The organism is Streptomyces sp. NPDC029292, from assembly GCF_055569295.1.
Genome location: NZ_JBVHXR010000001.1, coordinates 668,632 through 782,748, shown reverse-complemented (window position 1 = coordinate 782,748; position 114,117 = coordinate 668,632). Strand labels below are relative to the sequence as shown.

Sequence of the window (114,117 nt, the reverse complement as noted above, 5' to 3'; positions counted from 1 at the left end):
CGATCGCGGCCAGGGCCGCGAAGATCGGGAAGACGGCGTAGGGCAGCAGGTAGTGCACCATGCCGAGCACGACGGCGAAGCGGTTGTGGAGCAGGGCCAGCGGGGCATCGGTGATACCGAGGCCCTGCAGTGCCGTGTTCACCAGGCCGTTGTCCTGCAGCAGGACCGCCCAGGCGAAGTTCTTCACCAGGACGCCCGTCCAGAAGGGCAGCAGCACCAGAGCGAAGAGGACGACCCGCGCCAGCGGCCCGCGCCGCCAGATCGCCACGGCCAGCAGATAGCCGAGCACGACCGTGGCGAGCGTCGACAGTGCGCTGATCTCGAAGGTGTTCAGCAGCGACCGCGACACCAGCGGGTCCTCCAGCACCCGCTGGTAGGCGTGACCGTGGGTGCTCGCCGCGACGAGCTTGCCGAGAGGCGTCAGGAACAGTACGGCGTCGAAGGCGAGTGCCGGCGCCAGCAGCAGGAACCACATGCCGCGCGGGCGCCGGCGCCGCCGCGGCGCATCAGTGCCGGCGGAAGCGGGTGCCGACGCCGCGGCAGGCGTGACGGTGGACGTCATCAGCTGCCCGCCTGCCACAGCTTGAAGCGCTGCTCGGTCGCCTTGAGGTTCTTGGCCCACCACTCGTCGTCGCGGACCAGGATGGAGTCCGCCAGCTTGGGGCTGGTGGGCAGCGAATCGGCCACCGAGGAAGGCAGCTTGGCGAGCGCCGGGGTGTTGGCCAGGGTCAGGTTGGTGGTCTGGATGAAGTCGGCGCCGGCCGCGGCGTCGTTGCTCATGAAGTCCAGGAGCCGGAAGGCCGCCTCCTTGTTCCTGGCACCCTTGGGGACCACGAAGTAGTCGCCCGCGACGACACTGTTCTGGGCGGTGAAGTTCAGCCTCGCCCCGTCCTTGCGGGCGGCGCTGATCCGGTTGTTGAAGCTTGTCGAGAGCGCGACCTCACCCGAGGTCAGCTGCTGGATCGGCTCCTGGTTGGCCGTGTGGTAGATCAGCCCGTCGCGCCCGGGGTGCTGGGCCAGGTACTTCAGGGCGGCATCGACGTCGAGTGGGTAGATCTTGTCGAACGGCACGCCCGCGGCGAGTCGTGCCGCCTCCAGGATCGAGCTGTCGGACAACTGCGAGTAGACGGAACGCTTGCCCTTGTAGCGCCCCTGGTCCAGGAACTGCTCCCAATTCTTGGGCGCCTGCGCATCGGGAATGTGCTTTTGGTCCCAGGCCATCACGAAAAGGAAGCTGAGGTACTTGATGCCGTAGTCGGCCTTCGCGTAGGACGGCAGCCCCTTGTCGCTGATGACGCCGTAGTCCAGCTTCTCCAACAGCCCCTCGTCGACGGCCTGGAGGTATTCCGGCGCGGTCAACTCCACCAGATCCCACTGGACATCGCCGGACTGCACCTGAGTCTTGAGCCCGGCGAGGCTGGTGTTGGCCAGCAGCGACGAACGCACACCCGACTTCTTCTCGAACGGCTTGAGCAGGGTCTTCGTCAACTGGTCGTTGTACGAGCCGCCGTACGAAGTGACGGTCACCGTGGTGTTCGGCTTGGCCGACGGAGTCGACTTGGTGCTGCACGCGGTGAGCAGACTCCCCGCGAGGGGTGCCGCCAGCGCGGAGGCTCCGGCCGCCCGGAGGATCGACCGGCGGCTCATGCTTCTGTGTGACTGCTCATTCATTGTGGTCATGCCTTTCTTGGAACACGACGGCCCCGCGTCGGAGCACACCGATGACAGGTGTGGGGCGCGGTCGAGACGGGGCGCGGCAGGGATCAGCACCAGAGGGGACAACAGGGGATCTGTGAACTGCGATCTGCGTCATGAGCGAACAGGCCGGAATGCGACCCGAGGAGCCAATAGCCGTCGCCAACGGCCATGGCATTCCGGAACTCGTTCGTATCCGCCATCACGATCAGGCGATCCGCGGAAAAAGGAACGATCCGGTACACGCGGTCTGCGCCAGCCCGGCGACCGCGTGGCGCAACAGTAGGGACATGTCCTCTGCGCGTCAATGAGTGATTTACCGGTGGACGCACCCACGTGCCGCAGACAGATGTCCTCCCGCCCTGCCTCGACGGCACGGCTCCCGGTGGGTGTGCAGATCATCCATAAGGCATCGGGACTATGGATGAATCCGCCACTTCTTGGCTGGTCGGGTGGTGGTTAGCGTCTGTGCCCTGGGACGGGAGACCAGGCCTGGCTTGCCCGGCCTGGTCAGGTCATCCGTTCCGCAGTTGCTGTCCCCCGGCATGGCCCGCAGGTGCGGAAGTCGCCAATTCCGCGCCATTCGGGTCGGCCCCCACACGCCGGCACGACCGGAACGAAGTCTCACGGCCGCCCTCCACCCCCGGGGCGCTGCGTCATAGCCATAGTCATAGCCATAGTCATAGCCGTAGCCATCGTCATCGTCCAGCCAGTCCTGACAGCGCATTCCTGTATCCCTACGATTCCCGAGCCACGAGGAGCACAGAACGTCGTGAGCGAAATCCGTACACTGCGCAATTACATCGACGGTGAATTCGTCGACGCGAAGGACGGTCGCACACTGCCCGTCGTCGACCCCACCACCGGTGAGGTGTACGCGAGTTCACCGCTCTCGGGGGCGGCAGACGTGGACGCGGCGATGGCAGCCGCGGAGACGGCCTTTCCTTTGTGGCGCGACTCCACCCCCAGCACCCGGCAGAAGCTGCTCCTGAAGATCGCGGACGCCGTCGAGGCACGCGCTGAGGAGCTGGTCGAGGCCGAGTGCCGCGACACCGGCAAACCCCGCGCCGTGACCAGGACCGAAGAGATCGCTCCCATGGCCGACCAGTTGCGCTTCTTCGCGGGCGCCGCGCGCCTGCTGGAGGGCAAGTCGGCGGGGGAGTACACGGAGGGCCTGACCTCCATCATCCGGCGGGAGCCGATCGGTGTGTGCGCGCAGGTCGCGCCCTGGAACTACCCGATGATGACGGCGGTGTGGAAGTTCGCACCGGCCATCGCCGCGGGCAACACCGTGGTCCTCAAGCCCTCGGACACCACCCCCGCGTCCACCGTGCTGCTCGCCGGGATCGTCGGTGACGTACTGCGGGAGCTGGATCTGCCCGCCGGTGTGCTCAATGTCGTGTGCGGCGACCGGAACACCGGGCAGCTCATGGTCGAGCACCCGGTTCCGGCGATGGCCGCGATCACCGGTTCCGTACGTGCCGGCATCCAGGTCGCCGAGAGCGCCGCCAAGGATGTCAAGCGCGTCCACCTGGAGCTCGGCGGCAAGGCACCCGTGGTCGTCTTCGACGACGCGGACATCGCGCAGGCCGTCGAGGGCATCACGACGGCGGGCTTCTTCAACGCGGGACAGGACTGCACGGCCGCCACCCGGGTGCTGGTGCACGAGTCCGTCCACGATGAGTTCGTCGCCGCGCTGGCCAAGGCCGCCGCCGACGTCAAGACCGGTGGCATCGACGAGGAGGGGGTGCTCTTCGGCCCGCTCAACAACGTCAACCAGCTCGCCCAGGTGAGCGGTTTCGTCGACCGGCTGCCCCCGCACGCCAAGGTCGAGGCAGGCGGTCACCGCGTCGGTGAGTGCGGCTACTTCTACGCTCCCACCGTCGTCTCCGGCCTCAAGCAGGACGACGAGATCATCCAGAACGAGGTCTTCGGCCCGGTCATCACCGTCCAGTCCTTCACCGACGAGGACCAGGCCGTGGAGTGGGCCAACGGCGTCGACTACGCCCTCGCCTCCTCGGTCTGGACGAAGGACCACGCCCGCGCGATGCGCATGTCGAAGCGCCTCGACTTCGGCTGCGTATGGATCAACACCCACATGATCCTGGTCGCCGAGATGCCGCACGGCGGCTACAAGAAGTCCGGCTACGGCAAGGACCTCTCGGCATACGGCTTCGAGGACTACACCCGCATCAAGCACGTCATGACATCGCTGTGACGGCGGGCTGGTGGGCCCTGCTGCCCGGACCGGCCGCCACCGGTCCCGCATGGTTGCCGTGCCGTCCCGTGCGGGATCGCGCGTCTGTGCCCGCATGGGACAGGGGCGGGCACAGACGCGCGTGACGCGGAGATGCGACTGAAGGGCTACGATCCGGCGCGGTCGGTCACGTCGGAGACCTTCCACCGTTGGTTGGATCCGGAATTCGGCGTCCATGTCGTGACGGCGGCTCCGTCGGTGGTGGCCTGACCGCCGACTTCGAGGAGTCCGCCGGTGGCGGCGTTGACCAGGGTCCAGGTGCCGTCGCCGGTCGTCGACATGATCCACTGGGTGGCCTTGTCGCGGTGGCCGAGGTCCGCCTCCAGCATCGGGGCGCCGTCCCGCACGGCCAGACGCTTTCCTTCGGCGGGGTTGGCGAACACATACCGTTGCCGGTTGCCGGTGTCGCCGCTGATCTGGCGCAGCTGCCACTGCTGTCCCGTGCCGGCCGTGTCCGTGGCCGCGGTCTTGATGACGAGCTTGGTGCCGTCGTCCGCGACGGTGAGCGCCTTGCCGCTCTGGACGCCGGTCAGTTCGTAGGTGTGGCCCTGCCGCAGCAGCGCGGCGTCCTTGGCCACGCCCGACACGCCCTTCACGACGAAGGAGGTCACGGACTGCGCGGGCACGGTGAACGTGGCCTGCCGGCCGGTGACCGCGATCGGGGTCTGCGGTGCGAGCTTGCCCTCGGCGCTCGTCACGACGGGCGTCACGGTCGCATTGCGGGCGATGTGGCCGAACTTGGACAGGTCGATCGTCACCGCGCGGGCGTCGGCGGTGCGGTTGACGTGGACGACGGTCGCCGCGTTGCCCGACTTGGAGACCGCGGCGGCGCTCGAGGCGTCGTCGGTCTTGATCAGACGGTCCCCGGGCTTGATGTAGTGCGTGAAGTTGCGGGCGGTGTCGAACTTCGTGTTCGTGTGGATCGGGCACGTGGCCAGGGTGTCCGCGGAGGTGCAGCTGAAGGGGAGCTGGATGCTGCCCCAGTTGCCGCCCTTTGCCGACTCCCCGCCGGGCTTCATGTTGTCGTAGTCCTCGACGGGCTGCCAGAACACCCAGGCCTTGGGCTCGAGTTCGCGCAGGTCGTCGACCATCTGCTGGGCCAGCCCGAGGCCGGCCCGCATGTCCGTGAAGCTCTGCCCGTCGCCCCAGTCACCCTCGACCTCGCTCATCCACAGCGGCTTGTCCGCCGCCTTGGCCAGGTCCCTCACGCTGGTACGGCCGCCGGTGCCGTAGGTGTGGACGTTCATCTGGCCGACGAGATCACGCACGTCCTGGGGGTTGGTAACTGGTTGCCGGGGAGTGCGTACGAGGTCGAGTTAGCTCGATCGTGTGATCGTCCGGTCGCGGGCTTGCGGGGCCCTGGGCCGATCGGGTTAACGTGATCGTGCGATCTGGGACGCCGGGTACGGCGCCAGTGTGCGGGGCCCCCGCTCCACCAGAGAGATGGCCCGGGGCCTCCTCGTCGCCTCTGGCCGTACCCACCTGGCCAGGTCGCAGGGAGCTGGCCTCCCGGGACCGGACCACGCACTGGATGCGTGTCGCCGCCCCGGGGTTGAGTACGCCGGGGACCTGGGGGTACCTCCCACGCCCTTAAGGCAGTGGGGGAGCGCCCAAGACCGTTCGGGGCGTGCGGCTGAGCGGAATCACTCCTGCTCAGTCTTCAGGAACGGTAGGTGTTCCAGTTCTGCGCGAAGAGGTTCGGGTTGGTCTCGTCCATCGCGGAGATCTCCGTGCCGGTCTTCGCCTTCTTCAGGGCGGGGGCCAGTGCGCGGATCACCTTCTGCTGGAGCTCCGGGCCGATGTGAGCCCCTTCCTGGCGGCCGCCGACGGGCTGGCCGTCGGCTCCCAGGCGCGTACCCCAGTAACCCGTGTTGGGTTCGTTGAACGGGTCGAGGGTGTCGACCTTGATGCCGTGCGCCTTCTCCAGCCGCTTGGTCGCGCCCGCGAGGTAGTCCTTGACGTCGGGGGCGTTGCCGCCGCCTCTGTTGTAGCGGGCGATGTTGAGGGCGAGGCCGTCGTCGCCGAAGAGGAGCTTGGCCAGCTTCTCGCGGATCTCCGCCGGGTAGTTGCCGGTGGCGTTGGCGAACCAGACCAGGCTGGTGCCCCAGCCCTCGAAGCTCTGCTCCTTGTACGAGGGGTCGGGCCGGACGGTGACGGCCGCGGCCGCCGCCGGCGTCGAGGTCTGCGCGTTCGTCGGTGGGGCTGTGACCAGGGCTGCCCCGGTGGCCAGAGCGGTGACTCCGATGGTTCCCAGAAGCCGTCGTGTGCGGGTTCGGCGTGCCAACGTGTGCTCCCAACTCGTCTGTGGTCGCTGCGGTGGCCGTCGTGCCCTGCGGGCACAGGGCACGACGGTGTGCCCCTGGGATCAGGGGGTCAGAGGGCGGGCTGTCGCAGTACGGCGACGTCCCGGGGCGGCAGAACAAGCGCGCCGTCGGTGTCTGCCCGGCCGATCAGGAGTTCCCCGTCGAGGCCGGTCAGCGGCACCGTCTCGTCGGTCCGGTTGACCAGGAACAGGAAGCGGCTGTCGGCGCCGCGGCGCACGATCAGCTCGACGTTTCCCCTCGCGCCGTCGGGCAGTTCACTGTGGACGCCGGCGGGAGCGAGCAGCTTCGGCAGCAGCCCGGTGAGGCCGTCCGCGCCCAGCCGGGTGGAGACGTACGCGGCCGAGCCCCGGCCCACCGTGCGGCGGGTGACGGCGGCGAGGCCGGCGTACGTACCGCTGCGGTAGTGGGCCAGTACCTCCACCTCGGGGTCGGTGACGGTGATCCGGTCGGTCCACAGGGCGCCCGTGGTGGCGCCGTCCAGGTCCAGTTCGACCGTGTCGCCGTCGAGCAGTGGACCGAACTCCTCGATGCGGATGCCGAGCAGATCGCGCAGGGCTCCCGGGTAGCCGCCGAGCCAGATGTGGTCGTTCTCGTCGACGACACCGGAGAAGTACGTGGTGACCAGGTGGCCACCGTGCTCGACGTACCGCGTGAGTTCCTTGGCCAATGCCGCGGGGACCATGTGCAGCACGGGTGCGATCAGGAGTTCGTACCGGTCGAGGTCGGTCTGCGCGGTGACGATGTCGGCCCGTACGCCGAGGGCGAGGAGGGCGGAATACCAGTCGAGCCCCTCCCCGCGGTAGTCCAGGAGGGAGGTCGGGTGGGAGTCCTGCTCGCTCGCCCACCACGATTCCCAGTCGAAGACGATCCCGACCCGGGCCGGCTCACGCTCGGTCCCGGCGACCGGGGCCAGCGTCCGCAGGGTCTGCCCGAGCGCGGTCACCGCGCGGAAGACCTCGCTGTCGGACCCGGCGTGCGGCACCATCGCCGAGTGGTACTTCTCGGCGCCGGCCGCCGACTGCCGCCACTGGAAGAAGCACACGGCGTCGGCGCCGTGCGCGACGTGCAGCAGCGAGTCACGGGCCAGGTCGCCGGGCCGCTTGGCGACGTTGACGGGCTGCCAGTTGACGGCGCTGGTGGAGTGCTCCATGAGGAACCACGGGCGTCCGCCGGAGATGCCGCTGACGAGGTTGGCGGAGAAGGACAGCTCGTCCCGGTCCTGCGGGCCGGGCATGACGTAGTGGTCGTTGGAGACGAAGTCGATCTCACCGGCCCAGTCGGCGTAGTTCATCCCCTTGGTACCGCCCATCACCATGAAATTGGTGGTGACCGGCACCCCGGGCGTGATCTCGCGCAGCATGTCCCGCTCCGCGCGCAGGTACTCCTTCAGCGCGTCGGAGGAGAACCGCTTGAAGTCCAGCTGCTGCGTGGGGTTGGGGTAGGAGGCGGCCAGCCGGGGCGGCAGGATCTGCTCCCAGTCGCTGAGCCGCTGGGACCAAAAGGCCGTGCCCCAGGCGTGGTTGAGGCCGTCGAGGGTGGTGTAGCGGGCGCGCAGCCAGTCGCGGAAGGCGCGGGCCGCGTCGTCGGAGTAGTCGTAGATGTTGTGGCAGCCCAGCTCGTTCGAGATGTGCCAGGCCACCAGCGCGGGATGGTCCGCGTACCGCTCGGCCATCTTCCGCACCAGGCGCAGCGCGTGGTCGCGGAAGACGGGCGAGGTGGGGCGCCAGTGCTGCCGCCCCCCTGGCCACAGCGTCTCGCCGGAGGCGGTCACCGGGAGGATCTCCGGGTGCGCCGTGCTGAGCCAGGGCGGCGGGGAGGCGGTGGCGGTGGCCAGGTCGACCCCGATGCCGCCCGCGTGCAGCAGGTCCATGATCTCGTCGAGCCAGCTGAAGTCCCACTCGTTCTCGGCCGGCTGGATGCGGGCCCAGGAGAAGATCCCCAGGGAGACGATGTTGACGCCGGCCTCGCGCATCAGCCGTACGTCCTCCTCCCACACCTCGCGTGGCCACTGCTCCGGGTTGTAGTCGGCGCCGTAGGCGAGGCGGGGCGTGGGATCACCGTCCGGTCCGTGCCGCAACTGGGACAGGAGGGTGGAGATCATGGTGGTCCTTCCGGTGTACTGCACGGGGGTGGCGCGAGATGCGTGGTCGATTCCGAGCGGCTGCCGCTGAGCGCCTGCTCCTCAGCGGCAGCTTCCGAGCGGTTACTTCTGGACGGTGAAGCCCTGCTCGTTTCCGTACTTGACGGAGGCGTCCTGCCAGCTCTCCAGGCCGGCGGTCAGCTTGGTGCCGGACACGTAGGCCTTGCCGACGGTGTCGTTGAAGATCGAGTTGGCGTAGACCTGGTAGGGCAGGTACGACCAGTCCGAGGCGACGTTCGCGGCCGACTCGGCGAAGATCTTGTTGGCCTTCTGCCCGCCGAAGTACGGGAATTCGGTGTTCTGGAACGCCTCGGACTGGAGGTCCGCGGTGGTCGCCGGGAAGGCGCCCGCCTTCAGGCGCGTCTGCACGCCCGCGCCGGCGTTCGCGTACTCGGCGAAGGCGTAGGCGAGTTCCTTGTTCTTGCCCAGCGTGGGCAGGGCGAGCGAGCTGCCGCCGTTCTCCGCGCTGGCCTTGTCACCCGCGGTCCACGCGGGCAGCGGCGCCGCGCGCCAGTCGCCGGAGGCGTCCTTCACACCGGTGGCGAAGTTGGCCGGCATCCAGGCGCCGGTGGCGAGGGTCGCGATGGTGCCGTTGCCGAGCCCCTTGTACCAGTCGTCGCTCCAGCCGGTGATGGGCGCGAGCAGCTTCTCGTCGAGGAGCTTCTGCCAGACCTCGGTGTACTTCTTGGCACCCGCGTCGGAGAAGTCGATCTTCACCTTGGTGCCGTCGACCGTGTAGGGGCGCGAACCGGCCTGCCACAGCAGGCTGGTGGTCTCACCGGCGTCGCCGGTGTCATTGGCGATGTACGCCTTGGGGTCGGCCTTGTGCAGGTCGCGGGCCGCCGTGAGGTACTCGTCCCAGGTGGTCGGCACCTTGATCTTGTACTTGTCGAAGACCTTCTTGTTGTAGAACAGCGCCATCGGCCCGGAGTCCATGGGCAGGGCGTAGATGTTCTTGGTGCCGGCCTTCACGGCGTTGAGCGGGCCGGGGGAGTACTTGCTCGCGAGCTTGTCGGCGCCGTACGGCGTCAGGTCGTCGAGGCCCTTCGTCAGCGCGTACTGGCCCAGCGCGTAGTACTCGATCTGCGCGACGTCGGGGACGCCCTTCTTCGCGGAGATGGCGTTCTGCAGCGCCTTGTACTGGTCGTTGCCGGTGCCCGCGTTGACGAGATTGACCTTGACGGCGGGGTGTTCCTTCTCGAAGTCGGCCGCGACCTGCTTGAGCGTCGGCTCCCAGGCCCACACCGTGAGGGTGCCGCCCTTCTTCAGGGCCGCGTCGATGTCCTTGGCGGAGACCGGCTTCGAGCTGGAGCTGTTGTCGTCGGAGCCGCCGCAGGCGGTCGCGCCGAGAGCCAGGGCGGAGAGCAGGGCGAGGCCGCGCACAAGGCGGCGAGGGTTCATGTGCATGGACGTGCTTCCACTTCGTCGTGGCCGAAACCGTGCCTGATGAGGGTTGAGGAACTGTGGGGGAGACCGTGCTGTGCGGGGGCTTGAGGGCTATTCCTTGACGCTTCCGGCGGCGAGACCGGACTGCCAGTACTTCTGGAGGAGCAGGAACGCGGCGATCAGCGGCAGAATGGTGATCAGCGAGCCGGTGATCACCAGGTTGAAGACGGGTGTGCCACCGGCGGTCGCGGCCTGGGCGTTCCAGCTGTTCAGGCCCAGGGTCAGCGGATACCAGTCGGGGTCCTTGAGCATGATCAGCGGCAGGAAGTAGTTGTTCCAGGTGGCGACCATCGTGAACAGCGAGACGGTCACGATGCCGGGTGCCAGCAGTGGCAGGACGACCTGGAAGAAGGTGCGCAGTTCGCCCGCGCCGTCGATGCGGGCGGCCTCCATCAGTTCGTCGGGAATGGCCTCGGTGGCGAAGACCCACATCAGATAGAGGCCGAAGGGCGAGATGAGGGACGGAATGATCACCGACCACGGGGTGTCGGTCAGCCCCATCTTGCTGAACATCAGGAAGGTGGGCACGGCCAGGGCGGTGCCCGGCACCGCGACGGCACCGATGACGACCGCGAACACGGCACGCTTGCCGGGGAACGTGAACTTCGCCAGGGCGTAACCGCCCAGCACCGCCAGCAAGGTGGCACCGCCGGCCCCGACGACGACGTACAGGACGGTGTTCATCAGCCAGCGGGCGAAGACGCCGTCGTTGTAGGTGAACGTCTCCTTGATGTTGTCCCACAGCGCGAAGTCGCCGTTGAACCAGAGACCGAACGAACTGGCCAGCCCCTGCTGGGTCTTGGTGGCGCTGATGACCAGCCATGCCAGGGGGACGAGGGAGTAGAGCAGGATCAGACCGGTGAGGACGGTCAGCAGCACACTGCGGCGCGGGCGGCCCGGGCCCTGCAGGCGCGGCTTGCGCAGCCGGGGTATCGGGCCCGAGGAGCCGGACGGGGCGGGTGCGGCCGGGGAGACGGTGGTGGCGGGGCTGCTCATCGCTTCAGGCTCCCTTGCGCATGCCGCGCAGCTGGACGATGTAGGCGATGACCATGGTGATCAGGCCCATGACGATGGCGACCGTCGCGGAGTAGTTGTGCTGCTGGCCCGAGAAGGACAGCGAGTACGTGTAGTAGTTCGGGGTGTAGTCGGTGGTGATGGTGTTGGGCGCCAGCTTCTGCAGGATGCTCGGCTCGTTGAACAGCTGGAAGGTGCCGATGATCGAGAAGATCGTCGCGATCACCAGGGCGCCCCGGATGGCCGGGAGCTTGATTGCGGTGATCACGCGGAACTGTCCGGCGCCGTCGATCGCCGCGGCCTCGTACAGCGAGTGCGGGATGACACGGAGCGCGGCGTAGAAGATCAGCATGTTGTAGCCGACGAACTCCCAGGTGACGATGTTGCCGATCGACGCCAGGACCAGGCCGGGAGAGAGCGGGTTGGGCAGCGATACGCCCAGGGCGTCGTTGATGTCGCCCACGAGGCCGAAGCGGGCGCCGTACATGTAGCCCCACATGAGGGTGGCGACCACGGCGGGCACCGCGTACGGCAGGAAGATCGAGATCCGGAAGAAGTCCCTGCCGTACAGCCGCCCGCTGTCGAGGGCGAGCGCGACGAGCAGGGCGATGCCCAGCATGATCGGCACCTGGACCAGCAGAAACAGTGACACGCGCGCCAGGGAGTCCCAGAACTGGTGGTCCTGCAGGGCCTGTTGGTAGTTGTCCAGGCCCACGAAGGAGGTGCCGCCGATGAGCTTGTCGCGGAAGAGGCTCAGGTAGATCGAATAGGCGATGGGAGCCAGGAAGACGAAGGCGAAGACCACCGCGAAGGGGCCGACGAACCCCCACCCTGTCCACGAACGGCGGTCCCGTTTCGCCGGAGGCCGGTCCGGGCGCCGTGTTACGGCCGTGGGGGGTTGAAGCGTCGTCATGTCGTTCCTCGCTCGTCCATCTCGGAACCGGCGTCTTACGCCGTCGCGATGTTTGCGTAAACATCACGCCCCGCGGAGAGCCTTGGGCTGTTATGTTTACGTAAACATCTGATGGCGGCATGTCTACACTGCGCCAATGTCGGCGGTCAAGGGTCGCCTGGTGAAACTGCGACTCGGGTAACAAGGGAGACAGGTGGACACGGCGGACAGCGCCTCGACGAACATGGACCGGGCATCATCGGGCAGGGGGGAACGGACGACCCGTCGCACCCAGACCGCGTCCATGGCGGATGTCGCACGTCTGGCCGGCGTCTCGTCCCAGACCGTCTCCCGCGTCTCCAACGGTTACGCGGGCGTCACCGAAGACACCCGGCTCCAGGTTCTGGCGGCCATGAAGGAACTGGGCTACCGGCCCAACAGTGCCGCCCGGGCGCTGAAACGCGGCGAATTCCGCACCATAGGTGTCATCACCTTCACGCTCTCCACCACAGGCAATATGCGCACCCTGGAGGCGATCGCCACGTCGGCTGCGCAGGAGGGCTATGCCGTCACGCTCCTGCCCGTCGCCGTCCCCACCCAGGACGAGGTGCGCGGCGCCTTCTCCCGGCTGGGAGAGCTCGCCGTCGACGCCGTCATCGTCATCATGGAAGTACATCTGCTCGATGCGGCGACCATCTCCCTGCCCCCTCATGTCCAGGTCGTCGTCGCCGATTCGGACGCGGGCGACCGTTACACCGTGGTCGACACCGACCAGGCCGGGGGAGCCCGCGCCGCCGTACGGCACCTGCTGGATCTCGGTCATCGCACGGTGTGGCATCTGGCCGGCCCCGAGGAGTCCTTCGCGGCACAGCGCCGTGCCGATGCCTGGCGCGCCGAACTCACCGAGGCGGGCCGCACCCCGCCACCCCTGCTGCGAGGCGACTGGTCGGCGGAGTCCGGCTATCGCGCGGGTCTCCGGCTCGCCGAGGAGAAGGACTGCACGGCGGTGTTCGCCGCCAACGACCAGATGGCGCTGGGCCTTTTGCGTGCCCTGCACGAGCGCGGTCGGAAGATCCCCGACGAGGTCAGCGTCATCGGCTTCGACGACATTCCCGATGCGGGCTCCTTCCTGCCGCCCCTGACCACGGTGCACCAGGACTTCGCCGAGGTGGGACGCCTCTGCGTCGAGGGCGTTCTACGGGGGATGCGCCGTGACGGGGCGGAACACGGCACCACGCTCGTACCCACGAAGGTTGTGGTGCGCGCCAGCACCGCACCGCCGCCCTCGCGCTAGAGTGCTGCGGCTTGCTGGCGGGTGCGGGGCCGTCGGCGTGATCCCCGGCACTTCAGCTCGAGCGGCATCGCGTCCTGGCAGCTTCCTCCCTCGCGCGAGCCAATGCGGCGCCGAGGGTGAGTCGCCGAGTCGCCGAGTCACGGAGTGCCGTGACGACGGCCCCGGCGGCGCGGCGGCGCAGCGGAGCAGAGGCCCCAGGGTCGAGGCTGCGGCCGGGCCGGAGACGAACAGGCCGGGCACGTTGGGCTCAATCCGGTGGTCAGTGCAGGTGACGTGTGGTGCCGTGCGGTGCCGTGCGGTGCGGCGCCGTGACGCGTGACGCCGTCCGTGCCGGCTCCGGGAGGCGATGCCGCTCGTCCTCACTGTCCGTCCACGCGCGGTGGTGACCAGTCCCGGCGCCTGTGCGCTGTCACTTTGTCCCTTCCACCAGCTCCTTGAAGTGATCGAGGTCGCTGCGCACGAGCCGTTCGATCGCGCCCACCTGGGCGAAGCCCTTCGGGCCGCCGAACGTCTCCCTGACAGTGCCCGGGTCGTACTCGATCCGGGCCTGGATCCGGGTGTTCTCCGCGTCGATGGGCAGCAGCGAGAAGGAACCCGCCAGGTCGGGACCGCTCGTGGTCTGCCACTCCATCGTGCGCTCCTGGTCACGGTCGGTGATCTCGGCGTCGAACCCCTGCGTGCGGCCGCCCGCGTCGACGTCCAGATGCGCTCGATTTCTGCCCTCCAACCGAGCCTCACGTACGCCTTCGACGAACCGCGGATAGGTCTCTATGCGGTGGAGGCGGTCCCAGGCCAGATCGGCCGGGACGCCGATGTCGACATGTTCTTCGAGAGTACTCATAAGGCACCCCAAACCTCGCTCACGGTTTACGGGTCGTGTATCCAGTGTGCTCCCCCTTCAGGATCGATGGCGCCCTGCGGGCCGTCGCGGGCGTGTACGGCTGCCGGGCGGTGTCCGCAAGAGCGCCGAGTAGAGCGGGAAGGTACGCAGCGTGAACTCGCCGTGTTGCACAGGACAGTTGAGGGTGGATGGTCCCTGGGGTGACTCGGAACGGCTTCGATCGGCTGCCCCAGGCGGCTGATTCTTCGCCCCTGGCTGCCGTGATCGCCGCACGATCGGCCGGAGGCGCCAGCTCGGCGAAGGTGCTCGGCGCGTTTTCCGCGAGCCATACCTCGATGCGGCTCCAGGACTCGGCTGTCGAAGACGTCATACGCCGGATCGTGCCATCCGGCACTGACAGCACGTCAGTCCCCGCCTCCACAGGCTGCAGATCAATGTCCCTGTGAAGTGATCAAGCGCGAGCTGTGCGAGGGCTAGAGGAAAGGAGTGCCGGCGTCGAGTCCGGACAGGACCCGGCCGTAGAGCTCCAGGTTGGTGGCGGGGTTGACGAACGAATGGAGGCTCAGGGCGTGCAGATCGCGCACGGCCCGTTGGATGGGTACCTCCCGGTGCAGGGAGGAAGCGCCGGAGGCGGAGCCGATCAGGTCTACGGCCTCCTTGCACAGCCGCGTCACGTAGCCGCTCTGGGCCCGGATCCTGGCCCGCTCCTCCGGTGTGTACGGATCGCCGCTGTCGGCCCCGGACTCGATCCGCGCGACGAACTCGCCGGTCAGCAGCTCGGCGCAGGAGATCTTCATCGCCGCCTCGGCCGCCTGCAGATGGGTGACCGCCGCCTCGTGCTGGCGCTCGTGGAAGGTGTACGTGATGCCCCGCCGATGGATCCGCTCGGTGAACTCCGCCAGGGCCGCCCGCGCCAGGCCGAGTGCGTTCGGCGCCGTCCACGCGCAGAACAGGAGCAGCACCGGCATCCGGTAGAAGGGGTCGGCGGCGTTGGTCTTCGACGGGAAGGCGCCGCCCAGCAAGGGCCCGATCGGCAGGACGCGGTGGGCGGGTACGACGATGTCGTGGGCGGCGACGCTGTTGCTGCCGCTGCCGGCCAGACCCGAGACATGCCAGTCGTCCAGGACCTCCAGATCGGCCATGGGGACGGCGGTCCACAGCACCTCGGGCGGCCCGTCACCGGACTCGACCCGGACCGTCAGCAGATGCCAGTCGGCGTCCTGGCAGCCGGTGGCGAAGGCGGAGGTGCCGTTGACCACGTAGCCGCCGTCCGTCGCGACCGCTGTGGCGTCGGGAATGAGGGTGCCGCCGACCCGTACGTCGGGGCTGGTGAAGATCTCGTCCTGCGCCTCGTCGGGGAAGAGCGCCGCGATGTAGGAGCAGCCGGCCTGGATCAGGCCCATGAAGGCGGCCGAACCGCAGGCGGCGGCGATCTCGGCCACGGTGTCGACCTGGGTCCGCAGCCGGGTCTGGTAACCGCCGTACCGCCGGGGGACGTTCATCCGGTAGATCCCGGCGTCCGTCAGTGCCGCGACGACCTCACTCGTCACCCGCCTCTCCTGCTCGGTGCGCAGGGCGTGCTCGCTGATGAGCGGCTGCAGAGCCCGTACGCGTTCGACGATTCCGGCATCGGAAGGAGGTGCTGACGACGGAGCCATGGACGACCTCCGGGCGCGACGGGACCTCACCGTGACGCGGTTCGCTCCGACTGTCAACGCCGCTGTGCACCGGTGCCCGTTCCGTCACCCGGCTCGGCGGCGGAATTCCATCACTCGTTCGCGACGGCGTGTGTGCGCGGCGGCGGTCGGAGTCCTCGCTATCTTCGGCCGTAATATCCGATATTCGGAGTAAAAGTGCAAAAAACGGATGATCTGTTTGATGTGGCGGCCCCGCCGAGCGTGCTGACCGCCGCCCCACCCGAGCGTCGCGCCGTCCAAGGGCCGCTCGTCGCCGGGGCCGCGATGGCCATCGGTGTGGCGGTCGTCCTCGCCTTCACGGGGACTCAGTGGCTGAACCAACCGGCGATCGCGGCCTGGCGCACCGTCTGTCTGGCCATCACCGTCCAGGCGCTGCCCTTTCTCCTGCTGGGCACACTCCTCTCCGGGGCGATCAACGCCTTCGTGCCGGCACAGGTGTTCAGCAAGCTGTTGCCCAAGCATCCGGCGCTCGCCGTGCCGGTCGCGAGCGCTGCCGGTGTCGTCCTGCCGGGCTGTGAGTGCGCTTCGGTGCCCGTCGCGAACAGCCTGATCGGGCGTGGCGTCACCCCGGCCGCGGCCTTCGCGTTCCTCCTGTCGGCGCCTGCCATCAACCCGATCGTGCTGACCGCCACGGCGGTCGCCTTCCCCGGCAGCCCGGAGATGGTCGCGGCCCGGCTGCTCGCCTCGCTCGCCACCGCCGCCGTGATGGGGTGGCTGTGGCTCTGGCTGGGGCGCGCGGAGTGGCTGCGGCCCGCCGTCCGGCACACCGGACACCAGCCGGGCCACGGTCGCTGGACCGAGTTCCGCCTGGGCTTCCAGCACGACTTCTTGCACGCCGGCGGCTTCCTCGTGCTGGGCGCCATGGCTGCGGCCACCTTCAACGTCGCGGTACCGCGTTCCGTGTTGGACACCTTCTCCGGCTCGCCCTGGCTCTCCGTACTGTTCCTGGCCGGGCTCGCCGTCATCCTGGCGGTCTGCTCCGAGGCCGACGCGTTCGTCGCCGCCTCGCTCACCGGCTTCTCGCCCGTCGCGCGGCTGGCCTTCATGGTGGTCGGCCCGATGGTCGACCTGAAACTGATCGCCCTTCAGACGGGCACCTTCGGCCGGGCCTTCGCCCTCCGCTTCTCCAGCGCGACCACCGTCGTGGCGGTCGTCTGCAGCGTGCTGATCGGAGGCGGCCTGCTGTGAAGCGCCACCCGCAGGTCCTCCTGCTCGTCCTGACCGGCGTCGGCCTGTTGCACGCCTCCCTCTTCAGCGACCTCTACCTGCGCTACGTCAAGGAGGGGCTGCGGCCCCTGCTGATCGCAGCCGGGATCCTGCTCCTCGTACTGGGCCTGTTGGGCGCCGTCCTGGACGGCAAGGGCGGCGATCACCCGGGAGACGACCACGGGCCCGACCACGGGCCCGACCACGGGCCCGACCGCGGGCACGGTCACGGACACGATCACTCCACCGCACCCCGCGTCGCCTGGCTGCTCTTCCTCCCCGCTCTCAGCCTCCTCCTCTACGCCCCACCCGCCCTCGGCGCGTACACCGCATCGCGGGCGAACGACAAGGCGGTCAAGGAGCAGAAGCGGTTCGAGCCGCTGCCCGCGGCCTCGCCCGTCCCCATGACCCTCACGGACTTCACCGCCCGCGTGCAGCAGGACCGCGAGCGCGGCATCAAAGGCCGCACCGTCCGGATGACCGGCTTCGTCACGCCCGTCGGACAAGGCGGTGGCTGGTATCTGACCCGGATCATCTTCACCTGCTGTGCTGCGGACTCGCAGTCCGTCAAGGTCCGGATGTACGGGACTCCCGCCCTGCCCGCCGACACCTGGGTGGCCGTCACCGGGAGCTGGCACCCCCAAGGCGTGCTGGGCACGAGGTCCGCGGCGGCCGCCCTCGACGTCCGGCACACCCAGCCCATCGCTCAGCCGGTCAACGCCTACACGGACGACCTCCCCCTCACACCCTCCTAGCCGACGGCGGCAGCCCATGACCAGCCAGGACAGGCGCGGCCGTCCCAGTCGTACCGCGGTACTACACGCCCAACCGCAATGACCCCCGGAGTACCACGGATCCCGGCCCGCGGGCTCCTAGCGTGGTGGGTGAGCAAGCCAGTCGGGGTCCTGCCCCCCCGAACATGAGGGAGAACGATGATCGAGGCGCAGCAGCTGACGAAGCGGTACGGGGAGAAGACGGCGGTCGATCAGTTGGACTTCGTCGTCAAGCCCGGGACGGTCACCGGGTTCCTGGGCCCGAACGGCGCGGGCAAGTCCACGACCATGCGCATGATCGTCGGGCTGGACGCGCCGTCCAGCGGCAGCGTGTCCGTCAATGGCAAGCGCTACGCCCAGCACACCGCGCCGCTGCAGGAGGTCGGCGCGCTGCTGGAGGCCAAGTCGATCCACCCGGGCCGGTCCGCGTTCGACCACTTGATGGCGCAGGCCCACACCCACGGCATCCCGCGCCGCCGGGTGGAGGAGGTCATCGAGCTGACCGGGCTGCAGTCCGTGGCCAAGAAGCGCGCCGGAGCCTTCTCTCTCGGGATGGGGCAGCGGCTGGGTATCGCCGCGGCACTCCTTGGCGACCCGGCCACCATCATGCTCGACGAGCCGGTCAACGGTCTTGACCCCGAGGGCGTGCTGTGGATCCGCAACCTGCTGACCGGGCTCGCGGCGGACGGCCGTACCGTCTTCGTCTCCTCCCACCTGATGAGTGAGATGGCGCTGGTCGCCGACCACCTGATCATCGTCGGACGCGGGCGCCTGCTGGCCGACACCACCGTGCAGGACCTGGTCCGCCAGGCCGGCGGCGACACCGTGACCGTGGCGTCCGACCAGCCCGCCCGCCTGCGCGAGGTGCTGGCCGGCCCCGGCGTCGAGATCACCGGCGAGGTCGGCTCCGAGGAGCTGCACGTGACCGGCCTGTCCGCTCGCGCCATCGGTTTCAAGGCCGCCGAACACGGCATCCCGCTGTTCGAGCTCAGCTCCCGGACCGTCTCCCTGGAGCAGGCGTTCATGGACCTGACCCGTGACGCCGTCGAGTACCACGCCACCACCACCGTCGAGACCTCCGGGAGGGCGGCATGAGCACGAGCACCATGACCGTGACCGACAGCTCCTCGCCCGCACCGGTACCGACGGCGCGTCCGCAGTACAAGGTCACCGCGCGTCGGGTTCTGCGCTCCGAGTGGGCCAAACTGTGGTCCCTTCGCTCCACCTGGATCACTCTCGGCCTGGGCCTGCTGTTCCTGATCGCGTTCGGCGTGATCGCCGCCGCGCACTACAAGTCCGAGCTCAACTCCGGCCGTCCCTTGCGCCCGGACGACGCCGGGGCCACCGCGCTCAGCCTCTCCCTGTTCGGCACGAACTTCGCGCAGCTGGCGCTCGGCGTCCTGGGCGTTCTGGTCACCGCCGGCGAGTACTCCACCGGCATGATCCGCTCCACGCTGGCCGCGGTTCCGCGCCGCCTGCCGGTGCTGTGGTCCAAGGCGGCGGTGTTCGGGCTGGTCGCCCTGGTCGTCGCCACCATCGGTGTCTTCGTCGCGTTCCCCATCGCCGGCGGTCTGCTCTCCGGCACGCGTGCGGCTCTCACCCTCTCCGACTCCGGTGTCGTCCGGAGCCTGCTGGGCGCCGGTCTCTACCTCGGCCTGGTCGGCGTGATCGGCACCGCCCTGGGCGCGCTGCTCCGCTCGGTCGCCGGTGGCATCGCGGTCCTGGTCGGCGTGCTGATGCTGGTTCCCGGCCTGATCTCGCTGCTGCCCACCTCGTGGCAGGACAACATCAGCCCGTACCTGCCCAGCAACGCGGGCGAGGCGATGTTCGCGCTGCACCACGACGCGACGACCTTGTCGCCCGCCGCCGGGCTCGCGGTCTTCCTCGGCTGGACCGTGCTCGCGCTGGCAGGCGCCGCCTACCGCCTCGTACGCACCGACGCCTGACGACGCCCCTCCCCGCGACCGGCGCGGCACCCGACCGGGTCACCAGGTCGGATGCCGCGCCGATCGGCCGCTCCGAGCCATGACGGACGCACGGACGGACACACGCACGCACGGGCGGACGCACCCACGAACGGACGGACGGGCGGATGCATGGGCGGACCCGCGGATGGACACACAATGGACAGGTGACACCCATGAGCACGGACCAGTGACACCCATGAGCATCGACGACGCGGCGCCCACGGGGGCACCCTCCCAGCTGCCCTCCGCCGAGGCGGACCTCCTGTGGAGTCACCCCCTGGCCAGTCGGTTGTCCCGCCTCGGCCGTCGGGTCAAGGAGGGCGACCGGAACCACCCGTGGATCCTGGACGCGTGTGTGGTCGCTGCCGTGGTTCTGATGTTCTGCGTGCCGGACCTGGTGCACGACGGCGAACGGCACCGCTTCGACGCCACCTTCACCCGCCTGCCCTGGCCGGGGACACTCGCGCTGCAGGCCGGACTGGTACTGCCCCTGCTGTGGCGGCGCAGAAGGCCGGCACTGGCGTTCGCCGTGATCGCCGCGGTGTTCTATCTCCAGTGGTCCCTGGGAGTCTGGCTGCGCGGCGACGTCGCCCTGATGATCGCCCTCTACAGCCTGGTGCTGCACGGGCCGCTTCGGCAGCTGCCCGTGGCCTGCGCCGTCACGGCCGGCGCCCTGGGCCTGGTCGCCCTACGGCTGCCGTCCGGGGTGTCGGTCCTGGATGCGCTGTTCTTCCTACTCAGCACGATAACTGCGGCAGTCGCGCTGGGACTCGCCGTACGGATCCGGCGCGCCCAGCTCGCCGGCCTACGCGACCGCGCGACCCGCCTGGAGATCGAACGCGACCAGCGCAGCAAACTGGCCGCCGCCGCCGAGCGCACCCGCGTGGCCCGCGAGATGCACGACATCGTCGGCCACAACCTCTCCGTCATCATCACGCTGGCCGACGGTGGCGCGTACGCGACCGACCTCGCGCCCGAACGCGGCAAGCAGGCGCTGCTCCTCATCGGTGACACCGGACGCCAGGCGCTGGGTGAACTGCGCCGTATGCTCGGCGTCCTGCGCGAGCAGACCCGCACCCCCGACACCCCCGAACTCAGCCCGCAGCCCGGCATAGCGGACATCGACGCCCTGTGCGCCAGGATCCGTGCGGCCGGTCCGCAGGTCGTCTACCGCACCGGCGGCGAGCTGGACACCCTGGACCGCGGTGTCCAGCTGACCGTCTACCGCATCCTTCAAGAGGCCCTCACCAACGCCCTCAAGCACGCGGGCCACGACACCCGAGTCGGCCTGACGGTGAGCGTGCAGGACACTCAGCTGAACATCGACGTCCATGACACCGGCCCGAGTGGCACAACCGCCCGGCCCGGACCGCCCCACGACGAAGGACACGGACTCGCCGGTATGAGAGAACGCGCGGCCCTCTACGACGGGACCGTCACCGCGGGACCCGCCCCCGGCGGAGGATGGACGGTGCGGGCCACCCTCGACCTCACCCCGCTGACCGAAACGGGCGGTGCGGCGTGACCACTGTGCTCATCGTGGACGACCAGCCACTGCAACGCCTCGGCTTCCGCATGCTCCTGGAGAGCAATCCCGACACCGAGGTCGTGGGGGAGGCGGCCCACGGCGGCGAGGCCGTCCGCAGGGCCGCCGAACTCCGCCCGGACGTGATTCTCATGGACGTACGGATGCCCGGCATGGACGGCATCGAGGCCACCCGCCGTGTCGTCGCCTCCGGTGACCGCTCCCGCGTCCTCATCCTGACCACCTTCGATCTGGACGAATACGCGCACGCGGCCCTGCGTGCGGGAGCCAGCGGATTCCTCCTCAAAGACGCCCACCCGGAGGAACTGCTGGCCGGGATCCGCGCGGTCGCGGCGGGCGACGCCGTCATCGCCCCCGCACTGACCCGCCGCCTCCTGGACGCCTACGCCCGGCACCTGCCACAGGAGTCGTCGAGCCGTACGGCAGCGGACGACCCCAGGGTGCGCTCCCTGACCGAACGCGAGTACGAGATCCTGGTCGCCATCGGCCAGGGCTGGAGCAACCGTGAGATCGCCGAGCGCCTGGTCGTGGCGGAATCCACGGTGAAGACCCACGTCGGCCGCGTCCTGGCGAAGGTGGGAGCCCGTGATCGTATCCAGGCCGTCATCCTCGCCTATGACCTCAGGCTCGCCCGCCCGAACGCACTCGAATAGAGGGGTGGCCCTCATGGGCGGGCGTCCCGAAGATGGAGACGTGCGCCTTGTCCTCTCACCGGCCGGCGAGGGCGGTCGCTGTCGCGTCGTCGTGCACCGCCGCGACGGCGTGACCCTGGAGACGCGCTCCTACGACCGCACGTTCCGGGTGCCGCACGACCTCGCCCACGCCGTCACCGAACGCGAGCTCCAGCTGGGCGCGGGCGTCTTCGGCTGCATCGCCGCCGGGGCCGTCTTCTCCTCGATGCGCGTGCTCACCGGTTCGCCACGCCATGACGCGGCAGTCCGCAGCGCCCGCATCCTCACGGCCAACGCACGCTCGATCACCCTCGCCGAAGTGCTCAGCGGCGTCCTGCACCGTGCCGTCGAAGGCTCCCTGGCAACTCCCTTGCTCGACACGGCGCGTGAGGCGTGGGGGAGTGTGGAGGAGTGCCCCTTCCCGTACAGCGAAGCCACCCTCGCCGCAGCGGCGGAAACCCTGACGGCACTGGCCGACCGCTGGAGCGGCCTCACGCCCGGCGGAGAGCTCGCGTTCGCCTGGCCCCCGGGTCTCGCCGCGCCGATCCCGACCACCCGCCGCTGAAGGCAACGGATCCAGGACTTTTGACCGATCGCGGGGTGGCGCGGCGACGATCTGCCCCGTCAGCGGATCCGCAGGACGTCGAGGGCGGCGAGCGCCACGTGCAGTTCGGTGCGCTGTTCGCCTGATTCGAGGTCGCAGTCGAGCAGGCGCTCGATGGCGCGGAGACGCTGGTAGAGGGTCTGGCGGGACAGGTCGCCGCGGCGTGCGGCGGTCGTCTTGTTGCCTGCCGCGTCCAGGTAGTGGCGCAGTGTCGGCAGGAGGTCGGTGCCCTGCCGGGCGTCGTGGTCGATGAGGCGGCCGAGATACCGCTCCGCGTAGTCCTGGATGCGGGTGTCCTCGCGCAACGCGTAGAGGAGCCGACGCAGGCCGATGTCGGACGGCTCGTGGAAGGACTTGCCCGGCGAACGCGCCGAGTCCGGTGGCGTCGCCTCGGCTACGCGGGCGGCCTCGCGGAACGAGCGGGCCGCGTGCGAGAGGGCGGTGACCTCGGAGCCGACGCTCACGACCGCGTGCGGGTCCAGGGCCCGAGCGGTGCGGCTCAGCCGTTCGACCGTGGGGCGCCACGGCTGGGAGGGGCGCAGCGCGAGCAGGATGCCGAGGCGTCCGGGGGCCAGTTGGCCCACGAGCGCCGGGATCGCCGCCGTCTCCAGCTCACGGGACAGGCAGGCCTCCGGATCCGTGTCGTCCCCTGCGGTTTCTGCCGAGTGAGTGTCCACCAGTACGGCGAGGAAGTGGTGGCTCTCCTCGGTGGGCAGGCCCAGGGCGGCGATGCGGGCGCGGGCCTCGGCGGGCGAGCGGTGGCGCTGTTCGGCGATGTCCCTGAGGGTGGTGCGGTGCGCTCTGCGTTCCCATGTCGTCGGGTGGATGAGGCGGGCGATGGTCAGGGTCATGGCCGTTCGCTCCAGGACGGTGATGTCCTCGGGCCCGAACGGCGGGGCGCACGGCGCGTCCGGCAGCATCGCCACCCGCCCCCAGCGCTCGCCCCGGTATTCCACGGGCCCCACGAGCCAGCCCTCGGGGCCGGTCACCTCCGTGCGTTCGCGGGACGGGGCCGCCCGGGAGCGCCGTTCCCAACCGGTCAGCGCGTCCTCGGCACTTCCGCCGGACGGCTCGCAGATCAGCGCCTGATGCACCAGGTTCTCCAGCACGACCGTGTGGCCGCTCATCTCCGCCGCCACGCGCACCACTTCCTCGGGTCCGGCGCCGCGCAGCGTCAGGGCGGTGAACGCCTCGTGGATCCGCTGGGCTCTGCGTATCGCCTCCGCCTGGTTGCCGAGGACGAGCGTGTGGACGACCTGGGTGACCTCCAGGAAGTTGACGTCCTTGGAGAGGGTGATGAGGGGCAGGTCGCGGGTCCGGCAGGCGCGGACCAGCGCCTCGGGCGGACGGTGGTAGCGGCGGACGAGTTCGATGACCAGGGCCGCGGCTCCGATGTCGGCGAGCTCGTCGACGTACCGGCGTACCTGGGCGGGTTCCTCCGGCAGGGGCATGCCGGTGGTGAGGACGAGCTCGCCGCCCTTGAGGAAGGAGGCGGGGTCCGTCAGCTCGGTGATGTGGACCCAGCGGACCGGCCGGTCGAGCCGGGACTCGCCCGTGACGACCCGCGGCAGCCCCGCGGCCAGGACGGGCAGCGCGAGTACGTCGGCCACGGTGAGCGGACGGCCCGCGGTGTCGCGCTCGTCGGTGTGAGGCGGCCCTGCTGTCGTCTCCGGCTCGTCGGTGTGCGGCGGCCGGGCCGTCGGGTGGTGCTCGCTCACGGTGCCTCCCTGCGTGAACGGTCACTTTGACAAGCGTCCCTGACCTGCGCAAGAGCCGGCTCTTTACGGTGGTCTCCGGCAGGGGCAGTGGGGTGCGGCCACGGCGCGTTGACACAACGTCCAAACACGGGGACCGGGGCGGACAGATCGCACGTCGTCGCAGCGCCGCACCCCGGAGATGCTCAGCACACGGACACGCTTCACGACGTAGCGCTGGGAGACGAACATGACCGCACTGTCGCCGCACCTTCGCCAGGCCACGCCCGTGGTGGCGGTCCGGGGCGAGGGCGTCCACCTGTACGGCGAAGACGGCCGCCGCTACCTCGACTTCACCGCCGGTATCGGGGTCACCAGCACCGGGCACTGTCACCCCCGTGTCGTGGCCGCCGCCCAGGAGCAGGTGGGCACGCTCGTCCACGGCCAGTACACGACGGTCATGCACCAGCCGCTGCGGCAGCTGGTCGACAAGCTCGGCGAGGTACTGCCGGCCGGGCTGGACAGTCTGTTCTTCACCAACTCCGGCAGCGAGGCGGTGGAGGCCGCGCTGCGGCTGGCCCGGCAGGCCACGGGCCGCCCGAACGTCCTGGTCTGCCACGGGGGTTTCCACGGCCGGACCGTGGCCGCCGCGTCGATGACCACCTCCGGCACCCGCTTCCGCTCCGGCTTCTCTCCACTGATGAGCGGTGTGGTCGTCACCCCGTTCCCGACGGCCTTCCGCTACGGCTGGGACGAGGAGACCGCCACCCGCTTCGCTCTCCAGGAGCTCGACTACACACTCCAGACGATCTCCTCGCCCGACGACACGGCCGCGGTCATCGTCGAGCCGGTGCTCGGCGAGGGCGGGTACGTGCCCGCGCCCCGCGCCTTCCTCGAAGGGCTGCGGGAGCGGGCGGACCGCTACGGCTTCCTGCTGATCCTGGACGAGGTGCAGACCGGCGTGGGCCGCACCGGACGGTTCTGGGGCCACGACCACTTCGGCGTCACCCCGGACATCCTGATCACCGCCAAGGGGCTGGCCAGCGGCTTCCCGCTGTCGGGCATCGCCGCCTCCGAAGAGCTGATGCGCAAGGCGTGGCCGGGTTCGCAGGGCGGTACGTACGGCGCCAACGCGGTGGCCTGCGCCGCGGCTTGCGCCACGCTCGACGTCGTACGCGACGAGAAGCTGGTGGAGAACGCCGAGTCGATGGGCGCCCGGCTGCGCACCGGACTGGAAACGGTCGCCGCCGGCACACCGGCCATCGGGGACGTGCGCGGCCTGGGGCTGATGCTCGCCAGCGAGTTCGTCACCGAGGACGGCAGCCCCGACCCCGAGACCGCCGCCCGGGTGCAGCGGGCCGCCGTGGACGAGGGTCTGCTCCTGCTGCTGTGCGGGGCCTGGAACCAGGTGGTCCGGATGATCCCCGCGCTCGTGATCGACGAGACGGCGGTCGACGAGGGGTTGCGGGCGTGGGGCGCCGCCGTGGCGGCCGGAGTGGCGGCGCGATGAGCGGTGACGACGCCCTGGAGCGAGTGGTCGCCGAGATCGAGGAGACCGCTCCCGGAATGCGGCTGGAGACCGGTGCGGGCCGCACCGGCCCCTACGCCTACGACGCCTCCAACTACCGAGTTCCACCACGGGCCGTGGCCTTCCCGCGCTCCACCACGGACGTACGCGCCGTCCTGCGCGCCTGCCGCGCGACCGGCATCCCCGTCACCGCGCGGGGCGGCGGCACCAGCATGGCGGGCAACGCCGTCGGGCCGGGGGTCGTCCTGGACTTCTCCCGCCACATGAACCGCGTCCTGGACATCGACGCGGACGCGGGCACCGCTCGCGTCGAGGCCGGAGTGGTGCTCGACGAGCTGCGGACGGCAGCCGGTCGGTACGGGCTGACCTTCGGCCCGGACCCGTCCTCGCACAGCCGCTGCACCCTCGGCGGCATGATCGGCAACGACGCGTGCGGCAACCGCTCCGTGCGGCACGGGCGGACCAGCGGCCACGTCGAGTCCCTGGAGATCGTCACCGCCGACGGTGTCCACGCCGTCGCCGATCACACCGGACTGCGCGCGGCCGACCCCGCCGATCCGGACGCCGTACGCCACGTCGACCGGATCGAGCAGGGCGTGCGACAGCTCATCGCCGATCAACTGGCGCTGATCCGGAAGGAGTTGGGACGAATCCCCCGGCAGGTCTCCGGCTACCAGCTCCATCACCTGCTGCCCGAGAACCGCTTCGACATGGCCCGCGCCCTGGTGGGCACCGAGGGCACCTGCGCCGTCGTCACCGCCGCGACCGTACGCCTGGTGGCGACCGCACCGGCCTCGGCGCTGCTCGCGCTCGGCTACGACGATGTGGTCGACGCCGCCGAGGACGTCCCCGAGATCCTGCGCTGGTCGCCCACCGCGGTGGAGGGCATGGACGAGGCGATCGTCGCCACGATGCGCGCCCGGCGTGGCCCGGACTCCGTCACCGGACTGCCCGCGGGGCGCGCGTGGCTGTACGTCGAACTCGACGGCGACGAGGAGGCGTTGGTCGCGACCCGCGCGGCCCAGCTCCTTGACGCCCTCAAGGCGGCGGGCCGGATGACCGACGGCCGGGTGGTGGAGAGCGCCTCCCAGCGGCGTTCCCTGTGGCGGGTCCGCGAGGACGGCGCGGGTCTCGCCGCCCGGCTGGTGGAGGGCGGGGAGTCCTGGCCCGGGTGGGAGGACGCGGCCGTCGCCCCGGATCAACTCGCCGCCTACCTGCGGGACTTCCGCACACTTCTGGCCGGGCACGGGCTCACCGGAGTGCTGTACGGGCACTTCGGCGCGGGCTGCGTCCATGTGCGCATCGACTTCGACTTCGCCACGGACACCGGCCGGGCCGCCGCCCGCCACTTCCTCCAGGAGGCCGCGGCTCTCGTTGTCCGGCACGGCGGGACGCTCTCCGGCGAACATGGCGACGGGCGGGCCCGTGGTGAGTTGCTGGAGGTCATGTACAGCCACCCGATGATCGAGGCGTTCGCCGCCTTCAAGCGGATCTTCGATCCGGACGGGCTGCTGAATCCGGGCGTCATCGTGGCACCGGCCGCGCTCGACACCGACCTGGCACTGTCCGGGCCGCCCCCGGTGGGTGACCGCCGCACGCTCTTCACCTTCCCGCACGACGAGGAGGGCTTCGCCGGTGCGGCCCGCCGCTGTGTCGGCGTCGGTCGCTGCCGCAGCGACGCGGGCGGTGTGATGTGCCCCAGCTACCGCGCCACCGGCGACGAGAACGACTCCACCCGCGGGCGGGCCCGCCTGCTCCAGGAGATGCTGCGCGGGGAGACCGTCCGCGACGGCTGGCGCTCGACGGAGGTCCGCGACGCCCTCGACCTGTGCCTTTCCTGCAAGGCGTGCTCCACCGACTGCCCGGTCGGGGTCGACATGGCCACGTACAAGGCGGAGTTCCTGCACCAGCACTACAAGGGCAGGCTGCGCCCCCGCTCCCACTACTCCCTGGGCTGGCTGCCCGTCACCTCAGCCCTGGCCGGATACGTGGCACGCCCGGTCAACGCGCTCCTGCGCGGGCCGCTCGGCAGGCTGCTCGCCCGTGCCGGGGGAGTGACCAGGGAACGTACGATCCCCGCCTTCGCCTCCCGGCGCGCCCTGCGTTCAGCACTGCGTTCCGCGCTGCGCGAGGCTCCTGGGGCCGAACAGACTGTCCCGGCAAGGGTGTTGCTCTTCGTCGACAGTTTCACCCGGGCCTTCCGTCCGCAGGTCGCCGGGGCCGCCGTCCGGGTGCTGGCAGCCGCCGGGATTCCGAGCGTGGCACGTGACGGACTGTGCTGCGGACTGACGTGGGTCAGCACGGGCCAACTCGCCGTCGCCCGCCGGGTCATGGCCCGTACGGTGGCCCATCTCGACGGCGAGGAGCTGCCGATCGTCGTGGCGGAACCCAGCTGCGCCGCCGCCCTCAAGCGCGACGTGCCCGAACTCCTCGGCACCGACGCCGCCCGGCGCGTCGCGGCCCGCGTCCACACCCTGACCGGCGCCCTGACCGACCTCGCAGCGTCGGACTGGACCGCCCCGCCCTTGCCGTCGAACGTCCTGTTGCAGACCCACTGCCACGAGTACGCCACCTTCACCGGCCGCCACCCGCGCGACCTGCTGCGCCGGCTCGGCGTACGGAAAGTGGCGGAAGCAGAGGGCTGCTGCGGGCTCGCCGGGAACTTCGGCTTCGAGGAACAGCACTACGACACTTCGATGGCCGTCGCCGCTCTGTCGCTGGGACCGCGCCTCGACCAACTCCCGGACCGCGGAGCCGTCGTGGTGGCCGACGGCTTCAGCTGCGCCACCCAGATCGACCACCTCGCCGGCGGCCGGGGCATCCGCGCCGTCCACCTCGCAGAACTGCTCGACCCCGCCGCCGACCAGCCAGGAGAGACACCGTGAGCATCATCGACGACGTACCCAAGCAGCTGTTCATCGGCGGGAGTTGGCGGGATGCCGCCGATGGCGCCACCATGCCCGTGGACGATCCGGCCACCGGCGAGATCATCGCCCACGTCGCCGACGCCGGGCCGAAGGACGCCCGGCTCGCCGAGGACGCGGCCGTCGAGGCCCAGGAGGAGTGGTCCCGTACGGCGCCCCGGGCGCGCAGTGAGATCCTGCGCCGCGCCTACGAGATCATTCTCTCCCGCACCGACGAACTCGCCCTGCTCATGACCTCCGAGATGGGCAAGCCGCTGGCCGAGGCCCGGGGCGAAGTGGCCTACGCCGCCGAGTTCTTCCGCTGGTTCTCGGAGGAGGCCGTGCGCATCGACGGCGGATACGGCACCCTGCCGGACGGACGTCACCGGATGCTGCTGATGCGCCGTCCCGTCGGGCCGTGTCTGCTGATCACCCCGTGGAACTTCCCCCTCGCCATGGGCACCCGCAAGATCGGCCCGGCCATCGCGGCGGGCTGCACGATGGTGCTCAAGCCGGCCCCGCAGACCCCGCTGTCCAGCCTCGCGCTCGCCGGGATCCTCAAGGAAGCCGGTCTGCCCGACGGCGTGCTGAACGTCGTCACCACCTCGCGGGCCGGGGAGGTCGTCGAGCCACTGCTGCGCGGCGGTCGCGTCCGCAAACTGTCCTTCACCGGCTCTACGCAGGTCGGGCGGCTGCTGCTCGCCCAGTGCGCCGACACGGTCGTCCGCACGTCGATGGAGCTGGGCGGCAACGCCCCGTTCCTCGTCTTCGACGACGCCGACCTGGACGCGGCCGTCGACGGTGCGATGACCGCCAAGATGCGCAACATGGGCGAGGCGTGCACGGCCGCCAACCGCTTCTTCGTCCACGCCTCCGTGGCGGGCGAGTTCGGGCGGCGGCTCGCGCGGCGGATGGGGGCGCTGGTCGTCGGGCCCGGTACCAGGGAGGGCGTGGACGTGGGGCCGCTGATCGACGACGCCGGGCGCGCCAAGGTCGAGGAGCTGGTCGCCGACGCGGTGCGGCGGGGCGCCGAGGTGCTGGTCGGCGGGGCCGCGCCGGACGGCCCGGGACGCTTCTATCCGCCGACCGTGCTGGCGGACGTGGACCCCGGCAGCCGTCTGATGGACACGGAGATCTTCGGGCCGGTCGCGGCGATCCTCACCTTCGACGACGAGGACGAGGTCGTACGGCGGGCCAACGACACCCCGTGGGGCCTGGTCGGTTATGTCTTCACCGAGGGCCTGGACCGTGCCCTGCGGGTCAGCGAGCGGCTGGAGGTGGGCATGGTCGGCGTCAACACCGGGCTGGTGTCCAACCCGGCCGCGCCGTTCGGCGGGGTCAAGCAGTCCGGGCTCGGCAGGGAGGGCGGCCGGGTCGGGATCGAGGAGTTCCTGGAGTACAAGTACCTTGCGATGCCTGTGCGTTGAGGCTCCCGGACACCCCCGCTTGCCTACCCACCCAGCCGCCGCGCGGTGATTTCCGCCGCCGTGTCCGCGACGAGGCGGCCCAGTTCGGGCAGCCGGGCGGCGTCGTACCGGGAGTCCGGCATGGAGACGGCCAGTGCGGCGAGCGGGGTGCCGTCGCCGTCCAGGATGGGCGCGGCGAGCGCGCACACGTCCGGGCGGTACTGATTGCGGTTGACCGCGTACCCGTCGGTGCGTACGCGGTCCAGGCCGGCGCGCAGTTCGGCCGGATCGCTGGGGGTCGACTCGCTGTAGCTCTCCAACCCCCGGGTGATCACCTCGTCGATGTCGGCCGCCGGGAGGTGCGCGAGGATCGCGTGCCCGGTGGCGGTGGCGTGCAGTGGTGAGGTGTCACCGATGTCGTGGAACGTACGGACCGCTTGGTCGCAGTCGACCCGGTCCACCACGACCATGCACTGCAACGCGTCCGGCACCGAGAGGTGAATCGTCTCGTTCACCGAGTCCCTGAGCCGGACCATGGGCTCCCTCGCAGCCGCGAACAGACTTGAGCCCTGAAGCGCCGCGGGCCGTACGGCGAGCACCCGTACGCCGATCTCCCAGCGGGTCGTGTCCTTGCGGTTCGCGCGCAGCCAGCCCGCCTCGTTCAGAGTGACCAGCGTGCGCTGCACGGTCGACTTGGGAAGCCCGAAGAGCTTGGTCAGTTCCCCCACGGTCACCGGCTGATGCTGCGCGACCGCTTCCAGGATGCGCAGTGACCTGGTCACGCTCTTCATTTCCATCTGGTTTCCCCCTGTTAATCCTGCGAATTGTGCGTCGACACCCTCTTGACTCCCTACCGGCCCGCTGCAATTCTCGTGCCAGATTCTAGCACGGCGTTCCACAATGTGGCACGGACTCCGGATGGGCGACCTTCACAAGAGGTCGACTCCACACAGGAGTTGAGTCCCGAATCCCAGCCCCTCTCATCCCGGACGGGTGCGCGCCTCTGATCTCCTCCACCCCTTCTCGCATCGAACAGCCTGCGCGCCGGGCGCCCAGCTTGAGCGTCCGGCGAGACGAAAGGAACCCCCTTCTGTGTCTGTCAGGAAGCGTGTCGCCGTCGTCGGTGTCGGAACGATGGGCAGCCAGGCCGCCTGGCGCCTGGCGGCCCGCGGAGCCGAGGTCGTCGGCTTCGACCGCTTCGCCCCGGGCCACGACCGCAGCGCCGCCGGCGGGGAGACCCGGATCTTCCGCAGCGCACACTTCGAGGACTCGCGGTACGTTCCCCTGCTGCTGCACGCCGACGCCCTGTGGGAGCAGCTCCAGCGGGAGACCGGGCGCGAGCTGCGCCGGCTGACCGGCTGTCTGCTCATGGGCCCCACCGAGCACCAGCAGATGGCCACCGTCCTGGAGTCCATCGCCGAACACGGCCTCGACCACGAGGTGCTGGATGCCGAGGCACTCGCCAAGCGCTTCCCGCAATTCCGTATCGAGGACGGCGACGCGGCCGTACTCGACCGCCACGCGGGCTTCATCCGCCCCGAGTTGACCATCCACTCCGCGGCCCGCCGGGCCGAGCAGCTCGGCGCCCGCATCCACCGCTACACCCCGGTCCGCGAGATCGTGCCCGTCCCGAACGGCGTGGAGATCCGTACGGACGCCGGGAGCGAGCACTTCGACACGGCCGTGGTCACCGTCGGCCCCTGGGTCAACGACCTGCTGCCCGAGCTGCCGTGGGAGGTGGACATCCGCCGGCTGATCAACGCCTGGTACGTGCCCACCACCGACGCCTGGTTCGGGGAGGGCGAGGAGCGCCCGGCCTTCATCCGCACCGCGCCCACCCACTGCTACGGACTTCCTTCGCCGGACGGCGTCTCCGTGAAGCTCGGTCTGTCCCGGGCGCTGCATCGGCCGGTGGATGACCCGAACCGCCTCGACCGGACCGTCGAGCCTGAGGAGCTGGACATCTTCACCGAGCTGCTCTCGCGCTACATGCCTGACCTGCACCCCGACCCGGTCCGGTTGTCCGTCTTCATGGAGGGCTACACCGAGAGCAGCCGTCCGCTGGTCGGCCCGTTGCCCGGCGGACAGGGCAACGAGAACGTCGTCCTGCTCGCCGGATTCTCCGGCCACGGCTTCAAACTCTCGCCCGCCATCGGTGACATCGCAGCCGACCTCGCGCTGGAGGGCACGTCGCCCCGGCCCATCGACTTCATCTCCACGTCGGACCGCGCAGCGGCCTGACAGCTCCGACAAGCAATGAGGTACGACATGACGCCACAGGACGCCGCTCCTTCGTCCCTGGACTTCGGCGCACTGCACGCCGCGCCCGGAACCAAGACCCGCGGCGCCGTCCCGGCCGACCTGGGCACCACCACCGCGGACGTCCCGGTCACCCTGGTGGGTGGCACCCGGCCCGGCCCCCGCGTGGTCATCACCGCGGGCGTGCACGGCGGCGAGTTCACCGGCGTGGACGCCGCGACGCGGCTCGCGGCCCTGCTGGAACCCGATGAGGTACGCGGCCAGGTGCTCGTCTGCCCGGTCGCCAACCCCCCTGCCGTGTACGAGGGACGGCTCGGCACCTCGCCTCTCGACGGGGTGAACATCAACCGCGTCTTCCCCGGTGACCCCGACGGTTCTCCCACCGAGCGGCTGGCGGCCTGGCTCTTCGCGCACCTGATCGACGGCGCGGATGCCTACATCGATCTGCACTCCGGCGGCATCGACGAGACCCTGCGCGACTTCGTCGGCCTGCGCCTTACCGGCGATGACGAAGTCGACGCCAAGGCTGGGGAGATGGCCCGGTCCCTCGGCATCGAGGACATCATCCTCGGGCTCGATGCCGAAGGCGGCAACAGCCACGCGGCCGCGGCCCGGCAGGGCATCCCTGCCGTCCTCGTGGAGACGGGCCAACTCGGCGAACGCGACCCGGCCGCGGCCCGCCGCCTCGTAGAGGGCCTCTACGGGCTGCTGCGCAGACTCGGCGCACTGGACCCGGCCGATCCGTCCGAGCCCGCGCCCGTACGCGAATGGGTCTGGGCCGGAGCCGTCACCGCCGAGGCCACCGGCCTGTGGTACCCGGACTTCACCGCCGGCGACGACGTGACGGAGGGCCAGATCATCGGCCACATCATCGAGCCGGCCGACGGCCACGAGCACAAGGTCGGCGCCACGGCGAGCGGACGGATCTTCTACGGCATGCACGGCCTCACCGTGGCCCCCGGCGCCGAACTGGCCGCCATCGCCGCCCCGAAGGACCCCGGCCGCTGACGCGGTCCTCCGGTCCTGGCAGCTGATGACGCCCGCCGGTCCGGCCGCTGGAGCCGTCCTCCGATCCCAGCAGCTGACGCCACCCGCCGGTCCCGGGCAGCTGACGACGTCGGCCGGTCCGGGCCGCCCCGAAACCCCACCCCCCGCAGCCCTCGCAGCACCCGCGCACCCTACGAGATCCACCACGACGCATCCCCCTTCACGCACAGCACTGCCAGGAGGCACAAGGTGAGAGATGTCCGGATCGATCGCAGACTGTTCCTGCGCGGCGTCGGCGGAGTCGCGGCAGGCGTCGCCGCGACCTCGCTCACCGCATGCGGCACCGGCACCAGCCGGTCCGCCGACAGCGGCAGCGCCAAGAGCTCCAAGACGCTCGTCGTCCGCAACAGCGGCGGCACCTATGGCGAAGCCAACCAGAAGGCGATCTACGAGCCGTTCACCAAAGAGACCGGCATCCAGATCAAGGTGGCGAACATCGAGTACGCCCAGATGCTCGCCCAGATCAAGCAGGGCCGCCCGCAGTTCGACGTCATCGACGACTCCATGGCCGACTTCGTGCTCTTCAAGCAGGAGGGCGCGACCGAGGAGCTGGACTACGACCGGCTGAAGAACTTCACGAACGCGGGCATAGCCAAGTCACTGGTCGCGACCCACGCGCTCGGCAAGAACTACTGGGCCAGCGTCATGGCATACCGCACCGACGCCTTCGGCGGGAAGAAGCCCGCCTCCTGGGCGGACTTCTGGGACACCAAGGCGTTCTCCGGCAGCCGCGCGCTCCAGGCGGTGGACGCGGACCTGCCCGAGCTGGAGTTCGCGCTGCTCGCCGACGGTGTGGCGCCGGACAAGCTGTACCCCCTCGACGTGGAGCGCGCCTTCAAGTCCCTGGACCGGATCAAGGGTTCGGTGAAGAAGTTCTGGGACACCGGTGCCCTGCCCGGCGTGCTGCTCGGCCGCAAGGAGGTCGTGGCCTCCAGCGTGTGGCACGGCCGTCTGGACGACCTCATCAAGCAGGGCTCGCCGCTGGCCTACCAGTGGAACGGCGCCCGTCGGCAGAGCAACGGCTGGGGCATCCCCAAGGGCACCGCCAACCTCGACGCCGCCTACGAGCTCATCGACTTCTCGCTCCGGCCCGAGGTGCAGGCGCACTTCGCCGAGATCTACCCCATGGGCCCGGTCGTGCCCGCCGCCTACAAGAAGCTCTCGACCACCACCGCCGCGAATCTCGCCAGTTCGCCGAAGCACCTGGAGACCGGCTTCGACCTGGACGTCGAGTGGTGGATCAAGAACCAGGACGCGGTCTCCAAGCGTTGGCAGGAGTGGACGCATGCCTGAGCTCGACGTCAAGTCCGAGCGGCAGCTGTCGGCCCCGGCGGCCTTCCCGCCGCCGGGCTCCGGCACCGGAAAGCCGCTGTCCGTGACGGGACTGCGCAAGACGTACGGTGGCGTCACCGCCGTCGACGAGGTCTCCATGGAGATCGCGGCGGGCGAGTTCGTCACCTTCCTCGGGTCCTCGGGCTCCGGGAAGACCACCACCCTGATGATGATCGCCGGATTCACCGAGCCCGATTCCGGCACCATCCTCGTGGGCGACCGCGATGTGACCCGACTGGCGCCGCAGAAACGCGGCCTGGGTTTTGTCTTCCAGCAGTACCTGCTCTTCCCGCACATGACCGTCGGGGAGAACATCGCCTTCCCACTCCAGCTCCGGGGCACACCGAAGGCGGAGATACGCCGCCGGGTCGGCGAGACCCTGGAGATGGCCGGGCTCTCCGGCCTCGCCCGCCGCCGGCCGCGCGAACTGTCCGGCGGCCAGCAGCAGCGCGTCGCCCTGTGCCGGGCCCTCGTCTACCGGCCGCCGGTCATCCTCATGGACGAGCCGCTGGGCGCCCTCGACAAGAAGCTGCGCGACCAGTTGCAGACCGAGATCAAGCGGATCCAGCGCGAACTCGGCCTCACCGTCATCTATGTGACGCATGATCAGGAAGAGGCGCTGGTCCTCTCCGACCGTATCGCCGTGATGCGGGACGGCCGGATCGACCAGTTCGACACCCCCAGGGAACTCTTCGAGCGGCCCCGCACCCCGTTCGTCGCCGACTTCCTGGGCGCCGCCAACTTCCTCAACGGGCATGTGGAGGGGCAGCCCGATGATGCAGCGCACTGTCTCGTACGGCTCGACACCGGCGGTCTGCTGAAGGCGCGTGCGCAGTCGGTGCCGGACGGCGGGCGGGTGCGGGCCGCGGTGCAGCCGGGGCGGCTCGGGCTGTGTCAGGCGTCCGACGGCTTCTGTACCGGGACCGTGGAGGCGGTCACCTATGTGGGAACCCTGGTCAGGGTCGCCGTCCGGCCGATCGGAGACGAGGGCGCCGAACTCGTACGACTGGAACTCCCGGCCGGCCGCGCACCCGCCGTCGGCGAACGTGTCGGCCTGACCGCCGAGCCCTCGGACGTCAGCGTGTTCGCCGCAGAAGCCGTAGAAGGGGACGGGTGACCATGGCCGGCTCCGTACTCGCCCCGGCACCCGCCACCGCGGTCCGTCCGAAAGTCCGTCTCGGCCGCCGCACCCGCTTCGGGCTGCTCAACGCCGCGCCGGTCGTCATCTACCTCCTGATCCTCTTCGTCTACCCGATCTTCAGCACCCTGCTGCTCAGCCTCAAGGGCGACGACGGCGCCTGGACGCTGCACTGGTACGCCGACGCGTTCCGCGGTGCCAACCTGGAGATCCTGCTCACCACCCTGCGGATCTCCGCCGAGACCTCGCTCCTCAGCCTGGTCATCGGCTTCCTGCTGGCCTCCGCGGTGACCCGGCTGCGTCCGCTCTGGGCCGGCCTGGTGATGATCATCGTCATCGTCCCGCACTTCATCAGCGCGCTGGTGCGCACCTACGGCTGGATCATCCTGCTCGGCGAACACGGCGTCGTGAACAATGTTCTGACGGACCTTCACATACCGGGCGCGCCCTTCCAGTTGCTCTACAACGAGCTCGGTGTGGTCATCGGCACCACTTCGGTGATGCTGCCGTACACGGTGCTGCTGCTGTACGCCGTGATGCGCGGGGTCGACCGGCGGCTGCTCGCCGCCGCGGCCAGCATGGGCGCGGGACGACTGGTGATCTTCCGGCGGATCTATCTGCCGCTGGTCGCCCCCGGCCTGGTCAACGCCGGAGTGCTGAGCTTCATCCTCTGCCTCGGCTACTACCTCACGCCCGCCCTCATGGGCGGCCCCAAACAGACCATGGTCGCCTCGCTCATCGACGAGCAGGTCATGAAGCAGAACCAGTGGAACGGCGCCTCCGCGCTCGGCATCATCCTGCTGCTGCTCACCTTCGCCGGACTGCTGCTCCTGCGGCTGGCCAAGGCCGTCGGCGTGGCCGCACGGAATCGGGGCACGTCATGATCGGACTGCGCTCCACACTGACCGGGCGGATCGCCCTGACGGTCTTCTCCACTCTCATCCTGCTGTTCCTCGCCCTCCCGATCGTCGTCATCGTCGTCACCTCCTTCGGCAACGACGCCTTCGGCTCCTTCCCGCCCGACTCCTGGACCCTGGGCTGGTACCGCCAGTTGTTCGCCGACGGCAGCAAGTGGCCCGCCGCGCTCGCCCTGAGCGCCCTGGTCGCCGCGCTGACCACCGTGTTCTCCCTGGTCCTGGGGATGACCGCGGCCACCGCACTGGTCCGCAGCGAACTGCCGCTGCGCTCCGCGGTCTACGGGCTCGTGCTCGCCCCGCTGGTGATCCCCCAGGTCGTCATCGCCCTCGGACTCTTCCTGCTGTTCGAGCCCGCCTCGATGCTCGGCAGCCCGATCGCCATCGCACTCGGCCACACCGTGCTGGCCTCACCGATCGCCGTGATGATCCTGATGGCCACGCTGAAGGGCATCGACGAACGGCTGGAGGACGCGGCGGCCAGCATGGGCGCGGGCCGGCTCACCATCGCCCGGCGCATCACCTTCCCGCTGGCCGCTCCCGGGCTGATCGCCGCCGCGATCTTCTCCTTCATCACCAGCTTCGACGAGTTCTTCATCTCCCAGTTCCTGTCCTCCGTCGACACCGTGACCCTGCCGGTCGAGGTGTTCAACGTCCTCCAGTACGACGTCGACCCGTCGGTGACCGCCATCAGCGCGATCCTCATCGCCGTCGCCGTCCTGGCCCTCGCACTGGTCGGCGTGGTGCGCCGACTCGGCTCCGACAAGCAGAGCGGTCTGCTGCCCATGGAGCCCGCAGCGGGCCTCCCCGCCGGAAACGAGACCCCATGACCACGAGCACCAACACGAGCAGCACCGGCGAACTGCCTTCCACCGCCGCCCGACATCTGCTGCTCAACATGACGCCCAACGGCTCACTCGGCCGCGACGGCGAGAACGTCTTCGTCGTACGGCGCGGCGAGGGCCCGTACATCGACGACGCGGACGGCAGACGCTACATCGACGGCCTCTCCGGCCTGTACTGCTGCCAGCTCGGCTACTCCTACGCCGACGAGATCGCGGACGCCGCCGCCCGGCAGCTGCGGGAGCTGTGCTTCAGCCCGCTGTGGTCCTCCTCCGCGCATCCCACCGCCATCGAACTCGCCGAGCGGCTCTCCCGGATCGCCCCCGTCGACATCGAGCACACCTTCTTCTCCGGCGGCGGCGCGGAAGCGGTCGAGACCGCCTGGAAGATCGCCCGCAAGTACCACGCCCTGCGCGGCGAACCGGGCCGCACCAAGGCCCTCTCCCGGCGCGGCGCCTACCACGGGCTGACCCTGGGCGCTCTGTCGCTCACCGACGACCCCGGCCTGAAGGAGCCGTACGGCCCCCCGGCCATCGAGACCCGGTTCGTGTCCAACACCAACCGCTTCGGTCTGGCCCCGGAGTTCGCCGACGACACCACGTACACCGCCTACCTGCTCGCCGAGTTGGAGGCCGAGATCCTGGCCGAAGGCCCGGAGACCATCGCCATGCTGATCGCGGAGCCGGTGCAGAACCGCGGCGGCTGCATCACCCCGCCCGACGGCTACTGGCCGGGGCTGCGGGCGCTGGCCGACCGGTACGGCTTCCTGCTCGTCGCCGACGAAGTGATCACCGCCTTCGGCCGGCTCGGCGAGTGGTTCGGCGGCGACCGCTACGGCGCCCGCCCCGACCTCGTCACCGTCGCCAAGGGCATCACCGCCGGGTACGCCCCGATGGGCGCCACCCTCGTCGGGACCCGGGTCGCCGAGGTCATCAATCAGCCCGGCGCGGTCCTCAACCACGGCTACACCTTCGCCGGGCACCCGCTGAGCGCGGCGATCGCCCTGCGCAGCCTGGAGATCATGGAACGCGACCGGATCCTGGAGAACGTACGGGATCTGCAAGGCCGTCTCGCGGAGCGCATGGCATCCCTCAGCGCGCTGCCGATCGTCGGAGACGTGCGCGGCGCCGGGTTCTTCTACGCCTGCGAACTCGTCGGGGACCTGGCGGACGGCGGCTTCTCCGACCCCGCCCGCTCCGCGCTCGTCGCCGACCTGATCCCGCGCCGGCTGCGCGAGGCCGGACTGCTCGCCCGGGTCTACAACCGGGCCGCCCCGCTGGTGCAGATCGCCCCACCGCTGATCAGTGACCGCCCACTCCTCGACCGTATCGCCGACATCATCGCGGACACCCTCGACGAGGCCTCCGACCGTCTCTGACACGGCAGTTGAGGCATGACACCCGCATTCGAAAGGAATCCCATGTACTCCATCGGTCCCCTGACCGTCGCGCCCGGCGAACGAGCCGAGGGTCTGATCCCGGTCGGCACCAGCACCTACGGCGTCGACCTCGGCATACCGCTGATCGTCGTCAACGGCACCGAGCCCGGCCCGGTGCTCTGCGTCGACGCGGGCGTGCACGGCGACGAGTACGACGGCCAGCAGGCCATCCGCCGCGTGCTTGCCGAATCCGACCCCGCCACCCTGCGCGGCACCCTGGTCGGCATCCCCTGCATGAACACCCCGGCCTTCGAGGCCGCCGCCCGCACCAGCGGCCTGGACCACCTCAACCTCAACCGCATCTTCCCCGGCGACGCGGACGGCTCGTACTCGCTGCGCCTGGCCGCCACCTTCGTCGAGCAGGTCGTCCCCGCCATCGACGCGCTCGTGGACCTGCACACGGGCGGCACCTTCGGCGAGATCGCCCCGCTGGCCATCGTCCAGGGCGGCTATGAGGAGCTGGCCACGGACATGGGGCTCGCGGCCGGACACCAACTCGTGTGGAAGGGCGGCAAGTGGGGCGGCACGGTCCGGCACCCCACCCTCGCGGCGGGCAAGCCCGCCATCACCATCGAGGCGGGCGGCGGCACGTATCGCGAGTCGACCGTCGAGCTGCACATCAACTCCGTCCGCAACATCATGCGGCAGCTCGGCATGACCGACGGTGAGCCGGAGCTGCGCGACAGCTACACCGCCGTCAGCGGCACCTTCGCCCGCTCCGCGTCCGGCGGCTTCTTCCTCGGGCACGCCGAGCCGGGCGAGACATGCAAGGAAGGCGACCTGATCGCCCACGTCGTCGACCACTACGGCAACACGCTGGAGGAGGTCCGCGCCCCGCAGGACGGCATCGTGCTCTGGGTGCGCCGCATCCGCACCGTCCGCCCCGGCGACGAAGTCGTCATCTTCGGCGAGATCCAGGGGGAGATCCGCCCGTGACCGGCGAACTCCAGCCGACCGAACTGCTCATCGACGGCAAGCGGGTTCCGGCCGCCGACGGCCGCACCTTCCCCGTCCTCGATCCCGCGCACGGCACACAGATCGCCGAGGCGTCCCTGGCCGGGACGGCGGACGTGGACCAGGCGGTGGCCGCCGCGCGGGCCGCCCTGGCGGCACCCGAGTGGGCGCGGATGCGCGCCGCCGACCGGGGGCGGCTGCTGTACCGGATCGCCGGGGCGATCCGCGACCAGGGCGAGCGGCTGGCCCGTATCGAGAGCCTCGACGTCGGGAAACCGCTGCGGCAGGCCAAGGCCGATGTCGAGGCCGCGGCCCGCTACTTCGAGTTCTACGCCGGAATCGCCGACAAACTCGGCGGCTCCACGATCCCGCTCGGCCCCGGCCTGCTCGACTACACCGTCCGCGAGCCGATCGGCGTCTCCGGCCAGATCATCCCCTTCAACTACCCGCTCCAGAACACCGCCCGGGGCTCCGCCCCGGCGCTGGCGGCAGGGTGCACGGTGGTGCTGAAGCCGTCCCCGGAGGCACCGTTGACGCCGCTGGAGATCGGGCGGATCGCCCTCGAATGCGGGCTGCCGCCGGGCGTCCTGAACGTCGTGCCCGGCGACGGCGACACGGGCGCGGCCCTCGCCGGACACCCCGGCATCGACCAGGTCACCTTCACCGGCTCCGTACCCACCGGGATCAAGGTCGCCCAGGCGGCAGCCGCCAATGTCGTGCCCGCGGTGGTGGAACTCGGCGGCAAGTCACCGGTCGTCGTCTTCGCCGACGCCGACTTCGACCTGGCGCTCGGCGCGGTCGCGGGATCCGTCTTCGGCAACGCGGGGCAGACCTGCTCGGCCGGGACCCGGCTGCTGCTCCAGCGCGGCGCGGAGGAGTTTCTCGACAGGCTGGTGGCGTACGCCGCCTCCCTGAGCCTCGGCCCGGGTGTGGCCGACCCGGACGTCGGCCCGCTGGTCGCCGCCCGCCAACGTGACCGCGTCCAGGGCTACTTGGACCTGGCGCGCGAGGAAGGTGCGACCGTCCGCACCGGTGGCGGGAGCCCGGCGGACCCCGCCCTCGCCGACGGCTACTACATCGAACCCACCGTCCTGACCGGGCTCACCAACCAGGCCCGCACCGCCCGCGAGGAGATCTTCGGCCCGGTCGTCACGGTCATCGAGTTCGACGACGCCGACGAGGCGCTCGCCCTCGCCAACGACAGCCCGTACGGCCTCGCCTCGTACGTCTGGACCCGCGACCTCGACAAGGCACTGCGCATGGCCGAGGGCATCAGGGCGGGCCAGGTGTACGTCAACGCCACCGGCGTCGGCACCGGCGTCGAGCTGCCCTTCGGCGGCTACAAGCACAGCGGCTGGGGCCGGGAGAAGGGCCTGGAGGCGCTGGCGAGTTACACCCAGACGAAGAACGTCTGCATCGGGTTCGGGGAGCGGCCATGAGGTACCGGCGGCTCGGCGAGCGCGGGCCCATGGTCTCCGTGGTCGGTCTCGGCGGCAACAACTTCGGCTCCCGGCTCGGCGAGGACGGCACAAAGGCCGTGGTGCACGCGGCGGTCGACGCCGGGATCACGCTCTTCGACACCGCCGACATGTACGGCGGGTTCGGTGAGTCGGGCGGCGCGCGCGGCGACGGCGAACGGCTGCTCGGCGCCGCGCTGAAGGGCCACCGCGACCAGGTCGTGCTGGCCACCAAGTTCGGCATGGAGATGGGCACGGACGCCGACCGGTACGGCAGGCGCGGCGCCCGCCCGTACATCCGGTACGCCGTGGAGAGTTCACTGCGCCGGCTCGGCACCGACCGGATCGATCTGTACCAGTACCACGAGCCGGACGGGTTCACCCCGCTCGACGAAACGGTCGCGGCGCTCCAGGAGTTGGTCGACGAGGGCAAGGTCCGCCACATCGGCTGCTCCAACCTCCCGGCCGAGCATCTCACCGACGCCTTCGTCAGCACCCAGGCCCGCTACCACCTCCTCGACCGCGGCGCGGAGACCGGCCTGATCCCGGCCTGTCTGCGCACCGGCGTCGGCCTGCTGCCGTACTACCCGCTGGCCAACGGCCTGCTCAGCGGCAAGTACCGGCGCGGCGAACAGCCCCCACCGGGCAGCCGGCTGTCGTGGCGGCAGGGCTGGCTCACCGACGCCGCACTCGACCGCGTCGAGGCGCTCGTCCCGTACGGCACCGAGCGCGGCCTGAGCCTCCTTCAGGTGGCCGTCGGCGCACTCGCCGCCCTGCCCGCCGTCGGCTCCGTGATCTGCGGCGCCATGACCCCCGAGCAGGTCACCGCCAACGCGGCGGCGGCCGACTGGACTCCCGACGCGGCCGACCTGGCCGCACTCGACACGATCGTGGCCCCCGGCGAACGGGTGGTCTGAAACCCCCAGAGATTCCCCATGAGACCGCCCATGACCTTCCCGGAATGAGGTTGAACACCATGCGTGAGATCGTCACGTTCGACGCCTACGGCACCCTGATCGACTTCCAGCTCGGCCCGACCACCCTCAAGGTCCTCGCCGACCGGCTCGACCTGGACGGCCTGGACGTCGACGAGTTCCTGGACGACTTCCGCGTCATGCGCTTCCAGGCCGTCCTCGAGGCGTACCGCCCGTACGACGAAGTCCTTCACTCCAGCCTGGAGATGGCGATGCGGCTGCACGGCCTGGAGTACCGGACGTCGGACGGCGACGCCCTGGTCGAGGCGGTGCCCACCTTCGGCCCGTTCCCCGAAGTGCCGGACGCGCTGCGCGCGCTCAAGTCCCGCTACGAGATCGCCATCATCTCCAACACCAACGACGACCTCATCGCCCAGAACGTCGCCAACATCGGCGTCGAGTTCGACCATGTCATCACCGCCCAGCAGGCCCAGGCGTACAAGCCCGACCGCCAGACCTTCGAGCACGCCTACAAGGTCATGGACATCGACCCGGCCCAGGTCATTCATACCGCGCAGGGCTGGGAGTACGACCTCATCCCCACCCGCGACCTCGGTCTGAAGCGGCGGGTGTGGATCAACCGCTACGGCCGCCGCGGCAGCACCGCCCATCAGCCGTACGACGAACTCCGTGACCTGTCGGGCCTGCCCGCCCTCCTCGGCTGCTGATCAGGAGCCCTCGCCATGAAGCAGATCCCTTACTGGCTCGACACCGCTCCGCAGCTGCCCGACCGTTCGGGCAAGGACCTGCCCGACACCGCGGACGTGGTGGTCATCGGCGGCGGACTCACCGGCCTGTCCACCGCCTACCACGCCGCCCGCAAGGGCGCCCATGTCGTCCTCGTCGAGAAGGACAAGGTCGGCTCCGGCGCCTCCGGGCGCAACGGCAGCATGTGTACCCAGGGCATCACCGTCGGCGTCGCCGAGGCCCGCAAGCGCTATGGGCAGCCGCGCGCACGGGAGTTGTACGACTCCTTCCGCGAAGCGGTCGACGTGGTGGAGGAGTTGACGCAGAAGGAGCAGATCGACTGCGACTTCCACCGGGCCGGGCGCCTCGGAGTCGCGTACAAACCCCAGCACTTCGACGGCATGCGGGCCACACAGCGCGACCTCGCCGAGAACTTCGGCCACGAGACGCGCCTGCTCAGCAAGAGCGAGATGCGCACCGAACTCGGCTCCGACTACTACCACGGCGCCCTGCTCGACCCGCTCAGCGCCGCCCTGCACGTGGGCAAGTACGTGCACGGCCTGGCGGAGGCCGCGGAACGCGCGGGCGCCGAGATCCACGAGCGCAACGCGGCCACCGCCCTCACCCGGACGCCCGACGGCGGCTTCCTGGTCGAGACCCTGCAGGGCACGATCCGCGCCAAGCAGGTGATGGTCGCCACCGACGCCTACACCGACAAGGCGCTGCCCTGGTTCCGCAAGCGGCTGATCAACGTCGGCAGCTTCATCATCGTCACCGAACCGCTGGGCGAGGAGCGCGCCCGTGCACTCATCCCGGGCGGCCGGCTGGTGGTCGACTCCAAGAACATCGGCCACTACATCCGCCTCACCCCGGACCACCGCCTCGCCTTCGGCGGCCGGGCCCGGTTCGCCCCGTCCAACCCGGCCTCCGACCTCAAGTCGGGGGATGTGCTGAGGCGTGAACTGACGGAAATCTTCCCGCAGTTGGCGGACGTACGGATCGACTACGTGTGGGGCGGCAGCGTCGGCTTCTCCTACGACCGCATCCCGCACGCGGGCGAGGAGAACGGCCTGTACTACTCCATGGGGTACTGCGGCCACGGCGTCCAGATGGCCACCTACATGGGCCGGGCGATGGCCGAGATGATGGACGGCCACCCGGAGGCCAACCCCCTGCGCGGCCTCGGCTTCCCCAAGGTCCCCGTCCCCTTCTACAACGGCACCGCCTGGTTCCTGCCCTTCGCCGGGGCGTACTACAAGGCCAAGGACCGGCTGCGCTGAGCTGAACCCAGCACCCATCGCCCCGCCGGCGGCACAGCGTTCGTCGGCGGGGCGATCGGTGCGGCCGCACCCCGCCGATTTCCGTACCCACCCCTGACGGCCGGGCCGCGGATGCGAGGATGAGGGCCGTCATGATTGCTGGGTGGGGTTCTCGCACGGTACGGGCCGCGGTGTTCGCGGCCGTCTGTGTGCTGCTCGCCGCCCTCGGGCACGTGATGATGTCGGGCGCTTCGGTGCCCTGGTGGGAGATGGGCGCCGGAGCCGTGGCCACGGGCGGCGCGGGCTGGTGCCTGGCCGGTCGTGAGCGGGGGCTGCCGCTGATCGTGTCCGTGGTGGTCCTCGCGCAGGGCGCGCTCCACTCGGCCTTCGAGTTCGCGCAGTCGGTCGTACAGCCGGCGGCCCCGGGCTCGACCGGCACGGCCACCATGCCGATGGCTTCGATGGCCATGGACTTCACGGACATGAACTCCATGGCTTCCATGGACATGGGGAACGTGGGCTCGGGCCACATGGCTCACGCCGGCCAAGACATGGGCGGCACGTCGTCGTTCGGCATGTTCGCCGCTCACCTGCTGGCCGCGCTGCTGTGCGGCCTGTGGCTGGCGTACGGTGAGCGCGCCGCCTTCCGCATCCTGCGAGCCGCGGCGAGCCGACTGGCCGCCCCGCTGCGGCTGCCGCTGGCGCTGCCCGCGCCACCGCACCGCCCGCACATCCGGGTACGCCGCAGCCGCTCGGACCAGGCGCTGCGGCCACTCCTTCTCGTCCACGCGATCACCTCTCGGGGTCCTCCGGCCCGGGCCGCTGTCGTCTGAGACAGCTGGTTCCCCGAGGTGCCTCTGTGCGCGCCTCGGGCATCGCCCGTACCTCCCGTACGGGCGTACCCCACACCGGACCACCGCGCGCCGTCGTGCTGGTCCGGATCCCGGATGACCCGAGAAGGACACCTGGTGATCACTTCTGCCCTGCCCACGTCGCCCGACAGAAGCCATAAAGCGGCATCGGTCGACGAGTCGATCACCGCCTGGGCGCTCGCCGCCCGCGGCGGCGACCCGGACGCGGTGGACCGCTTCGTCCGCGCCCTGCACCGCGACGTCGTGCGCTACGTCGCCCACCTCTCCGCGGACCCGCAGGCCGCCGACGACCTCGCTCAGGACACGTTCCTGCGGGCGCTCGGCACCCTGCACCGGTTCGAGGGGCGTTCCTCGGCCCGTTCGTGGCTGATGGCCATCGCGCGCCGCGCGGTGATCGACAGCTTCCGGCAGGCCGCCGCCCGACCGCGGCTGTCCGACGTCGGCGACTGGCAGCTGACGGCCGAACTCGCCCAGCCGCGCGACCTGCCCGGCTTCGACGACGGCATCGCGCTCCTCGACCTGCTGGCCGCGCTGCCCGACGAGCGCCGCGAGGCGTTCGTCCGCACCCAGCTGATGGGGCTGCCGTACGCGGAGGCGGCCGCGGCCGGCGGCTGTCCCGTCGGGACGGTCCGCTCCCGCGTGGCGCGCGCCCGGTCGACGCTCATCGGCCTGCTCGCCGAGGCCGACGAGCCCCGCCTGGACGAGGCGGCCCACCCACGGGCCGGTCGCAGCACAGCGCTTGTCGGCTGCCCCGGTCACGCCTCGGCAGGAGCCGAGGTGGTGTGCAGGCGACCGACGCCCTGATTGAAGCGGCGGAGCAGCAGCGCGGCGGTGGTGGCGAGGCCGGTGAGGAGGCCGGTGAGGAGGCCGAGCCAGATGCCGACGCCGCTGTTCTGGGTGCTGTCGAAGAACTGCGGGACCGCCGCGACGAGGAGGAGGTGGGTGGCGAGGTCGGTCGGGGGCGCCCGTCGGACTGCCCGGGACCCGCTGGCGGTGCCGTATGTCAGCGTGCGGCCCGGACACCGTCGAGGGCGACGGTCAGGACGCGGTCGCGCTGGGTGTCGTCGAGGAAGTGCGTCGAGGTGATGCCGGCGACCATCCGCAGGAGGTCGTCGAAGTCCATGTCCGGGCGGGCCTTGCCGGCCTTCTGGGCCCGCTCGAAGAGCGGGCCGCCCGCCTGGTACATCGAGTCGCGGCAGGTGAGGAAGACGTCCGACTCGTTGTTGAGCGCCTCGCGGATGGCCCGCTTGGTCACGGTGTAGTCCACGAACCGGCGCAGCCACGAGGTCAGCGCCTCCCACGGCTCCAGCGCGGCGACCTCCTGGGCCACCTGGCACAGGGCGTTCACCTCGTCCGCGTAGACGCTCTCGAAGAGGTGGCGGCGGGTGGGGAAGTTCCGGTAGAGCGTGCCGATGCCGATGCCGATGCCGATGCCGATGCCGACGCCGACGCCCGCGCGACGGGCGATGTCTTCCAGGGAGGCTTCCGCGCCGTGTTCAGCGAACGCCTCGCGCGCGGCGGCCAGCGGGGCGTCGTAGTTGCGTGCGGCGTCCTTTCGGTGCGGACGCTGGGACGCGACGATCTCGCTGACGGGGAACGGCTGAGCCGTCACTGCTGCCTCCTGGCCGGCCGCGCGGCGCGGTCGCGGAGGGCATGGTGGACGGGCGTTCTCCGTGGGTGCGTGCGGCCGCACGCACCGTCGACGCGCTCGTACCCCTCCATGGACCGCCCTGTGGCACGACCGGCAGTGGCAAGTGGCCTTCGCGGCAGGCGTGTTCGGCCTCGGCATCGGGCTTGCCTTCGCGTCGATGGCCAACCTGATCGTCGGCAGCGTCCCGGCCGAGCAGACCGGTGCCGCAACCGGCATGAACGCCAACATCCGGACCATCGGCGGTTCCATCGGCGCCGCGGTGACCAGCGTCCTGGTGACCGGCCGCCTCCAGCCCTCGGGCCTGCCGTACGCGTCCGGCTACACCCACGGGTTCAGCTTGCTGGCCCTGCTCTGCCTCGCCGCCGCGCTGGCCGCACTCCTCGTCCCGGTCCAGCGCGCAGGCCGAATCTCCGGCACGCCCCGCGCTTCCGGCGACTCGGCACGCACCGAGCCGGAGGCCGTCGCGCCCGGCGCGCGGAGCTGACGGGCACGGCGGCGGACCGGCGTTCTGGACCCCTGGCCGGGTTTCCGGATCAGCACTCCGTGGCGAGTTCGGCGAACTCCTCCAGGAGAGCCGCGGCGTCGGTCACGTCGTCCGTGAGCGGGCGGTCCTCCATGGCGGGGTCCAGGACCGCCGCCGCACGGGCGTAGGCGCGGCCCGCCGGGGTCGCCTGGGCGGGTGCGGCGCCGCGCTGGCGCAGCGCCCGTACCGCGGCGACGAGTTCGCAGCCCAGCACCAGTCGGTACGCGTCGGTCAGCCGCAGCGCCTTGCGGGCCGCCTGGGTGGCGAAGCTCGCGGCCTCTTCCAGCCCGTGCGACAGCACCACGTGCCCGAGGGCGGCCGGGGTGGCGCACGCCTGGATCTCGGCGATCGCGGCCGCCGCGCCGTACTCCAGGATCATCATCCCCGAACCGGCAGACGCCCCGGCGGCCAAGTACGAGCGCAGCCCGGTCAGTTCGGGGCGGCCGAGGCCGGACAGCCGGGCGGCGGAGAGCCGGGCCGTGCCGAGCACGGCGAGGCACAACTGGTCGAGCCCGAGGGTGAGCGGGGTGGCGAAGAAACCGCCGTGGTGGTGGGCGACCGGAGCGCCCGTGAGCTCGTCCCAGCCGAACAGGGGGTTCTCGGCAGCCGAGTTGAGGTCGATGGACAGCACTCTCTCCAGGCCCGCCCACGCCTCCGTCGCGGGGCCGTGGGACTGGGGAAAGCACCGGAAACCGAAGGGATCCTGCACGCGTGCGGACGGCGAAGACGGCGGCGATGGCGGCGAGGACGCCGACGACGGCGAGGAAGGCGATGGCGCCGAGGATGGCGGCATCGACTGCTTCGGCACACCGGTCAGCCACCGCTCCGGTACGCCGGGATCCTGTCGTTCTCGTACGCCGGGAGCCGGTTCCCGTGCTCCGGGATCCTGTCGTTCTCGTACGCCGGGAGTCCGTTCCCGTACGCCAGGATCCTGCCCTTCCGTCACATAGGACACCCGCCGCTCCGGTACGCCCAGCAGCCCCCGCACACACGCCGCCGCCCGCCCGATCGCCGGATGCGGGTGGGCCCGGTGGACCTCGGGCGCGTACGGCTCGAGGGAGCCGTCCACCGCGTGCAGCGACAGCGCGGCCACCACGTGCGCGGCGCGCAGCAGCCTGCCGAGGTCGTGACAGACGAGCGCGGACTGCCCGAGGGTGAGGGCGTTGCTGCTCAACAGGGCCAGCGCGTCGCCGCGTTGGAGCTCCAGCCGCTCGGGGAACGGCTCCGCGCCGCCGGCCTCGTCCCGTTGCCACGAGCCGTGCCCGAAGAGGGCCAGGCCCAACTGCGCCAGCGCCGTCAGGTCGCCGGTGCCGACGGACCCGTACTCGTTGACCAGGGGATGTGCCCCCGCTCGGAGCGCGTCCGCCAGCGCCACGGCGATCTCGGGGCGCAAGCCGGAGCCCCCGGCGAGCAGTTGGTTGACCCGCACCACCATCATCGCGCGGACCTGGCGCACCGGGAGAGGATCGCCCAGGCCGCCCGCATGGCTGAGCAGCAGCCGCAGGTCATGGCCCGCGCCGTCCTGTTCCTCGACGGCAACACCCCGGTGCGCCCCGACACCGGTGCTGTGCCCGTACACTCGGGCGCCCTCCGCCGCCAGCCTGCGCGCGGCCCGCCGGGCGCGCTCCATCGCCTCAAGCGCCGCAGGACGCACGCCGGGAGGCAGCGCGCCGTCGGCGATCCGGGCGACCGTGCCCACGTCGAGACCATGGCCGTCGAGTGACGCCCCGGTGGCCGCGGCGCCGATGGCCGTGCCGCCGGGGGCCGAGTCGGCGGTGCGCTTGAGCATGACGGGCGTTCTCTCCTCAGCCGTACGTCGCCAGGGCGTCGGGCCGGAGCGGATGCCCGCCCCGGCCGGCAGGCACCCGTCAGGCACCCGTCAGGACAGTCCGGCGGAGGACAGCCACGACTTGGCCACGTCCAGCGGGTCCTTGTTGTCGTCCTGCACCTGGCTGTTGAGCTTCACCAGGGTTTCCGTGTCGAGCTTCGCCGAGACGTTATTGAGTACGGAAACTCCCGCCGACGTGAGACCGCTCTTGTAAGCCAGCGGAGTTACGTTCTCGAAACCGAAGAGATTCTTGGGGTCCTGGAGGACCACAAACTTGTTCTTGCTGATTCCGGGGTCGGTCGTGAAAATGTCTGCGGCCTGGATGTTGTTGCCCTTGAGTGCCGCCACCGTCAGCGGACCGCCCGCGTCCAGCGCCTTGAAGGACTTGAATTCAAGGCCGTATACGGACTTGAGGCCCTTCAGCCCCTGCTGCCGGGTCTGGAACTCCGGCGAGCCGCCGATGACCAGATCCGGCGCCACGTCGGCGAGGTCCGCGATCGTCGACTGGCCCGTGAGCTTGTACTTCTTGGCCGTGGCCTCGTTGACCGCGACCGCGTCCTTGTCCTGGGCCGCGGACGGCTCCAACAGGGTGAGCTTCGCGTCGAGTTCGGCCTTGATGGCGGTGCTGGTCTCCTCGACCGTCTTCGGGGTCGCCTTGGCGTTCAGGTAGGCGAGCAGGGCCCCGTTGTACTCGGGAAGGACCGTGATCGTACCGTTCTTGATCAGGCCGTACGTGGTCTCGCGGCTGCCGATGTTCAGCTTGTAACTGACCTTGACACCCTTGGACTTGAGGGCCTCACCGTAGATGTCGGCGAGCAGGATGCTCTCGGGGAAGTTGTTGGAACCGACCACGACCGTACCGCCCTTGGCGGTGTCCCCGCTCAAGGGGTCGTCCTTGCCGGAGCTGTCGGAGGAACCGCAGCCTGTCAGGGCGGCCGTGGCCACAACCAGCAGGGATACAGCGTACGTTGCGGACGTTCTGGTGCTTCTGGCGAGGGTCACGTGGTCATCCAGACTTGTGCATGGGCGGGACGGAGGTGGCCGGAAGGTGCGGGTGGCAACAGTCCACACGATCCAAGCGAGCCCCCTTACGGACCGTCAAGACACGAATAGATCACCGACGGGGATCGCACGGCTTCGTCCCTTGTGCTCAACGCGTCCAAAATACGGGCGAATCCGACGTATCCAGATGTCACTCTTTGGTTGGTCATGGCCGTACTGTCGCGGCAGCCGCTAATGTTGGCCGTGTTGAGGGCCCTGTTCCACTTGTCGGCCTGAGCGCGTGGCCGCTTGTCGCGACCGCGAATCCACGGCCCGGGCAGCGGGCTTCCACGGGGAATGAAGTCGAGGAGGTTTGGTGCCCGCGCACAGGAAAGCCGCCCCGGGACAGCAGCCCACGCCCTCCCGAATAGGCCGGACACCTTCCCTTCTCGACCGGTGGCCTTTCCGCCGGAAACTCAACGTTCTGGTGACCGTCCCGCTCGTGATCGTCTCGGCGATGCTCTCCTACGTCGTCTACGCCGAGATCGGCCAGGCCCGCTCCGCCGCCGAAACCGCCCAACTCGTGCGGGACAGCGCCCAGGTGACCAAGCTCATCGACGGCGTGCAGACCGAGCACCGGCAGGCACTCCTGGTCTCCCTGCGTCACGAGGCCGCCCGCTCCGGCGACAGCCCGCCCGGCACCTCCTCGTACCTCCAGGCGCAGCGGAAGGTCACCGCCCAGGCCGAGGCCGTCAGGTCGACGTACGGGGGCCGGCTGCCCGACGCCGAGGCCCAGGCGCTCAAGGAGCTGGAGGGCCTGGACAGCCTGCGCGAGTCCGTCGAACAGGGCCCCATCCCCGCCGACAACATCGACCCCGCGTACGGGTCGGTGATCGAGGGGCTCATCAACGGCCTCGGGCTCGGCCGGTCGGGCAGCGAGTCCTCCTCGTCCGCGGGCAACCTCCTCGACGCGCTGCTGCGCGCCGACACCGCCCACGCGTCCTTCGAGACCAGCGTCTTCGCGGCGCGCACCCGGGACCCCAACGCGCTCATCGAATTCACCGGCGCCGTCGGCGACTACGAGCAGTACACCTACCAGGCCGAGCGGTTCACCCGGTTCGCCAGCCAGGAGCAGGGCAGCGACCTCGCGGAGATCGAGCACAGCCCGTACCAGAGCGTCATCGCCCAGCACTGGGCCGCGCTCCAGGTCGACCCCAGCGGCCTGGTCGCCGAGGACTCCGCGCAGCTGCGCGCCGCCCTCGACGACGCCCTGACCGCCGACCCCACCTATGAGCGCCAGGCCCAGAACCGCCTGAAGATCACCCAGTCGCTCATCGGTGAGATCGCCGCCGACACTCAGGAGGCGTCGAACGACACCTGGTGGCAGGTGTTCTGGCTGATCGCCATCAACGTGCTCGCCTTCGCGGCCTGGATCCTGTTCTCCGTGCTGATGCGCCGCTCCGTGGTGCGCACCGTACGGACCCTCACGGAGGCGGCCCAGCACGTGGCCGGCGCGGCCGAGACCGAGCTGGCCCGGGTCGCGGACGACGACGCCGACGACGCGAGCCCGCCGCGCCTGGAAGCCGTACCCGTGCTGGTCCGGGACGAGATCGGTGAACTCGCCGAATCGTTCAACCAGGTTCAGGTCACCGCGACCGCCCTGCTGGAGCGCCAGGTCATCAGCCGCCGCAACATCGCCGAGATGTTCGGCAACGTCGGCCGCCGCGTCAGCAATCTGACGGCACGTCAACTCGCGCTGATCGACTCGGTGGAGCGCGGCGAGACCGACCCGGAGGTACTGGACCGGCTCTACCGCATCGACCACATCGCCGTACGTCTCCAGCGCAACGCCGACAGCCTGATGCTGCTCGCCGGGATCAGCGAGACGGGTCTCAACACCGAACCGATGCGGCTCAGCAACATCGTCCGCGCCGCGCTCGGCCAGATCGAGGGCTACCAGCGCGTCACCCCGCACGCCGAGGGCGATGTCACCGTCGTTCCCGACATCGTCGGCGATCTGACGCTGATGCTCGCGGAACTGCTGGAGAACGCGGTGATGTTCTCCCCGGCGTCCAGCAGCGTCGAAGTGGTGCTGCGTCCCCGGCACGGCTCCGGCGGCGGCGCCCTCGTCGAGATCATCGACCACGGGCTTGGGATGAGCCCCGAGCGGCTGGAGCAGGAGAACGCCCGCCTCGTCCGCCGCGAACGGCTCGACCTGGCGCCGACGGAGGTCCTGGGCCTCTTCGTGGTCGGCGGACTCTCCCGGCGCTGGGGCATCGAAGTCGTCCTGTCCCGCACCCCGGGCGGCGGCGTCACCGTCACCGTCGCGCTCCCGTCGTCCCATCTCCTGCCCGCCGACCCGACCGGTAGCGCGGCGCGGGCCCCGCACATCCTCCCGCCCGCCCGCCGCTCCGGCACGACCGAGCCGCGCCCCGCGAGGGTGGAGCGGGCGCCCGGCACTTCGGCCCTGCCCCGCCGGATTCCCGCGCGCGCCCGGGGCGGGGAGTCTCCCGGCCATGCGCGGGAGAAGGACCCCGTGGCCGGCGCGAGCGGCGAGGGCGCCAGAACTCACACCCCGAACGGCTCCGGCACACCCCGGCCCGGGCAGAGCAGCGCACCCGACACGCCCCTGCCGGGTACGGCGTCGGGGGTGCCACACGGTGCGGGTATGGGTGTGGGGGCACCACAAGGTGCGGGTACGGGTGTGGGGGCACCACAGGGTATGGGCGCCGGGACCCCTCAAGGCGCCGACGGCTCCGGCACCGCCCCGGCGAGGCCCGCCGAGACCGGTCCGCTGCGGCGCCGGGTGCGCGGTGCGACCCTGTCGGCCACCACCGCGTCGAGCCGCCTGCCCAAACGGACCGTCACGAACCCGCGGCCGCCCGCCTGGCAGCCCATCGACGCGGAGGCGGCGCGATCCGAGATCGACGAATTCGAGGCCGCCGTCCTGCGGGCCCAGCGCGAGAGCGCGGTCGAGGACCGGAGCGCCGGGCCGACCCGTTCAGGGGGCCGCCCCGCGGGCGCACCGGCCGAGCAGAGCACAGAGAGCAACAGACCCTCATCTCCGGAAGGCATGAGCACGTGACCATGTGGACAGGCGAGCCGGAATCCGCGGCCATGGAACCGGTGACGGACGTGAAGGCCGCCGCTGCCGACTTCAATTGGCTGCTCAATCGATTCGCCACCGAGACCGCCGGGGTGGTCGACGTCATCGGTGTCTCCTCCGACGGTCTGCTGATCGCGGTGTCCCAACTGCGCGGACAGGCCGACTCGGAGAGGCTCGCCGCGATCGTCTCCGGTATCACCAGCCTTGCCATGGGGGCGTCCGGCAACTACGGCCTCGGTGGCCTGAACAAGGTCATCATCGACCTGGAGGAGGGACACGTCCTGGTGTCCGCGCTCGGCGCGGGCGCGGTGCTCGGCGTGGTCGCCTCGAAGGAGGCGAAGCTCGGCAACATCGCGTACGAGATGACGCTCTTCGCCAACCGCGCCGGTGCCGTCCTGAGCCCGCAGCTGGTCATGGAGCTGAAGAACACCGTGGGCATCGCGCCGACCGGTTGACGGCCGACGGGGCATCACATGGACCGGTGACGCCCCGCGAGGTGAGGGGGAGGACGCGATGACGGCGGGCGAGCCATCAGCCGACGACGACGTGTGGGGAGCGGAGCCCCCGGCGTCGATCGTCCGGCCCTTCCTGCTGACCGCGGGGCGGATCGCCGGCGGCGACAGTCTCGTACCGCCGATCCCGATCGAGACGCAGGTGGTGGCAACGGATGTGGGCCTGGCCGCTCTTGACGCCTTCGTCTTCGACCAGCACCGCGACATCATCACGATCTGCCGCCGGCCGCAGTCGCTGGCGGAGATCGCGGCGAAACTGCGGATGCACTTGAATGTGATCAGAGTGCTCGCCGACGATCTGCGCGCCGACGGTCAACTGGCTTTGTACGCACCGCAGGCCGAATCCGCCCGCGACGCCACCGTATTGCGAAGGGTTATCGATGGTCTCCGAGCTATCCCCGACTCCCGGGGCGCGATCCGTGAGCGCTGACACCCAGGGGCCCCGGCCGCCGCTGCCGGTGAAGATGGTGATCGCGGGCGGCTTCGGCGTGGGCAAGACCACCACCGTGGGCGCCATTTCCGAAATCGAGCCGCTGACCACCGAGGCGTCCATCACCTCGGTCGCCGCGGGCGTCGACGACCTCACCCACACCCCGGAGAAGATGACGACCACGGTCGCGATGGACTTCGGCTGCGTCACCCTCGACCCGACCCTGAAGCTCTATCTCTTCGGGACCCCGGGCCAGGAACGGTTCGGGTTCATGTGGGACGACCTCGTCGAGGGCGCGCTCGGCGGGCTCGTCATCGTCGACACCCGGCGCCTCGACGACTGCTACGCGGCGGTCGACTACTTCGAGCACCGCGAGATCCCCTTCGCGGTGGCGGTGAACGCCTTCGACGGCAAGGTCGAGCACGATCTGGACGACGTACGGTGGGCCCTCGACGTGGCCGATCATGTGCCGCTCACCGTGTTCGACGCACGCGAACGCGGGTCCGTACGGGACGCGCTCCTCGTCGTCCTCGAACACGCCCTGGCCACCGCCGAGCGGTGAAGCGGGGACGGGCCCGAGGTCCGTCCCCGCCGTGCCGCGGCCGTCAGGCCGACCGGCGCCTGCGCACTCCCGGGGACACCGCCACCCGGGCCACGGCCCAGAACAGCACGAGGACGCACAGCGCCAGGATGGCCGTGAGGGCGGCCCCGCCGGCCACCTTCTCGTAGTTGCGCTGGTACAGGCCGTCCAGGATGTACCGGCCGACCCCGCCCAGGGCCACATAGGCCGCGATCGTCGCCGTCGACACGATCTGGATCGCCGCCGAGCGCAGACCGCTGAGGATCAGCGGCAACGCCGCCGGCACCTCGACCTGGAACAGGATCTTCCCCTCCGACATGCCCATGCCGCGGGCCGCGTCCACGGGGGAGGGGTCCACCGTGCGGATCGCCTCGTACGTGGTGATGAGGATCGGGGGGATCGCCAGCACCACGAGCGGGATCATCACGGGCAGGATGCCGAGGCCGAGCCAGACGAACATCAGCACCAGCAGCCCGAAGGTCGGCAGCGCCCGGGCTCCCGCCGAGACGAAGGCCAGCGCGTTGCCGCCACGACCGGTGTGGCCGGTGACCAGGCCGATGGGCAGGCCGATGGCCGCGGCGATCGCGAGCGCTCCGGCGGTGTACTGGAGGTGCTCCCACACGCGCTGCGGGATGCCGTCGTAGCCGTGCCAGTGAGAGCCGTCGCTGAAGAAGGACTGCATGAAGTCGAGTACGTTCACGAGACGCTCTCCGGTGTACGGGCGGTGCTCGCGATCTTGGACGTCCGGCGCCCCGCCTTGCGGCCCGAGGGTGGCTGCCAGGGGGTGAGCACCCGCCGCAGCAGGACCAGCAGGGCGTCGACCAGCACCGCGAGGACGGCCGTGGTGACCACCGAGTTCACGGCGAGGAGGGGGCGGTGGTAGAGCATCGCGGTGGTCAGCAGATTGCCGAGCGCGCCCTGGTTGCCGATCAGTGAACCGACGCTGACCAGGCTGATGCTCGACGCGGTCGCCACCCGCAGTCCGGCCATCATCGCGGGTACGGCGATGGGTAGTTGGACCTGGAGGTAACGGCGTACGAAACCGATGCCCATCGCCGCGGCGGCAGCGTTCGTCTCCTCCGGGACCGAGCGGACGCCGTCGACGACCGCCGGGACGAGGACCACCAGGCTGTACAGGCACAGCGGGATCATCACCGTCAGCCGGCTCAGCCCCGTGTAGTCGATGAGCACCACGAAGAAGGCGATCGACGGGATCGCGTACAGCACCGTGGAGGTCCACAGCACCGGCGGGTAGAGCCAGTCGAAGCGGACGCACAACAGGCCGATCGGCAGCGCCAGCAGGAGACCGACGAGCACCGGGATCAGCGCCTCCTGCATGTGCCCGGAGATCAGGCCGAGATAGCTGTCCTGGAGGTCGCTCGGTATGTCGAAGAACCCGTTCATCGCACGGCCTTGATCTGCGACGAGTCCTGCGGCGGGCCCTGCCGCGGACCCGGCGGGGCGTCCGCGGCCCGCCGCAGCCGGGCCGCGCGGATCGCCGCGGCGACCGTCTCCTGCCCGGCGATCCCCAGCACCCGTCCGGCCCCGTCCACCGCGACCGCCTGACCCGTGGGCGACAGCACCGCCCGGTCCAGCGCGACCCGCAGCGAGTCCCGGCCCACCTCGAAGCCCTGCCCGTACGGCTCCAGGGCCTGGACGTCACCGTCCCACGCGCCGAGGTCGGCCCAGCCCAGCGGCTTGCCGTCGGCGTCGGTCACCAGCCCCGGCGTCCGCTCTCCGTCGCGTCCGGCGATCTCCTGCCAGTCGGAGCCGACCGGGAAGACCCGGGAGCGGTCCAGTTCGAGGTCGCGGGTGGACAGGAACGACAGACCGCGGATGCCCCGGTCGGCGCCCAGGAACTCCTCCACGAACGGGTCGGCGGGCGATGACAACAGCTCGTCGGGGGTGGCGAATTGAGCGAGTCTGCCACCGGTGCGCAGTACGGCGATGCGGTCGCCGATCGTGATCGCCTCGTCCATGTCGTGGGTGACGAACACGATTGCCTTGCCGAGTTCGCCCTGGATGCGCAGCAACTCCTCCTGGAGGCCGCGGCGGACGACCGGGTCGACCGCGGAGAACGGTTCGTCCATGAGCAGGATCGGCGGGTCCGACGCCAGCGCGCGGGCCACGCCGACACGCTGCTGCTGGCCGCCGGAGAGCTGGTACGGATAGCGGCGGGCCATGCCCGGGTCGAGGCCGACGCGCTCCATGAGTTCGGCCGCGCGGGCCCTGGCGCGCTGCTTGGACCAGCCGAGCAGCCGCGGCACCGTGGCGATGTTGTCGAGGACGGTGCGATGCTGGAAGAGCCCGGCGTTCTGGATGACGTACCCCATGGACCGGCGCAGGGCATTGACCGGTCGGCGCAGGATGTCCTCGCCGTTGACCCTGATCGTGCCGCTGCTGGGTTCGACCATGCGGTTGATCATGCGCAGCGTGGTGGTCTTGCCGCAGCCCGAGGGCCCGACGAGAACGGTGATGGAGTGGTTCGGTATCTGGAGGGACAGGCGATCGACGGCCACCGTGCCGTCGGCGTATCGCTTGCTGACATCTTCGATGGCTATCAAGCGTGAAACCCTTCGGGAACCGCTGTGATCGGACGTGGCGCGATCACGTGCACGAGGGTGCGTAGTCTAGCCAGTTGATGTTGCTTCTCGTTCGGGACGTGTCGGTATACGGGACGCGCGCCCAGGATGCGGGCCCAGCGGGGGATACGGTCGCCTCGAAGCCGGCCACGCGCAGGTGATCAGGAGGCCCGAGGGCGGGTACTCGCCCGCCGAGAGGACATGACTGTACGAGCGGGAGGCGAGGCGTCATGCGCTTCCATGACCGCCGGCAGGCCGGACAGGAGCTGGCCCGCCTGCTCTCGGAATGGGCGAAGGGGCACGACCTGACCGATCCCCTCGTCCTGGCCCTGCCCCGCGGAGGTGTCCCCGTCGCTGCGGAGATCGCACGGGCCCTGAACGCGCCGCTGGACCTGCTGGTCGTGCGCAAGATCGGCCTTCCGGGGCGGCCGGAAGTCGGGATCGGCGCGATAGCGGGCGACGATCCGCCCCTGTTCGACCAGGCCGCGCTGGCATTTCTCGATCTTACGAAGGGCCAGTTCGCGTCGGAGATCGCCAGGCAGCGAACGGAGATCCACCGCTTGGAGCGCCTCTACCGGGAGGGGCGGCCCGCTCCGCGGATCAAGGGCCGGACCGTGATCCTGGTCGACGACGGCCTGGCCACCGGCGTCACCGCGCGGGCGGCGCTTACCCAACTGCGCCGCCAGGGGCCCGCCCGGCTGGTCCTGGCCGTGCCGGTGTGCTCCGACAGCGGCTCCGACCTGCGACAGAAGGCCGACGACGTGATCTGCGCACACCAGCCCCCGCTCTTCCAGTCGGTGGGCGAGTGGTACGACGACTTCGAGCAGCTCTCCGACCGGGAGGTGATCGAGACACTGCGTGCCGTCGACGCCGGGGTGTGAGCCGGGGCCTCGGCCCTGGCCGTCGAAGGAAAGGACCGGATGCTCCTCGCGCGGCACGCCAAGGGGCTCGGCTACTTCCTGGGCCTGCCCGAAACGGCAGGTGAACGCACCGCCTTCGGTCACCACGGCAGCGGCGGCAGCATCGCCTTCGCCGACCGCGAGCGCCAACCGGCCTTTGCTCTCACCCGTACCCGCCTGGTCTCCGGCGCGGTGGACACGGGCCGGTTGCTCGTGAACGAGGTCCGGTCGCTCGTGTCCTAGTGAGTCGCCTCCCGGAAGGCAGGATGGTCGTCGAGGCGGCGCACGTAGTCCCGCAGGTGGCTGCGCCGGGAGAGGGTTTCGGTCGCGTCGAGGTGGGTGAGCGCCGCCCAGAGGTCCACGTCCGCGGCGGTCAGTTCCTCGCCCAACGCATAGGTATTCGAGGCGAGTTGACGGTCCAGCAGGTCCAGCGTCGCCGACCGGGCCTCCGGCCGTGCGGTCGAGGTGACGTCCTGGTCGAGGAGTTCACCGAGGGCGTCGATGTCCGCGGTGCGGGCCGGCGGGTGCAGCAGCGGGACGCGGGCTCCGTCGTGGTCGGTCAGCAGGCCCGCGAGATCGCGAAGGATGTCGGGCGTGTGATTGCTGACGATGCGTCCGCTCCAGCGGTCGCACAGCGCGGGCGCGGTCAGCGGGCCGTCGTAGTGGTGCCAGGTGGCCTCGTAGGCGCTGCGCAGCGAGGCGAAGGCCTCCGGTGTCCGGGCGGGGTGGGCCAGGAGGGTGCTGGCGACCGAGTCCTTGAGGCCGAGCAGGTCGAGGGTGATCGAAATGCGGAGCGAGCGCGGACAGCCCTCGGAGAGGTACAGCTGATAGCGGTGCGGTGCCGGGTAGAAACCACCGGCCAGGCCGACGCCGATGCGGCTGCGGATGCCGTGCGGTCGAGGGGACACGGACGGAGCGGCGCCCCAGGGGCGAGCGCCTGACACCGAAGCAAAGGGGCTCGGAACACGCGCAGTTGAGGCGCACGCGGTCGAAGTGGGCGTGTGCGGTGCGTACGTGTCCGAGGCGCACGCGGTCGAAGGAGCCGTGTGCGGTGCGTACGTGTCCGACGCGCACGCGGTCGAAGTGGTGGCGGCGCTTGTGGCGCACGCACTCGAAGTGGCTGTGCTTGAACCGCGCGAAACTGTCTCGGGCATGACTCTCCATGGGAATGGCGAAGCCCCGGCCGCTTGTTGGGCGGCAGCGGCGGAACGGAGTGACTGCGCTTTCGGACCGGCTGCCGGCGCTGAGCGCGCGCGACGGTCCGGACTAGTACGCGCTGGAGACCCGCAGCAGGTCGATGTGCAGGCGTCTCGTCAGGTAGTTCCTGGCCATTCCCACCGGTCCCGCGTTCAGGGCCCGCGAGTTGCGAGACCGCGCTTGCCCCGCCGCACCGGCGGGACCAGGTCGTCACCCGGGGCACCCCGTCGCGGTGGAAGGGTTGCCTGTCAGCGGGCCGGGGCCGATCAACCGCACCGCGCGGACGAACCGCGTGATGGGCGCTGACAATCGTGACCGTCCTCGCCAGTGTCAGCGCGCTCCGTGAAGTCGTCAAGACGGCGTGTAGGCGGTCTCACCACGTGGTCATCCCGGTCGGTGAACGTTGACATTCCTTTCCGGGCGTGCCTAACTTACGCCGCAGATCGGTCATGAGTGTCAGCGAAAAGCCCTGGCTCGCTGTCCGGCAACCCTCGCATCGCGGTGGGGTGCCCCAGGTGACGACCGGACCGGATGACGTTCGGTAAGCGCGAGGCCCCAGGGGCAGGAACAGTGATGGTGACGGCGATGTACGCAGCGCAGGGGATGGCCGCACAGCGGCCCCGCGGCTGCGTCCTGCTGTGCGCGAACCGCTGCGTCGATCTGCTCCGCGTCAACAGCGCCCTGTGTACCGCTTCGGGCCCCGCGCGCTGTCAAGGCTGACGGCGTTCTGAATCTCTGACGCGCACCGCCGCCGCGGTGCGCCCTCTGCCCGCCCAGCACCCGGTACCGGCGTCTTCCCGCTCTTCGTCTTCCGCGGTGTTCCCCCGTGCCGCCGCGGTGCCGTCGCGTTCGCCGCCCGGGATGTCCGACTCCGCTGGAGCTCCCTCATGAGTGAACCCCCTGGCGCCGTGGTCTCCCTCGTCGCCGCACCGCCCGACCACACCGTGAAACAGCCGTCGGCGGCGCAGCGCGTGTTGCCCCTGCGCCGCCCAGGACGCTGGATCCTCTCGGCGATCGTGCTCGTCCTGCTCGCCCAGATCGGCCATGGGCTGGTGACCAACCCCTTCTACCAATGGGACCGTTTCCAGTACTGGTTCCTGCGTCCGACGATCCTCGACGGGCTGCTCATCACCCTTGAAGTGACGGTGTACAGCGCCGTGTTGGGACTGCTCGGTGGCATTGTGCTCGCGCTGGGGAGGCTCTCCAGGAGCCCGGTGCTGCGCGCGGTGAGCTGGATCTACACCTGGCTGTTCCGCTCGGTGCCGCTGATCGTCGTCCTGCTCTTCCTCTACAACTTCAGCGCGCTCTACCAGACGGTGAGCCTCGGAGTCCCGTTCGGCCCCGCCTTCTTCACCTTCGACGAGTCCCGGCTCGCCACCGACATGGTCGTCGCGGTCGTCGGACTGAGCCTCAACGAGGCGGCGTACGCGTCCGAAGTGGTCCGCGGCGGCATCCTCTCGGTCGACCAGGGCCAGCACGAGGCGGCCGCCGCACTCGGTCTGCCGAAGGGCTACCAGTTCAGGAAGATCGTGTTCCCGCAGGCGCTGCGATCCATCACCCCGAACTACGTCAACCAGCTGATCGGCCTGATCAAGGGCACCTCGCTGGTCTTCTACGTGTCACTGCTCGACCTGTTCGGCTCCGTGCAGAGCATGGGCAGCACCTACCCCGGCGACATCGTGCCGCTGCTGCTGGTCGCCACCGTCTGGTACCTGATCCTGACCAGCGTCGTGTCCGTCATCCAGTTCTACGTCGAGCGGTACTACTCGCGGGGCGCGCTGCGCACGCTTTTGCCGACCCCGCTGCAGAAGGTCCGGACCGGCCTGCGTGACCTGCGGGACCGCGTTCGCAAGGAGGCCGCGATATGACCGCCGAGACGCTCGGGATACGCCCGGCCGCGGTAGAGGTCCACGACGTGCACAAGTGGTACGGCGCCCACCGGGTGCTGGACGGCGTGGAGTTGACGGTGCAGCCCGGCGAGGTCACGGTGATCCTCGGTCCTTCCGGCTCCGGGAAGTCCACGCTCCTGCGGGTGATCAACCACCTGGAGAAGCCCGAGATCGGCCATGTCAGCCTGAACGGCGAGCTGATCGGCGTACGCCGGCACGGCAAGCGCAGCGAGATGGGGGTCCCCCCGGCCGAAGGCTGGGGGAGGCTCAAGGAGCTGAGCGAACGGGCGATCCTGGCCCAGCGCGGCCGGATCGGCTTCGTCTTCCAGAACTTCAACCTCTTCCCGCATCTGACGGTGCTGGACAACGTCGCCGCCGCCCCGGTGGCGACCGGCCGGCTGAGCAAGCCCGAGGCCCTGGAACTGGCGCGCACCCTGCTGGGCCGGGTGGGCCTGGCCGACAAGACCACCGCCTATCCACGGCAGTTGTCCGGCGGCCAGCAGCAGCGGGTGGCCATCGCCCGCGCCCTCGCCCTGCGACCCGGAGTCATCCTCTTCGACGAACCCACCTCCGCGCTCGACCCCGAACTGGTCGGCGAGGTGCTGGCCGTCATCAAGGACCTGGCCACCAGCGGCACCACCCTCGTCATCGTCACCCACGAGATCGGCTTCGCCCGTGAGGTCGCCGACCGGGTGGTCTTCATGGACGGCGGCCGGATCGTCGAACAGGGCCCGCCCGCCGAGGTGTTGGACCACCCGAAGCACGAGCGGACCAGGGACTTCCTCAGCAAGGTGCTCTGATCCCGCCGCTCGTCCCGCTCCCCGCGAACCCGCCCGGGCTCGCGTCCCCCACACCGCCACTGCTTACCCCACACCGCCACCGCTCACCGAACAAGGACAGCCATGCGTACCCTCCGCCTCCGCAGCAGACTCCTTCGCGGCCTCACCGCGTCCGCCGCCGTCGCCTCCCTCGCAGGCGGACTCGCCGCGTGCGGGGGCGAGAGCGACGCGGCCACCAGGACCGATACCGCGGCGTCCGGCACCGTCACCGTGGGCGCGCTGTCCAACGGCGCCGCGCAGCAGACCGACCTCAAGGTGTCCGAGGTGAAGTCCATCAGCGCCGAGCTGCCCAAGTCGGTCGCCCGGAGCGGCAAGCTGGTGATCGGCGTCGGCGCCCTGCCTTCGGGTTATGCGCCGCTGGCGTATGTGGGCGAGGACCAGAAGACCCTCACCGGCGCCGAACCCGACCTCGGACGGCTGGTGGCCGCGGTCCTCGGGCTGAAGCCGGAGGTGAAGAACTCGACCTGGGAGAACCTGTTCGTCGGCATCGACAGCGGCAAGGTCGACGCGGCCTTCGCGAACGTCACCGACACCGAGGAGCGCAAGAAGAAGTACGAGTTCGCCTCCTACCGGCAGGACAACCTCGCCTTCGAGGTGCTGAAGAAGAGCACCTGGAACTTCGACGGCGACTACGAGAACCTGGCCGGCAAGACCGTCTCGGTGGGCGCGGGCACCAACCAGGAGAAGATCCTGCTGGAGTGGAAGGCGAAGCTGGAGAAGGAGGGCAAGAAGCTCACCGTCAAGTACTTCCAGGACAGCAACAGCCAGTATCTGGCGCTGTCCAGCGGGAAGATCGACGCCTACTTCGGGCCCAACCCCGGTATCGCGTACCACGTCACCCAGGTCGCGAAGACTCCCCACCCGACCCGCAACGCGGGCAAGTTCTCGGGGGCGGGCGCATCGCTCCAGGGCCTGATCGCGGCGACGACGAAGAAGGACAGCGGGCTGGCCAAGCCCTTCGCCGACGCGATCAACTACCTGATCAAGAACGGCCAGTACGCCAAGTGGCTGGACGCCTGGAACCTCTCCAACGAGGCCGTCAGCACCTCCCAGGTCAACCCGCCCGGTCTGCCGCTCACCAACTCCTGATCCGCCGCCATCGGGGGGCTTCGCCGTACTGACACGGCGAAGCCCCGCCCGCGCCCGGCCGAGTCCCCGTTACGGAGATCCCGCACCGCCATGACCACCAGCGTCCACGCCACGCCGTCCCAGAGCCCTACCGAGCCGCACATCCTGGACAACGCCGCCTGGGCCGCGCTGACCGGTCCGCACGCCGACTTCGCCGAGCGGGTCGGGCGCGCCGCCCGCTACCCCTCCGACGTCTCCCCGTTCACCGCCCTCGACGACCCCGACGATCCCCGCGCCTGGGACGACCTGGCCGAGCTGGTCGGGCCGGGCACCGTCACCCCCGTCTCCGGGGTGCGGACCCTCCCCGACGGCTGGGAGACCGTCCAGAGCGGCCAGGGCGTCCAACTGGTCGACACGGCTCTGCACGCCGAACCCGCCCCCGAAGCGGTACGGCTCGGGCCCGCCGACGTACCCGAGGTCCTCGACCTGATCGCCCTGACCAAGCCGGGCCCGTTCCTGCCCCGTACCGTCGAACTCGGCACCTACCTCGGTATCCGGGACCGCGGACGGCTGATCGCCATGGCCGGCGAACGCCTGCACCCGCCGGGCTGGACGGAGATCAGCGCGGTCTGCACCCACCCCGACCACCGCGGCCGGGGGCTGGCCACCCGGCTGGTCCGCGCGGTCGCGGCGGGCATCAGGGAACGCGGGGAGACCCCGTTCCTGCACGCGTCCGCGAGCAACACCCACGCGATCCGGCTCTACGAGTCGATCGGCTTCACCCTGCGCCGCCACTCGCGGTTCGTGCTGGTGCGCACTCCGGGCGGGCAGCGGGAAGAAGCCCGACAGCGGGAAGAAGCCCGACAGCCGGAAGAAACGGCATAGCCATGCCGTTGTGTTCGTTGACGACCGAGCGGCGCCCCGTCGGGGATCCGCGAGCGCGAGGCCGGCGCGACCCAGGGTCCGCCGGGCCGGAAGGGTGGAGGTGACACACGTGCGACCCGTGTCCCGCCTCCGCGTGGTGAAGCTCGCCCCACGCCGCCGCGTCCACCTGTACTCCAGGCCGCACATCGACCTGTTGCGCGTGGCCGGCGCGCTCTGTTGCTCCTGACCTGTTGCCCTCGCGGCCGCGCCCTCCGTACCGAGGGCCGGCTCCCTCGTACGGTCGATCAGGAAGGCACCTCTCTCGTGTCCTCATCTCCTTCTTCTCTGCACCTCGCCGTCGCTCTGGACGGCGCGGGCTGGCACCCGGCCGCCTGGCGCGAGCCCGTGGCCCGCCCCCGTGAACTGCTCACCGCCGCCTACTGGACCGAGCTGATCACCGAGGCCGAACGCGGCCTGCTCGACTTCGTGACGATCGAGGACGCGCTCGGGCTCCAGTCCTCGCACGTCACCGAGCCGGACGGGCGTACGGACCAGGTCCGCGGACGCCTCGACGCCGTCCTCATCGCCGCCCGCGTCGCACCGCTGACCAGCCACATAGGACTGGTGCCGACCGTGGTGGCCACCCACACGGAGCCCTTCCACACATCCAAGGCGATCGCCACCCTCGACTATGTGAGCACCGGCCGTGCGGGCGTACGTGTGCAGGTGTCGGCGCGCGGGAACGAGGCCGCGCACTTCGGCCGTCGTACGTTCCCGCCGATCCGCATCGAGGAGTACGACACCCCCGGCGTACAGGAGGTGGTGGTCGACCTCTTCGACGAAGCCGCCGACTACGTCGAGGCGGTGCGGCGGCTCTGGGACAGCTGGGAGGACGACGCGGAGATCCGGGACGTGGCCACCGGCCGCTTCGTGGACCGCGACAAGCTGCACTACATCGACTTCGAGGGCAAGCACTTCAGTGTGAAGGGCCCTTCGATCACGCCCCGGCCGCCCCAGGGCCAGCCGATCGTCAGCGCCCTGGCGCACGCGACCGTCCCGTTCCGGCTGGTGGCCCGCTCCGCCGACATCGGCTACGTCACCCCGCACGACACCGACCAGGCCCGTGCCATCGTCGAGGAGATCCGCGCCGAGCAGGCGGTGGCCGGTCGCGCCGACGAACTCCTGTACCTCTTCGGCGACTTGGTGGTCTTCCTGGACGACGATCCGGCCGCCGCCGCGGCCCGCCGGGATCGTCTCGACACCCTCGCGGGATATCCGTACACGAGTGACGCACGCGTCTTCACCGGCACCCCGGCCCAACTCGCTGATCTGCTGCAGGAGTTGCAGTCGGCCGGACTGACCGGCTTCCGGCTGCGTCCCGCCGTGGCGGGCCACGACCTCCCCGCGATCACCCAGGGCCTGGTTCCCGAACTCCAGCGCCGGGACGCCTTCCGCCGCGCCTACGAGTCCGACACCCTGCGCGGGCTGCTGGGCCTCGACCGCCCCGCCAACCGCTACGCCGCCGTCACCGCCTGAGCCGGAGGGACCGTACCACCATGAGCAAGCCGCTGAAGCAGATCCATCTGGCCGCCCATTTCCCCGGCGTCAACAACACCACCGTATGGAGCGACCCCGAGGCCGGCAGCCACATCGAGTTCAGCTCCTTCGCCCACTTCGCGCGAACCGCCGAGCGCGCCAAGTTCGACTTCCTGTTCCTCGCCGAGGGCCTGCGACTGCGCGAACAGGGCGGCCAGATCTACGACTTGGACGTCGTCGGCCGGCCCGACACCTTCACGATCCTCACCGCGCTCGCCGCCGTCACCGAACACCTCGGTCTGACCGGCACCATCAACTCCACCTTCAACGAACCGTACGAGGTGGCCCGCCAGTTCGCGAGCCTCGACCACCTCTCGGGCGGGCGCGCCGCCTGGAACGTAGTGACCTCCTGGGACGCCTTCACCGGCGAGAACTTCCGCCGTGGTGGCTTCCTCCCGCAGGAGGAGCGCTACTCCCGCGCCAAGGAGTTCCTGTCCACCGCGAACGAACTCTTCGACGCCTGGCACGGGGACGAGATCGTCGCCGACCAGCAGACCGGCACGTTCCTGAGCGACGCGAAGGCCGGAGCCTTCGTGCACCGGGGCCGTCACTTCGACATCGAAGGGCAGTTCAACGTCCCGCGCAGCCCGCAGGGCCGCCCGGTGATCTTCCAGGCGGGCGACTCCGACGAGGGTCGCGAGTTCGCCGCGTCGAGCGCGGACGCGATCTTCAGCCGGTACTCCACCCTCAAGGAGGGGCAGGCGTTCTACACGGACGTCAAGGGCCGCCTCGGCCGGTACGGTCGCCGGCCCGACCAGCTGCTGATCCTGCCCGCCGCGACCTTCGTCCTCGGCGACACCGACGCCGAGGCGGCGGAGCTGGCCCGCGAGGTGCGCCGACAGCAGGTCAGCGGGGCAACCGCGATCAAGCACCTGGAGTTCGTCTGGAACCGGGACCTGTCCGCGTACGACCCGGACGGCCCGCTCCCCGACATCGACCCCGACCTCGGCGAGCACAGCATCGCCCGCGGTCGCGCCCAGGTGCGGATGTACCGCGACCCGCTGGCCACCGCCCGGGAGTGGCGCGAGCGCGCGGCAGCCAACAAGTGGTCCATCCGCGACCTGGTCATCGAGACCGGCAACCGCCAGGCCTTCGTCGGCTCCCCGGCCACCGTCGCCGAGGCGATCAACTCCTTCGTCCAGGCCGACGCCAGCGACGGCTTCATCCTCGTCCCGCACATCACCCCCGGCGGCCTCGACGGCTTCGCCGACACCGTCGTCCCGCTGCTCCAGGAGCGCGGCGTGTTCCGCACGGAGTACGAGGGAACCACCCTGCGCGACCACCTCGGCCTGGCCCTCCCCCACTCTCGGCTTCTCCCCCACTCTCGGCTTCGCTCGAGCGGGGGGACCCCCATGAGCGGGGGGACCCCCATCGACACGGACGCGCAGGCTGAGCGGGCCGCGTCATGAAGTTCCTGGCCATCACCCTGATCGTGCACGCCCCGCACCCCGTCACCGGTGTGCGGAAGCCGACCAACGCGCGGTTCCGCGAGGTGATCGACAACGCACTGCTGGCCGAGGAGCTGGGCTTCGACGGCTTCGGCGTGGGGGAGCGGCACGAGCGGCCGTTCATCTCCTCCTCGCCGCCCGTCGTCCTCAGCCACATCGCCGCCCTCACCTCCCGGATCCGGCTGTTCACCGCGGTCACCACGCTCAGCCTCCTCGACCCGGTGCGCGCGTACGAGGACTACGCGACCCTGGACCATCTCTCCGGCGGACGCCTCGAGTTGATCATCGGCAAGGGCAACGGCGCCGCACAGCGCGACCTGTTCCACGTCACGCCCGAGGACCAGTGGGACCGCAACGCCGAGAGCTATGAGGTGTTCCGGCAGATCTGGCGACAGGACAAGGTGACCGCCGCGACACGCTTCCGTCCGGAACTGACGGAGGCCGAGGTGTGGCCCCGGCCGCTCCAGCAGCCCATCCGGGTCTGGCACGGCAGTGCGACGAGCAGGGAGTCGGTCGATCTCGCCGCCCGCTACGGCGATCCGCTCTTCTCGGCGAACGTCACCAACCCCATCGAGCCGTACGCCGAGTTGATCCGCTACTACCGCGAACGCTGGGAGTACTACGGGCACGACCCGGCCGGCATCGCGGTGGGCGCGGGGACGGCGGGCCTCTACGTGGCCCGCACATCGCAGGAGGCGCTGACCACGTACCGGCCGATCTTCGATGGGAACCTGGCGTTCCAGAAGAGGCTCGGCCTGGAGCCGGTCTTCCCGACCCTGGAGGACTTCGTCGAGCGCAGTTCGGCGCTGATCGGCAGCCCGCAGCAGATCATCGAGAAGGTGCACCGCTACCACGAGCAGTTCGGGCACACCGTGCTGCATCTGCACGCGGACGCGAGCGGGCTCACCGACACCCAGCACCGCGACTCGCTCGAACTCTTCCAGTCCGATGTGGCTGCGGTGCTGCGGCGCGAGATCCCGGACCCGCCGTTCGACTGGGGGCCCGTGTTCGCGGCGCCCGAGCCGGAGCAGGAGCCCGAGCCCGAGCCGGAGCCCGAGCCCGTGCCCGCCGACCGCTGAGGAGCCGCCTTCCCATGTCCGACATCCCCCTCGGCGTCCTCGACCTGGTCCCGGTCTCGCGCCCTCCCAGGTGTCCAGCTCCGACTTCGGCCGGCAGTTCTCCACCACCGTCGACGGACAGGTCTACGCCCAGCCGCTGGTGGTCGGCAAAACGGTCGTCGCGGCCACCGGGAACGCCAAGGTCTACGGGCTCGACTCGGCTTCCGGGAAGGTCAATTGGACGAGGAACCTGGGCGGGCCCGAACCCCCGCCGGTGACCGTCATGGTCGCGGCCACCGAAACGCTGGGGCAGGTCCTCACGGACCCCGACGGGCGCAATCTCTACCGCTACGACGTGGAGCGCACGGGGACCATCGGCTGTGTCGACCCCTGCACGGACACCCGCAAGCCGCTGCTCGACCCACCAGGCGCCGCACTCCGGCTGGCGCCTGGCCTCGCCGGAACGCTCGTCACGGTCACCCGGTCAGACGGTGGCGATCAGGTCACATACCACGCCTCGCCGCTGTGCCGGTCCACCGCAAACCACCGGCCGGCCGACACCAATGGAGCCGACCTGCACTGGCATGTGATCAGCCCTCAGAAGGCACCGGAACCGGCCGCGACGACCCGCTGACCCGTCCGGCGGGCCGCTCGACGGCCTTTCGGCCGCCGTTGCGCCACAGCCAGACGATGTCGCGGCCGAACGACCAGACGAGCAGCGCGAGTGCCAGCAGCACGGCCCCCGCGGTCGCCTCGCGCGGCAGGACCCCGGCGCCCGCGACGAGCAGCACGATTCCCTGCAGGGCCGCCACCGTCTTGCGCGCCATGCTCGGGGGCAGCGCGGCGTTCAGCCACGGCAGCACCCGGGCCGCCGCCACGAACGCGTACCGCATCGTGCCGATCAGCAGCACCCACGGGCCCAGCGCCATCGCGACGTACACGCTCAGCACCAGGATCAGAAAGGCGTCGACCTCCATGTCGAAGCGGGCGCCCAGCGGAGAGGACGTTCCGGTGCGGCGGGCGACCTTGCCGTCGACGCCGTCGAGGATCAGGGCGACCGCCGTCAGACCGACGAGCAGGGTGACCGGGGGCGAGCTCTGGAAGGAGTCCGCGACCAGGGCGGTGACGCCGCCGACCAGGATCGCCCGGCCGAGGGTGACGCGGTTGGCGGGGCCGAAGGAGCGGGGTTGCGAGCGGCGCAGGGCGCGGGTCAGCACCGCCCAGGTGGCGATCGCGAAGGCCAGACCGGTCAGCCAGCCCGCGGGCCCCATCCCGATCGCCGTGCCCAGCAGGGCGAGCAGCAGAAGCTGCACACCCGCTCCCACGATGGTCTCCTGCTGAGGGAGCCTCGCGTCGTACGTGTTGTTCAGGGCCACCGCACATCCTCCGGCCGTATGACAGAGTCGATCAACGCCGCGTACAGTGCGCGGCTTGTCACCGCTCCGTACGTGAAGATCTGCTGAATCGTTCAGGGGGACGCTCATGGAACTCACAGCTCGCGCCCTCTGGCTCAGTTCGCCCGGCCACGGCGAGGTACGGGACGTCGCCGTCCCGGCGCCCGCGGAGGGGGAGGTGCTGGTGCGCACGCTCTGCTCCGGGGTGAGCCGGGGCACCGAGACCCTCGTCTTCCGTGGCGGCGTACCGGAAAGTCAGCATGCTTCGATGCGTGCACCGTTCCAGGACGGGGATTTCCCCGCACCGGTGAAATACGGCTATCTGAGCGTCGGCCGAGTGGAGGAAGGACCGGCGTCGCTGCTCGGCCGGACCGTCTTCTGCCTGTATCCGCATCAGACGCGGTACGTCGTCCCGGTGAGCGCCGTGACCGTCGTACCGGATGCCGTTCCCGCCTCGCGCGCCGTGCTGGCCGGGACCGTGGAGACCGCGGTGAACGCGCTGTGGGACGCCGCGCCGCTGATCGGCGACCGGATCGCCGTGGTGGGCGGCGGCATGGTCGGCTGCTCCGTCGCCGCGCTCCTCGCCCGGTTCCCGGGGGTACGGGTGCAGCTCGTCGACGCCGATCCCTCGCGCGGCGACATCGCCCGCGCACTCGGCGTGGACTTCGCGCTCCCCGCGGACGCGGCGGGCGAGTGCGACCTCGTGGTGCACGCCAGTGCCACCGAGGCGGGGCTGACCCGGTCACTGGAACTCCTCCGCCAGGAGGGGACCGTGCTCGAACTCAGCTGGTACGGCGACCGGCGCGTCAGCCTGCCGCTGGGGGAGGCCTTCCACTCGCGGCGTCTGGTCGTGCGCAGCAGCCAGGTGGGTTCCGTTTCCCCCGCGCGCAGCGCCGGCCGGACGTACGCCGACCGGCTCGCGCTCGCCCTCGAACTGCTCGCCGATCCTGCCTTCGACGCGCTGATCACCGGTGAGTGCGCCTTCGAGGAACTGCCGGACGTGATGGCGAAGCTCGCCTCCGGATCGATACCCGGGTTGTGCCATCGCGTGGTCTACGAGGACGTCTGAGCACTGAACAACCTGCCTGACCTCCGAAGAAAGGGGGACGAGCAGCTGAACAAGGAGAACGGGACAGCCGTACTACACGGCACGGTCCCGGCAGGGGACCAGACGCGCCGCACCTGGAGGGTCGTCCGTTGTTCAGCATCACTGTCCGCGATCACCTGATGATCGCCCACAGCTTCCGTGGCGAGGTCTTCGGACCCGCGCAGCGCCTGCACGGGGCGACGTTCCTGGTGGACGCCACCTTTCGCCGCGCCGAGCTGGACGACGACAACATCGTCGTCGACATCGGACTGGCCACTCAGGAACTCGGCGCCGTGGTGAGCGCCTTGAACTACCGCAATCTCGACAACGAGCCGGACTTCAAGGACACGAACACCTCAACGGAGTTCCTGGCCAAGGTCATCGCCGACCGGCTCGCCGACCGCGTGCACGCCGGGGCATTGGGCGAGGGCGCCCACGGCCTCGCGGGCATCACCGTCACCTTGCACGAGTCCCACATCGCATGGGCCAGTTACGAGCGTGCCCTGTGACCGACGTGACCATCGATCAGGCTTCTCCGATTGGCGGCCAGGGTTCCCTGAACGTCGACCGGGCTTCCCTGAACTACGTGCCCGTGCAGAACGCGGCTCTCAAGAACGCCGAGATCATCCCCATGTCCCTGCGCTCCGTGCACTTCGTCATGCCGGGCTGCGTCGACGACCCGACCGCGCCGAGCGGCGGCAACGCCTACGACCGGCGGCTCTGCCTGGACCTGCCCGGCTTCGGCTGGCAGGTCCACCGGCACGCCGTCCCGGGCGAGTGGCCGCGGCCCGGGGCCGCCGCCCGTACGGAACTCGCCCGTACGCTCCGGGAGTTGCCGGACGGCACAGTCGTTCTGCTCGACGGGCTCGTCGCCTGCGGAGTCCCCGAGATCATCGTCCCCGAGGCCGAACGGCTGCGCCTAGCCGTCCTGGTGCACCTGCCGCTCGGTGACGAGAGGGGGCTCGCGCCCGCCGTGGCCGCCGAGCTGGACGCCCGGGAACGTACGACACTGCGGGCTGTGTCGGCCGTCGTGGCCACCAGCGACTGGGCCGTCCGCAGGCTCGTGGCCCACCACGGGCTCGCCCCCGACCGGGTCCATGTCGCCGCGCCCGGCGCCGACATCGCGCCGCTCGCCTCCGGCACCGACGGCGTCTCACGGCTGCTGTGCGTCGCCGCGGTCACTCCGCGCAAGGGCCAGCACCGGCTGATCGAGGCCCTCGCCACCGTCACCGACCTCCCCTGGAGCTGCGTCTGCGTCGGCGGGCTGGGCCAGGATCCGGCCTACGTCGCCGGGCTGCGGGCCCTGATCGAAAAGTACGGCCTCGGCGACCGGCTGCACCTCGCCGGACCGCAGGCCGGCGCCGAACTCGACGCGAGCTACGCGGCCGCGGACCTCATGGTCCTCACCTCGTACGCCGAGACGTACGGCATGGCCGTCACCGAGGCACTCGCGCGCGGGATCCCGGTGCTGGCGACGGACGTCGGCGGACTTCCCGAGGCCGTCGGACGCGCACCCGACGGCGGGGTGCCCGGCATCCTCGTACCACCGGAGGATCCGGCCGCCCTCGCCGCGGAGCTGCGCGGCTGGTTCGGCGAGGCCGACGTACGGCGCCGTCTGAAGGCGGCCGCCCGCGGCCGGCGCGCCGCGCTCGACGGCTGGGCCACGACGGCGCGAAGCCTGGCCGGTGTCCTCGGCCGACTTCCCCGGGAACCTCGGAGGGCGGCGTGACGATGACGACGAGTCCGTCGGGAGTGCCGGGGCAGCCCGCTGTTACGGGCGCCGTGGACGACGTGCCGCGATACGCCCCGCAATGGCTCCAGCTGCGCGAAGGCGCCGATGCCTCCGCGCGGGCCTGCGAGTTGCTCGATCCGTTGCGCATCCGGCTGGCGAACGTGCCGGGGCGGGACGGTGACCTGGTGATTCACGATCTCGGCTGTGGAACCGGCTCAATGGGCCGCTGGCTCGCGCCTCGCCTCGACGGCGCCCAGCACTGGATCCTGCACGACCGGGACCCTTATCTGCTGCACTTCGCGACCGTGGGGGCGCCCCGCGCGGCCGCCGACGGCAGCCGCGTCACGGTCACCACACAGCGCGGCGACATCGGCCGGCTGACCACCGACGCCCTGGCCGGAGGCTCGCTGGTGACCGCCTCCGCACTCCTTGACGTGCTCACCGGCGACGAGATCGACCAGCTCGCGGCGGCCTGCGTGGGCGCCGGGGTCCCGGCCCTGCTGACGCTCTCCGTCGTGGGCCGCGTCGACCTCGCACCGGCCGACCCGCTCGACGCCGAGTTCACCGAGGCGTTCAACGCCCATCAGCGCCGCGGCGATCTGCTCGGCCCCGACGCCATCACGACGGCCTGCGAGGCCTTCGGCCGGCACGGCGCGACGGTACGGGTGCATCCGAGCCCCTGGCGGCTCGGCCCCGACGACGCCGCCCTCACGGAGGAGTGGCTGCGCGGCTGGGTCGGCGCGGCCTGCGAGCAGCGGCCCGAGCTCGCGGCGCGTGCGGAGTCGTATCTGCACTCCCGCCTCGCGGCGTGCGCGGCGGGCGAGTTGCGGGTGGTGGTCCACCACAGTGACGTGCTGGCACTGCCCCGGCCGACGGGCGGGGCGTCATGAGCGCGGGCGTGGAGGGGGTGGGAGTCGGCGTGAACGCGGGCGCGGCCCGGACCCGTGGCGCGCGTGTGAACCGGGTTCACGGCACTCGGCGTGTGATGCGGGCTCACGGCGATGCGGATGTGAACCGGACTCATGGCGATGAGGGTGTGAATCAGACCCACAGTGGTGCGGGTGTGAACCGAAGCCGCAGTGATGCGGGTGTGAATCGAGGGCGCAGTGACGCGGGTGTGAATCGAAGCCGCAGTGACGCGGGTGTGCGGCGAACTCGCAGTGGTGTGGGTGTGATCCGGTCTCACCGCGGTGCGCGTGTGAACCGAACTCACAGCGACACGCGCTCGATCCGTACCCGCCTCAAGTCGCGCCGGATCCGCACCCACCTCGGCACGGTCGCCGGCGTCGCCATCCTCGGCGTGCTGCTCTGGCGGCTAGGTACCGGCGTCTTCCTGGACGGATTGCGGCGGATCGACGGGCCGACCCTCGTGGCGGCGCTCGGCCTCGGGCTGCTCACCACCGTGTTCAGCGCCTGGCGCTGGTGTCTGGTGGCGCGCGGCCTGCGGATCCGGCTGCCGCTGGGCCCGGCCGTCGCGGACTACTACCGCGCCCTGTTTCTGAACGCGGCGCTCCCCGGCGGGGTCCTCGGCGATGTGCACCGCGCCGTACGGCACGGCCAGAGCGCCGGGGACATCGGCCGCGGCGTCCGCGCGGTGGTACTCGAACGGACCGCCGGCCAGGCGGTGTTGGTGGCCGTCGGGGTGACGGTCCTGCTCACGCAGCCGTCCCCGGTGCTCGCCGAGACCCGGCAGTTCGCCGTCGTCCTGGCGATCGTCTCGGTGTGCGGGGTGGTGACCGTCGGCGCGGTACGCAGGGGCAGGGCGCGCCCCCAGCGGTACGGAGCCGTCCGCGCCGCGCTCGTCGAAGCGCGCGGTGCGCTGCTCGCCCGCGGGAGCTGGCCCGGCGTGCTGCTCTCGTCGGTCGTGGTGCTGGCCGGTCACCTGGCGATGTTCCTGCTCGCGGCCCGGGTCGCCGGATCCAACGCGTCGGCGGCCCAGTTGATGCCGCTCGCGCTGCTGGCCCTGCTCGCCATGGGGCTGCCGCTGAACGTCGGCGGCTGGGGCCCCCGGGAGGGCGTCACCGCCTGGGCCTTCGGCGCCGCGGGCCTGGGCGCGAGCATGGGCCTGACCGTCGCCGTGGTCTACGGAGTGCTCAGCTTCGCCGCGAGCCTGCCCGGCGTCTGTGTCCTGGTCGTCCGATGGTGCGCGGCGCTCCGGCGCCCCCGCGCGGAGAGCGCAGGAGGACCCGATCAATGCCGACGTTCACCGACCGCCGAAATCCCCTCCTCCGAAGGCAGCTTCTCCAGCTTCTCCGACGTCACCAGGGAGAAGTACGCCCCGAAGGAATCGGTCAGCGCCGCCAGCAGTTCCTTTCCCTTCTCGGCGGAAGCCATCGAAGGCCGGCCGATGACACCGGACTCGGTATAGGCCGACATGCCGAGGGTGAGCAGATGGCGCCGGTCGTCCGCGACGAAATCGGAGGTCTCGTAACCGTCCCTGACGAATTCCGGATGGGCGTGCAGAAGAATGGAGGTCTCGATTTCTCCGGCATGCATATCGCTGAGCAGCGAGGTCTGTACACCGGCCCGTTCCCTTGCCGCCTCCCAGTCCTCCGGGGCCGGGAAAAGCGCCATGCGGGTACCGCTGCCGGCGGATTCCTGAACCACATGGCCCAGTACGTAGTTTCCGCCGTGCCCGTTGACCAGCACCAGGGTGTCGACGCCCGAACGGCGCAGCGAGTCGGTGATGTCGCGGACCACCGCGTGGAGCGTGACGGAAGAAATGCTGACGGTCCCCGGCCAGGCAGCGTGCTCGTGCGAGCAGGAGATCGTCACCGGAGGAAGGAGATGGACCGGATGGGCGGCGGCAACCTCCCGCGCGATGGCGCACGCGACGAGTGTGTCGGTCGCGAGCGGAAGGAACGGACCGTGCTGTTCGAAGCTGCCGACGGGAAGCACGGCGACCTGACGGGCGACACCGGCCCCCCGCTCCCGTACATCCTCCGTGGTGTCCAGCGGCAACAGACCGGATACCGTCGAGTGCGTTCCCGAACTACCCATGTTTTCACGGCCCTTTCGACTCTGCTTAGGAACCAGATCATGACAGATAACTTTGGCGTACTCGGCGGGAATGCCCACCTCACAGGTGTCGAACGAGTCGTGATTGCCCCCCTGCCCACCGTGTACGGCGATTTCCACGCCGTCGGCTACCTCGACCACGATCGGGGAGAGGAACAAGTCGCCCTGGTATACGGGGACTTGGATGCGATTAAGGAAGGGGACGTGCTCACCCGGCTCCATTCGGAGTGCCTGACCGGGGACGCCTTCGGGTCCACGCACTGCGAGTGCGGCCCCCAGCTCGCCGCGGCGCTGCGCGCCATCGTGGCGGAAGGACGCGGCGCCCTCGTCTACCTCCGCGGCCACGAGGGCCGGGGCATCGGCCTGCTCGCCAAACTGCGCGCGATGAAGCTCCAGGCGGAGGGCCTGGACACCGTCGAGGCGAACCTCGCCCTCGGCCTCCCGGTGGACGCCCGCGACTACCGGGTGGCGGCGGACATCCTGCACGACCTCGGCGTACGGTCCGTACGCCTGCTGTCGAACAACCCGCGCAAGCGGGAGGCGCTGCTGCGCCACGGCATCAAGGTCGCCGAACAGGTTCCGCTGCTGATTCCGCCGTGCGAGGAGAACCTCAGCTATCTGCTGACCAAGCGGGAGCGTCTCGACCACTACCTCCCCCACTTGGATGGAGGCCATCTGGACGGAGGCCACCTGGACGGAGGCGATCTTTTGCGGATCGGCGAAGACGGTTATCACTGAGGAATGACAGAAGACGACGAGGACGGTGAAGGCGCCGTCGGCCCGCTGTATCTCTCGCGTGAGCGGGTGGTGGAGCTGCTGGGCACCGACGCGGCGATCGCCTCGCAGCGCGCGGCCTTCACCGCGCTCGGTGACGGCACCGCGGAGCTCCCGGGCAAGATCATGCACCCCAGCCGCTTCGACGACAGCGTCGTCTTCGCGTATCTCGCGCGGCTGTCCGCGGACACGGGGGCCGTCGCCAAGGTCGGCAGTGTGAACCCGGGCAACGCGGCGGCCGGGCTGCCGACGGTTCACGCGGTGATCAACGCCCTCGATCCGGTCACCGGGCAGCTCGCCGCGGTCATGGACGGCACGGCGGTGACGACCCTGCGCACGGCCGCGGCCAGCGCCGTCGCCTTCGACGCGCTGGCCACCGCCGACAGCGCGGAACTCGGCCTCCTCGGCTCCGGTACACAGGCGCTCGCCCACGCGCGGTCCGTCGCCCGGGTGCGGGAGCTGCGGTCCGTACGGCTGTGGAGCCCGAACCCCGGTCGACGGAGCCACGCGGCGCAGCGTCTCGCGGCGGAACTGGGCGTCGCCGTCAAGGCCGTCGACACGGCCGAGGAAGCCGTGGCCGGACTGCCGATGGTCGCGGCCTGCACGCTCAGCAGCACGCCCGTCGTACGGGGCGAGTGGCTGGCGCCGGGGTGCACGATCGTGAGCGTCGGATCCTTCGAGCCCACGCGGAGCGAGGTCGACGCGGAGGTCGTACGGCGGGCGGCGGCGGTGGTCGTCGACGATCCGCAGACCGCTGCGGAGCACGCCGGGCCGGTGGTCGATGCGCTGCGGGACGGGCGGCTCACCCGGGAGGACCTGATCCCGCTCGGCGGCGTGCTCACCGGCCGCCACACGGCTCGTACGCATCCCGACGACATCGTCTTCTACAACAGCGTCGGGCTCGGCATCCAGGACGCCGCCGCGGCCTGGGCCGTGATCGACGCGGCCAGGGCAGCGGGGCCGCGCTCATGACCTCCGCGGGTGTGGTCGTCATCGGCGGCGGGGTGATGGGTACGAGCATCGCCTACCACCTGGCCCGCGCGGGGGTGCCCGACGTGGTGCTCGTCGAGCGCGACGAACTCGCCTCGGGGTCGACCTCGCGGGCCGCGGGAGGGGTCCGCGCGCAGTTCTCCGACGAGCTCAACATCCAGCTCGGCGCCCGGAGCCTGGAGGCGTTCGCCCGCTTCGGCGAGGAACCGGGCCACGACATCGGGTTGCACCGGGTGGGCTATCTGTTCCTGCTGTCCACGCCCGAGGAGGTCACCGCGTTCGAGGCCGGAGTACGGCTCCAGAACGCGCTCGGGGTGCCCAGCCGCATGATCGATCCGGCCGAGGCGCGCCGACTGTCGCCGCTGATCACCACCGACGGACTGCTGGCCGCGGCCTTCTCGCCGGACGACGGGCACTGCACACCCGAGTCCGTGGTCCAGGGCTACGCGGCCGGAGCCCGGCGCCACGGCGTGACCGTGCTGCGGCACTGCGAGGTCACCGGCATCGAGACGCGCGGCGACGAGATCACGGCGGTGGTCACCAGCCGGGGCCGTATCGCCACCGGCACGGTCGTCTGCGCGGCCGGTGCCTGGTCGCGGGCCGTCGGCGCGATGGTGGGCGTGGACCTCCCGGTGGAGCCGCTGCGCCGCCAGATCGCCGTCACCGAACCCGTCCCCGGACTGCCGCCCGGCCTCCCCATGACCATCGACTTCACCAGCAGCCTCTACTTCCACACCGAGGGTCCGGGTCTCCTCGTCGGGATGTCCGATCCCGACGAGACTCCCGGGTTCGCCATCGAGACGCACGACCGCTGGATCCCCCGTCTGGGCGAGGCCATGCGGCGGCGCGCCCCCGCCCTGCTCGACCTGCGCAGAACCGGCGGCTGGGCGGGCCTGTACGAGATCACGCCGGACCACAACGCGCTGATCGGCGAGGCGCGTTCCTGCTCGCGCTTCCTGTACGCGACAGGGTTCTCGGGCCACGGTTTTCTGCAGGGACCGGCGGTCGGCGAGGTCGTCCGCGACCTGTATCTGGGCCGCGTACCCTTCGTCGACATCAGCCCCCTGAGCGTCGATCGCTTCGCCGCCGACGCCCTGCGCCCGGAGGTCAACCTCGTATGACGGCACTCCATCTGTGGTTGCGCCACGAGACCCGTACGACCGAGCGGCGCACGCCGATCGTGCCGTCGGACGCCCGGCGGCTCGTCGAGAGCGGCGTGAGGGTGACAGTCGAGGAATCACCGCAGCGGGTCTTCCCGGTCGAGGCGTACGAGGCGGCCGGATGCCGGGTCGCCACGACCGGATCCTGGGCGTCGGCACCGTCGGACGCGGTCGTCGTCGGACTCAAGGAACTCCCCGATGAACCTGTAGCATTGACGCACCGTCACATCTTCTTCGGGCACGCGTACAAGCACCAGCCCGGAGCCGCGGCGCTGCTGCGCAGGTTCCTCGCCGGGGCCGGGATCCTGCTCGACCTCGAATACCTGGTGGACGACGACGGCCGCAGGCTCGCCGCCTTCGGCTACTGGGCCGGGTACCTGGGGGCGGCCCTGGCCGTACTCCATCACCGGGGCAGGCTCCGGGCCCCGCTGCGGCCCACGTCCAAGGAGGAGCTGGACGCGGAACTCGCCGTCGACGCCGTGGAGTTGAAGGCTCTCGTGATCGGCGCCCTGGGGCGCAGCGGCCGGGGCGCGCGGGTCGCGCTGGGCGCGGCCGGGGTCGAGCCCACGTGCTGGGATCTCGCCGAGACCCGCGATCTGGACCGACAGGCGCTGCTGGCCCACGAGTTGATGGTCAATACGGTGCTGACGACCCGGCCGATCCCGCCCTTCCTCACGGACAAGGATCTCGACGAGCCCGGCCGCCGGCTGCGCACGCTGTGCGACGTCACCTGCGACGTCGGATCACCCCTGAACGTGCTGCCGGTCTACGACGCCACCACCGACTGGGACGATCCCGTCCGACGTCTGCGTGAGCAGCCCGTCCTCGACCTGATCGCCATCGACAATCTGCCGTCCCTGCTGCCGCTGGAGGCGAGCGTCGACTTCTCGGCGGCACTGCTGCCGCTGCTCCTGGAGTTCGGGGTCGGCGGACCCTGGGGGCGCTGCCTGGACCGGTTCAACCAAGCCTGCCGTGAACTCGGCACCGAGGAAAGGGAGTTCCCCGATGCCTGAGGCGACCGCGGCGAGCGGTACCGTCCACTGGATCGGCGCGGGCCTGTCCACCGGCAGCGGTCTCGCCGCGACCTGCGACGCCGCCGACCGCGTACGCCTGTGGCACCGCACCGAGGAGCGCGCCGAGCGCAGCCTGCAGGAACTGGGTCTGACCGGGCGCGCCGAACCCCGCGCGTACACGCCCGCGGCGCTCACCGCCGAACTCGCCCCCGGAGACGTCGTCGTCTCCATGCTGCCCGCGCCCGAACACGCCCCGCTGCTCGCCGCCTGCGTCGAGCGCGGCGCCCACTTCGCGTGCTCCAGCTATGTGTCGGACGCGGTCCTGGAGCAGGTACCCGCGGCCACGGCGGCGGGTGTCGTGGTGCTGACCGAGTGCGGGCTCGACCCAGGCATCGACCACCTCTTCGCGCACAGTCTGATCGCCCGCGCCGAGGAGGCGATCGGCGCCGAGTCGGCCGCCTCGTACAGCCTCACCTCGTACTGCGGCGGCATCCCCGCGGTGCCCAACGACTTCAAGTACCGCTTCAGCTGGGCGCCCGCCGGGGTGCTCAATGCCTTGCGCTCGCCCGCCCGTTATGTCGAGGACGGCGCGGAGACCACGGCCGTCCGCCCCTGGGAGGCGACCCGCCCCCATGTCATCGACGGCGAGACCTTCGAGGTCTACCCCAACCGTGACAGCGTCCCCTTCCTCGACCAGTACGCCCTCCCACCCACCTGGAAGGCGCGGACCTTCGTCCGCGGCACCCTCCGTCTCGACGGCTGGCTCCGCGCCTGGGACGCGGTCTTCGAGGAGCTGAGGGCGGGCGACGACCAGCGCATCGCCGCGCTGGCCCAGGAGTTGGCGACCGCCTATCCGACGACCGACGCCGACCGTGACCGGGTCGTACTCGCCGTCTCGCTGGACGTGCACGGCGGTTCGGGCGACACCTGGTCCGGCCGCTACCTCCTCGACCTGGAAGGCACCGCTGACGAGAGCGCCATGGCCCGCTGCGTCTCCCGCACCCTCGCCCTCGGCGTCCGCCACATCCTCGACGGCTCGCTTCCGCCCGGCCTCAGCCGCGCCGCCGAGACGGCGGAGCGGTCCGAGGCATGGCTGGCCGAACTCGCCAGGGACGGGGTGGAGTTCACCTTGCGAGCCGGATGACCCGGCTCAGTCCAGTACCGCCTCATGGACGAGCCGCTTGAGCTCGGGAAAGACCGAGTGGGACGTCGTCGGGCGCACCTGGGTCAGGAACTGCACGGTCAGGTCCCTGCCCGGGTCGACCCAGAACGTCGTGGTGGCCACTCCGCTCCACCCGAACGCGCCCTCGGCGGCCGGGGATTGCGTGAGGTCCGGGTTCACCACGACGGAGACGCCGAGGCCGAAGCCGAGGCCCGCGTTGCCGGGCTCCTGGTGGACGGGGCTGCCGAAGGTGCGGCGGTCGGCGTTGCCGGGGAGGTGGTTGGTCACCATCGAGTCCACGGTCTCCGCGCTCAGCAGGCGGGTTCCGTCGAGTTCCCCGCGACGGCGGAGCATCTCCATGAAGCGGTGGTAGTCGTGGGCGGTGGCCACCATGCCGCCGCTCCCGGACAGGAAGCGGGGGCGGCCGTGCAGCGGAAGCCCGGCGATCGGGGTGATCCCGCCCTCGTCGTCCTCCCCGTAGAGCTCGGCGAGCCGTCCGGCCTGCTCGTCCGTGACGTGGAAGCCGGCGTCCGCCATACCGAGCGGGCCGAAGATCCGCTCGGCGAGGAACACGTCGAGGTCGCGTCCGGACACCACCTCGATGACGCGGCCGAGGACATTGGTGGCGACCGAGTAGTTCCACTGGGTGCCCGGCTCGAACTGGAGTGGCAGCCCGGCGTACACGTCGCAGGTCTCGGCCAGGTCGGCGCCCGGCGGCACCGACGACTCCAGACCTGCGGCCCGGTAGAGCGCGTCGACGGGGTGGGAGTAGTAGAAGCCGAAGGTCAGGCCCGCGGTGTGGGTCAACAGGTGCCGGACGAGAAGGGGTTGACCGGCCGGGCGGGTCCTGGTGTCGGGGCCGGACCCGCCGACGTATACCTGTGGGTCGGCGAAGGCCGGGAGGAAGTCGGCGACGGGGGTGTCGAGTCGGAAGTGTCCCTCTTCGAGGAGCATCAGCGCGGCGACCGACGTGACCGGCTTGGTCATCGAGTAGATCCGCCACAAGGTGTCCGTCTCGACGGGGAGTTGGGCCTCGCGGTCGCGACTCCCGTACGTGGTCAGGTGCGCGACGCGGCCGTGCCGGGAGACCGACACGAGGTAGCCGGGCAGTCGGCCGTCGTCGACGAGGTGGGCGAAATGCTGGTCAAGGCGGGCCAGCGCCTTCGGATCGAGGCCCGCCTCGCGCGTCCCGATCTCTTGTCGCAGGTGTCCCATGGCTCTCCTCCGGGCTGCGGCTCTTGTTCTCATGGTCTCGTACGGACTCGTGCGGCGTCCCCCGGCGGACGCTGCTCGGCGTCGCTCGGCGGACGCTGCCCGGCGTCCCTCGTCGGACCCTGCCCGGCGTCCCCCGGCGGACGCTCCCCGGCGGTCACGGTGCCGGTGCGCCCCGGCAGCCTCAAGGCGAGCAGCACACCGGTCGCGGACACGGCCGCGAGAACCGTCAGCGGGGGGTCGATCGCGACACCGCTGGTCAGGGTCATCAGCGTGGTCGCCGCCGCGACGCCCAGGGTGGGTCCGACGTTCATCGCCGTCTGCTGGAGCCCGCCCGCCACCCCGGCCGACTCCGCGGACGCGTGCCGTACGACGACCGCCGTCGCGGTGACCATCACCGTCCCGAAACCGGTGCCGAGCAGCAGGAAGCCGCCGCCGATCGCCACGGCCGTCGACGCCTCGTCGAGCCGGGAGAGCAGCAGGACGCCGAGCGTGAGGACGCCCATTCCGGCCAGGGTCGTACGGCGGGCACCCAGCCGGCGCAGGAGTACGGCGGCGGCGGGCGCGCCCAGCACCATCATCACCGCCGCGGGCAGTGCCCTCAGGCTGGTCTGCAGCGGGTCCAGGTCCAGGACTTCCTGCAGGAAGTAGCTGCCGACGAACAGCGTGCCGAGCATCGCCGCCGACGCGGCCACCAGGACGCCGAGCGCCGCTCCGACGGTCGCGGAGCCGAGCACCTCGGAGGGGACCAGCGGGCTCGCGGTGCGGCGTTCGTGACGTACGAACGCGGCTCCGGCGGCCGTGGCCAGGACCAGCCCGAGCGTGCTCGCCGTCGTCCAGCCGGCCTCCGGTATCCCGACCAGGGTGTGGACCAGACACACCAGGGCCACCGCGAGCAGACAGGCGCCGGGCAGGTCGAGCCGCCCCGTGGCGGCCCTGTCCCGCGCCGGGCCCCGGACGGCGAGTGCCAACACGCCCATGAGCAGCGCGGGCACGATGTTGAGGAAGAAGACGGCACGCCATCCCAGATGGGTGACCAGCGCCCCGCCGACGACCGGCCCTGCGGCGGCCGCGAGACCGATGGCGCTCGTGCGCAGCGCGATGGGCATGCCGAGCCGGTCGGGTGGGTAGGCGGCGCGCAGCATCCCGAGCGTCGCCGGTTGCAGCAGCGCCCCGAACACGCCCTGCGCCACCCGCAGCCCGATCACCCAGCCGATGCCGGGCGCCAGGCCGATCCCCGCCGAGGCAGCGCCGAAGCCCAGGATCCCCACGGCGAAGAGCCGCTGGTGGCCGTACCGGTCGCCGAGGCGCCCCGCGAACACCAACAGGCTTGCCACCGCGATGAGATAGCCGGTGCTGGTCCACTGCACCTGAGCGAACGAGGCGCGCAGATCGCGTTGCAGCGTGGGCTGCGCGACGGTGAGCACGGTGCCGTCCAGGGCGACGATCACGGCACCGATGACGCTGCTCGCGAGGGTGATCCGGCGATGGGCCCCCGAGCTCATCTGCTGATGATCGGCCGGTTCGCTCATCGCTCCGCCGGCCCGAGGTGCGCCTCCAGAGCGGCGTCCAGCAGGGGTACGAAGTCGTCGGCTCCCGTGGTGAGTCGGAGGCTGCCCCAGCTCCACAGCTGGGCGATCCCGTGCAGGTTCGCCCACAACGCGCCCGCGACGACCGGGGCGTCGGCCGTGGGCCGTACCTGGCCCACGAGGTCCACCAGCGCGCCGAACATCGGCAGGCTCGTCTCCCGCAGCCCCAACCGATCGCTCTCCAGCAGATCATGACGGAACATCAGCTCGTACATCCCCCGGTTGGTCAGCGCGAAGTCCAGGTACACCCTCGCCAGCGTCGTGAGCTGGGCGCGGGGGCTCGCCTCGCCGGCGCCGACCGCCTCCGCCACGCGGGCTCCCAGATCCGCGAAGCCGCGGCGGGCGATGGCGGACAGCAGCTCCAGGTGTGTGGGGAAGTAGCGGCGCGGGGCGCCGTGCGAGACCCCGGCCCGCCGGGCGATCTCCCGCAGCGTCAGCGCCTGCGCGCCTTCCGTGGTCACCAGATCGACGCCGACCTCGATCAGCCGGGTCTTCAGCCCTGCCTCATGCTCGCTCATAGACAGTGTCTACCATAGGTCGGTAGACAGTGTCTACGCATTTCATGGACAGTGTCTACGTGGAATGCGGTGCGAGGTCCGAGGCGTTGATCACGGCATGACTCAGGACGCGACGCAGGACGCACTGCTCAAGCTGCTCTCCGAGTACGACGGAGGGGTGCTCGTCACCCTGAAGCGGGACGGACGGCCCCAGCTGTCGAACGTCAGCCACGCCTACTATCCGGACGAGCGGATCGTCCGGGTCTCCCTCACGGACGACCGCGCCAAGACCCGCAATCTGCGCCGGGACCCGCGGGCCTCGTACCACGTGACCAGCAGGGACCGGTGGGCGTACACGGTCGCCGAGGGCACAGCCGAGCTCACGCCGGTCGCCGGGGACCCGCACGACGACACCGTCGAGGAGCTCATCCGGCTCTACCGGGACGTCCAGGGCGAGCACCCCGACTGGGACGACTACCGCGCCGCCATGGTCCGCGACCGCCGGCTGGTGCTACGGCTCCATGTGGAGCGTGCGTACGGCATTCCCCGCGGACGCTGACCCTTCGCCGTTCCGCCGGCCGGCGCGCGCCTCGCTTCCGTTCCCGGTGTCGGTGCGAGACACCGGACGCCCCGGGAGCCGTAGGGGAATCCCCGTTCACGAGGTCCGGCTCACCGGGAAGCCGTGGGCGCGGGCCGCGGCCACCACGGCCAGCACCGGTAGCAGGAGTCCAAGAACCGTCCAGGGGAAGGAAGTTGGTCCCAGGCGGTCGAGGAGGATGCCGCCCGCGACGCCTCCGCCGGCCATGGCCGCGTTCCACAGGGTGACGAGCATGGCCTGCGCGGCGTCCGCCGCGTCACCGCCCGCGTGGGCCACCGCCGTCTGCAGAAGGGTGGGCACACCGCCCCAGCCGAGCCCCCACAGCGCCACCGCGACGTAGACGAGTGCGGAACTGTCGGCCAGCAGTGCCAGAACGGTGGCCGCCACGGCGACCAGCAGCGTGCTCACGAGGGTCAGGGCACGCAATCGCCGGTCGATGTGCGCGCCCACGATCCAGATGCTCACCATGGACGCGCCGCCGAAGGCCAGCAGCACGAGGTCGGTGGAATCACCCATGCCGAGGTGTCCGAGGAACGTGGCGATGTACGTGTACAGGATCGTGTGGGCCAGCACGAAGACCAGCGTCACGAACAGCACCGGGACGACGCCCGGGACGCGCAGCGCCCGGAGCATCGGGGGCCGACCGCCCCGCCGCTGCCCGGGCCGCTCCGGCACGACCACCGTGATCCAGCCGATCAGCGCGACGGCGAGCACGGTCATCAGGGAGAACGTCACCCGCCAGCCCAGCGCGTCCCCGAGGAACGTCCCCGCCGGCACCCCGAGCGACAGCGCCACCGGAATGCCGGTCATGACGATCGCGATCGCCTTGCCGCGCAGGTGAACCGGCGCCAGGCGTCGCGCGTACCCGGCCAGCAGTGCCCAGGCCAGCCCCGCGGCCACCCCGGCGACGAACCGGGCCACCATCGTCAGGGAGTACGCCGTCGACGCCGCCGTGACCGTGTTGGCCGCGGCGAACCCCGTCATCGCCACGAGCAGCAGCCGCTTGCGCCGCCACCCGGCCGTGGCCGCCGACAGGGGGATCGCCGTGAGTGCGGTCCCGAGCGCGTAGATCGTGACCGACTGCCCCATGGCGGACTCCCCGACGTCGAGGTCGGCACTCATCGCGGGCAGCACACCCGCGGGCAGCGTCTCGGTCAGACTCGTGATGAACACGGCGGTGGCCAACGCCAGCAGGGCCTTCAGGGGCAGCTTCCGCTCGTCAACTCGGCTGGTGGAAAGGGCTGGTTGTGTCCTCGTGTCGCTTCGCATGCCGCGTATGGTCGAACCTGACATTGGTGTGAGGTGCAAGACGCCCGGATACGTGGAAGGCGTCGGAACGGGGAGTGCGGGGGCATGCTGGATCCCATCTCGATGGCGGCCATCACGGGGGTACTGGGAGCCGTCGGCTCGGGGATGGCCAACGAAGCGGGCAAGTGGGCCTGGGAGTCGACCGGGGGACTGGTGCGCCGGATCGCGGGCCGGGAGGTCCCCGCACCGACGACCGCCGACCAGCTGAGCGCCGTCGCACGGCTGGTGCACGAGAGGGTGCACGACGATCCACAACTCGCCCACACCTGGACCCTGTTCGCTCAAGGGGTACGGGTTCCCGGCGCCGGACCCCGGTCCGAACGACCCTGTCTTCCCGCGTCCACACGGTTCTTCACGGACCGTCGGGAAGCGCTGAAGTTCCTCGACAAGGAGGCCTCGCGCGCGTTCGACGGCAGCCCCCGGGTGGCACTGCTGCACGGCCAGGAGGGCATGGGCACGAGCACGCTCGCCGTGCACTGGGGCTGGCGCCGGGCGGACCGCTTCCCGGACGGACAGCTCTACGCCGACCTGCGCGGCCCGGGCGCGGCCGACGCCGGCGCAGTCCTGAGCTCGCTGTTGCGCCAACTCGGCCTGCCCGACGAGGAGATACCGCCCTCCGCCGAGGACCGCACCGACAGCTTCCGACGGTACGTCGCCGACCGGCGCCTGCTGCTCGTGCTCGACCACGCCCAGTCCGCCGCGCAGATCCGTCCCCTGCTGACCTCCGCCCCCGGCGTCTTCACGGTCCTCGTCACCCGGCGCCCGTTCACCGGTGTCGACGCCCTGCCGGTCCAGGTCGGCCCGCTCGCCAAGAGGGACGCGGTGCGACTGCTCACCGACCTGGTGGGCAAGCCCGCGATCACCGCGGCCAAGGCCGCGCTGCCCTCCGTACTGGATCGCTGCGGCGGCTCGCCCTACGCCCTGCGGGCGGCAGCGCCCCGGCTCTCCGTACCTTCCGCGGAGACGCCGCCGGTGCCCGACGGCGATCCGGTGCGCGCCGCGGCGGAGGATTCCTACCGCCTGCTGCACCCCGACGCGGCCCGGTTCTACCGGCTGAACGGCCTGTACGACTGGCCGGCCTTCGACGCCGCGGCGGCCGCCCGCACGGCGGACATCGAGGAGACCGAGGCGGCCCGGCTCCTGGAGGATCTCGCCGACGCGCTGCTGCTGGAGCGCACGGACACCGGCCGCTACCGCTACCGCCCCGGCGTCCGCGCGCACGCCGAGACCGCCGCGGCCTCCACCGACGGGATCGCCGCCTGCTCGGCCGCCGTGTCCCGGACCGTCGAGGGATATCTGCACCTGGCGGTCGGCGCCGCGCAGGCGGCCCTCCCGGAGAGCTGGCGGGTCCCCTCCGGCACCTCCCCGTTCTCGTACGCGGACCGGGGCGAGGCGGTGTCCGCGCTCGCCACCGAATCGCGCAACCTCGTCCAAGCGGTGTACGCCGCCGAGGAGTTCCGTGACGCGGACACCGTCGTGAGGCTCTGCCGGGCGCTGTGGCCGCTCCAGCTCAAGGCGGGCCACCACGATGTCCTCCTGCCCGCCCTTCGGATCGGCGTGCGCACGGCCGACGCCCATGTCCCCGGCACCCGCGATGCCGGCGCACTGCACGCCCAACTCGCCCACACCCTGACCGAGTTGTGGCGCTGGGAGGAGGCCGAGCCCGAGGCGCTCGCGGCGGCGCGCGACGAACGTGCCGCCGGTCACGTACGCGGGCACGCCTCCGCCGTCGAGTTCCTCGGCCTGCTGCGCCTGCGGCAGTGGCGCTGGCGCGAGGCGTACGACTGCTTCGGCGAGGCGTACGACATCCTCGACGCCATCGGCTCCGACGACGAGGGCGCCGCTGATCTGCCGCGCGCCCGCGCTCTGTTGGAACGCCACCGGGGTCGTGCCCTGCGGGGCCTCGGACGCCGTGACGAGGCGCGGGAACGGCTGGAGCGCGCGCTGCGGTTCTTCCGGGAGAGCGGCGAGGCGTACAACACGGCACGCGCCCTCACCGACCTCGCCGAAACCCGCCTGGACGGGGACGAGTTCGCAGAGGCGCTGCCGCTCATCGACGAGGCGGTCGCGGCCCTCGCGAAGGAGCAGGCCGAGTATCAGCTCGCGCATCTGCGGACATTGCGCGAGCGGTGCCTCAACGGCGGTCGTCCTCAAGGGTGATGAGTACGCGGTGGAGTGTCGCCCCGGTCCGCACGGTCAGGCCCTGGGCGACCAGCTCGTCCAGCGACTTGCCCGCCGCCAGCCAGGCATACAGGGCGGAGGCGTACGCGGCGGGGTCGGCGTCCGCCGCCGACGGTTCGCCACTCAGCCGGAGGAAGCCCTCGGCGCGGGTGCGGACCGCGCAGTCGCCGTGCCCTGTGACGTAGGCGGCGAGCGCGCACTGCGGATGGCGGGCGAGTACCTCGCGTGTCCACAGCGCCGGGGAGCCGAAGCGTGGATCGGCGGCCTCGCCGTACCTGAACACGACGTCGGCGAGGGCGAGTTGACCGGGGTCGCGGGAGTCCTCGTGCACGGCCGTGTGCGCTGCTCCCGCGCCGTCCGGCTCGCTACGCGGGTCGGCGTGCCGCACGACCGAGACCTCGCCCGAGCCGAGGAGCCGCGTCAGCACCCGGAACGGTGCGGTGTGCGAAGGGGGCTCGTAGGGCGGGAGCGGGAGCGGTTCGAGCAGCGCGGGCGCGTCCGGTTCCGGGATGCCGATGATCTCGTAGAAGAGGCGGCGCAGCCGGGCCGCCGACTCGCCCGGCACGGAGCTGGTGAACGCGGCGGGACCCGGCAACGGGCGGTGGGCGGCGAGCAGCGACTCCACCTGGGGACGTAGTGCGGCGTGCGGGTCGAGCCGTGGAGCCTCCCGCACGAAGTCCGAGACCGGGGCGTCCGGATCGAGGCCGTCCAGGGGCGCGGCGCCGAGGAGTACGGGGATGCCGAGCGCGGCGGCATAGTAGGTGACCGAGCCGTGGTCGCCGATGACGGCGTCCGCCGCGAGCAGGGCCTGGCGCCAGGACTCCAGCGGGTCGACGAGCGTCAGCCCGGCGCGCTGGGCGCGGTCGAGCCAGGCGCGGATCTGGCCGGGTCCGTGGCCGTGCCAGATGTTGGGATGGAGCACGGCCGCGAGACGGTACTCGTCGGAGGGCAGCTCCGAGGTCAGCCGGGGCAGCAGCGAGGGCAGTACGTCATCGCCGCCGCCGTCACCGAAGAGGGACTCCGGATTCCAGGTGGAGTTGAGCAGGATCAGCCGCTGGCCGGTCCGTACGCCGAGGGCGCGGCGGTAGCGGTCGCGGTACCGGCGGGCCGCCAGCATCCGGTCGAAACACGGGTCCCCGGCGAGCACGGCCGTCGGCGCCGCCTCGGGACAGGCGGCGCGCAGTCGCTCGTACTGCTCGGGATGCGACAGCACGAGCGCGTCGGCGACCGGCGCCCCGTCCCTCCCCAACAGCCACTCGCGCGACATCCCGAACACAGGCACCGGCTCCCGGCTCCCGGCTCCCGGCTCCCGGCTCCCGGCTCCCGGCTCCCGGCTCCCGGCTCCCGGCTCCCGGCTCCCGGCGTCGCCAGCTTCTTAGTGTAGCCGATACCGTGGGACAATATGGTCAATCGACCTGAAAATGCCTGCAGTTGGCCGCCGAAGCTGGCCGAGATCACCAGGGAAACCGGGGTCTGGACCGCCTGCTCCCAGGGCAGCACCGGCACCCCGGTGTCGGCGAGCAGCTCGGCGACACCGGACCGGAAGGCCGATGACCCCGTGCATGTCACCAGCAACTGCACCCGGAAGTCGTCGTGGAACAGCGGGAGGACGTCAAGAAGCCGCGTCGCGGAGGTGACGTTGTGCACGACGAGCAGCACGCGGTGACTGCTCCCACGCGTGGCCCACCGGGCCGCGTCGTCCCCGACCGGCACCCGTATCCACCCGTCCCGCCGCACGTTCGAACACCGTCCTCGCGCCCGTCGGCCCAGCTCACGGCCGGGCCCCACTCATGTGATCGGGCAACGATAGTCAACGCGCGCTCCGCGCACACCGGCCGCCCCTGAACCCGGCCGGGGTGCGCGGAGCGGCCTTCATGGGCCGACGGGTGCGGTATCGGCACGCCGCAGTGCCTTGAGTGCCTTGCCCGCCCCCTTCGCGTCGAGGTCCGCGAAGGCCGGGGTGACGTCGAGTGGAGTCGCGTAGTTCTTCAGTGTCACGGGGCCCTTGATCTTCCTACCGTGTGTGACGTCGTACCACGTGCCGGACGGGAGGCGGATGTCCCGGGCGGCGGAGGACATGAGGTTGGGTGCGGAGAGGACCGCCAATCACATCGGTGGTGTCGACGGGAGAGGTGGAGGCGTACGTGAGGGGCATGTACGACGCCGACTGCGCCCAGCGGACCAGGACCTCCCTGGTGGGCGCGGGCTGACCGCTGGAGCCGCCGATCATGTCGGTCTCGACGAAGGGGTAACCGATCGTCGAGAGCGCCAGGTTCTGGGCCACGGACGCTTGGAGGGAGTTCCAGCCGGTGCCCTTGTCGATCTGCCGCGTGACGAAACCCTCGACAGGCGTGGCGGGCCGCAGGGTCTCTGGACCCGAGGTGCGCGTCGCGCTTGCCACCGAGTTTCGGCCCCACTAGCCTCCGCGCGTGATCAATGGGGCACATGTGGTGATCTACACCCGTGACGCGGAGGCCGACCGCGTCTTCTTCCGGGACGTCCTGGGCTGTGCGCATGTGGACGCGGGGCACGGCTGGCTCATTTTCAAGGCTCCGCCGGCGGAGTTCGCCTTCCATCCGACCGAGGGCGAGCCGTCGCACGAGCTGATGCTGATGTGCGACGACGTCGAGACGACGATGGCCGAACTCGGCGAGAAGGGAGTTGAGTTCACCCGGCCGCTCACGGACGCGAGGTGGGGACGAGTGACGGGCTTCCGGCTCCCCGGCGGGAGCGAGATCGGCCTGTACGAGCCGCGCCACCCTCGGGCGCACGACCTCTAGCCCGCAAGCCCACCGCCGTTCGGCGCCGGCCCTTCGGCGCGCGGGTCCTCGGCACCCGGCCCCTCGGCAGCCGGCTCCTCGTACGGCATGCCCAAGTCCCCGAACAGCTCAGTGCGGTCGGGGACTTGGGTGATCGTGGGGGTTGGCGTCAGGCCGTCACGGTCGCACGCTGCGCGGCCTCCTGCGGCGCACGCTCGCCCAGCCGCTCGGTCGGCACCTTGTGCGTCTCGCGGGCGGTGACCGCGGCCACGATCGGCGGGACGCACAGGGCCGCGGTGAACAGGGCCACGGACGACCAGTCGTCGCCGCCCGGACCCGCGATCTGCGCGGCGAAGGTGACCGCGAACCCGGCGACGGCGAAGCCGATCTGCGTACCGATCGCCATGCCGGAGAGCCGCACGCGGGTGGAGAACATCTCGCCGTAGAAGGACGGCCAGACACCGTTCGCGGCGCTGTAGACGACACCGAAGGCGACGATGCCGAGGATGAGGACCAGGGGGTACGAGCCGGTGGAGATGGCCCACAGGTAGAGGAACATCAGCACGGCGCTGCCCACGGCGCCGATCAGATAGACCGGGCGGCGGCCGATGCGGTCGGAGAGCGTGGCCCAGGCGGGAATCGCGCCGAGGGCGAAGAGGTTGGCGAGCGCGCCCACCCACAGCATCTGCGAGCGGGACAGACCGACCGAGTCGCTGGTCCCGTACGCCAGCGCCCACACCGTGAAGATCGTGCTGACCGAGGCGATGAGGGCACCCGCGACGACCCGCAGGACGTCCGCCCAGTGCTCGCGGAACAGCACGGCGAGGGGCAGCTTGACGACGCCCTCGGTCGCGGCCTGCTGGGTGAAGGCCGGGGTCTCCTGCAGCGTACGGCGGATGACATAGCCGACGACGGCGACGCCCACGCTCGCCCAGAACGGGACGCGCCAGCCCCACGAGAGCAGTTGGTCCTCGGGTAGTGCGGCGATCGGGAGGAAGACCAGGGTCGCGAGGAGCTGACCGCCCTGGGTGCCGCTGAGCGTGAAGCTGGTGAAGAAGCCGCGCCGGTTCGGCGGCGCGTGTTCCAGCGTCATCGAGTTGGCGCTGGCCTGCTCGCCGGCGGCGGAGATGCCCTGCAGGACGCGGCACAGCACGAGCAGCACCGGAGCGAGGCCGCCGACCTGGGCGCGGGTCGGCAGACAGCCGATGAGGAACGTCGACAGACCCATCAGGATCAGCGTGAAGACCATGATCTTCTTGCGGCCGACCCGGTCGCCGAAGTGCCCGAGGAACAGCGCGCCGATCGGGCGGGCCGCGTAGGCGACACCGAACGTGGCCAGCGAGAGCAGGGTCGCGGTGGCCGGGTCCGACTCGTCGAAGAAGACCTTCGGGAAGATCAGGGCGGCGGCGCTGCCGTAGATGAAGAAGTCGTAGTACTCCAGGGCGCTGCCGATCCAGGCGGCCATGGCGGCCTTCCGGGGCTGGCCGGGTGGCGCGTCGAGCGGGGCGGCGGGGACAGACACGGCTTGCTCCTTCGAGGGAACTCCGGGGACGGGAGTGGCGGAGGGGGAGAGGTGCCGGGGCCCTGGGGTGGCGGGTCGGCCGTGCCGGGTGCGCGTCTGCTGACGATGGTCGCCCCGGCTAATTAACCCACTGGATAGTTAGTAGCGGTTGGCTACGGATGTTGCGCCCACGTTTCCCGGGTGTCAAGAGGTTGTGCCGAAGGATCTACCCACTCTTGGTCCGTTGACCGGTCCTGGTCCGGGTTCTCAGTCCGCGGAGCGGTCCGCCGTCAGGTAGGCGATGACCATGTCGCCGAGCATGGTCCGGTAGTGCTCACGCTGGTCGGGAGCGACCAGGTCACGGCCGAAAAGGGCGCCGAAGGTGTGCCGGTTGGCGACCCGGAAGAAACAGAACGAGCTGATCATCGCGTGCAGATCCACCGCGTCGACGTCGGCCGTGAACAGGCCCGAGCCGCGGCCCGACTCCAGGATGCGGCGGATCACGTCGAGAGCGGGCGAGCCGATCCTGCCGAGCTCCTCGGACGCGGTGATGTGCTGCGCCTCGTGGATGTTCTCGATGCTCACCAGGCGGATGAAGTCCGGGTGCGCCTCATGGTGGTCGAAGGTCAGCTCGGCGAGCCTGCGGATGGCCGCGACCGGGTCCAGGTGCTCGACGTCCAGCTCCTGTTCGGCCTGCCGGATCACGGCGTACGCGCGCTCCAGAACGGTCGTGAACAGCTGCTCCTTGCCGCCGAAGTAGTAATAGATCATCCGCTTCGTGGTGCGGGTGCGGGCCGCGATCTCGTCGACGCGGGCGCCGGTGTAGCCGGCCCGCGCGAACTCCTGGGTCGCCACGTCGAGAATCTCGGCCTTGGTGCGGGCGGCGTCACGGATACGCCCGTTGGGTCGTGCCGGTTCTTCGACGCTGGTCATCGGGGTTCCTTCGGGCGAGAGGCCAGTGCCCGCACGGGCGAGGGGCCGGTGCCCGCGATTGTAGAAGCAGCGCCTGATGGCGGTGCGCGTCGGTGGTCGCCTCTTCCCATCCGGCGGGCGGCTTGATATGACTAACGAACCAGTTCGTACATTAGCCAGTCATCGGATCCACCACTCGGTTGCTGGCCCCTCGCCCTCCGGAGGCCCCGCCGTGCCCCAGACCTCGTATCTCGTCGGCCTCATCGGATCCGGTATCGGCCCCTCGCTCAGTCCCGCACTGCACGAGCGGGAGGCCGACCGGCAGGGCCTGCGCTATCTGTACCGGCTGATCGACATCGACACGCTCGGCGTCGGCCCGGAGGCCGTGGGTGAACTCGTCCGCGCCGCGCGTGACCTCGGCTTCGACGGGCTGAACATCACGCACCCCTGCAAGCAGCTGGTCATCGGCCATCTCGACGAGCTCGCCCCGCAGGCCGAGGCGCTGGGCGCGGTCAACACCGTCGTCTTCGAGGGCGGCCGCGCGATTGGGCACAACACCGACGTCACCGGGTTCGCCGCCTCCTTCGCCCGCGGCCTGCCCGACGTCTCGCTGGAACGGGTCGTGCAGCTGGGAGCGGGCGGCGCCGGCGCGGCCGTCGCGCACGCCGTGCTCACACTGGGCGCCGGGCACATCACCGTCGTCGACGCGATGCCCGACCGCGCCGCGGATCTCGCGGCCGCGCTGAACCGGCACTTCGGCGAGGGCCGCGCGTCCGCCGCGACGCCGGACGCACTCGGGACCCGCCTCGCCCGTGCCGACGGCATCGTGCACGCCACGCCCACCGGGATGGCCGCGCACCCCGGGCTCCCGTTCCCGGCCGAGCTGCTGCACCCCGGCCTGTGGGTCGCCGAGGTCGTCTACCGCCCGCTGGAGACCGAGCTGGTGCGCACCGCCCGCGCGCTCGGCTGCGCGACCCTCGACGGCGGCGGCATGGCCGTCTTCCAGGCCGTGGACGCGTTCCGGCTCTTCACCGGGCGGGAGCCCGACAGCGCGCGGATGCTCGCGGACATCGCCGACCTCGCGGGCGCCGAACCCGTCCGGAACTGAAGCGGTACCGAAGCCGCCTTCCCCCGGCATCGAAGGAGCACCCCGTGCGTACGTCCATCGCCACCGTCTCGCTCAGCGGATCCCTGACCGAGAAGCTCACGGCCGCGGCCCGCGCGGGCTTCGACGGCGTCGAGATCTTCGAGAACGACCTGCTCGCCAGCCCCCTCACCCCCGAGGAGATCCGGGCCCGCACCGCCGACCTCGGGCTGAGTATCGACCTGTACCAGCCGATGCGCGACATCGAGGCCGTGCCCGAGGACGAGTTCGCCCGCAATCTGCGCCGGGCCCGCCACAAGTTCGAGCTCATGCGCCGCTTGGGCGCCGACACCGTCCTGGTGTGCTCCAGCGTCTCGCCGCTCGCCGTCGACGACGACGCGCTGGCGGCCGGTCAGCTGCGCCGACTGGCCGGACTGGCAGAGGACTTCGGCATCCGGGTGGCCTACGAGGCGCTCGCCTGGGGGCGCCATGTGAGCACGTACGACCACGCCTGGAGCATCGTCGAGGCCGCGGACCACCCCTCCCTCGGGACCTGCCTGGACAGCTTCCACATCCTCGCCCGCGGCTCCGACCCCAAGGGCATCGAGGACATCCCCGGCGAGAAGATCTTCTTCCTGCAACTGGCCGACGCCCCGCTGATGGCGATGGACGTGCTCCAGTGGAGCCGCCACTACCGCTGCTTCCCGGGCCAGGGTGGCTTCGACATCGCCGGGCTGCTCGGGCATGTGGTGCGCGCCGGATACCAGGGCCCCCTCTCCCTCGAGGTCTTCAATGACGTCTTCCGGCAGGCCGAGGCGGGGCCGACCGCCGTCGACGCCCGCCGCTCCCTGCTCGTACTCCAGGAAGCGACCGGCCTTGTCCTCAAGGAGGCGACCGGGCTCGCCACACCGCCCGCGCCCGTGGTGCCGACCGGCGTCGCCTTCGCCGAACTCGTCACCCCCGACGTCGCCCCCGTCGCCGCGCTCCTCGGCGCCCTCGGCTTCACCCGCACGGCCCGGCACCGCAGCAAGCCGGTCGACCTCTGGCAGCAGGGCGAGGCCCGCGTCCTGGTCAACACGGGACCGGCCGCCCGGCGCGACGGCACCGCGCTCGCCGCCGTCGGACTGGAGTCACCCGACCCGGCCGCCGCGGCCCGGCGCGCCGAGTCCCTGCTCGCCCCCGTCCTGCCGCGCCGCCGCGCTCTCCAGGACGCGCCCCTCGACGCGGTGGCCGCCCCCGACGGCACCGAACTGTTCTTCTGCGCCACCGACCGCCCCGAACACCCCAGCTGGAAGAGCGACTTCGAGCCGGTCGAGCACGAGTGGGCCGCGCAGCGGGTGTCCCGCATCGACCACCTCGCGCTCACCCAGCCCTGGCACCAGTTCGACGAGGCGGCCCTCTTCCACCGCAGCGTGCTCGGGCTGAGCGCGCAGGAAAGCGTTGACGTCGCCGACCCGTACGGCCTGCACCGCAGCCGGGCCGTCACCAACGCCGACGGCAGCGTCCGCATCGCCCTCGGAGTGGGCCCCGCCCCCACCGACGACGACGCCCGCGCCCAGCACATCGCGCTCGCCACCGACGACGTGGTCACCGCGGCCCGCCACTTCCGCGAGGCCGGCGGCCACCTGCTGCCGGTGCCCGCCAACTACTACGACGACCTGGCCGCCCGCTACGAGTTCGCCGACGGCGAGCTGGAGACGTACCGCGAACTCGGCATCCTCTACGACCGCGACAAGAACGGCGCGTTCCGTCACTGCTACACGCAGACCGTCGGCCGCGTCTTCTTCGAACTCGTCCAGCGCGACGGCGGCTACCGCGGCTATGGCGCGCAGAACGCCCCGGTGCGCCTCGCCGCGCAGCACGCGGTGCGACCGGGGCGTTGAGCCGCGCGAGGTTACCGCACGAGTCGCACGGAGAACGCCCGGTCCAGGGTGAGGCCGGGGGTCTCGACCGTCGTCACCGCGGTGTCCGGGTCGTAGGACCAGGAACTCCTCGGCAGCGGGCGCCCGTTCAGGAGTACCTGCCGGGGAGCCGACTCGCCGTGCACGGTGAAGCGGTACGAGCGTGACGCGGGCTTGTCCTGATAACTGCCCCTGCTCGCACCCACCTTGACCTCGGTCGCGCCCGAACGCGCGCTGACCGTCACCCGCTGGGTCGCCGAAGCGCCCTGCGTGAAGTGCCGGGTCACGCCGTCGTCCTCGTACAGCGTGTAGTCGCTGTCGCCCTTCGGGTACAGGTCCCAGTCCAGCTCGTGCCGGTCACGGGTCTGCCAACTGGTCGTTCCCTTGGGCCACATGGGGACGATCGCGCCGCTCTTCACGAAGAGGGGGAGGGTGTCGAGCGGCGCGTGGTAGCCGTTCACCGTCGTCGGGCCCTGGTAGGTGCGGCCCGTCCAGTAGTCGGTCCAGGTGCCCTTGGGGAGGTAGATGCCGTCGCGGGTGTCGGAGTCCTCGTAGACCGGGGCGACGAGGAAATCCGGGCCGACGAGGAACTCGTACGTGGCGTTCGCGCCCAAGGTGCTCAGGTCGTCCGGATACTCCAGCCACAGCGGGCGTACGGCGCCCACGCCCGTCTTCGTCGCCTCGGCGGACAGCGTGTACATGTACGGGAGCAGGCGCTCCTTGAGCTGGAGGTACTTGCGGTTGATGGAGGTGTACGGCTCGCCGTCCAGCCAGGGCTGCTGGTCGGCGGGCTTGCCCGTGGTGACGTCGGAGGCCCAGCCGTCCATGGTCATGATGGCGGGCAGGAACGCCTTCCACTGGAGGTCGCGGGCGTACATCTTGGGGTCGTGGCGGTAGATGGAACCCACGTCACCGGTGTTGTAGGCGATGCCGGACATGGTGGCTCCGGCGTACGTCGGGATCTGCCAGCGGATGTAGTCCCAGGACAGCTTCTGGTCGCCGCTCCACAGGACGCCGCAGCGCTGGGCACCCGCCCACGACACCGGGAGCCAGACGAAGCCCCGGGCGTCGCTGTTCTCCTCGATGCCCGACTTGGCCTTGTCGCAGGCGTCGAGCGCGAAGCCGTAGCCGTTGCCCACCCAGGCCACGTCCAGCTTGGCCACGCGCTGGCCCGCCTTCACCTGGTCGGCGAGCTTGTCGATGCCGTCCTGGGTCCACAGGCCGAGCTGGGCGTTGTGGTCCTGAAGGCCCTTCGCGGTCTCGGCGAGGTTCTCGTAACCGCAGCCGTAGCCGTCGTTGACGAGCATCCAGCCCAGCGGCATGTCGTGCTCGGTGTACCCGTCGGCGATCTTCAGCGCGTCGAGGGTGTGCCGTTCGCCGCGGTTGGCGTTGTGCAGGTAGCAGTCGGAGTCGCCCGGTTCGAGCCCGTACACCGGCGGCATGAACGGCTTGCCCACCAGCGCGGTGTACTTGCCGATCACCTTCTTCGCGTCACCGATGAAGTAGTAGGCGTCCAGCCGGCGTTCCTGCTGCCCGGTGCGCACCGGTGAGCCGAAGTCGTAGACGCCCGGCGCGAAGGTGTTGCGGAAGACGCCGTAGCCCGCGCTGGAGAGGTAGAAGGGCTGCGAGTTGTTGTACCCGCCCTCGTTCCAGTTGAAGTTGTTGGCCACATACATCGTCTGATCTCTGTGCGCGAAGCTGCCGTTCTGCTCGCCGCCGCCGAAGAACTGCTCGTCCGCGCCGCGCTCCAGGCTCTGCCGCATCCCGCTGGTGGACCAGCGCAGCGGCTTGTCCTCCTGCCAGATGGGGGTGCGGTTGTCGGCCTGGTAGAGGCCGAAGCGCAGCGGCTTCTTGTAGACGCGCAGGACGGCGTCGGGGGAGCGGATGCCGTAGTACGCGCCCGCGTCGAAGGAGGTGGTGTGCTTCTGGAGGGCGGGCCGCTCGCGCACGATGGCCGTGCCCGCCGGGTCGGTGAGCGAACCGGACGGGTCGGCCTGAAGGCGCAGTTGCCCACCCGTCAGGAAGTCGGCCTTCGCCTTGAGTTCTCCGGCCGCGATGGTGTAGCTGCCGTCGCCGCCGCTGAAGGCGGTCAGGTCGCCCGCGTCCGTCGTCTCCGGGAGATACGCCTTCCCGGTGTAGGAGTTGTCGTGCACGTCGTACGGCACGACCAGCACGTGGTACGTCCCCGACGCGTTCGGGATCACCGTCGCCTCGGGGTCGGCGGTGCCCGCGCTGGAGGCGACCTGCTTGCCCGTGGCGTCGTAGATGTACAGGTCGAAGTCGTCGGTGGGCTTCTGCCACTGGATCGAGATCGGTACGCCGCCCTCGGGGTTGTCGGCCCAGTACCCGTCCGGGACCGAGACGTTCACGTCGAAGCGGTCGCAGACCTTGCTGTCCGGGTCGTCGGCGGCGGACGGACAGCTCTCGGTGCCGCCCAGCGTGCCCTTGGCGTAGACGGGGCTCTGCCAGGTGACGCTCTGGTGGGTGTCGTCGAGGACGGCGCTCGCCGGGGTCGCCGCGAGCGCGGGCCGCGCCGGGGCGCTCAGCACGGTGACGGCCAGGGCGGTGGCGAGCCCCGCCATGGCCCAGGAACGGTGTCGGAGTCTTCGCACGGTACGCATCTCCACTCAAACCGGCAGTGTGGTGTTTGCAGGTGCTTGAAACGGCGTCTGATCGTGCATGTTCAAGCAGAGAGGGTGGCCGTTCGTGCAGGTTCATGTCAATGAATCTCGGCGGAAAGCAGCTCGACAACCGCGCGCACTCGGCTCTCAGCCATGGGCGTACCGGCTCAACAGGCAGCCACCGCACAGGAGTTCACCGCGTTGCCCTGCCGAACCGTCGCCGAGCCAGGCCCCGCCTCATCGACTGTGTCGTCCCACCGCTCGCCCGAAGGCCGCACCAGCGCGCGAAAAATGGCGGCTCACCAGGCGCAAATTAACCGCCGGTTGACGTTGAAAGCGCAACTCCCGCCGCTATCATCACACCACCTGCGGAGCGACCGTCTACCGATGGCGGCGGCTGTACGGCGTTTCGACCCTCACACCCCCCGCTACACACCTCGCCGGGCCTGCCCGCCCGCGCGTCGTGCAGGACGGAAAGCAGCGCAACCATGAGCAACAACAGGGGCAGAGGGCTTCAGGCCAATGCTCTCGGTACGTTCGACACGGTCGTCATGGCGGTCGCGGGCAGTGCTCCCGCGTACTCCCTCGCGGCGACCACCGCGGTCCTCGTCGCCGCGGTGGGCCTGGCCAGCCCCGCGGCGCTGCTGTACTGCGCGATACCCATGCTGGGCATCGCGCTGGCGTTCAGCTACCTCGGCCGGATCGACGTCAACGCGGGCGCCAGCTACTCCTGGGTCGGCCGCACGCTCCACCCCTTCCTCGGCTTCATCAGCGGCTGGGCCCTGGTCATCTCCGCGACCATCTTCATGGTCGCCGGTTCGCTGCCCGCGGGCTCGATGACGCTCGCCCTCTTCGACGAAGGGCTCGCGGACAACACGGCCCTGTCCACCGCGGTCGGCGCGGGCTGGTTCCTGGTCATGCTGCTGGTGGTGCTCGGCGGCGCCCGGCTCACCGTCCGCGCGCAGCTCGTCATGTCCGGTGTGGAACTGGCCATCCTGGGCGTCTTCGCGATCGGCGCGCTGTTCCACAGCGGCAACGCCCGGTCCTTCGAGTGGTCCTGGCTCGGCTTCAGCCACTTCGACGGCGTGAGCGGGTTCGCCTCCGGCGCGCTCATCGCCGCCTTCTACTACTGGGGCTGGGACGTCACCAGCAACCTCAGCGAGGAGACCCGCGACAGCCGCCGCACCACGGGCCTCGCGGGCCTGATCGGCGTGGGCATCGTCTTCCTGCTCTTCGAGGTGTTCACCATCGCGGTGAACGTCATCCTCAGCGACAAGCAGATCCAGGACAACGACGCCAACGTCCTGGGCGTGCTGGGCGAGGAGATCTGGCCCGGCTGGGGCGGCAAGCTGCTCATCGTCGCCGTGATGCTGTCCACCATCGCCACCCTGGAGACCACGCTCATCCAGGTCACCCGCTCGCTGTTCGCCATGGGCCGCGACCGTACGATGCCGACCGCGCTCGGCCGGGTGCACCGCAAGTGGAACACCCCGTGGGTCGCCATCGTCGTGGTCGGCGCGGTGGCCCTGGTGATGTTCGTGACCTCCAACGCCCTCGGCTCGGTCGGCGACATCCTCTCCGACGCCATCGCCGCGATCGGCCTCCAGATCGCCGTCTACTACGGCCTGGCCGGCATCGCGGTCGTCGTCGCCTACCGCAAGATGCTGCTGAAGTCCCCGGGCAACTTCGTCTTCGGCGGGCTGTGGCCGTTCCTCGGCGCCCTGTTCATGTTCTGGATCTTCTTCGAGTCGCTGAGCGACCTCAGCGACGCGTCGATCGCGATCGGCATCGGCGGGATCGCCGTCGGCCTGATCCCGATGCTCTGGTACTGGAAGCAGGGCAGCGACTACTACCGCCCTGCGAAGCTCGATGCCACCCAGGTCGTCGAGACCGACTACATCCCCGACGGCTACGCCGCCGCGGCGGCGACCGAACGGTCCCGCGTCCACGAGGGTCTCCCCACCGACTTCTGAGAGGGACCCGATGGCGGGCGACCGCTTCACCCCCGACTTCGACCCCGACTGCGGGGACGCGCCCCTCACCTCCGCCCGCCAGGACATCGTCATCGGCCGCTGGCAGGGCCTGCGCGAGCTGCTGCGCGCCACCGGCGCCGACTGGTCCGTGCGCAGCCACCGGATACGGCTGCTCGCGCAGGCCTGCGCGGGCAACTCGACGGTCGAGTCCTGGCTGGCCGCCGAACCCCGCAGCGCCGACGCCCTGATGCTGCGGGCCGCGACCGATGTGGCCAGGGCCTTCAACCTGGCCATCGCGGCGGGCCGGGGCGTGCCCATCGACCAGCACCGCGTCGACCGGGCGGTGATGGCCTGCCTCCAGGCCGCCGAGGCGGATCCCGAGGACCCCACGCCCTGGATCTCCCTCATCTCGGTCGCCCGGCTCTATTCCACCGGGGTGCGCCGCCGGGAACTGGGCCGCTGGTGGGACGAGCTGCACGCGCGTGATCCGTACAGCATGGAGGGGCACCTGCAGATCCTGCACTACTACTCGTCGCGCTGGCACGGCACACACGGCCTCATGTACGACTTCGCCCGCGACGCGGCCGGCGTGGCACCGCCCGGCTGCGCGCTGCCCGTCCTGGTGCAGTTCGCCCGCGTCGAGGAGTACCGCTACATCCTCGACGGGGCGATGGGACAGCGGGACGCCGTCGTCGGGCTCGGCCAGCACTGGAACCACGACGCCGCCGTCAGCGACGTACGACGCACCTGGCAGCGCTGGATCACGGCACGCCCGGACGGCCCCGTGACACCCGGGGAGGTGCGCGACCTCAACCACCTGACGCACGCGGCCTGCTACGCCGGACTGCCCGACATCGCCGCCTCGCTCTTCCGCCTGCTGGGCAACCGCGCCACCCGGACTCCCTGGTCCTACACCGGTGACGCGGAGAAGGAGTGGGCGAAGTGGCGCAGGAAGCCGTCACGCGGGAGGTGAGCCTGCTTCCCTCGTCACCTCATCCGTGCCGCGCCCGTGGCATCCCCGGCGTTTCAACCGGCCCAGAGTCCGGTGTGCCGCCGGTGCGCCCCCGTCAGCCCGTTCACGAAGAACCGGTCGTAGTACTCGCCCTCCACATGGTGTGCCTGGAGCCAGATGCCCGGGACGTGGATCGCGTCCGTGTGCGCCGGGAAACGGCGGTGCGTGCGGATGATGTACTCGCAGATGTCCCGGGCGCAGTCGATGACCCGCTCGTCGTACTCGCTGGCCTCGGCGAGACAGCGCTGCCCGTCGTCCTCCTCGTAGATCCGCGCGAAGACGTCCTTGTCGGAGTACGTGCCGCCGGTGCCGAACTTGGCGGCGATGAGCGCGTCCACGGCGTCCGACAACACGCCCCCGCGAACGTCTCAGCTCCCCAACAGCCCCACGGGAGCCCCACCGGGTTGGCCGGGGAACGACGGCTTCTCGGTTGACGGGTCCGGGCCGCGGTGGTGTGCTCACCACCCGCGGACGATCCGGGGAGGTCCGATCATGCGGGACACCTACGTCAAGGGGCCCAGCTTCGCCGAGCTGCGGCCGTGCAAGCCGGACAGTGAGCCGAATGGCTTCCCGGTCTACCCCGACCTGGTGGAACGCCTGGTGGAGGACAAGGCGCAGCCCGATCCCGACGGGATCATTCCGCACGCGCTGGCGACCTGCGCGGCCTACTCCTACGCCGGATTCGCCCAGCAGGGCGACCCGGAGACCGTCGCCATGATCATGGCGCGGCTCGGCCTGGAAGAGAACAACTGCCGGGTGTTCGAGCAGCGCGTGGACGCGATGTACATCGCCTCGGCCGCGTATCTGGTCCAGGACAAGGACCGCAGGGTCGCGATCCTCTGCTACCGGGGCACCCAGCCCGAGGACATCATCAGCATCCTCACCGACGCCGACGTACGGCCCGAGATGCTCTCCGTGGAACTGGAGGGACGACGCTACGAGGTCCACGCGGGCTTCTACCGCAACATCCGCGCCACCCGCCACCTGATCATCGAGGCCCTGGAGCGCGCCCTGCGCGGCGAGTCGGTGATCCCCGGCGAGGAGGGCACCCGGGGCGGCGGCCTGGAGGCGCTGTACATCACCGGTCACAGCCTCGGCGGCGCGATGGCCGCACTGATGGGCGTCGTACTGGCCCACGAGCCCCGCTACCGGCGCATCGCGGAGAAGCTGAAGGCCGTCTACACCTTCGGGCAGCCCATGGTCGGCGGCCCCGACTTCGCCGAGGCCTGCGCAGACTCGATCGGCCCCCATGGTGTGCATCTGCTGCGCGACCGGCTGATCCGCTACATCTTCGATCGCGATGTCGTTCCGGCGCTGCCGCCCCGGCCGGTCGGCCCTTACGCGCCGTTCGGCCGGGAGTTCCACTACCGCAGGCCGCGCGCGCCGATGGACGCGGCGCTCACCTTCGCGGCCGACTCGGCGATCGAGGCGGTCTCGCTGCCGGGCGACATGCTGCGCACCATGGCGAGCCGGCCGCTGGCGGGCTGGGGCGAAGTGGGCGTCCGCGTCACCGAGTCGGTGCGGCGGTCGCTGCGTCCGCTGCTGCGCGCACGCGAGGACGGCTGGAGCGAGAACACCGAACCGGGCCTGCACTACCCGCAGATGGACAGCCTCGCGGGCCTCGCCGTGGTGGCACCCCTCGCCTTCTTCGCCACCCGGCTCGCGCTGACCCGCACCATCCCCTTCAAGTACTCCTTCGACGACCACGGCCCCGGCCACTACGTCAACGCACTCGCTCCACCCGGGGTGTTGAGCGAGTTCGGAGACGTGCTGTAGCCGGGGCCGACGTGCGCTCTAGTGGAAGGCCGCGGAGGATCCCGTGGCGTTCCACTCGGCGATCACGGGCCGTCCGTGCTCGGTGGAGAGCCGGCTCACCGTCCCCGTCGCGAGCTGGAACAGCCGCCCGTCCGCGGCGGGAAGCCCGAGACGGCGCGCCGTGAGCACGCGCAGGAAGTGCGCGTGCGCCACGAGGATCACGTCGCCACTGCCGAGCGCCGACTCGATGCGGGCCAGCACGCGGTCGGCGCGCTGTCCCACCTCCGTCGGAGACTCGCCCGGATGCCCGGCCGGACCGGGCGGCACCCCGTCGTTCCACAGATACCAGTCGGGCCGGGAGCGGTGTATCTCGACGGTCGTGACACCTTCGTACGCGCCGTAGTCCCACTCGTGCAGATCGGGATCGGGTACGGCCCCGTACAGGCCCGCGAGTTCGGCGGTACGGATCGCGCGGCCGAGCGGGCTGGTGAGCGCGAGGGCGAAGGTCCGTCCGGCGAGCAGCGGGGCGAGGGACTTGGCCTGTTCCTCGCCGTGCTGGGTGAGGGGCAGGTCGGTCCAGCTGGTGTGCTGTCCCGACACGCTCCATTCGGTTTCGCCGTGGCGGACCAACAGGAGGTCGCCCATGGCCGTTACTTCGCGGACTCGACGGCGTGGCCGCCGAACTGGTTGCGCAGCGCCGCGATCATCTTCATCTGCGGTGAGTCGTCCTGGCGGGAGGCGAACCGCGCGAACAGCGACGCGGTGATCGCGGGCAGCGGCACCGCGTTGTCGATGGCCGCCTCGACGGTCCAGCGGCCCTCGCCGGAGTCGTCCGCGCGTCCGCGCAGCTTGTCCAGGTGCTCGTCGTCGTCCAGGGCGTTGACGGCGAGGTCCAGGAGCCAGGAGCGGATGACCGTGCCCTCCTGCCAGGAGCGGAAGACCTCGCGCACGTCGGTGACGGAGTCGACCTTCTCCAGGAGCTCCCAGCCCTCGGCGTAGGCCTGCATCATGGCGTACTCGATGCCGTTGTGGACCATCTTCGAGAAGTGCCCGGCGCCGACCTTGCCCGCATGGACGAAGCCGAAGTCGCCCTCGGGCTTGAGCGCGTCGAAGACCGGCTGGACCTTCGCGATGTGCTCGGCGTCGCCGCCGACCATGAGGGCGTAGCCGTTCTGCAGGCCCCACACGCCGCCCGAGACGCCCGCGTCGACGAAGCCGATGCCCTTGGCCGCCAGTTCCTCGGCGTGCTTCTCGTCGTCCGTCCAGCGGGAGTTGCCGCCGTCGACGACGGTGTCGCCGGGCTCCAGCAGGTCGCCGAGTTCGTCGATGACGGACTGGGTGGGGGCGCCCGCGGGCACCATCACCCAGACCACACGCGGGCCTTCGAGCTTGCCGACGAGTTCGGCGAGGCTGTTCACGTCGGCGAGGTCCGGGTTGCGGTCGTAGCCGACGACGGTGTGGCCCGCGCGGCGTATGCGCTCGCGCATGTTGCCGCCCATCTTGCCGAGGCCGATGAGTCCGAGCTGCATATCAGTTCACTTCTTCCGGAGAGTGCGGTAGGCGGCCACGAGGGCGGTGGTGGAGGGGTCGAGACCGGGTACGTCCGCGCCTTGAGTGAGCGCGGGCTCGACGCGCTTGGCGAGCACCTTGCCGAGCTCGACGCCCCACTGGTCGAAGGAGTCGATGTTCCAGATCGCGCCCTGGACGAACACCTTGTGCTCGTACAGGGCGATCAGCTGGCCGAGCACGGAGGGCGTGAGCTCGCTCGCCAGGATCGTGGTCGTCGGGTGGTTGCCCTTGAACGTCTTGTGCGGCACCAGCTCCTCGGGCACCCCCTCGGCGCGCACCTCGTCCGGCGTCTTGCCGAAGGCCAGCGCCTGCGTCTGCGCGAAGAAGTTCGCCATCAACAGGTCGTGCTGGGCCTTGAGTTCGTCACTCAGTTCGTCGACCGGGTTGACGAAGCCGATGAAGTCGGCCGGGATCAACTTCGTGCCCTGGTGGATGAGCTGGTAGTAGGCGTGCTGCCCGTTGGTGCCGGGCGTGCCCCACACCACCGGCCCGGTCTGCCACTCCACGGGATGCCCGTCCCGGTCCACCGACTTGCCGTTGGACTCCATGTCCAGCTGCTGCAAGTACGCGGTGAACTTGGACAGGTAGTGCGAGTACGGCAGCACGGCGTGCGACTGGGCGTCGAAGAAGTTGCCGTACCAGACGCCCAACAGGCCCAGCAGCAACGGCGCGTTGGCCTCGGCGGGCGCCGTGCGGAAGTGCTCGTCGACGAGATGGAACCCGTCCAGCATCTCGCGGAACCGGTCCGGACCGATGGCGATCATCAGCGACAGACCGATCGCCGAGTCGTACGAGTAGCGTCCGCCGACCCAGTCCCAGAACTCGAACATGTTGGCCGTGTCGATGCCGAAGTCCGACACCTTCCCGGCGTTCGTCGACAGCGCCACGAAGTGCTTGGCGACCGCCTTCTCTCCCCCACTCCCGACTTCGCTCGAGCGGGAGGTGCCCCCATCCTCGAGCCCCGCCAGCAGCCAGGAACGCGCCGAGGTGGCGTTGGTGATGGTCTCGATGGTGGTGAAGGTCTTGGACGCGACGATGAACAGCGTCTCGGCCGGGTCGAGGCCGTGGACGGCTTCGTGCAGGTCGGCGCCGTCGACGTTGGACACGAACCGGACGGTCAGGGAACGGTCGGTGAAGGCCCGCAGTGCCTCGTACGCCATCGCCGGACCGAGGTCCGAGCCGCCGATGCCGATGTTGACGACGTTCTTGATGCGCTTGCCGGTGTGGCCGGTCCACTCGCCCGAGCGGACCCGGCCCGCGAAGTCGGCCATCTTGTCGAGCACGGCGTGCACGGCCGGGACGACGTTCTCCCCGTCCACCTCGATCACGGCGTCCCGCGGGGCGCGCAGCGCGGTGTGCAGCACCGCGCGGTCCTCGGTGACGTTGATCCGCTCGCCGCGGAACATCGCGTCCCGCAGCCCGAACACGTCGGTGGCGGTGGCCAGTTCCTGGAGCAGGGCGAGGGTCTCGTCCGTGATCAGATGCTTGGAGTAGTCGATGAGCAGGTCACCGACCCGTACGACATAACGCTCCGCACGAGCGGGGTCGGCGGCGAACAGCTCACGCAACCGCGGGTGCAGCAGCCCGCCCGCGCGGTGGTCCTCAAGGGCCACCCACTCCGGGCGCCGCGTGAGCTTGGGGGAGTCAGACATGACCGGGGGTCTCCTTGGTGCCCTCGCCCCGCAGGGCGATGGCGTACATCTCGTCCGCGTCGAGGCGCCGCAGCTCCTCGGCGATCAGTTCGGAAGTGGAGCGCACCTTCAGTGCGAGGGTGCGGGAGGGCTGGCCGGGCAGGGACAGCGTGGCCAGCGGGCCCTCGGGGCGGTCGATGACGATCTCGCCGTTCTCGGTGCCGAGCCGTACGGCCGTCACGACCGGACCGGCGGTGACGACACGTTCGACCGGGACCTCGAGCCGGGCTTCGAGCCAACGGGCCAGCAGCTCGGCGCTCGGGTTCTCGGCCTCGCTCTCGACGGCCGCCGAGATCACCTTCGTACGGGCCTGGTCGAGCGCGGCGGCCAGCATCGAACGCCACGGCGTCAGCCGGGTCCACGCCAGGTCGGTGTCGCCGGGCGCGTACGAGGCGGCGCGGGCGTCCAGTGCCTGCAGCGGGGTCTCGACGGCGTACATGTCGGTGATCCGGCGCTGCGCGAGGGCGCCCAGCGGGTCCTTGGCCGGGACGTCGGGCGCGTCCACCGGCCACCAGACGACGACCGGCGCGTCGGGCAGCAGCAGCGGCAGCACCACGGAGTCGGCGTGGTCGGACACCTCGCCGTACGTCCGCAGCACGACCGTCTCACCGGTGCCCGCGTCCGAGCCGACGCGCACCTCCGCGTCCAGGCGGGAGTGCGTGCGGTCGCGCGGGGTGCGGGCGACCCGCTTGATGACGACCAGGGTGCGCGAGGGGTGCTCGCGCGAGGCCTCCTCGGCCGCCTTGATCGAGTCGTACGCGTTCTCCTCGTCGGTCACGATGACCATCGTCAGGACCATGCCCACGGCGGGAGTGCCGATGGCCCGGCGCCCCTGCACGAGCGCCTTGTTGATCTTGCTTGCCGTGGTGTCGGTCAGGTCGATCTTCATGGCCTGCGCCAGCTCCGTCCGTCTCGTGCGAGCATCTCGTCGGCTTCCTTCGGACCCCAGCTGCCCGAGGGATACTGCGCCGGCTTGCCGTGCGTGTCCCAGTACCCCTCGATCGGGTCGAGGATCTTCCAGGACTCTTCCACCTCCTGGTGACGGGGGAAGAGATTGGCGTCGCCGAGCAGGACATCCAGGATCAGTCGTTCGTACGCCTCCGGGCTGGACTGGGTGAACGACTCGCCGTACGCGAAGTCCATGGTGACGTCCCGGATCTCCATCGACGTACCCGGGACCTTGGATCCGAAGCGCACCGTCATGCCCTCGTCCGGCTGGACGCGGATGACGATCGCGTTCGCGCCGAGCTCCTCGGTGGCCGTCGAGTCGAACGGGGAGTGGGGGGCGCGCTGGAAGACCACCGCGATTTCCGTCACCCGTCGGCCCAGGCGCTTGCCGGTGCGCAGGTAGAAGGGGACTCCGGCCCAACGGCGGTTGTCGACCTCCAGCTTGACGGCCGCGTAGGTGTCGGTCGTCGACTTGGCGTCGATGCCGTCCTCCTGGAGGTAGCCGCGCACCTGCTCGCCGCCCTGCCAGCTCGCCGCGTACTGCCCGCGCACGGTGTGCTCGCCCAGGTTCCCCGGCAGCTTGACCGCCTTGAGGACCTTGAGCTTCTCGGTGAGCAGCGACTCGGCGTCGAAGGCGGCGGGCTCCTCCATGGCGGTCAGCGCCATCAGCTGGAGGAGGTGATTCTGGATCACATCCCGCGCGGAACCGATGCCGTCGTAGTATCCCGCCCGGCCGCCGATGCCGATGTCCTCGGCCATCGTGATCTGGACGTGGTCGACGTACGACCGGTTCCAGATGGGTTCGTACATCTGGTTGGCGAAGCGCAGCGCCAGGATGTTCTGGACGGTCTCCTTGCCGAGGTAGTGGTCGATGCGGAACACCTGGTCCGGGTCGAACACCTCGTGCACGATCGCGTTCAGCTCACGCGCGCTCGCCAGGTCGTGGCCGAACGGCTTCTCGATGACCGCGCGCCGCCAGGAACCCTCCGGAGCGTCCGCGAGCCCGTGCTTCTTGAGCTGCTGGACGACCTTCGGGAAGAACTTCGGCGGTACGGAGAGGTAGAAGGCGTAGTTGCCGCTGGTGCCCCGGGAGGAGTCCAACTCGTCGACCGCCGCGCGCAGTTGCTTGAACGCCGAGTCGTCGTCGAAGTCGCCCGGGATGAACCGCATGCCCTCGGCGAGCTGCTGCCAGACCTCCTCGCGGAACTCCGTACGGGAGTGCTCGCGCACCGAGTCGTGGACGACCTCCGCGAAGTCCTGGTCCTCCCACTCGCGGCGGGCGAACCCGAGGAGCGAGAAGCCCGGCGGGAGCAGACCCCGGTTGGCGAGGTCGTAGACGGCGGGCATCAGCTTCTTGCGGGACAGGTCGCCGGTGACGCCGAAGATGACGAGGCCGGACGGGCCCGCGATCCGGGGGAGCCGGCGGTCGCGGGGGTCGCGCAGCGGGTTGTCCCAGCCGGCGGCCGGGAGGCCCAGCGCCTCGGCAAGTGCCCGCGGCGTCACGTCGCCCGGTTCCACGGCCGCGTCACCGGATCCCTCCGCCGCGGCGGACGCAACCTGCGCGGGGCTGTCGGGAAGTTCCTCACTCATTCCCCCTCAACTCCCTTGCTGCTGAGCGAGGTCGCCACAGCATCGAGCAGATCGCCCCAGGCCGCCTCGAACTTCGAGACACCCTCGTCCTCCAGCTGCTTGACGACCTCGTCGTAGGAGACCCCGAGCCGCTCGACGGCCTCCAGATCGGCGCGCGCCTGGGCGTAGCCGCCGGTCACCGCGTCGCCGTGGATGTCGCCGTGGTCGGCGGTGGCGTTGAGGGTGGCCTCCGGCATGGTGTTGACCGTGCCCGGCGCGACCAGCTCGTCGACGTACAGGGTGTCCTTGTACGCGGGGTCCTTGACGCCGGTCGAGGCCCACAGCGGACGCTGCTTGTTGGCCTGCGCCTTGTCGAGGGCGGCCCAGCGGTCGGAGGGCTGTGTCGAATGGTCGCCAGAGGCGAACACCTCCTCGTACGCCTCGTAGGCGAGCCGCGCATTGGCGAGCGCCGCCTTGCCCTTCAGGGCCAGCGCCTCGTCCGTACCGACCTTCGCGAGCCGCTTGTCGATCTCGCTGTCGACGCGGGAGACGAAGAAGGAGGCGACGGAGTGGATCGTGACGAGGTCGATGCCCGCGGCCTGGGCCTTCTCCAGACCGGCCAGGTAGGCGTCCATGACCTCGCGGTAGCGCTCCAGCGAGAAGATCAGCGTGACGTTGACGCTGATGCCGAGGCCGATGACCTCGGTGATCGCGGGGAGACCGGCCTTCGTCGCCGGAATCTTGATCATCACGTTCGGGCGGTCGACGAGCCAGGAGAGCTGCTTGGCCTCGGCGATCGTGGCGGCGGTGTTGTGGGCCAGGCGCGGGTCGACCTCGATGGAGACCCGGCCGTCGCGGCCGCCGGTCGCGTCGTACACCGGGCGCAGGATGTCGGCGGCGGCGCGGACGTCGGCCGTGGTCATCATGCGGACGGCCTCGTCGACCGTGACGCCGCGCACGGCGAGGTCGGCCAGCTGCTCCTCGTAACCCTCTCCGGAGCCGATCGCGGCCTGGAAGATGGAGGGGTTGGTGGTGACGCCCACCACGTGCTTGGTCTCGATGAGTTCGGCGAGGTTGCCGGAGGTGATCCGCTTGCGGGAGAGGTCGTCCAGCCAGATGGAGACGCCTTCGTCGGAGAGGCGCTTCAGGGTTACCGCGGTCGCGGTTGCTTCGGTCACAGTGATCATCTTCCTTCGTGCGGTCGGATCAACCGCGGGCGGCGGCGAGGCCCGTAGTTGAATTAAGTACAGCCCGCGCGGCGGCGGCGACGTTCTCGGCGGTGAAACCGAACTCGGCGAACAGGGTCTTGGCATCGGCGGAGGCGCCGAAGTGCTCGAGCGAAACGATGCGTCCTGCGTCACCGACGTACCGGTACCAGGTCAGGCCGATGCCCGCCTCGACCGCCACGCGGGCCTTCACTGAGGGCGGAAGGACGCTCGCGCGGTACTCCGGGGACTGCTCCTCGAACCACTCGACGGACGGCATCGACACGACACGGGTGCCGACGCCCTCGGCCTCCAGCTGCTCGCGCGCGGCCACGGCGAGCTGGACCTCGGAGCCGGTGGCGACGAGGACGACGTCGGGGGTCTCGGTCGAGGAGTCCTGGAGGACATAACCGCCGCGCGCCGCATCGGCGTTCAGGGGGTACGTCGGCACACCCTGACGGGTGAGCGCCAGACCGTGCGGTGCCGGGTTCGTGGCGTGCCGCTTGAGGATCTCGGCCCAGGCGATCGCGGTCTCGTTGGCGTCCGCCGGGCGGACGATGTTCAGACCGGGGATCGCGCGCAGGGAGGCCAGGTGTTCGACCGGCTGGTGGGTGGGACCGTCCTCGCCGAGGCCGATGGAGTCGTGCGTCCAGACGTACGTCACCGGGAGCTGCATCAGCGCGGAGAGGCGTACGGCGTTGCGCATGTAGTCGGAGAAGACCAGGAACGTGCCGCCGTAGATGCGGGTGTTGCCGTGCAGCGCGATGCCGTTCATCTCGGCGGCCATCGAGTGCTCGCGGATACCGAAGTGGACGGTGCGGCCGTACGGGTCGGCCTCCGGCAGCGGGTTGCCCTTCGGGAGGAAGGACGAGGTCTTGTCGATGGTCGTGTTGTTCGAGCCCGCGAGGTCGGCGGAGCCGCCCCACAGCTCGGGGAGCACACCGCCGAGCGCCTGGAGGACCTTGCCGGAGGCGGCGCGGGTCGCGACGGACGTGCCCGCCTCGAAGACCGGCAGCGCGGACTCCCAGCCCTCGGGGAGCTGACCGGCCACGACACGGTCGAAGAGCTTCGCGCGCTCGGGCTGCGCGGTACGCCACTCGCCGATCCGCTTGTCCCAGGCGGCGTGCGCCTCGGCGCCCCGGTCGAGGGCGGCGCGGGCGTGGTCCAGTACGTCGGCGTCGACCTGGAAGGTCTGCTCGGGGTCGAAGCCGAGAAGGCGCTTGGTGGCCGCGATCTCCTCGGCGCCGAGCGCCGAGCCGTGCGAGGCCTCGGTGTTCTGCGCGTTCGGGGCGGGCCAGGCGATGATCGTGCGCATCGCGATGATCGAGGGGCGCTCGGTCTCGGCCTGCGCCGTCTTGAGCGCCGCGTACAGCGCGTGGACGTCGATGTCACCGCCGAGCGAGGGCTCGATCCGCTGGACGTGCCAGCCGTATGCCTCGTACCGCTTGAGGACGTCCTCGGAGAACGCCGTCGCCGTGTCGCCCTCGATGGAGATGTGGTTGTCGTCGTAGACGAAGACGAGGTTGCCGAGCTTCTGGTGGCCGGCGAGGGAGGAGGCCTCGGCGGAGATGCCCTCCTCCAGGTCGCCGTCCGAGACGATCGCCCAGATGGTGTGGTCGAAGGGGGACGCGCCCTCAGGGGCCTCCGGGTCGAAGAGGCCGCGCTCGTAGCGGGCGGCCATCGCCATGCCCACGGCGTTGGCGACACCCTGGCCGAGCGGCCCGGTCGTCGTCTCGACGCCCGCGGTGTGCCCGTACTCGGGGTGACCCGGCGTCTTCGAGCCGTGCGTACGGAACGCCTTCAGGTCGTCCAGCTCCAGCTCGTAGCCGGACAGGAAGAGCTGCGTGTACAGGGTCAGCGAGGTATGGCCGGGGGAGAGGACGAAGCGGTCGCGGCCGGTCCACTCCGGGTCGGCCGGGTCGTGACGCATCACCTTCTGAAAGATCGTGTACGCGGCCGGGGCCAGGCTCATCGCGGTGCCCGGGTGACCGTTCCCGACCTTCTGCACGGCGTCGGCGGCCAGGATACGGGCGGTGTCGACGGCTCGCCGGTCGAGCTCGGTCCATTCGAAGCCGTCAGGGGTCTGCGTACTCATCTTCAAGAAGTCCTCACTGAATGCGCTGTCGCTGGTGGAACGCCTTCAAAACTAAAAGTCTGACTTTTGCTGGGGAAGGTGCCCGTGTGTCAGCCTTCGGTGAAAGTGGGACACGGAGTGCGGGACCGAGCCGATGTGAGAAGGACATGGCAGACAGAACCACCCAAGGCGGTGCAGGGAGCGAAGGCGGGTCCCAGGACGGGATCAAGACCTTCCCCTTCCCTGTAGACCTGAGCCTCTCCGGCGTCGGTATGCAGGTCGGCGCGATGGGGACGGGCCGCATCTGGCACGCGGACGCGCCCCTGGAGCGCGTGCACCGCATCGACTTCCACGTCGTGATGCTGTTTCACGAGGGCCCCGTCAAGCACATGATCGACTTCGCCGAGTACGAGGTCTCCGCGGGCGACATCCTGTGGATCCGCCCCGGTCAGGTGCACCGATTCTCCAGCACCGACCACTACCGCGGCACCGTCCTGATCATGCAGCCCGGCTTCCTGCCGCGGGCGACCGTCGAGGCGACCGGCCTCTACCGCTACGACCTGCCCCCGCTGCTGCGCCCCGACGCCGGCCGGCTGGCCGCCCTGGAGCACTCGCTCGCCCAGCTGGAGCGCGAGTACGTCGACACGACCACGCTGCCGCTCAGCCTGCACACGGCGGTGCTGCGGCACTCCCTGACCGCGTTCCTGCTGCGCCTCGCCCATCTCGCGGCGAGCTCCGCCGAGGCGGCGCACGAACGGTCCGACACCACCTTCACCCGCTTCCGGGACGCGGTCGAGAAGGACTTCGCCACCAACCACAGCGTCAGCGCGTACGCCGACACCCTCGGCTACTCCCGCCGCACCCTGGTCCGCGCGGTGCGCGCGGCCACCGGCGAGACCCCGAAGGGCTTCATCGACAAGCGGGTGATCCTGGAGGCCAAGCGCCTCCTCGCCCACACGGAGATGCCCATCGGCCGCATCGGCGTCGCCGTGGGCTTCCCCGACTCCGCCAACTTCTCCAAGTTCTTCCACCAGCACACCGGGACGACGCCGGTCGCTTTTCGGGCGGAACTGCGCTGAAGGGGGGCGGGCCTTCCGGCCCGCCCCCCTTCATTACTTGTAGATCACCCACTACGTGCAGATCACCAGCCGACGCCGAGCGTCAGCCCGGTCGGTGGGTTCGCGTTGCCCAGGATCTGCACCGACGACTGGTGCACGTCGACCAGCGACGCGGGGGTGGTCGGCTGGGACCCGATCCGGACCGAGCCGGAGCCGGTCGAGGTGACGCTCCGGGTGTAGTCGGCGGCTGCCTTCGCGGGTACCGCCCCGGCCAGGCCGAGTGCCAGCACCGTGAGGAGGGTGGCCAGGACGGCGGTCACCAGCCGTCTGACCTCGGTGCGTGGCACTCGGCCTGGCCGGGGAGCGTGTGGCCATCGGTCAACTCCCTTGTCAGTGGCCGAAGTCGAACCAGTTGACGTTCACGAAGTCAGCGGGCTGGCCGCTGGTGAAGGTGAGATAGACGTCGTGAGTGCCGGTGACGGAGGTGATGTTCGCGGGCACCGTCTTCCAGGACTGCCAGCCGCCGGTGTTGGCCAACGAGAAGCTGCCGACCGGCGCACTCGTACGGCTGTCGAGGCGCACCTCGACCAGTCCGCTGACGCCACCCGCCGCGCCGCTCGCGACCCGGCTGTAGAACTGCTTGGCCG

General features: G+C 70.6%; 99 protein-coding genes, 4 pseudogenes and 2 riboswitches (2 of these 105 cut by a window edge). Of the genes and pseudogenes, 61 read left to right on the top strand and 42 right to left on the bottom strand.

The annotated features are described in order from the left end of the window. Both ACZ4WS_RS03590 and ACZ4WS_RS03585 read right to left on the bottom strand, forming a co-directional pair. A protein-coding gene (locus tag ACZ4WS_RS03590) for an ABC transporter permease (RefSeq protein ID WP_467976727.1) crosses the window boundary here: on the bottom strand, positions 1–562 show its 5' portion. Its footprint begins 326 nt before the window's first position; only the first 562 of its 888 coding nucleotides appear in the window; it begins with the start codon at positions 560–562; its stop codon lies off the left edge, out of view. Then, positions 562–1,647, bottom strand: a complete 1,086-nt coding sequence (locus ACZ4WS_RS03585; protein ID WP_467976725.1) for an extracellular solute-binding protein — start codon at positions 1,645–1,647, stop codon at positions 562–564. The genes ACZ4WS_RS03590 and ACZ4WS_RS03585 overlap by 1 nt, the downstream gene beginning before the upstream one ends. Before the next feature lie 820 nt (positions 1,648–2,467). Between ACZ4WS_RS03585 and ACZ4WS_RS03580 the strand changes: the two genes are divergently transcribed. Continuing rightward, entirely contained in the window at positions 2,468–3,913 is a 1,446-nt protein-coding gene (locus ACZ4WS_RS03580) for a gamma-aminobutyraldehyde dehydrogenase (protein ID WP_467976723.1), read from the top strand. 146 nt (positions 3,914–4,059) lie between these two features. Here ACZ4WS_RS03580 and ACZ4WS_RS03575 read toward each other — a convergent pair. The 6 genes and pseudogenes from ACZ4WS_RS03575 to ACZ4WS_RS03550 form a co-directional block, all read right to left on the bottom strand. Beyond that, positions 4,060–5,229 (bottom strand): annotated as a pseudogene (locus ACZ4WS_RS03575) (RICIN domain-containing protein); the annotation flags it as partial. Positions 5,230–5,621: 392 nt separating this feature from the next. Beyond that, positions 5,622–6,236, bottom strand: a pseudogene (locus ACZ4WS_RS03570) (glycoside hydrolase); the annotation flags it as partial. An 89-nt stretch (positions 6,237–6,325) separates the two neighbouring features. After that, a complete protein-coding gene (locus tag ACZ4WS_RS03565) occupies positions 6,326–8,377 on the bottom strand; it encodes a beta-galactosidase (protein ID WP_467976721.1) in 2,052 nt (683 codons plus the stop codon). 102 nt (positions 8,378–8,479) lie between these two features. Continuing rightward, on the bottom strand, positions 8,480–9,823 hold the full coding sequence (locus tag ACZ4WS_RS03560) for an ABC transporter substrate-binding protein (RefSeq protein ID WP_467976720.1): 1,344 nt from the start codon (positions 9,821–9,823) through the stop codon (positions 8,480–8,482). A 90-nt stretch (positions 9,824–9,913) separates the two neighbouring features. After that, positions 9,914–10,858: a carbohydrate ABC transporter permease gene (locus tag ACZ4WS_RS03555; protein WP_467976718.1), complete on the bottom strand. Its 945-nt coding sequence runs from the start codon at positions 10,856–10,858 to the stop codon at positions 9,914–9,916. Positions 10,859–10,862: 4 nt separating this feature from the next. After that, positions 10,863–11,789 carry a carbohydrate ABC transporter permease gene (locus ACZ4WS_RS03550; RefSeq protein WP_467976716.1) on the bottom strand — a complete coding sequence of 309 codons (927 nt, stop codon included), beginning with the start codon at positions 11,787–11,789 and terminating at the stop codon, positions 10,863–10,865. Positions 11,790–12,072: 283 nt separating this feature from the next. Here ACZ4WS_RS03550 and ACZ4WS_RS03545 point away from each other — a divergent pair, with 283 nt between their 5' ends. Further along, positions 12,073–13,062, top strand: a complete 990-nt coding sequence (locus tag ACZ4WS_RS03545) for a LacI family DNA-binding transcriptional regulator (RefSeq protein ID WP_467976715.1) — start codon at positions 12,073–12,075, stop codon at positions 13,060–13,062. Positions 13,063–13,471: 409 nt separating this feature from the next. Here ACZ4WS_RS03545 and ACZ4WS_RS03540 read toward each other — a convergent pair whose 3' ends face one another. Together ACZ4WS_RS03540 and ACZ4WS_RS03535 are read right to left on the bottom strand one after the other, a co-directional pair. After that, entirely contained in the window at positions 13,472–13,903 is a 432-nt protein-coding gene (locus ACZ4WS_RS03540) for an SRPBCC family protein (RefSeq protein ID WP_467976713.1), read from the bottom strand. Between the two features lie 473 nt (positions 13,904–14,376). After that, positions 14,377–15,561, bottom strand: coding sequence for an acyl-CoA dehydrogenase family protein (locus ACZ4WS_RS03535; protein ID WP_467976711.1), 1,185 nt, complete (start codon positions 15,559–15,561; stop codon positions 14,377–14,379). Positions 15,562–15,774: 213 nt separating this feature from the next. Here ACZ4WS_RS03535 and ACZ4WS_RS03530 point away from each other — a divergent pair, with 213 nt between their 5' ends. The 7 genes from ACZ4WS_RS03530 to ACZ4WS_RS03500 all read left to right on the top strand — a co-directional run bounded on the left by ACZ4WS_RS03530 (position 15,775) and on the right by ACZ4WS_RS03500 (position 22,328). Beyond that, positions 15,775–16,788, top strand: coding sequence for a permease (locus ACZ4WS_RS03530; protein WP_467977169.1), 1,014 nt, complete (start codon positions 15,775–15,777; stop codon positions 16,786–16,788). Then, positions 16,785–17,561 carry a TIGR03943 family putative permease subunit gene (locus tag ACZ4WS_RS03525; RefSeq protein WP_467976710.1) on the top strand — a complete coding sequence of 259 codons (777 nt, stop codon included), beginning with the start codon at positions 16,785–16,787 and terminating at the stop codon, positions 17,559–17,561. Before ACZ4WS_RS03530 ends, ACZ4WS_RS03525 begins: the two co-directional genes overlap by 4 nt. 177 nt (positions 17,562–17,738) lie before the next feature. Beyond that, positions 17,739–18,674: an ABC transporter ATP-binding protein gene (locus tag ACZ4WS_RS03520; protein ID WP_467976708.1), complete on the top strand. Its 936-nt coding sequence runs from the start codon at positions 17,739–17,741 to the stop codon at positions 18,672–18,674. Further along, positions 18,671–19,525: an ABC-2 transporter permease gene (locus ACZ4WS_RS03515; RefSeq protein ID WP_467976707.1), complete on the top strand. Its 855-nt coding sequence runs from the start codon at positions 18,671–18,673 to the stop codon at positions 19,523–19,525. The genes ACZ4WS_RS03520 and ACZ4WS_RS03515 overlap by 4 nt, the downstream gene beginning before the upstream one ends. Before the next feature lie 217 nt (positions 19,526–19,742). After that, positions 19,743–21,071 carry a sensor histidine kinase gene (locus ACZ4WS_RS03510; protein ID WP_467976705.1) on the top strand — a complete coding sequence of 443 codons (1,329 nt, stop codon included), beginning with the start codon at positions 19,743–19,745 and terminating at the stop codon, positions 21,069–21,071. Beyond that, positions 21,068–21,745, top strand: a complete 678-nt coding sequence (locus tag ACZ4WS_RS03505; RefSeq protein WP_467976703.1) for a response regulator — start codon at positions 21,068–21,070, stop codon at positions 21,743–21,745. Before ACZ4WS_RS03510 ends, ACZ4WS_RS03505 begins: the two co-directional genes overlap by 4 nt. Before the next feature lie 40 nt (positions 21,746–21,785). Further along, entirely contained in the window at positions 21,786–22,328 is a 543-nt protein-coding gene (locus ACZ4WS_RS03500) for a hypothetical protein (protein WP_467976701.1), read from the top strand. 59 nt (positions 22,329–22,387) lie between these two features. Here the strand turns inward: ACZ4WS_RS03500 and ACZ4WS_RS03495 are convergent, their stop codons facing one another. After that, positions 22,388–24,085 (bottom strand): PucR family transcriptional regulator, encoded by a 1,698-nt coding sequence (locus ACZ4WS_RS03495; RefSeq protein ID WP_467976700.1) that lies wholly within the window; start codon positions 24,083–24,085, stop codon positions 22,388–22,390. A 226-nt stretch (positions 24,086–24,311) separates the two neighbouring features. On the opposite strand from ACZ4WS_RS03495, the gene ACZ4WS_RS03490 reads away from it, so the two are divergent. From ACZ4WS_RS03490 to ACZ4WS_RS03480, 3 genes are read left to right on the top strand one after another with little or no spacing between them, the layout of a single operon-like run. Further along, complete coding sequence (locus ACZ4WS_RS03490; protein WP_467976698.1) at positions 24,312–25,571, top strand: aspartate aminotransferase family protein; 1,260 nt, start codon at positions 24,312–24,314, stop codon at positions 25,569–25,571. Next, positions 25,568–28,474 (top strand): FAD-binding and (Fe-S)-binding domain-containing protein, encoded by a 2,907-nt coding sequence (locus ACZ4WS_RS03485; protein ID WP_467976696.1) that lies wholly within the window; start codon positions 25,568–25,570, stop codon positions 28,472–28,474. The genes ACZ4WS_RS03490 and ACZ4WS_RS03485 overlap by 4 nt, the downstream gene beginning before the upstream one ends. Before the next feature lie 5 nt (positions 28,475–28,479). After that, positions 28,480–29,919: an NAD-dependent succinate-semialdehyde dehydrogenase gene (locus ACZ4WS_RS03480; protein ID WP_467977167.1), complete on the top strand. Its 1,440-nt coding sequence runs from the start codon at positions 28,480–28,482 to the stop codon at positions 29,917–29,919. 23 nt (positions 29,920–29,942) lie between these two features. Here the strand turns inward: ACZ4WS_RS03480 and ACZ4WS_RS03475 are convergent, their stop codons facing one another. Beyond that, positions 29,943–30,689 carry an IclR family transcriptional regulator gene (locus ACZ4WS_RS03475; protein ID WP_467977165.1) on the bottom strand — a complete coding sequence of 249 codons (747 nt, stop codon included), beginning with the start codon at positions 30,687–30,689 and terminating at the stop codon, positions 29,943–29,945. A 301-nt stretch (positions 30,690–30,990) separates the two neighbouring features. Between ACZ4WS_RS03475 and solA the strand changes: the two genes are divergently transcribed. The 14 genes from solA to ACZ4WS_RS03405 all read left to right on the top strand — a co-directional run bounded on the left by solA (position 30,991) and on the right by ACZ4WS_RS03405 (position 45,876). Beyond that, a complete protein-coding gene (gene solA, locus ACZ4WS_RS03470; RefSeq protein ID WP_467976694.1) occupies positions 30,991–32,139 on the top strand; it encodes an N-methyl-L-tryptophan oxidase in 1,149 nt (382 codons plus the stop codon). A gap of 27 nt (positions 32,140–32,166) precedes the next feature. Then, positions 32,167–33,165, top strand: coding sequence for a M14 family metallopeptidase (locus ACZ4WS_RS03465; RefSeq protein WP_467976692.1), 999 nt, complete (start codon positions 32,167–32,169; stop codon positions 33,163–33,165). A 228-nt stretch (positions 33,166–33,393) separates the two neighbouring features. Further along, on the top strand, positions 33,394–34,497 hold the full coding sequence (locus ACZ4WS_RS03460; protein ID WP_467976691.1) for an ABC transporter substrate-binding protein: 1,104 nt from the start codon (positions 33,394–33,396) through the stop codon (positions 34,495–34,497). Then, on the top strand, positions 34,490–35,653 hold the full coding sequence (locus ACZ4WS_RS03455; protein ID WP_467976689.1) for an ABC transporter ATP-binding protein: 1,164 nt from the start codon (positions 34,490–34,492) through the stop codon (positions 35,651–35,653). Before ACZ4WS_RS03460 ends, ACZ4WS_RS03455 begins: the two co-directional genes overlap by 8 nt. Positions 35,654–35,655: 2 nt before the next feature. Then, a complete protein-coding gene (locus ACZ4WS_RS03450) occupies positions 35,656–36,558 on the top strand; it encodes an ABC transporter permease (RefSeq protein ID WP_467976688.1) in 903 nt (300 codons plus the stop codon). Continuing rightward, positions 36,555–37,418, top strand: a complete 864-nt coding sequence (locus ACZ4WS_RS03445) for an ABC transporter permease (RefSeq protein WP_467976686.1) — start codon at positions 36,555–36,557, stop codon at positions 37,416–37,418. The genes ACZ4WS_RS03450 and ACZ4WS_RS03445 overlap by 4 nt, the downstream gene beginning before the upstream one ends. Continuing rightward, complete coding sequence (locus ACZ4WS_RS03440) at positions 37,415–38,809, top strand: aminotransferase class III-fold pyridoxal phosphate-dependent enzyme (RefSeq protein ID WP_467976684.1); 1,395 nt, start codon at positions 37,415–37,417, stop codon at positions 38,807–38,809. The genes ACZ4WS_RS03445 and ACZ4WS_RS03440 overlap by 4 nt, the downstream gene beginning before the upstream one ends. Before the next feature lie 42 nt (positions 38,810–38,851). Beyond that, a complete protein-coding gene (locus tag ACZ4WS_RS03435; protein ID WP_467976683.1) occupies positions 38,852–39,805 on the top strand; it encodes a succinylglutamate desuccinylase/aspartoacylase family protein in 954 nt (317 codons plus the stop codon). Continuing rightward, positions 39,802–41,262 carry an aldehyde dehydrogenase family protein gene (locus tag ACZ4WS_RS03430; RefSeq protein WP_467976681.1) on the top strand — a complete coding sequence of 487 codons (1,461 nt, stop codon included), beginning with the start codon at positions 39,802–39,804 and terminating at the stop codon, positions 41,260–41,262. The genes ACZ4WS_RS03435 and ACZ4WS_RS03430 overlap by 4 nt, the downstream gene beginning before the upstream one ends. Continuing rightward, positions 41,259–42,197, top strand: a complete 939-nt coding sequence (locus ACZ4WS_RS03425) for an aldo/keto reductase (protein WP_467976680.1) — start codon at positions 41,259–41,261, stop codon at positions 42,195–42,197. Before ACZ4WS_RS03430 ends, ACZ4WS_RS03425 begins: the two co-directional genes overlap by 4 nt. 59 nt (positions 42,198–42,256) lie before the next feature. Continuing rightward, a complete protein-coding gene (locus ACZ4WS_RS03420) occupies positions 42,257–42,922 on the top strand; it encodes a haloacid dehalogenase type II (RefSeq protein WP_467976679.1) in 666 nt (221 codons plus the stop codon). A 15-nt stretch (positions 42,923–42,937) separates the two neighbouring features. Next, positions 42,938–44,221, top strand: coding sequence for an NAD(P)/FAD-dependent oxidoreductase (locus ACZ4WS_RS03415; RefSeq protein WP_467976677.1), 1,284 nt, complete (start codon positions 42,938–42,940; stop codon positions 44,219–44,221). A gap of 131 nt (positions 44,222–44,352) precedes the next feature. Then, entirely contained in the window at positions 44,353–45,033 is a 681-nt protein-coding gene (locus tag ACZ4WS_RS03410; protein WP_467976675.1) for a hypothetical protein, read from the top strand. A gap of 135 nt (positions 45,034–45,168) precedes the next feature. Beyond that, on the top strand, positions 45,169–45,876 hold the full coding sequence (locus ACZ4WS_RS03405) for a sigma-70 family RNA polymerase sigma factor (protein ID WP_467976673.1): 708 nt from the start codon (positions 45,169–45,171) through the stop codon (positions 45,874–45,876). Between the two features lie 199 nt (positions 45,877–46,075). On the opposite strand, the gene ACZ4WS_RS03400 is transcribed toward ACZ4WS_RS03405, so the two are convergent. Further along, positions 46,076–46,684: a TetR/AcrR family transcriptional regulator gene (locus ACZ4WS_RS03400; protein WP_467976672.1), complete on the bottom strand. Its 609-nt coding sequence runs from the start codon at positions 46,682–46,684 to the stop codon at positions 46,076–46,078. Between the two features lie 46 nt (positions 46,685–46,730). On the opposite strand from ACZ4WS_RS03400, the pseudogene ACZ4WS_RS03395 reads away from it, so the two are divergent. Continuing rightward, positions 46,731–47,207: pseudogene (locus ACZ4WS_RS03395) on the top strand (MFS transporter); the annotation flags it as partial. Between the two features lie 49 nt (positions 47,208–47,256). Here the strand turns inward: ACZ4WS_RS03395 and ACZ4WS_RS03390 are convergent. Further along, on the bottom strand, positions 47,257–49,035 hold the full coding sequence (locus ACZ4WS_RS03390) for an aromatic amino acid lyase (protein ID WP_467976670.1): 1,779 nt from the start codon (positions 49,033–49,035) through the stop codon (positions 47,257–47,259). Between the two features lie 90 nt (positions 49,036–49,125). Further along, positions 49,126–50,028, bottom strand: a complete 903-nt coding sequence (locus ACZ4WS_RS03385; RefSeq protein WP_467977163.1) for an ABC transporter substrate-binding protein — start codon at positions 50,026–50,028, stop codon at positions 49,126–49,128. 514 nt (positions 50,029–50,542) lie between these two features. On the opposite strand from ACZ4WS_RS03385, the gene ACZ4WS_RS03380 reads away from it, so the two are divergent. Genes ACZ4WS_RS03380 through ACZ4WS_RS03365 form a run of 4 tightly spaced genes read left to right on the top strand, consistent with a single transcriptional unit; the run spans position 50,543 to position 54,665 of the window. After that, on the top strand, positions 50,543–53,140 hold the full coding sequence (locus tag ACZ4WS_RS03380) for a sensor histidine kinase (RefSeq protein WP_467976669.1): 2,598 nt from the start codon (positions 50,543–50,545) through the stop codon (positions 53,138–53,140). A 2-nt stretch (positions 53,141–53,142) separates the two neighbouring features. Beyond that, entirely contained in the window at positions 53,143–53,616 is a 474-nt protein-coding gene (locus tag ACZ4WS_RS03375) for a roadblock/LC7 domain-containing protein (protein WP_467977162.1), read from the top strand. A 58-nt stretch (positions 53,617–53,674) separates the two neighbouring features. After that, positions 53,675–54,103 (top strand): DUF742 domain-containing protein, encoded by a 429-nt coding sequence (locus ACZ4WS_RS03370; protein ID WP_467976668.1) that lies wholly within the window; start codon positions 53,675–53,677, stop codon positions 54,101–54,103. Beyond that, a complete protein-coding gene (locus ACZ4WS_RS03365; protein WP_467976667.1) occupies positions 54,054–54,665 on the top strand; it encodes a GTP-binding protein in 612 nt (203 codons plus the stop codon). Before ACZ4WS_RS03370 ends, ACZ4WS_RS03365 begins: the two co-directional genes overlap by 50 nt. A 43-nt stretch (positions 54,666–54,708) precedes the next feature. Here ACZ4WS_RS03365 and ACZ4WS_RS03360 read toward each other — a convergent pair whose 3' ends face one another. The 3 genes from ACZ4WS_RS03360 to ACZ4WS_RS03350 are packed head-to-tail and all read right to left on the bottom strand — an operon-like array spanning position 54,709 to position 57,247. Beyond that, entirely contained in the window at positions 54,709–55,383 is a 675-nt protein-coding gene (locus ACZ4WS_RS03360) for an ABC transporter permease (protein ID WP_467976665.1), read from the bottom strand. Then, positions 55,380–56,087, bottom strand: a complete 708-nt coding sequence (locus tag ACZ4WS_RS03355) for an ABC transporter permease (protein WP_467976663.1) — start codon at positions 56,085–56,087, stop codon at positions 55,380–55,382. Before ACZ4WS_RS03355 ends, ACZ4WS_RS03360 begins: the two co-directional genes overlap by 4 nt. Next, positions 56,084–57,247, bottom strand: coding sequence for an ABC transporter ATP-binding protein (locus ACZ4WS_RS03350; protein ID WP_467976661.1), 1,164 nt, complete (start codon positions 57,245–57,247; stop codon positions 56,084–56,086). Before ACZ4WS_RS03350 ends, ACZ4WS_RS03355 begins: the two co-directional genes overlap by 4 nt. Positions 57,248–57,495: 248 nt before the next feature. On the opposite strand from ACZ4WS_RS03350, the gene ACZ4WS_RS03345 reads away from it, so the two are divergent. Both ACZ4WS_RS03345 and ACZ4WS_RS03340 read left to right on the top strand, forming a co-directional pair. Further along, positions 57,496–58,146 (top strand): phosphoribosyltransferase, encoded by a 651-nt coding sequence (locus ACZ4WS_RS03345; RefSeq protein WP_467976659.1) that lies wholly within the window; start codon positions 57,496–57,498, stop codon positions 58,144–58,146. 39 nt (positions 58,147–58,185) lie between these two features. After that, on the top strand, positions 58,186–58,407 hold the full coding sequence (locus tag ACZ4WS_RS03340; RefSeq protein WP_467976658.1) for a hypothetical protein: 222 nt from the start codon (positions 58,186–58,188) through the stop codon (positions 58,405–58,407). On the opposite strand, the gene ACZ4WS_RS03335 is transcribed toward ACZ4WS_RS03340, so the two are convergent. Together ACZ4WS_RS03335 and ACZ4WS_RS03330 are read right to left on the bottom strand one after the other, a co-directional pair. Further along, positions 58,404–59,072 (bottom strand): glutathione S-transferase C-terminal domain-containing protein, encoded by a 669-nt coding sequence (locus ACZ4WS_RS03335; RefSeq protein ID WP_467976656.1) that lies wholly within the window; start codon positions 59,070–59,072, stop codon positions 58,404–58,406. The genes ACZ4WS_RS03340 and ACZ4WS_RS03335 overlap by 4 nt on opposite strands. Before the next feature lie 358 nt (positions 59,073–59,430). Beyond that, positions 59,431–59,496: a putative leader peptide gene (locus ACZ4WS_RS03330; protein ID WP_467977160.1), complete on the bottom strand. Its 66-nt coding sequence runs from the start codon at positions 59,494–59,496 to the stop codon at positions 59,431–59,433. Positions 59,497–59,532: 36 nt separating this feature from the next. Beyond that, positions 59,533–59,678: riboswitch (SAM riboswitch) on the bottom strand. Between the two features lie 128 nt (positions 59,679–59,806). Beyond that, a riboswitch (SAM riboswitch) is annotated at positions 59,807–59,915 on the top strand. Between the two features lie 333 nt (positions 59,916–60,248). Between ACZ4WS_RS03330 and ACZ4WS_RS03325 the strand changes: the two genes are divergently transcribed. The 9 genes from ACZ4WS_RS03325 (at position 60,249) to ACZ4WS_RS03285 (ending at position 68,757) form a co-directional block, all read left to right on the top strand. Continuing rightward, complete coding sequence (locus tag ACZ4WS_RS03325; protein ID WP_467976654.1) at positions 60,249–61,229, top strand: amino acid ABC transporter permease; 981 nt, start codon at positions 60,249–60,251, stop codon at positions 61,227–61,229. Beyond that, positions 61,226–62,050, top strand: a complete 825-nt coding sequence (locus ACZ4WS_RS03320) for an amino acid ABC transporter ATP-binding protein (RefSeq protein ID WP_467976652.1) — start codon at positions 61,226–61,228, stop codon at positions 62,048–62,050. The genes ACZ4WS_RS03325 and ACZ4WS_RS03320 overlap by 4 nt, the downstream gene beginning before the upstream one ends. Positions 62,051–62,152: 102 nt before the next feature. Continuing rightward, positions 62,153–63,178: an ABC transporter substrate-binding protein gene (locus ACZ4WS_RS03315; RefSeq protein ID WP_467976650.1), complete on the top strand. Its 1,026-nt coding sequence runs from the start codon at positions 62,153–62,155 to the stop codon at positions 63,176–63,178. A gap of 90 nt (positions 63,179–63,268) precedes the next feature. Next, complete coding sequence (locus tag ACZ4WS_RS03310) at positions 63,269–64,042, top strand: GNAT family N-acetyltransferase (RefSeq protein WP_467976648.1); 774 nt, start codon at positions 63,269–63,271, stop codon at positions 64,040–64,042. A 109-nt stretch (positions 64,043–64,151) separates the two neighbouring features. Continuing rightward, positions 64,152–64,268: a putative leader peptide gene (locus ACZ4WS_RS03305; RefSeq protein WP_467976647.1), complete on the top strand. Its 117-nt coding sequence runs from the start codon at positions 64,152–64,154 to the stop codon at positions 64,266–64,268. A 77-nt stretch (positions 64,269–64,345) separates the two neighbouring features. Then, positions 64,346–65,557, top strand: coding sequence for an LLM class flavin-dependent oxidoreductase (locus tag ACZ4WS_RS03300; protein WP_467976645.1), 1,212 nt, complete (start codon positions 64,346–64,348; stop codon positions 65,555–65,557). Between the two features lie 20 nt (positions 65,558–65,577). After that, positions 65,578–67,026, top strand: coding sequence for an NtaA/DmoA family FMN-dependent monooxygenase (locus tag ACZ4WS_RS03295; RefSeq protein WP_467976644.1), 1,449 nt, complete (start codon positions 65,578–65,580; stop codon positions 67,024–67,026). Further along, positions 67,023–68,144: an LLM class flavin-dependent oxidoreductase gene (locus tag ACZ4WS_RS03290; protein ID WP_467976642.1), complete on the top strand. Its 1,122-nt coding sequence runs from the start codon at positions 67,023–67,025 to the stop codon at positions 68,142–68,144. The genes ACZ4WS_RS03295 and ACZ4WS_RS03290 overlap by 4 nt, the downstream gene beginning before the upstream one ends. A 70-nt stretch (positions 68,145–68,214) precedes the next feature. Further along, on the top strand, positions 68,215–68,757 hold the full coding sequence (locus tag ACZ4WS_RS03285; RefSeq protein WP_467976641.1) for an outer membrane protein assembly factor BamB family protein: 543 nt from the start codon (positions 68,215–68,217) through the stop codon (positions 68,755–68,757). On the opposite strand, the gene ACZ4WS_RS03280 is transcribed toward ACZ4WS_RS03285, so the two are convergent. After that, positions 68,714–69,499, bottom strand: coding sequence for a CDP-alcohol phosphatidyltransferase family protein (locus ACZ4WS_RS03280; protein WP_467976640.1), 786 nt, complete (start codon positions 69,497–69,499; stop codon positions 68,714–68,716). The genes ACZ4WS_RS03285 and ACZ4WS_RS03280 overlap by 44 nt on opposite strands. 106 nt (positions 69,500–69,605) lie before the next feature. Between ACZ4WS_RS03280 and ACZ4WS_RS03275 the strand changes: the two genes are divergently transcribed. The 5 genes and pseudogenes from ACZ4WS_RS03275 to ACZ4WS_RS03255 form a co-directional block, all read left to right on the top strand. After that, the gene (locus ACZ4WS_RS03275; RefSeq protein WP_467976638.1) at positions 69,606–70,586 is read left to right on the top strand and encodes a zinc-dependent alcohol dehydrogenase; all 981 of its coding nucleotides are present in this window, start codon (positions 69,606–69,608) and stop codon (positions 70,584–70,586) included. A gap of 128 nt (positions 70,587–70,714) precedes the next feature. Next, positions 70,715–71,113, top strand: a complete 399-nt coding sequence (locus ACZ4WS_RS03270; RefSeq protein ID WP_405884104.1) for a 6-pyruvoyl trahydropterin synthase family protein — start codon at positions 70,715–70,717, stop codon at positions 71,111–71,113. Beyond that, complete coding sequence (locus ACZ4WS_RS03265) at positions 71,110–72,333, top strand: glycosyltransferase family 4 protein (protein WP_467976637.1); 1,224 nt, start codon at positions 71,110–71,112, stop codon at positions 72,331–72,333. Before ACZ4WS_RS03270 ends, ACZ4WS_RS03265 begins: the two co-directional genes overlap by 4 nt. Before the next feature lie 2 nt (positions 72,334–72,335). After that, positions 72,336–73,226 (top strand): class I SAM-dependent methyltransferase, encoded by an 891-nt coding sequence (locus ACZ4WS_RS03260; protein WP_467976636.1) that lies wholly within the window; start codon positions 72,336–72,338, stop codon positions 73,224–73,226. After that, positions 73,223–74,386: pseudogene (locus ACZ4WS_RS03255) on the top strand (lysylphosphatidylglycerol synthase transmembrane domain-containing protein); the annotation flags it as partial. The gene ACZ4WS_RS03260 and the pseudogene ACZ4WS_RS03255, both read left to right, overlap by 4 nt. 140 nt (positions 74,387–74,526) lie before the next feature. On the opposite strand, the gene ACZ4WS_RS03250 reads toward ACZ4WS_RS03255, so the two are convergent. Further along, on the bottom strand, positions 74,527–75,336 hold the full coding sequence (locus tag ACZ4WS_RS03250; RefSeq protein ID WP_467977158.1) for a creatininase family protein: 810 nt from the start codon (positions 75,334–75,336) through the stop codon (positions 74,527–74,529). A 39-nt stretch (positions 75,337–75,375) separates the two neighbouring features. Here ACZ4WS_RS03250 and ribA point away from each other — a divergent pair, with 39 nt between their 5' ends. Genes ribA through ACZ4WS_RS03225 form a run of 5 tightly spaced genes read left to right on the top strand, consistent with a single transcriptional unit; the run spans position 75,376 to position 80,435 of the window. Continuing rightward, entirely contained in the window at positions 75,376–76,092 is a 717-nt protein-coding gene (gene ribA, locus ACZ4WS_RS03245) for a GTP cyclohydrolase II (RefSeq protein ID WP_467976634.1), read from the top strand. A 3-nt stretch (positions 76,093–76,095) separates the two neighbouring features. Further along, on the top strand, positions 76,096–77,100 hold the full coding sequence (locus ACZ4WS_RS03240; protein ID WP_467976632.1) for an ornithine cyclodeaminase family protein: 1,005 nt from the start codon (positions 76,096–76,098) through the stop codon (positions 77,098–77,100). Next, entirely contained in the window at positions 77,097–78,239 is a 1,143-nt protein-coding gene (locus tag ACZ4WS_RS03235; RefSeq protein WP_467976631.1) for an NAD(P)/FAD-dependent oxidoreductase, read from the top strand. Before ACZ4WS_RS03240 ends, ACZ4WS_RS03235 begins: the two co-directional genes overlap by 4 nt. After that, positions 78,236–79,291 carry a saccharopine dehydrogenase gene (locus tag ACZ4WS_RS03230; protein ID WP_467976629.1) on the top strand — a complete coding sequence of 352 codons (1,056 nt, stop codon included), beginning with the start codon at positions 78,236–78,238 and terminating at the stop codon, positions 79,289–79,291. The genes ACZ4WS_RS03235 and ACZ4WS_RS03230 overlap by 4 nt, the downstream gene beginning before the upstream one ends. Next, complete coding sequence (locus tag ACZ4WS_RS03225) at positions 79,284–80,435, top strand: saccharopine dehydrogenase family protein (protein WP_467976627.1); 1,152 nt, start codon at positions 79,284–79,286, stop codon at positions 80,433–80,435. Before ACZ4WS_RS03230 ends, ACZ4WS_RS03225 begins: the two co-directional genes overlap by 8 nt. Before the next feature lie 6 nt (positions 80,436–80,441). On the opposite strand, the gene ACZ4WS_RS03220 is transcribed toward ACZ4WS_RS03225, so the two are convergent. The 3 genes from ACZ4WS_RS03220 to ACZ4WS_RS03210 are packed head-to-tail and all read right to left on the bottom strand — an operon-like array spanning position 80,442 to position 83,772. Beyond that, positions 80,442–81,668: a serine hydrolase domain-containing protein gene (locus ACZ4WS_RS03220; protein ID WP_467976625.1), complete on the bottom strand. Its 1,227-nt coding sequence runs from the start codon at positions 81,666–81,668 to the stop codon at positions 80,442–80,444. A 29-nt stretch (positions 81,669–81,697) separates the two neighbouring features. Beyond that, on the bottom strand, positions 81,698–83,197 hold the full coding sequence (locus ACZ4WS_RS03215; RefSeq protein WP_467976623.1) for an MFS transporter: 1,500 nt from the start codon (positions 83,195–83,197) through the stop codon (positions 81,698–81,700). Next, a complete protein-coding gene (locus tag ACZ4WS_RS03210) occupies positions 83,194–83,772 on the bottom strand; it encodes a TetR/AcrR family transcriptional regulator (RefSeq protein WP_467976621.1) in 579 nt (192 codons plus the stop codon). Before ACZ4WS_RS03210 ends, ACZ4WS_RS03215 begins: the two co-directional genes overlap by 4 nt. A 97-nt stretch (positions 83,773–83,869) precedes the next feature. Between ACZ4WS_RS03210 and ACZ4WS_RS03205 the strand changes: the two genes are divergently transcribed. Continuing rightward, a complete protein-coding gene (locus ACZ4WS_RS03205) occupies positions 83,870–84,310 on the top strand; it encodes a PPOX class F420-dependent oxidoreductase (RefSeq protein WP_467976620.1) in 441 nt (146 codons plus the stop codon). A 96-nt stretch (positions 84,311–84,406) separates the two neighbouring features. Here the strand turns inward: ACZ4WS_RS03205 and ACZ4WS_RS03200 are convergent, their stop codons facing one another. After that, the gene (locus tag ACZ4WS_RS03200) at positions 84,407–85,618 is read right to left on the bottom strand and encodes an MFS transporter (RefSeq protein WP_467976619.1); all 1,212 of its coding nucleotides are present in this window, start codon (positions 85,616–85,618) and stop codon (positions 84,407–84,409) included. 84 nt (positions 85,619–85,702) lie between these two features. Here ACZ4WS_RS03200 and ACZ4WS_RS03195 point away from each other — a divergent pair, with 84 nt between their 5' ends. Further along, positions 85,703–87,817, top strand: a complete 2,115-nt coding sequence (locus ACZ4WS_RS03195; protein WP_467976617.1) for a tetratricopeptide repeat protein — start codon at positions 85,703–85,705, stop codon at positions 87,815–87,817. Here the strand turns inward: ACZ4WS_RS03195 and ACZ4WS_RS03190 are convergent. From ACZ4WS_RS03190 to ACZ4WS_RS03180, 3 genes are all read right to left on the bottom strand, one after another. Beyond that, positions 87,792–89,120 (bottom strand): hypothetical protein, encoded by a 1,329-nt coding sequence (locus tag ACZ4WS_RS03190; protein ID WP_467976615.1) that lies wholly within the window; start codon positions 89,118–89,120, stop codon positions 87,792–87,794. The genes ACZ4WS_RS03195 and ACZ4WS_RS03190 overlap by 26 nt on opposite strands. A 590-nt stretch (positions 89,121–89,710) precedes the next feature. Then, a complete protein-coding gene (locus ACZ4WS_RS03185; protein ID WP_467976613.1) occupies positions 89,711–89,836 on the bottom strand; it encodes a hypothetical protein in 126 nt (41 codons plus the stop codon). A gap of 16 nt (positions 89,837–89,852) precedes the next feature. Continuing rightward, positions 89,853–90,239 carry a TIM-barrel domain-containing protein gene (locus ACZ4WS_RS03180; protein WP_467976612.1) on the bottom strand — a complete coding sequence of 129 codons (387 nt, stop codon included), beginning with the start codon at positions 90,237–90,239 and terminating at the stop codon, positions 89,853–89,855. Positions 90,240–90,267: 28 nt separating this feature from the next. Here ACZ4WS_RS03180 and ACZ4WS_RS03175 point away from each other — a divergent pair, with 28 nt between their 5' ends. After that, positions 90,268–90,618 (top strand): VOC family protein, encoded by a 351-nt coding sequence (locus ACZ4WS_RS03175; RefSeq protein WP_467976611.1) that lies wholly within the window; start codon positions 90,268–90,270, stop codon positions 90,616–90,618. Positions 90,619–90,766: 148 nt separating this feature from the next. On the opposite strand, the gene ACZ4WS_RS03170 is transcribed toward ACZ4WS_RS03175, so the two are convergent. Both ACZ4WS_RS03170 and ACZ4WS_RS03165 read right to left on the bottom strand, forming a co-directional pair. Next, complete coding sequence (locus tag ACZ4WS_RS03170) at positions 90,767–92,119, bottom strand: MFS transporter (RefSeq protein ID WP_467976610.1); 1,353 nt, start codon at positions 92,117–92,119, stop codon at positions 90,767–90,769. A gap of 246 nt (positions 92,120–92,365) precedes the next feature. Continuing rightward, complete coding sequence (locus ACZ4WS_RS03165; RefSeq protein WP_467976609.1) at positions 92,366–93,031, bottom strand: TetR/AcrR family transcriptional regulator; 666 nt, start codon at positions 93,029–93,031, stop codon at positions 92,366–92,368. A 211-nt stretch (positions 93,032–93,242) separates the two neighbouring features. Here ACZ4WS_RS03165 and ACZ4WS_RS03160 point away from each other — a divergent pair, with 211 nt between their 5' ends. Beyond that, positions 93,243–94,118: a shikimate dehydrogenase gene (locus tag ACZ4WS_RS03160; protein ID WP_467976607.1), complete on the top strand. Its 876-nt coding sequence runs from the start codon at positions 93,243–93,245 to the stop codon at positions 94,116–94,118. Between the two features lie 44 nt (positions 94,119–94,162). Then, on the top strand, positions 94,163–95,977 hold the full coding sequence (locus ACZ4WS_RS03155) for a bifunctional sugar phosphate isomerase/epimerase/4-hydroxyphenylpyruvate dioxygenase family protein (RefSeq protein WP_467976605.1): 1,815 nt from the start codon (positions 94,163–94,165) through the stop codon (positions 95,975–95,977). Between the two features lie 11 nt (positions 95,978–95,988). Here the strand turns inward: ACZ4WS_RS03155 and ACZ4WS_RS03150 are convergent, their stop codons facing one another. Next, positions 95,989–98,607, bottom strand: coding sequence for a glycoside hydrolase family 31 protein (locus ACZ4WS_RS03150; RefSeq protein WP_467976603.1), 2,619 nt, complete (start codon positions 98,605–98,607; stop codon positions 95,989–95,991). A 497-nt stretch (positions 98,608–99,104) separates the two neighbouring features. Here ACZ4WS_RS03150 and ACZ4WS_RS03145 point away from each other — a divergent pair, with 497 nt between their 5' ends. Both ACZ4WS_RS03145 and ACZ4WS_RS03140 read left to right on the top strand, forming a co-directional pair. Continuing rightward, positions 99,105–100,589 carry an APC family permease gene (locus ACZ4WS_RS03145; RefSeq protein ID WP_467976601.1) on the top strand — a complete coding sequence of 495 codons (1,485 nt, stop codon included), beginning with the start codon at positions 99,105–99,107 and terminating at the stop codon, positions 100,587–100,589. A gap of 10 nt (positions 100,590–100,599) precedes the next feature. Beyond that, positions 100,600–101,562: a hypothetical protein gene (locus tag ACZ4WS_RS03140; RefSeq protein ID WP_467976599.1), complete on the top strand. Its 963-nt coding sequence runs from the start codon at positions 100,600–100,602 to the stop codon at positions 101,560–101,562. Between the two features lie 53 nt (positions 101,563–101,615). Here ACZ4WS_RS03140 and ACZ4WS_RS03135 read toward each other — a convergent pair whose 3' ends face one another. Further along, on the bottom strand, positions 101,616–101,954 hold the full coding sequence (locus ACZ4WS_RS03135; protein WP_467976597.1) for a hypothetical protein: 339 nt from the start codon (positions 101,952–101,954) through the stop codon (positions 101,616–101,618). Between the two features lie 139 nt (positions 101,955–102,093). Here ACZ4WS_RS03135 and ACZ4WS_RS03130 point away from each other — a divergent pair, with 139 nt between their 5' ends. Continuing rightward, positions 102,094–103,377 carry a lipase family protein gene (locus ACZ4WS_RS03130; protein WP_467976595.1) on the top strand — a complete coding sequence of 428 codons (1,284 nt, stop codon included), beginning with the start codon at positions 102,094–102,096 and terminating at the stop codon, positions 103,375–103,377. Between the two features lie 18 nt (positions 103,378–103,395). On the opposite strand, the gene ACZ4WS_RS03125 is transcribed toward ACZ4WS_RS03130, so the two are convergent. From ACZ4WS_RS03125 to tkt, 7 genes are read right to left on the bottom strand one after another with little or no spacing between them, the layout of a single operon-like run. Continuing rightward, on the bottom strand, positions 103,396–104,001 hold the full coding sequence (locus tag ACZ4WS_RS03125; RefSeq protein WP_467976593.1) for a histidine phosphatase family protein: 606 nt from the start codon (positions 103,999–104,001) through the stop codon (positions 103,396–103,398). A 5-nt stretch (positions 104,002–104,006) separates the two neighbouring features. Next, on the bottom strand, positions 104,007–104,885 hold the full coding sequence (gene gnd / locus ACZ4WS_RS03120; protein ID WP_467976592.1) for a phosphogluconate dehydrogenase (NAD(+)-dependent, decarboxylating): 879 nt from the start codon (positions 104,883–104,885) through the stop codon (positions 104,007–104,009). Between the two features lie 6 nt (positions 104,886–104,891). Beyond that, positions 104,892–106,577, bottom strand: coding sequence for a glucose-6-phosphate isomerase (pgi, locus tag ACZ4WS_RS03115; protein WP_467976590.1), 1,686 nt, complete (start codon positions 106,575–106,577; stop codon positions 104,892–104,894). Continuing rightward, complete coding sequence (gene opcA / locus ACZ4WS_RS03110) at positions 106,570–107,505, bottom strand: glucose-6-phosphate dehydrogenase assembly protein OpcA (protein WP_467976588.1); 936 nt, start codon at positions 107,503–107,505, stop codon at positions 106,570–106,572. The genes pgi and opcA overlap by 8 nt, the downstream gene beginning before the upstream one ends. After that, positions 107,502–109,154 carry a glucose-6-phosphate dehydrogenase gene (gene zwf, locus ACZ4WS_RS03105; RefSeq protein WP_467976586.1) on the bottom strand — a complete coding sequence of 551 codons (1,653 nt, stop codon included), beginning with the start codon at positions 109,152–109,154 and terminating at the stop codon, positions 107,502–107,504. The genes opcA and zwf overlap by 4 nt, the downstream gene beginning before the upstream one ends. Then, a complete protein-coding gene (gene tal / locus ACZ4WS_RS03100) occupies positions 109,151–110,320 on the bottom strand; it encodes a transaldolase (protein ID WP_467976584.1) in 1,170 nt (389 codons plus the stop codon). The genes zwf and tal overlap by 4 nt, the downstream gene beginning before the upstream one ends. A 19-nt stretch (positions 110,321–110,339) precedes the next feature. After that, complete coding sequence (tkt, locus tag ACZ4WS_RS03095) at positions 110,340–112,433, bottom strand: transketolase (RefSeq protein WP_467976582.1); 2,094 nt, start codon at positions 112,431–112,433, stop codon at positions 110,340–110,342. Positions 112,434–112,579: 146 nt separating this feature from the next. Here tkt and ACZ4WS_RS03090 point away from each other — a divergent pair, with 146 nt between their 5' ends. Continuing rightward, positions 112,580–113,491: a helix-turn-helix domain-containing protein gene (locus ACZ4WS_RS03090; RefSeq protein WP_467976581.1), complete on the top strand. Its 912-nt coding sequence runs from the start codon at positions 112,580–112,582 to the stop codon at positions 113,489–113,491. Between the two features lie 62 nt (positions 113,492–113,553). Here the strand turns inward: ACZ4WS_RS03090 and ACZ4WS_RS03085 are convergent, their stop codons facing one another. Together ACZ4WS_RS03085 and ACZ4WS_RS03080 are read right to left on the bottom strand one after the other, a co-directional pair. Further along, complete coding sequence (locus ACZ4WS_RS03085) at positions 113,554–113,790, bottom strand: hypothetical protein (protein WP_467976579.1); 237 nt, start codon at positions 113,788–113,790, stop codon at positions 113,554–113,556. Between the two features lie 70 nt (positions 113,791–113,860). After that, positions 113,861–114,117, bottom strand: partial view of a glycoside hydrolase family 16 protein gene (locus ACZ4WS_RS03080; RefSeq protein WP_467976578.1) — the end only. The gene runs 1,141 nt beyond the window's last position; 257 of the gene's 1,398 nt are visible here — the last part of the coding sequence; its start codon lies beyond the right edge, outside the window; its stop codon occupies positions 113,861–113,863.

Excerpts from the sequence above, each read along its gene's own strand:
- ACZ4WS_RS03585 (WP_467976725.1), bottom strand. The coding sequence starts at position 1,647 with ATGAGCCGCCGGTCGATCCTCCGGGCGGCCGGAGCCTCCGCGCTGGCG.
- ACZ4WS_RS03565 (WP_467976721.1), bottom strand. The coding sequence starts at position 8,377 with ATGATCTCCACCCTCCTGTCCCAGTTGCGGCACGGACCGGACGGTGAT.
- ACZ4WS_RS03560 (WP_467976720.1), bottom strand. The coding sequence starts at position 9,823 with ATGCACATGAACCCTCGCCGCCTTGTGCGCGGCCTCGCCCTGCTCTCC.
- ACZ4WS_RS03555 (WP_467976718.1), bottom strand. The coding sequence starts at position 10,858 with ATGAGCAGCCCCGCCACCACCGTCTCCCCGGCCGCACCCGCCCCGTCC.
- ACZ4WS_RS03550 (WP_467976716.1), bottom strand. The coding sequence starts at position 11,789 with ATGACGACGCTTCAACCCCCCACGGCCGTAACACGGCGCCCGGACCGG.
- ACZ4WS_RS03545 (WP_467976715.1), top strand. The coding sequence starts at position 12,073 with ATGGCGGATGTCGCACGTCTGGCCGGCGTCTCGTCCCAGACCGTCTCC.
- ACZ4WS_RS03540 (WP_467976713.1), bottom strand. The coding sequence starts at position 13,903 with ATGAGTACTCTCGAAGAACATGTCGACATCGGCGTCCCGGCCGATCTG.
- ACZ4WS_RS03535 (WP_467976711.1), bottom strand. The coding sequence starts at position 15,561 with ATGGCTCCGTCGTCAGCACCTCCTTCCGATGCCGGAATCGTCGAACGC.
- ACZ4WS_RS03520 (WP_467976708.1), top strand. The coding sequence starts at position 17,739 with ATGATCGAGGCGCAGCAGCTGACGAAGCGGTACGGGGAGAAGACGGCG.
- ACZ4WS_RS03515 (WP_467976707.1), top strand. The coding sequence starts at position 18,671 with ATGAGCACGAGCACCATGACCGTGACCGACAGCTCCTCGCCCGCACCG.
- ACZ4WS_RS03510 (WP_467976705.1), top strand. The coding sequence starts at position 19,743 with ATGAGCATCGACGACGCGGCGCCCACGGGGGCACCCTCCCAGCTGCCC.
- ACZ4WS_RS03490 (WP_467976698.1), top strand. The coding sequence starts at position 24,312 with ATGACCGCACTGTCGCCGCACCTTCGCCAGGCCACGCCCGTGGTGGCG.
- ACZ4WS_RS03485 (WP_467976696.1), top strand. The coding sequence starts at position 25,568 with ATGAGCGGTGACGACGCCCTGGAGCGAGTGGTCGCCGAGATCGAGGAG.
- ACZ4WS_RS03475 (WP_467977165.1), bottom strand. The coding sequence starts at position 30,689 with ATGAAGAGCGTGACCAGGTCACTGCGCATCCTGGAAGCGGTCGCGCAG.
- ACZ4WS_RS03465 (WP_467976692.1), top strand. The coding sequence starts at position 32,167 with ATGACGCCACAGGACGCCGCTCCTTCGTCCCTGGACTTCGGCGCACTG.
- ACZ4WS_RS03455 (WP_467976689.1), top strand. The coding sequence starts at position 34,490 with ATGCCTGAGCTCGACGTCAAGTCCGAGCGGCAGCTGTCGGCCCCGGCG.
- ACZ4WS_RS03450 (WP_467976688.1), top strand. The coding sequence starts at position 35,656 with ATGGCCGGCTCCGTACTCGCCCCGGCACCCGCCACCGCGGTCCGTCCG.
- ACZ4WS_RS03445 (WP_467976686.1), top strand. The coding sequence starts at position 36,555 with ATGATCGGACTGCGCTCCACACTGACCGGGCGGATCGCCCTGACGGTC.
- ACZ4WS_RS03440 (WP_467976684.1), top strand. The coding sequence starts at position 37,415 with ATGACCACGAGCACCAACACGAGCAGCACCGGCGAACTGCCTTCCACC.
- ACZ4WS_RS03435 (WP_467976683.1), top strand. The coding sequence starts at position 38,852 with ATGTACTCCATCGGTCCCCTGACCGTCGCGCCCGGCGAACGAGCCGAG.
- ACZ4WS_RS03425 (WP_467976680.1), top strand. The coding sequence starts at position 41,259 with ATGAGGTACCGGCGGCTCGGCGAGCGCGGGCCCATGGTCTCCGTGGTC.
- ACZ4WS_RS03420 (WP_467976679.1), top strand. The coding sequence starts at position 42,257 with ATGCGTGAGATCGTCACGTTCGACGCCTACGGCACCCTGATCGACTTC.
- ACZ4WS_RS03415 (WP_467976677.1), top strand. The coding sequence starts at position 42,938 with ATGAAGCAGATCCCTTACTGGCTCGACACCGCTCCGCAGCTGCCCGAC.
- ACZ4WS_RS03410 (WP_467976675.1), top strand. The coding sequence starts at position 44,353 with ATGATTGCTGGGTGGGGTTCTCGCACGGTACGGGCCGCGGTGTTCGCG.
- ACZ4WS_RS03390 (WP_467976670.1), bottom strand. The coding sequence starts at position 49,035 with ATGCTCAAGCGCACCGCCGACTCGGCCCCCGGCGGCACGGCCATCGGC.
- ACZ4WS_RS03375 (WP_467977162.1), top strand. The coding sequence starts at position 53,143 with ATGTGGACAGGCGAGCCGGAATCCGCGGCCATGGAACCGGTGACGGAC.
- ACZ4WS_RS03370 (WP_467976668.1), top strand. The coding sequence starts at position 53,675 with ATGACGGCGGGCGAGCCATCAGCCGACGACGACGTGTGGGGAGCGGAG.
- ACZ4WS_RS03365 (WP_467976667.1), top strand. The coding sequence starts at position 54,054 with ATGGTCTCCGAGCTATCCCCGACTCCCGGGGCGCGATCCGTGAGCGCT.
- ACZ4WS_RS03355 (WP_467976663.1), bottom strand. The coding sequence starts at position 56,087 with ATGAACGGGTTCTTCGACATACCGAGCGACCTCCAGGACAGCTATCTC.
- ACZ4WS_RS03345 (WP_467976659.1), top strand. The coding sequence starts at position 57,496 with ATGCGCTTCCATGACCGCCGGCAGGCCGGACAGGAGCTGGCCCGCCTG.
- ACZ4WS_RS03340 (WP_467976658.1), top strand. The coding sequence starts at position 58,186 with ATGCTCCTCGCGCGGCACGCCAAGGGGCTCGGCTACTTCCTGGGCCTG.
- ACZ4WS_RS03325 (WP_467976654.1), top strand. The coding sequence starts at position 60,249 with ATGAGTGAACCCCCTGGCGCCGTGGTCTCCCTCGTCGCCGCACCGCCC.
- ACZ4WS_RS03320 (WP_467976652.1), top strand. The coding sequence starts at position 61,226 with ATGACCGCCGAGACGCTCGGGATACGCCCGGCCGCGGTAGAGGTCCAC.
- ACZ4WS_RS03315 (WP_467976650.1), top strand. The coding sequence starts at position 62,153 with ATGCGTACCCTCCGCCTCCGCAGCAGACTCCTTCGCGGCCTCACCGCG.
- ACZ4WS_RS03310 (WP_467976648.1), top strand. The coding sequence starts at position 63,269 with ATGACCACCAGCGTCCACGCCACGCCGTCCCAGAGCCCTACCGAGCCG.
- ACZ4WS_RS03295 (WP_467976644.1), top strand. The coding sequence starts at position 65,578 with ATGAGCAAGCCGCTGAAGCAGATCCATCTGGCCGCCCATTTCCCCGGC.
- ACZ4WS_RS03290 (WP_467976642.1), top strand. The coding sequence starts at position 67,023 with ATGAAGTTCCTGGCCATCACCCTGATCGTGCACGCCCCGCACCCCGTC.
- ACZ4WS_RS03275 (WP_467976638.1), top strand. The coding sequence starts at position 69,606 with ATGGAACTCACAGCTCGCGCCCTCTGGCTCAGTTCGCCCGGCCACGGC.
- ACZ4WS_RS03260 (WP_467976636.1), top strand. The coding sequence starts at position 72,336 with ATGACGACGAGTCCGTCGGGAGTGCCGGGGCAGCCCGCTGTTACGGGC.
- ACZ4WS_RS03250 (WP_467977158.1), bottom strand. The coding sequence starts at position 75,336 with ATGGGTAGTTCGGGAACGCACTCGACGGTATCCGGTCTGTTGCCGCTG.
- ribA (WP_467976634.1), top strand. The coding sequence starts at position 75,376 with ATGACAGATAACTTTGGCGTACTCGGCGGGAATGCCCACCTCACAGGT.
- ACZ4WS_RS03240 (WP_467976632.1), top strand. The coding sequence starts at position 76,096 with ATGACAGAAGACGACGAGGACGGTGAAGGCGCCGTCGGCCCGCTGTAT.
- ACZ4WS_RS03235 (WP_467976631.1), top strand. The coding sequence starts at position 77,097 with ATGACCTCCGCGGGTGTGGTCGTCATCGGCGGCGGGGTGATGGGTACG.
- ACZ4WS_RS03230 (WP_467976629.1), top strand. The coding sequence starts at position 78,236 with ATGACGGCACTCCATCTGTGGTTGCGCCACGAGACCCGTACGACCGAG.
- ACZ4WS_RS03225 (WP_467976627.1), top strand. The coding sequence starts at position 79,284 with ATGCCTGAGGCGACCGCGGCGAGCGGTACCGTCCACTGGATCGGCGCG.
- ACZ4WS_RS03220 (WP_467976625.1), bottom strand. The coding sequence starts at position 81,668 with ATGGGACACCTGCGACAAGAGATCGGGACGCGCGAGGCGGGCCTCGAT.
- ACZ4WS_RS03215 (WP_467976623.1), bottom strand. The coding sequence starts at position 83,197 with ATGAGCGAACCGGCCGATCATCAGCAGATGAGCTCGGGGGCCCATCGC.
- ACZ4WS_RS03210 (WP_467976621.1), bottom strand. The coding sequence starts at position 83,772 with ATGAGCGAGCATGAGGCAGGGCTGAAGACCCGGCTGATCGAGGTCGGC.
- ACZ4WS_RS03205 (WP_467976620.1), top strand. The coding sequence starts at position 83,870 with ATGACTCAGGACGCGACGCAGGACGCACTGCTCAAGCTGCTCTCCGAG.
- ACZ4WS_RS03200 (WP_467976619.1), bottom strand. The coding sequence starts at position 85,618 with ATGCGAAGCGACACGAGGACACAACCAGCCCTTTCCACCAGCCGAGTT.
- ACZ4WS_RS03195 (WP_467976617.1), top strand. The coding sequence starts at position 85,703 with ATGCTGGATCCCATCTCGATGGCGGCCATCACGGGGGTACTGGGAGCC.
- ACZ4WS_RS03165 (WP_467976609.1), bottom strand. The coding sequence starts at position 93,031 with ATGACCAGCGTCGAAGAACCGGCACGACCCAACGGGCGTATCCGTGAC.
- ACZ4WS_RS03145 (WP_467976601.1), top strand. The coding sequence starts at position 99,105 with ATGAGCAACAACAGGGGCAGAGGGCTTCAGGCCAATGCTCTCGGTACG.
- ACZ4WS_RS03140 (WP_467976599.1), top strand. The coding sequence starts at position 100,600 with ATGGCGGGCGACCGCTTCACCCCCGACTTCGACCCCGACTGCGGGGAC.
- ACZ4WS_RS03130 (WP_467976595.1), top strand. The coding sequence starts at position 102,094 with ATGCGGGACACCTACGTCAAGGGGCCCAGCTTCGCCGAGCTGCGGCCG.
- ACZ4WS_RS03125 (WP_467976593.1), bottom strand. The coding sequence starts at position 104,001 with ATGGGCGACCTCCTGTTGGTCCGCCACGGCGAAACCGAATGGAGCGTG.
- gnd (WP_467976592.1), bottom strand. The coding sequence starts at position 104,885 with ATGCAGCTCGGACTCATCGGCCTCGGCAAGATGGGCGGCAACATGCGC.
- pgi (WP_467976590.1), bottom strand. The coding sequence starts at position 106,577 with ATGTCTGACTCCCCCAAGCTCACGCGGCGCCCGGAGTGGGTGGCCCTT.
- opcA (WP_467976588.1), bottom strand. The coding sequence starts at position 107,505 with ATGAAGATCGACCTGACCGACACCACGGCAAGCAAGATCAACAAGGCG.
- zwf (WP_467976586.1), bottom strand. The coding sequence starts at position 109,154 with ATGAGTGAGGAACTTCCCGACAGCCCCGCGCAGGTTGCGTCCGCCGCG.
- tal (WP_467976584.1), bottom strand. The coding sequence starts at position 110,320 with ATGATCACTGTGACCGAAGCAACCGCGACCGCGGTAACCCTGAAGCGC.
- tkt (WP_467976582.1), bottom strand. The coding sequence starts at position 112,433 with ATGAGTACGCAGACCCCTGACGGCTTCGAATGGACCGAGCTCGACCGG.
- ACZ4WS_RS03090 (WP_467976581.1), top strand. The coding sequence starts at position 112,580 with ATGGCAGACAGAACCACCCAAGGCGGTGCAGGGAGCGAAGGCGGGTCC.